Raw genomic sequence first — 114,417 nt, forward strand, 5'->3', positions numbered from 1 at the left:
AAATGCCGACAACGCTTGAAAGGACGCGATAACCATCTTGTCAGCTTTGTCACGCTGTCGGGATCAACGCCACGCCTGCTTGCCGACCTGTTAACCCTTTCAGGTCAAGGGTCTTCCCGCCACGAAATCCAGGGCAAGAATGCGTCGACCGGAGGGGTCACCGAATTATGTCGCAGCAGCCAGTGCAGAGCGTTTCGCGCAAGCTGATTCTGCTCATCAAGACCGGCTACTGGCTGGCGCTCACGATCATTGCCGCCATGGTGATGGCCTCCTTCATTCTTTTGCAGCAGTTGATCGCGCAGCAACAGCACAATGATGCGTTGCTCGATATCGTTTCCATGCAGAAGGCACTGTCGCAGCGCATTGTCTTCCTGGCCAGCGCCACCGGTGCTGCCACGCGCGACAAGCAGCCGGCGCTCGTCACCGCGCTCAAGCAGGCGACGGGCGAGTTCGAGACCAATTACGACCGGCTGCTCAAGGAGACCGGCGCCGATCCGCTGTCGCCTGCCCGCAACGATCCGAAATCGATTGAATATGTGCTGTTCGGCAAGCCGTTCCATCTCGACTATTTCTCGGTCGGCCTGATCGCCAATGGCGGCAGGCTGGTGTCGTCCTTCCAGTCGCAGCTCGGCATGCAAAGCGACGGCTACAAGGGCGGCGGCGAACGCGCCGGGCTCGACGCTTCCGTCGCCAATGCGACTTTGTCGGGCTATGCCGCGCTCGGCCAGCGCATCAGCGCCTTTGCCAACGAGCGATCGGACGAGATGCTCGACCTGCACCGCACGCTGTTCTTCGCCACCATCGGCGTCATCGTGCTGGTGGCGCTGTTCATCTTCCGGCCGATGTCGAAGGCGATCCTGCGCAAGACACACGAGCTGGTAGATGCCCGCAATTCGATGGCGTTCATCGCGGTGCATGACGGCTTGACCGGCCTCCACAACCGCACCTTCCTCACCGAACATTTCGACACGCTGATCAAGGGCGCGCATCGCCGCCGCGAACGGCTGGCGGTGATCCAGTTCGACCTCGACCGTTTCAAGCAGATCAACGACACGCTCGGCCACCCCGCCGGCGACTATGTGCTGGTGGTGACAGCGCAGCGCATGCGCGATTCCTGCCGCGCGTCGGATTTTTGCGCCCGTCTCGGCGGCGACGAATTCGTGATGATCCTGAACGGCGCCGGCTCCACCGAGGACATCCATGCGCTGGCCAAGCGCATCCTGGGCGAGATCAACGAGCCGATCACCTTCCAGGGCGCGACGATCCTGCCCGGCGCCAGCGCCGGCATCGCCGTCTACCCTGTAGACGCCGACAATGCGCAGGACCTGCTCGTCCATGCCGATCTCGCGCTCTATTCTGCCAAGAAGTTGGGCGGCGGCAGCTTCTCCTTCTTCTCCGAGGAGCTTCGGCGCGAACTCGACTACCGCAAGCAGCTCGAGCAGGACATCCGTGCCGCAATCGCGGAAAAGGCCTTCGAGGTCTATTTCCAGCCGCAGGTCTCGCTCACCAGCGGCAAGATCAGCGGCATCGAAGCTCTGGTGCGCTGGAAGCATGCCGTGCGCGGCATGATCTCGCCCGGCGAGTTCATCCCGGTGGCGGAGAAATGCGGCTTCATGCCGGACATCGGCCGCATCGTCATCACCAAGGCGATCAACGAAGCCGCCGAATGGGACCGCGCCGGCATCGATTTCGGGCGCATCGCGGTCAACGTCTCGGGCACCGAGCTGCGCGAGCCTGACTTCGACAAGTTCCTGTTCGGGACGCTGGAGCGGGCCGGGCTTGCGCCGCAGAAGCTGTCGCTGGAAATCGTCGAATCCGTCATCCTCGACGACGAGAAGACCGGCATCGCCGCCAAGCTCAGACACATCCGCGCTGCCGGCGTCCATCTCGAACTTGACGATTTCGGCACCGGCTATGCCTCGCTCAGCCACGTCAACCCGAACGAGATCGACCGGCTGAAGATCGACCGCCGCTTCGTCCAGAATATCAACGAGAACGGCGACAACACCAAGATCGTGCGCGCCATCACCGAGCTTGCCCGCGGGCTCGGCATCTCGATCGTCGCCGAGGGCGCCGAGACCGAGGCCGAACTCGACTCGCTGATGGCGATCGGCTGCGATCAGGTGCAAGGCTATTCGATCGCCTTCCCGATGCCGCAGGACAAGGCGCGCGAATGGCTCATGGCGCGCAGCCCGAAGAAGGCGAAGCTGAAAGTGCTTCAAGGCAGCCTGGCTTGAGGGCAAGCTCCCGGCAAACTTGACAAGGCAGAACGGGCATGGCGGCCTGCCGTGGTCGCAACCGGGAGCCGCGGATGCCGCTTCGTCTCGTTTTGTCGTTCCTGCTGCTCATCGCATCTCCTGCGCTTGCCGCCGACCGCACCGTCTATCTCACTTTCGACGACGGTCCGCTGAACGGCACCGCCAACATCCTCGACGTGCTGCAGGCAGAGCAGGTGCCGGCGACATTGTTCATGGTCGGCATGCATGCCGAGGCCAACGCGACCAACCGGGCGCTGGTGCAGCGGGCGAAGTCGATCGCCTTCGACGGCAAGGCCAAGCTTACCGCGCCTTATCGCTGCGCTCAAGCTGCGCCACTACGCCTTCGGCGCCATCACGACCTATGACTCTTAAGGCGGACTAGTCCCCGACATTGCCGCGAAGTGCTGCAAGCACTTCCGCAAATTCGGCCAGCTTCTCGTCGGGAATTCCGGTCCGCAGCCGCTTGTCGAAGGCGATCGCGGCCAGCCGCAGCTTCTCGAACATCGCCTCGCCGGCCTCCGTCAGCTCGACCTGATGCACGCGGCGGTTTTGCGGATCACGGCGGCGCATCAGCAACCCATGCGCTTCCATGGCGTTGAGGTGATGAGTCAGCGTCGCGCCCTGGATGCCGATCATGCCGGCAAGCTCGCGCTGGTTGGCCAGCTCCTTCGACTTGACGGAGAGCAATGTCACCCAGACTGGCAGCGTTCCGCCGGCCTCGACCATAGCGGCGTCGAAGGCCTGCGCCACGATCTTGGCGGTACGGGCGAGATTCATGCCGACTGGCGGGCGATCAAACAGCGTCATGGCCGGACCGTAGAGCAAGCGATGAGATAGTGAAACTCGGGTTCATGCATTGACATCTAATCGTTAGATATCTAACTTTGTCCTATTGATGGCGCCGTCTGACGGCTGCGACGCACGGCGGGCGGCAGAGAGGAATGCGGTTATGCAATATGTTTATATCGTCGTCATCGGCCTGCATGTGATGGCCGGCGTCTTCTGGGCCGGCACGACCATCGCGGTTGCCCGCGATCCGGAGATCAAGGCGGAGCACTTCATCCGGCCGCAACTCGGCGCCTCCGGCCTGGTCTTTCTGACCGGTCTGCTTCTTTGGTACTTCTTCCATCAGGGTGCTTTCGGCTCAATGGAGATGGTGCTCGCGCTGGGCATTGCGACGGCGTTGATCGCCGCCGGCGTGCAGGGCGCGCTTGTAGCCTCTGCCAGCAGGCAGTTGGCAGGCGCCGATGCGGCGATGCAAACCCAGCTGCGAGCGAAAATGACCAGGGGCGAACGGATCGCCGGCGGGCTGCTGGTTCTCACCGTGCTTTGCATGGCGACCGCCAGAATGTTTTGAATCGCACGGCCGGCGAAACCGACCGGGCGCGGCGCGCAACGGACCAAAGCGGCAGGTGGCTCTCCTTGCAAAGGTCCGTTGCGCGCCACCGCAACCAATCCCCACGCTATAATAGCCCGAATCTGTGATCCAGTGCTAAACCTCTGATATAAAATATGAATTCCAGTTCCGACAGATGCAAGCCAGACTCCTATGGAGAATTTCCAGCAGGTACTCGAAGCGCTTCTATCGGTTGTCTTATGACGCACCCATATCCCCGAAGAATGGCCGCGAGATCGAATTGCGAAATCCCTCGCCTTTGTTTAGCCGATTGACTGGGAGCTGATCGAACGCGCCTCACTCCGTGCGTTGATCCGTCGCCAGTGCCCCGGCGTCATATCTTCCCACTCCCGGAACGCCCTATAGAATGAGTTGGTGTCCTGGTATCCGAGCAGGTAGGCTACCTCTTCCACTTCGATTGATGGATCGGCCAGGAGTTCTCGGCCAAGGTCCTGCCGTGCTTCGGCGAGGAGGTCACGGAATGTCCTGCCCTGCGCGGTTATCCGCCGTTGCAGGGTGCGTTCGCTCAGGCCCATATCGTGGGCGACGCTCGCGACATCGGGGCGGCCGCCGGGCATCGCCCGCTTCAAAGTGGCCTTGACCTGTTCGCCAAGGCTGGCGTGTGCCTCGATCTCGCGCATTGCGGCGGCCAGCGCAGGCGCCAGCATTTCCAGCAATTCGGGATTGTGCCCGGGAAATGGCAGCTCGAGGTCCGCCGCCTCCATGACCATCTGATCACGCTCTGCGCCGAAGTGGATCGGGCAACCGAAGAAGGCGGCATGACAGTCCGCTCCCGGATCCGGTCGCCGCAGTTCCACTGCGATCGGGAGAAGATGTTTGCCGGTGCCGCGGCGGCCGAGTTCCAGCAAAAGGGCGAAACTCGCGTCAACCGACAAATACGGTTGCGGCTCGGTGCCTGCCGGCCATTCGATTGTCACAGATACCGCTCCGTCGCGTTCCGTGAAACACAGCCGGTCGGGGCTGCACAGCCGGTTGAAGCGAGCGATCCTCTCCAGCCCGCCACGAAAGTCGGCCGCATAGGAAGCCGCCAGAAATGCGAGCTTGTGGTTTGCAGTGCTGGTCTCGCGAACCATCCTGATGCTGAAAGCGGGATCGCCCGACAGTATCTCAATGGCGTTCCAGATCGCGAAGAGTTGCGGCGTGCTGATGACGGCAGTCTGGTCGAGATGCAGAGTTGCGGGAAGTCTCGCCTGCCGCAGCACGGCCGCGGGGCGCAGTCCGAGTTGCTCAAGCGACTGCCAAAACGGTCGGGGAAGCCTGCACCGGTCGGAGATCACGTTAGTCCTTGTCATGTCCCCACCTCCATTTGCAAAGCCGGTCGAGATGGGGCTGCCGGCGCGTCTTGGCTTGTCGAAGAATGCACCTAGCCATGGGCCTCCGCCAGACCGCCACAGCATCGCACCCTTGGCGCGCTTTGCAAGTTCTTTGGCGCGGACTGCGAATGCGTACGTGATGCGCTGCCGCTATAACCGCTTCCGACAGTGCCGCTTCCGGCGTGCACCACTCGAAACCGACCGCTAGAGGATACGAACCATGTCGCTCACATTTTACACCAATCCCAATTCCCGCGGCCGCATTGTGCGCTGGATGCTGGAGGAAATCGGCCAGCCCTACGAAACAGTGGTCATCGACTATCAAAAGACCAGTGCATTTGACGCGTGGGGCGGCGCAACTCTTGAACGCCCGGAGTCGAACGATCCCAATGACGAGCGGGTCCGCTTCTTCACGCAAGTCAATCCCATAGGCAAGGTGCCTGCGATCGTGCACGACGGCCGCGCAGTGGCCGAAAGCGGCGCGATCATCGCCTACCTTGCGGAAACCTTCCCGGAAGCCGGCTTGGCGCCCACCCCGGAAGAGCGTGCCGACTATTATCGCTGGATGTTCTTCGCCGCCGGTCCGATCGAACAGGCCGTCACCAATCACCGCGCTCAATTCGTACCGGCGCCGGAGCAGGAGTTCTTCTTCGGCTACGGCAGCTATCAGCGAACGTTGGATGAACTGGAGCGTGCGGTCCAGGTATATCCCTTCATTGCGGGAGACAGGTTCACCGCCGCAGATATCTATGTCGGATCCCATATTGGTTGGGGTCTTGGTCTTCAGACGCTGGAACCGCGTCAGGCGTTTCTCGACTATGTTGGAAAACTGGTGAACAGGGAGGCTTTCAAGCGGGGTGTGGCCAAGGATGAGGCGCTGCTGCCGCGGGCTGACGCCAACAATTGGACTTCATGAATTCCCCAAACAAAGCCCCAAGTTAAGAGCGCATTCTGCCACCGATAGAATTCTGAACCGGTCGTTCGGATCATGCTCCACGCCTCAGATTCTGATCCCAAACCGAATACCATCATAGATGGCGGCGTGGATGTTGCGCGAGGCGACCGCGTCGCCGATGCGGAACACGACGAAGCCGCCCTCCGGATTGCGCAGTGGAAAAATGTCGCCGCCGCTGACCAGCCGCTCATAGTCGACCGCGCCGCCATTCTTCGACAGCGGCTTCAGCGACAGGTAGAGGTCGTCGAGCGGCGCCGTGCCATGCTCGACCACAACCTGGTCGACCCGCCGCTCGCCGCGCCAGCCGTCGGCGAAATCCGAAGCCAGCTCGGCGATGAGTTGGTTGCCCTCGCGCCGCACCGAGCGCAGGCGGGTGTTGATGGTGACGGTGACGCCCTTCTCGTGGAAGGCGCGCATATAGGGCACGTGGTTCAGACCGCCCATTTCCGGCGCGAAGAAGCGCTCCGGCGAGACCAGCTCCAGCTTCGCGCCGCTGTTGGCGATCAATTCCGCAGCACCCATGCCCTGATGACCGCCATTGTCGTCATAGAGGAGCACATTCTCGGCCGGCTTGACGCTGCCCGCCATGATGTCCCAGCTCGAGGTGACGAGATTATCGCCGGCCGCCAGCGGCGGGTTCTGCGGCAGGCCGCCTGTCGCGACGATCACCACATCCGGCGACAGCGAAAGCACATCGTCCTTCTCGGCCCATGTGTCGTAGCGCAGCTCGACGCCGAGGCGATCGAGCTCGGCGAGCCGCCAGTCGATGATGCCGATCAGTTCCTTGCGGCGCGGGTTCTGCGTCGCCAGCCGCACCTGGCCGCCGGCCTGGCTGGAGGCTTCGAGAACCGTCACCTGGTGGCCGCGCTCGGCGGCGACGCGCGCGGCCTCGAGCCCGCCGGCGCCGGCCCCGACGACCACGACCCGCTTCTTCGGCCCTTCGCTTTTCGCGATGACGTGCGGGATAGTCGCCTCTCGCCCGGTCGCTGCATTGTGAATGCAGAGCGCCTCGCCGCCCTCGTAGATGCGGTCGAGGCAATAGGTTGCGCCGACGCACGGCCTTATCTCGTGCTCGCGCCCTTCCATCACCTTCCGGATGATATGCGGATCGGCAATATGGGCGCGCGTCATGCCGACCATGTCGAGCTTGCCGGTGGCGATCGCATGCCGCGCGGTGGCGACATCGGAAATGCGCGCCGCGTGGAAGGTCGGGAACTTCGTCGCGGCCCTGATCTCGCCGGCGAAGTCGAGATGCGGCGACGAGCGCATGCCGGTCACCGGGATGACCTTGGTCAGCGCCGCGTCGGTCTCGATCGAGCCGCGGATGATGTTGAGGAAATCGACCTTGCCGGATGAGGCCAGCCGCCGGGCGATCTCGACGCCCTCCTCCTTCGACAGGCCTTTTTCGAAATCCTCGTCGGCGACCATGCGGATACCGACGACGAATGTCTCCCCGACCGCCGCGCGAACCGCATCCAGCACCATGTTGGTGAAGCGCAGCCTGTTGTCGAGCGAGCCACCGAATTCGTCGTCGCGCTGGTTGGTGGCCGGCGACCAGAAGCCGTCCATCAGGTGGCCATAGGATTCGAACTCGATGCCGTCGAGGCCGGCCGCCTGGCAGCGCTGGGCGGCGGAAGCATAGTCGGCGACGATGCGCTCGATGTCCCAGTCCTCGATGGTCTTCGGGAAGGCGCGATGCGCCGGCTCGCGCACCGGCGAGGCCGAAAGCACGGGCAGCCAGTCAGCCTTGTTCCAGCCGGTGCGGCGGCCGAGATGGGTGATCTGGATCATGACCTTGCAGTCATGCTCGTGGCAGCCGTCGGCGAGTTCCTGGAGCCACGGCACGATGCGGTCGTCATAGACGTGCAGGTTGCCGAAGGCGGCCGGGCTGTCGCGCGACACGATCGCCGAGCCCGCCGTCATGGTCAGCGCCATACCGCCCTTGGCCTTCTCGACATGGTAGAGCCGGTAGCGCTCCTTCGGCATGCCATCCTCGGAATAGGCCGGCTCGTGACTGGTCGACATCACCCGGTTCTTCAGCGTCAGGTGCTTGAGCTGATAGGGTTGGAGAAGCGGGTCGTTGCTGGTCATCGTCTTCCTGCCGTTTCAAATTGTGCGGGAGCAACGTGGTGCTGCCCCGCTTCCATTTCACGCATCGGATTCACGCGAAAACGGCTGCGCGCTTTTCGCTCCGGTGCTAATGAGCGGCAAAAACCAAGAAGGCTCCGCCCATGACTGACGCAAAGAACCTCACCCAGCTCGGCAAGCACGTCGAGACGCCGCAAAGCCCCGAACAGGCGGTCCTGGAGACCGTGCCGTTCACTCGCGGCGACGGCCCGCCGGCGATCGTGCGCTTCACCTGCCCGGAATTCACGTCGCTCTGCCCGGTGACCGGCCAGCCGGACTTCGCCCACATCGTCATCGACTACGCGCCCGACAAGACGCTGGTGGAATCGAAATCGCTGAAGCTGTTCATGACCTCGTTCCGCAACCACGGCGCCTTCCATGAGGAATGCACCGTCATGATCGGCCGTCGCATCGTGGAGGCGACCAAGCCGCTTTGGCTGCGCGTCGGCGGCTACTGGTTCCCGCGCGGCGGCATCCCGATCGACGTCTTCTGGCAAACCGGCGCGCCGCCCAAGGATGCCTGGCTGCCCGACACCGGAGTGGCGCCCTATCGCGGACGCGGTTGAAATTTGTTGCGAAAGGCTGGCGGGACAGCGCCCCCCTCTGTCCTGCCGGACATCTCCCTCCCAAGGGGGGAGATTGGCAGCTTCGGCGCCCCGCTTATCCTGCAACCTCGGAGATTGGCGAAAGCCGGCGTGACATCTGATCTCCCCCCAAGTGGGCGAGATGGCCGGCCGGCCAGAGGGGGGCGCGGAGGATCGCCGGCTCCGATCTTCAATCACCATCATCATTCGCACTGGTACTGGCTGAGCGCCCATTCGCCGGTGACCGACAGAAGGTCGGATATCTTCCAGTCGCCGCCGACCTTCTTCAGCTTCCATTCGAGCCGATGCGCATTGCTGGCGACGACAAAGGCGACCACCACCTTTGCCTCGTCGCCCTTGACCGCCTCGATGGTCTTCAGGCTGCCGTCGATCGCCGCCTTGTCGTAGTCGGCATTGTCGAACGCCATGTTGGGGTCGAGGCACTCGCCTTGCCCCGAGGCGCGCAGCGCATCGCTCTTGTCGAGCACGGTCTTGGCCGGATCGATGAAGTTCTTGCGCTGGGTCGGGTCCAATTCGAGCCCCGGATGCTCGTAAAAGGGTTTCACCACGGCCGTCGGCGAACCCGGCAGCACGGGCGCGGCAGGCGCCGGTTCAGCCGGCGCTGTTTCGGGCGCAGGCGCATTGTCGCCTGAGGACGCGTTCGGCGGCGGCGAACCGAACAGCCCCTGCGCCGAGGCGCCGTTCAGCCCCGCGGCCAGCATCGACAGGCTCGACAGCACGAGGACAAAACGGCAAAGCACGGCCTCACTCCGTCGAAGAACCGCATCCCAGCGCGCTGAGCGTCCAGTCGCTGGTCTTGGAGGCGATGTCGGCGATCTTCCACTTGCCGTCCACTTTCTTCAGCGACCACACCATTTCGCGTTTGGAGTCATCGCCTTCCGGGAAGAGATTGAAGCTCGCCGTCACCTCGGCGGTATCGCCATTGACGGTCTCGGCAAGCTTCAGCGTCTTCGACACGGTCTTCTGGTCGAAATCCTGGGCGTCGAGCCCAGGGTCGAAATCGATGCAGGATACCTCGTCTGGCTTCTCCTTCTGCGCCTTGTCGTTGAGCTCGAAGAGTTTTGTCACCGGTTCGGTGAAGCGGTCGCGGTATTTCGCGTCCGCCTCGAATTTCACCTCAGGCACATAGAAGAACTTCACGGCCTTGGAAGCCGGCCCGGCCAGCGCTGCGGCGGGCAAGGCAATCGACATGGCGGCGGCCAGCACTATCGGTCTCATGCAGGATCTCCGGATGGTCGGCGGCATGGTGGCAGGATCGCCACCACGCATCCTGCATATCGGCTTTTGCGCGACGCATGAAGTCCTTGCGCTGCCCGTCTCAGGCTTCCAGCCAGACGTTCTGGAAGTCCATTTCGTAGGTCTGGTGCATTGTGTAGTTCTTCACCTTCTTGTTCATGTGACAGTAGAGCTTCTGCCAGAACGGCTGGATGATGACGCCGGAGTCCTGCAGGATCTGCTCGACGTCCTTCATCACCTCCTTGCGCTTGGCCGCATCGGCCAGCGAAAGCGCCTCCTTGAGCTTGGCGTCGAAATCCGGGTTGGAAAAAGCCGTTTCATTCCAGGCCTCGCCACTGCGGTAGCCCAGCGCCAGCACCTGGACGCCGAGCGGGCGCATGTACCAGATGGTCAAGGAATAGGGGTATTTCGTCCAATCGTTCCAGAAGGTCGAGCCGGGCAGGACCGTGCGCTTGACCTTGATGCCGGCGTCGCGCAACTGGCCGGCAATGGCGTCGCCGGTGTTCTTCTGCCACTCATCCTCGACGGTGATCAGCTCGTGCTCGAAGTCGGCCTGCCCGGCATCCGCCATCAGCTTCTTGGCGCCGGCCGCGTCCCGCGTCTTCTTGGGCAGCGGATAATATTCCGGGTGGATCGGGCTGACGTGGTGGTTCTCGCCGACCGTGCCGCGGCCGGCGTAGCCGAGCTGCATGACGGCATCGTTGTCGACGGCCATCTGCAGCGCGTTGCGCACCCGTTTGTCATCGTAGGGCTTGTGCGTGATGTTGGTGCGGGCAACCAGTGTGGTCGCCGTCGCGACCTCCGATTTCACCAGATCCATCTTGTCGAGGGCGTCGATGAAGTCGGCCGGCGTTTCGAAATCGAGGTCGACCTCGCCGGAATCGAAGGCATTCAGCGTCGCGTTGAAGTCGGTGCCATAGTCGATGAACTCGACGCTGTCGAGCAGCGCTTCGCCACCCCACCACTTGCCGTTCTCGCGGCGCTTGACGACCGCCTTCTGGCCGACGTCATAGGAGACCAGCTCGAACGGTCCGGTACCGACCGGCTTCTTGATCGGGTCGGCGCCATCCTTGTCGAAGTCGCGATGCACGACCAGCGCCGGGTAGTCGGTGAAGCCCGGTATGATCGCGATATCAGGTTCGTTGAGCTTCAGCTTGACCGTGAGGTCATCGACCTTGGTGATGGCGCCGTCCTTCGCCTTGCCGGTCTTTGGGTCGACCAGCGCGGCGACGCGTGCCGCCATGGAATTGCCGGACGCACCCTTCTCGCACCAGCGGTTCAGATTGGCGACCACGTCGTCGGCGTTGAAGGCATCGCCATTGTTCCAGGTGACGCCCTTGCGCAGATGCAGCGTGTATTCGGTGGCGTCGTCATTGACGTCCCAGCTCTCCAGCAGGACCGGCTCGAACGTGAACTGGTGCGTGTAGCGCACGAGCGGCTCCAGCCAGGTGCGGGTGACGTTCGCCATCTCTGTCCAGTCATAGGTGCGCGGATCCTTCTGCGCCTTGACCGACATCGAGACATGAAGCGTTCCGCCTTTCTTCGGCTCCTCGGCCAGGGCTTTCGTCGGCGCGGCAAGGCCGATCAGGCCGTAAGCGAAAGCCGTCGAGGCGCCGAAGGCGCTTGCCAGCGCCAGGAATTCGCGCCGGTCCATGCGGCCCGCACGCGTCTCTTGCGCCATCGCCTCGATGGCGGCGGGAACACGATCACCGTTGCTTCTGAAAAGTGTCATTTTCCTTCTCCCATTGGTTTCAGCGGGTCTTCGCCCGTTCTCTATCAGCTAACGCTATCAGGCAGCTTTTCCTCGCGCCGCGCGATCAAATCCCTGAGACCTTCGGCGACGCTCTCCTCGAGCTTCGGCTCCTGATAGTCGGCGAGCATGTTGCGCGCCTTTTCCAGGCCGCGCGTATTATGATCCTTCGCCCCCTCGGCTGTCCATTGTTCGAAGGAGTTGAAATCCATGATGCTCGGCATGAAGAAGGCGCGTTCGAAATGCTCGAGCGTGTGCTGCGTGCCGAGGAAATGCCCTTGCGGACCAACCTCGCGGATCGCCGCCATGGCCTCCTTGAAATCGTCGAAGGGGACCCCGCCGGCATATTTGTACCAGCCGACGAGCTGTTCGCAGTCGGTGGCGAATTTCGAGTAGCCGCAGGTGAGGCCTGCCTCGAGCCAGCCGGCCGAGTGCCAGATGTAGTTGGCGCCGGCGAGGATCGCGGCATGCATCAGCATGTTCGCCTCGTAGCCGGCCTGGGCATCGTTGAGCTTGGAGCCGACATGGAAGCCGGAGGTGCGCCACGGCAGTTTGTATTTCCGCGCCAGCGCGCCCATCAGATACATCATCTGGGCGGCTTCCGGCGTGCCGCCCATCGGGGCGCCGGTCTTCATGTCGACGGTGACCATGAACTGGCCGTAGATCTGGGGCGAGCCGGGACGGATGAGTTGGGTGAAGGCGACGCCGGCAAGCGCCTCGGCATTGACCTGCGCGACCGCGCCGACAGCGGAGGCCGAGGTCGAAGCGCCGCAGAGCGCGAAAGGCGCCAGGATCAGCGGCTGGTTGTGGCGGGCATAGACCCGCATGGCGTCGAGCATGGTTGCGTCCCATACCAGCGGCGAGTTGCAGTTGGTGATCGCCACCAGCACCGGATTGTCGCGCACGAACTCTTCGCCAAACACGATGCCGGCCATCGCCATCGTGTCCTCGGCCCGCTCCTTCGACGTCACGATGCCCATGAACGGCTTGTCGGAGTGCTTGAGTGCCGAATGGATGATGTGGAGGTGCCGCTTCGGCACCGGGATCTCCATCGGCTCGCAGATGATCGAGCTCGACGAATGCAGCGCCGGCGCCATGTAGGCGAGCTTGTGGAAATTGTTCAGGTCGTTGAGCGTGCCGTAGCGCCGCTTGTTGTCGAGGTCGCGCACATAGGGCGCGCCATACATCGGCACGAAGATCGAGTTCTTGCCGCCGACGCGGACCGTGCGCTCTGGGTTGCGCGCATGAAGCGTGAATTCCGGCGGGACCTTCGAGACCAGCTCCATCAGGAGCGCGCGATCGATACGGACACGCGTTTCCCTGACATCGGCGCCCGCCGCCTTCCAGAGTGTGATCGCCTCGTCGTCACGGAATTCGCAACCCACCTCCTCGAGGATCTTGAGCGATTCCTCGTGGATCAGTTCCACCGCCTCGTCGGGAACGATCTCATAGGCGGGAATCTGCCGGACAAGGGTCGGAAACGACGCGACCGGCGCGCTTCTCAGCGCCTTGCGCCCAAGGCGGCCGCCGCCGCGACGGTGGGTCGGTTCAGTCAATTCAGCGGCCGGTGCGTTCATGGAGCCTCCTTCTTCCCGCCCAGGCAAGTTAGCGAGACAAAATATGGCTGTGACGCTGGAAAATCCTGATCTCTTGTATAAGCTCTCCTTATGCGAAGCCTGCGCCACCTCCTGCCCTCGGCCGGCAGCCTGATCGTCTTCGAGGCGGCGGGCCGGTTGTCGAGCTTCACCGCCGCCGGACGCGAGCTCGGCATGACGCAGGCGGCCGTCTCGTATGCGGTGCGGGGGCTCGAGGAACAGCTCGGCGCCAAGCTCTTCCTGCGCCGCCACCGCCAGGTGCTGCTGACGGAGGCCGGCGAGCGTTTCCATGCCGATGTCTCGCTGGGCTTGTCGCATATCCGCAAGTCGGCCGAGGACCTGCGGCTGCAGGCGACGGGCGGCCATGTGACTTTAGCCGCCTCGACCGCCTTCGGCTCGTTCTGGATGATGCCGCGCCTGCAGCAGTTCCGCGACGAGCTACCGGGCGTCGACCTGCGCATCCAGACCGCCGACCGCGACCTCGACATCATCGCCGAGGGCATCCCGCTCGGCGTGCGCGGAGGGATGCCGCGCGACTGGCCCGACTATCACTCGCTGTCGCTGTCCGACGAGGAGATCTTTCCGGTCGCAGGGCCCAGCTACCTCGCCAAATTCGGCTTGCCGGAGACCGTCGGGGAACTGGCAGCGCACAGGCTCATCCATCTCGAGGAGCCCTATCGCGAGGCTCCGAACTGGGACGAATGGTTTTCGTCCGCCGGAACCAGCCTGCGCAACGCCGAGCGCGGGCTGCGCATCAACGACTATGCCCTGGTTATCCAGGCGGTCATGGAGGGACAAGGCATCGCGCTTGGCTGGCGGCATCTGGTCGAGCGTCTCGTGGCATCGGGCCTGCTGGTCCCGGTGACCGACCACGTGATGAGGACCGGCATCGGCTTCTATGTCATCTGGCCGAAAAACCGCGAGCTCAGCGACAACGCGCGCAAGGTCAGGGACTGGCTGGTGGCGCAAGCGTGAAGTGGCCCCTCCCCCGCTGCACTCGAATCCGCCTATAATCGCCGCATGCCCATCCGCCAGCTTTCCGAAACGATGATCAACCAGATCGCCGCCGGCGAGGTGATCGAGCGTCCGGCGAGCGTGGTGAAGGAGCTGGTGGAGAACGCTCTCGATGCCGGCGCATCCCGCGTCGAGGTCGTCACCTCCGGCGGCGGGCTTTCGCTTGTCCGCGTCACCGACGACGGCTCGGGCATCCCTGAACGAGAATTGGCGCTGGCGGTCGCCCGGCACTGCACCTCGAAGCTCTCCGACGACATCCACGACATCCGCTCTCTCGGATTCCGCGGCGAGGCGCTGCCCTCTATCGGCTCGGTGGCGCGTTTGTCGATCCGCTCGCGCACCGCAACCGCCGACAGCGCGGCCGAGATCGGCATCGAGGGCGGGCGCGTTTCAGCGGTCAAGCCGGCGGCGGCCAACCGCGGCACGACCGTCGAGGTGCGCGACCTGTTCTTTGCGACGCCCGCCCGGCTCAAATTCATGAAGGGCGAACGCGCCGAGAGCTCGGCCACCAGCGACGTGGTGAAGCGCATCGCCATCGCCTTTCCCGGCGTGCGCTTCACGCTTGCCGGCTCCGACCGCTCCACGTTGGAGTTGCCGGCGACCGGCGACACGCCGAAAGGACGGCTCGCCCGCGTCGCGCAGGTGATGGGCAAGGATTTTCCCGACAACGCGATTGCCATCGATGCCATGCGCGACGGCGTGCATCTTGCCGGGCACGTCTCGATCCCCTCCTACACGCGCGCCAATGCCTTGCAGCAATATGCCTATGTCAACGGCCGGCCGGTGCGCGACAAGCTGATCGCCGGGGCGATCCGCGGCGCCTTCGCCGACGTCTTGCCGCGCGACCGGCATGCGGTGACGGTGCTTTTCCTTTCGCTCGATCCGGTGACTGTCGACGTCAATGTCCATCCGGCCAAGGCCGATGTGCGGTTCCGCGATCCGGGCCTGGTGCGCGGGCTGATCGTCGGCGCCATCCGCGAGGCGCTGGCCGGCGCCGGCATCCGCGCCGCGACCTCAGGCGCGGCGGGCATGATGGCGGCGTTCCGGCCGGGCGCGGCGGCCTACCCGCATCCCGGTCCTGTCGGCGGACACCGAGGCTACGAGGCAGCCCATCGTGCCTCCGGCCCCAGCGGCTTCGATCTGTCGCATTCGCCGCAGCGGCCGCTGGATATGGGTTACGGCGAGGCGAGGCATCAGCGCAACGGCTTCGCCGAAAACGAGCAGGCGGCCTTCGACACCGGACCGCTTGCCAGCGCCGATGCCCGCGCCGGCATGGCCGAGCCGACTGAGGCGCTGCTCGGCATGGTGCTGGGCGCAGCGCGCGCGCAGGTGCATGAGAACTACATCGTCGCGCAGACCAGGGATTCGCTCGTCATCGTCGACCAGCACGCCGCGCATGAGCGGCTGGTCTACGAGGCGCTGAAGAACGCGCTGCATTCGCGCGCCGTCCCCTCACAGATGCTGCTCTTGCCCGAGATCGTCGACTTGCCGGAAGAGGACGCGGAGCGGCTGGCGATGCATTCTGAGACGCTGGCCAAATTCGGTCTCAGCCTCGAACGCTTCGGCCCGGGCGCGGTGGCGGTGCGCGAGACGCCGGCGATGCTCGGCGAGACCAATGTGCAGCAACTGGTGCGCGACCTCGCCGACGAGATCGCCGACAACGACACGGTCGAGACACTGAAGGAGCGGCTGGACAAGATCGCCGCCACCATGGCCTGCCACGGCTCGGTGCGCTCAGGCCGCCTGCTCAAGGCCGAGGAGATGAACGCGCTGCTGCGCCAGATGGAGGCGACGCCCGGATCCGGCACCTGCAACCACGGCCGCCCGACCTATATCGAATTGAAGCTCGCCGATATCGAAAGGCTGTTCGGGCGGCGGTGAGCGCCCCTGGCTCGCAGCGCAACAGCAGCGGCGGCATACCTGAATATCATTTCTTTAGATGGTATTTTTTTGTCTTCGGGTTGAGGACATAGTCGTCCGCGCTTGCGAATTTGCCACCGCCAAAGTCTACTGAAATGATGTCCTTGCCTCCCTCCACCCATTTTTGCACGTTCATATAAATGGGCGTCGTCGCCATACCGGCATTGCAGTCCTCATCGTCGAACCCGATCTCCTGAACGACTTTCTTTTTCTTCCTGTTGATGATTTGCAGTTTGGTCATGCAGATGCCGGCGTCGGATTTCGTGTAGATGCCGGCAAACCTATTGGTGGCCGTCTCAGCCCAGAACGGAATCTCAACGGCGCCCTCGATCTTCCCCTCGCCGGTGTCGTCGAGGCTCGCGACCTTCTTGAGGCTGACCGGAAATTTTTCAGCGCCCTTGCTCCAACTTCCGGTCGCGCCGCTGTCATTGACCTCGAGCGAGAACGGGCATCCGGTGGTGTCGACGGGTGTCTTCGACCCCATCACCAGAACGCGTTGAAATTCCTTGTCGTCCGCAATTTCACAGAGCGTGACGGTCGAGCCGTCGGCCTTGCCGTAGATGGCGATGGGACTTTGCTTGGCGTCGTAGAAGTAGCTTCCCTCGACAGTGATGCCGCTGCCGAAGTGAGCATACCGCTGCAGCGAGAAATGGACCGGGTTTCCCCCGATGGCCCCCTCATAGTTCTCCACCTGATACAAGCCCGCGAAGGCTTTCCCGCTCAACAGCAGCAAGCAGAAAACCGCGGCTATCAACCCTCTCGCCATCCGATCCCCTCCATCCAAGGCAGGGCAAGGATAGCTTGCCTCAAGCCCGCATCACAGGGGCTGTCGGAAATGGAACGCTACTTATCATTTCGAGTCCGGAAACGATCTCAACTCTTTGTTTTACCGCTTCAAATTCACCACGATGACGCCGCCCAGCGCCAGCGCGCCGCCGAGGATGCCGAGCAGCGTCGGCACTTCGCCGAGCCAGAAGAAGCCGATCAGGGCCGACGTCGGCGAGACGAGGTAGAGGAAGTTCGAGGCGCGCGCGGCCGGCAGACGCGACAGCGCGGTCGCCCAGGCGGCGTAGGCGATCAGCGAGGGCACGACGCCGAGATAGATGACGGCGCCGAGGCCGGCGGTGTCGGCGACCGCTGCCTGGGAGAACGCTTCCGGCAGGAAGGGCGACAGGCAGAGCGCGCCGAGCACCATGTTGGAAGCCGCGATCGTCAGCGGATGGTGGCGGGCAAAGAGCGGCTTCTGGACGATGGTGTTGACGGCCGAGCAGAGCGCAGAGCCCAGCACCAGCAGCGCGCCGGCGTTGAAATGCAGGCCATGCCCGTCGGCGACAGCGATGATGCCGATGCCGGTAAACGAGATCACCGTGCCGATCCAGGCCATGCCGGAAAAGCGCTCGCCGAGCAGCGCCATGGCCATGATCGCCGTGAAGATCGGGCTGACATTGATGATGAAGCCGGCGGCGCCCGCAGAGACGGTCAGCTCGCCGAAATTGAGCATGGCGGTATAGAGCGCGACGAAGATCGCGCCGCCGAAGCCGAAGCGCCACAGCTCGTCGACCCTGGGCAGCGCCGGGCGCTTGACGGCGAGGAAGATCGCCGCCGGGACCGCCGCTATGGCAAAGCGCAGCGCGCCGAGCTCCAACGGCTGGAAGGCGGCAAGGCCGGCGCGTATGGCCGGAAAGGCCGAGGCCCAGCCGACCACCGTGAGGGCCACCGCGATCGCCGCCGTGGTGTCCATGCGCTGTGTCTCATTCAACGTGCCGGTGTAAGCGCTCATTGCCGAATCCTCGTCTTTCAATGCCATGGGACAAGAAAACGCCATTGCCGGCCGATTGACAAACGAGCAATTCGAGGGTCAGCTGTGAGCATGGATCACAGCTCAAACCAGATGCTGCCGCTGGAAACCTTGCGCGCCTTCGACGCGGCGGCGCGCACCGGGAGCTTTTCCGCGGCGGCCGAAAAGCTCAACCTCACCCATGGCGCGGTCAGCCGCCAGATTGCCAAGCTGGAGGACTGGCTGGGGCTGAAAGTGTTCGAGCGCAACGCGCGCGGCGTGACGCTGACCAACGAAGGCAACCGGCTGCATTTGAGGACCACAGAGGCTTTCGCGCTGATTTCGGTCAACTCCGACCGCTGGGTCGAGCCGCGCGGCACCGCCGTGGTGCGACTGGCCTCGATCCCCTCGGTGAGCGGGCTGTGGCTGATGCCGCGCATGGCGGCGCTGGAGAACAGCCCGACCAGGCTGCGCATCGTGCTCGATGTCGACAACCGCCAGGCCGATCTTGCCGACGAAGGCATCGACCTTTCGGTGCGCTGCGGGCGCGGACGTATTCCTGGCCGCGTCTCTGTGCAGCTTTTCGAAGAACAGATCTTCCCGATCGCGTCGCCGGAACTGGCTAAGGAGATCGGGCAAGGCGACCCTGCCCGGCTGCTCAAATTCCCGCTGATCAACGATTCCGACGCCTCCGCCTGGCGCGCCTGGTTCGCGGCGCAGGACATCGACTACCGCCCGCGCCCGCAGGACCGGCGTTTCGAGGACTACAACCTGGTGCTCGACGCGGCGGCGCACGGCCTGGGCGTCGCGCTGGCGCGGCCGCCGCTGGTCAAAGACCAGCTCCAATCGGGCCGCATCGTTCCTGTCGACGAGCGTGTCGCGCTCAATCCGGTGTCCTACTGGCTCGACCGTCCGGTCGGGCGCCCCCGCGCGGCCGCCGCCGATCTCGCGCGGCGGATCGCCGAACAGGCGGGGCTGGCGTCGGAAAAGCTGGAAGCGTTCCTGCAGGACGATATCTAGGCCGACCAGCTTCCGTCAGCGAAGCAGCATCAGCACGACCGTGGTGGTCGCGGCCGAGACGATGGCCGTCACGATGGATATCGTCCACAGCGACACCTGGCCGGGTTCGGATCGCGGGGCATGACCCGCCGGACCAGCCGCCCTACCCCGCGGTTGCGGTGCGTTTGCGTTGGCCGCAACCAGCACCGCCGAAGCAAGGGCCGGCGAGAACGAAGGGGGCGGCGGAGTTGGCGCAACCCTCGCCGTGTTGTCGGCGGCCGGCGACTGTGCCCGGGTCGCCGAAGGCTGATCGGCATCGCCTGCCGGCATACGAGCCTGGGCCCTTGCCGATGCGTCATCCGTGCCGGCATCCGACTCCATGACGGCTCTATAGGCGTTCTCGATTTCCGCTGACGACAGGCGCTGCGACGATTGAGCCGGCGGCCTCGCCAGGGAGCTGTTCAGCGCCTGCGCGGCGAACTGCGCCGATTGCGCCATCGCGGGCGCCGGCGGCTGGACGAGCGCCTTGACCAGCGCGGGGGTCGCCGGATCAGGCCGGGGCGACGGCACCGGCTGCGGGGTGAGCGCCTCTTTCAGCAGTGACGCCTTGCTGGCATTGGTGATGTCCATGGCGCTTCCTGACTACCATTGTGCCATGCAGCAATATTACATGAGCATTGCGCCAAGCTTGACCTTGTCCGCGATTTGTGGCGATTGAACCGCGATGAACCCAAGCGTCATTTCATGATGAACCGTTTTGAAGGCCCCGGCGGCAAGGAAGCGCGCATCCGCTATCTCGACGGCGACTTCCAGGTGACCAGCCCCGGCGCGTTCGTGCGCTGCGCGGTGACCGGCGAGAGCATCCCGCTGGACGAGCTCAAATACTGGAGCGTCGCCAGGCAGGAGCCTTATGTGAACGCAACGGCATCATTGCGCCGTGAGATCGAGATCCATCCGGAACTGCGCAGCCGGCGGTAGTCGCAGGCTAGCCCCGGATCTTGCGCTGCCGCCATGCGTCCAGCGTCTCATTGATGATGCGTTCAGGCACGTGGTCGAGCTCGAAGGCCGCGTCGATCTCAAGCACGTCGAGCTGTTCGAGGAAGCCGCCCGGCGCATCGCCATGGCGCAGCCGCGCGGCGTCCTTGGCGGTGGTGACGAGACGCAGCCCCTCGCGCCTGGCAAGCGCGGCAAGGTCGGCGAGCTCGTCCGCGGCATAGAAATGGTGGTCCGGGAAGGCGCGCGACAGCGCGACCTCGCCGCCGGCGCCGCGCACGGTGTCGAAGAATTTTTCCGGATGGCCGATGCCGGCAAAGGCAAGGAAGCGGCCGCCGGCAAAGCGCGCCGGGTTCGCCGGCTCGACATGCGCCAGGAAGATCGGCCGGCCGGCCCGCGCCGCCTGGCGCACCACCCTATCGGCAGCGCTCCCCTCGCCCATCTTCAGCAAGGCGCTGGTGAAGACCAGCTGGTCGACGACCTTGGCCCTGAGCGGCCCGCCGGGAATGACGCGGCCGTTGCCGATGCCGTAGCGCGCGTCGACCACGATCAGGGCGTAGTCGATATGGATGCGCGCCGACTGGAAGCCGTCATCCATGATCAGGAAGTCGCAGCCGTGCTCTTCCATCAGCAACCTGGCGCCGGCGGCCCGTTTGGCCGTCACCGCCACCGGCGCGTGCTCGGCAAGCAGCAGCGGCTCGTCGCCGACATGCTTGGCGGCGTCGTGATGCGCATCGACGACATGCGGCTTGGCGAAGGAGCCGCCATGGCCGCGCGACAGGAAGCCGGGCGTGAGCTGCATGCGCCTAGCCTGTTTCGCCAGTGCGATAGCGACCGGCGTCTTGCCGCTGCCGCCGACGGTGAAATTGCCGACGCAAAGCACGGGCGCCGCGACCTTCTCGCGCGGCGCGCGGCGCATGCGGCGGCCCGCCACCATCCCGTAGGCCGCCGATGCCGGCGACAGCGCCAGCACCCGCCAGTCCGGCTTTTCCCACCAGAAGGGCGGCGCTTCGCTGGTCATGGCGCCGGTTCCGCGCAATTCGATCTTGCGCATGATCCTGTCCAAAAACCGGTTCCGATTTTTGGGCTCATGCGCTAGCGCCCGTTGGCGCCTTTCAGGCGCGCCTTGACGACCAGCGGCTGGATGTAGGGCTCGAGCGATTTCAGCGTGCGCTGAAGCGCGCCGCGCATCTCGTCGACGGTCGCGGCCCCCGCCGCCATCATCTCGTGGCGCGCCGCCTCGTTGGTCAAAAGGAAATTGACGGCGCCGGCCAGCATGTCGCGGTCGCGCACCAGCTTGGCGCCGCCGCGGTCGAGCAGGCGCTGATAGGCTTCGCGGAAATTCTGCACGTTGCGGCCGGCGAGCACCGCCGTGTCGAGCATCGCCGGCTCCAGCGGGTTCTGGCCGCCCTCGGAGGTCAGCGAGCGACCGACGAAGGCGATCTCGGTCAGCCGCAGATAAAGGCCCATCTCGCCGATCGTGTCGCCGAGCAGGATATCGGTGTCGGGCGTGATGCGATCGCCCTTGCTGCGGCGCGCGACCGTCAGCCCCATCCCGGAGATCTGCGCGGCAAGCGCGTCGGCGCGGTCGGGATGGCGCGGCACGACGATGGTCAGCAGGCCTTGGTGACGCCTGTGCAAGGTCGCATGAACTTCCGCGGCGACCACTTCCTCGCCGTCATGGGTTGAGATCGCCGCCCAGGTCGGGCGCTCGCCGATCTGGCGCTGCAAGGTCGCCAGCGCCCGCTCGTCGACCGGCGGCGGGTTGGTGTCCACCTTGAGGTTGCCGGAAACGGTGACCGGCCGGGCGCCGAGGGCGCGGAAACGCTCGCCGTCGACATCAGACTGGGCAACGACATGGGCAAGGTTCTCGAACAGCGCCTCGGCGACGCTGGCGCGCTTCTTCCACGAGCGGAAGGAACGGTCCGACAGCCGCCCGTTGACCAGGACCTGCGGCACGTTGCGGGCGCCGAGCTCCAAAATGGTCATCGGCCAGATCTCCGACTCGGCGATGATGGCCAGTTCCGGCCGCCAGTGGTCGAGGAAGCGGCTGACCGCGGGCTTGAGGTCGAGCGGCACATATTGGTGGATGATGCGGCTGCCAAGCCGCTCGTCGGCAACCTTCGCCGAGGTCACAGTGCCGGTCGTCAGCACGACATTGACGCCGTAGTCGAGGATGCATTCGACCAGCGGCACGACGGCGATCGTCTCGCCGACGCTCGCGGCGTGGATCCAGATCACCGGCCCTTCCGGGCGCGGCCGGCCGGCGACGCCGTAACGCTCGCGGCGGCGAACGCGGTCTTCCTTGCCGCGCGAGGCGCGCCACGCGACATAGGGTCCGATCAGCGGATAGGCGGCGGCCCCCGCATAGCGGTAGGCCCTAAGGGCCGCGCGCGCCCAGCGCTCGCTCATTTGGCGCCGTCCACAAGGCGATAGGCCTCGGCCGTCGCGGCGTTGAGCGAGGCGGTGACCTCCTGGCGCTTGCGCTCCATCTCGGCGTCGTCGGCGTCGGCGGGCACGAAGACGGGTGTGCCAACGATGACCGCGGAGCGGCCGAAGGGCAGGTTGATGGTGGTCTTGTCCCAGCTCCTTTCCAGCACCTTGCGGCGGCTGGTGGCTATCGCGGAGGGCAGGATCGGCCTGCCCGAAAGCCTGGCCAGGAGCACGATTCCCAGCCCGGCGTCGCGCGGCGTGCCATGCGGGATGTCGGCGATCATCGCGACATTCTTGCCGGCGACCAGCGCTTTCTTGAGCGCGATCAAGGCTTTGGCGCCGCCTTTGTCGAGATGCCTCGAACTGTCGCGGCCACCCGAGCCGCGCACCGCCTCGATGCCGAACTTCTCGATCATCAGCGCGTTGAGCTCGGCATCGGCGCTGCGCGAGACCATAGCGACCAGCGGACGGCCCTTGGGATAGTAGGCAGGCGTGAGCAGATGCTGGCCATGCCAGAGCGCGATGATGCCGGGCTCGAGATGCGCGTGGGCGCCGCCGGCGACCTGGGTCGAGCCTTTGACCAGCGGGCTGGTGATGCGAATCAGCCGCACGAACCAGGCGAACAGACCGGCGATGAAATTCTTGACGAATCGCGACTGGGCGAGCGGCTCGCGGATGCGGCGCCACAGCGTGCGCGTCCCGCCCCGCCCGGCGGCGCGCCCCGTCGCCCCTTTCACCGCTTCATGCTCCATCGATGTCAACCGGCTGCCTTTGTTTCCGGGTCGAGCAACCGGTGCAGGTGAACGACAAAATAGCGCATATGCGCATTATCGACGCTGGCCTGCGCCTTTGCCTTCCAGGCGGCGTGCGCCGACTGATAGTCGGGGTAGATGCCGACGATGTCGAGCGCGTCCAGGTCACGGAACTCGGTTCCACCCAGCTTTTTCAGCTCGCCGCCGAACACCAGGTGCAAAAGCTGTTTCTTTCCGTCTTCCACGGCCATGCCGATCCTTCGCAGATTCATGAGTTTTGTGACAGGTCTAGACCAAAGCGGCCGTTTTTGGAACTGCGGACAGCCTCACGCTTCGTCAGCTCCGGCGATAACGCCGGCAAGGACGTCCAGCAGTTCGCCGCTGCCGGCCGCGAGCGCGCCGTGGTTGATCACCTCGCCTGCGTAGCGTGGCCGCTCGCCGCCGCAGTCGAGCAGAGCGCCGCCGGCTTCGCTGAGGATCAGGTCGGCGGCGGCGATGTCCCAATCATGCGCATTGGGCTTGACGAAGGTCGCATCGATCTTGCCGTTGGCGATCATCGCCAGCCGGTAAGCGAGAGAAGGGATATAGGCTATGCGTCGCATCCGATCCTGCCAGGTCCCGGGCATGCGGTCTACCAGCGGCTTCGGCCCGCCGATATCGACGGTCTCGCCCGGTGCGCGTACATGGATCCGCTTGCCGTTGAGGAAGGCGCCCTCGCCAGGCAGCGCCCAGTAGGTCTCCTGCTTTGCCGGGCATTCGAGCACGCCGGCCCGCGAGCGGCCGTCCTCGACCACGGCGACGCTGACGCACCAGGAATGCAGTCCGTCGAGAAAGCCCCTCGTGCCGTCGATCGGATCGACGACGAAGGTGCGGCGGGCCGAAAGCCTGGCATGATCGTCGGCGGTCTCTTCCGACAGCCAGCCGTAATCCGGGCGCGCCTTGAGCAGGGTCTCGCGCAGGTAGGCGTCGGCGGCATGGTCGGCCTCGCTGACCGGCGAGGTGCCGCCCTTCATCCACACCTGCGGGTTGTTGCCGAAATAGCGCATGGCAATGGCGCCGGCCTCGCGGGCGGCGTCACGAAGCAGGGCGAGGTCCTCGCGCGCCCCGGCTGAGATGACCATGTCAGGCACCGGCAAGGGTCATCCCCTCGATCAGCAGCGTGGGCGCGGCTGTGCCGAAATTGCGGTCGAGGTCGCTTGCCGGGACCATGTTGAGGAACATTGTCTTCAGGTTGGAGGCGATCGTCACCTCGGCCACCGGATAGGCAAGCGCGCCGTTCTCGATCCAGAAGCCGGAAGCGCCGCGGCTGTATTCGCCGGTCACCATGTCGACGCCCTGGCCGAACACTTCGGTGACGTAGAAGCCACGCTTCAACGAGGCGATGAGCTCCTCCGGCGCGCGCTCGCCGGGCTCGATGGCGAGATTTGTCGAGGACGGCGAAACCGAAGAACCGCTGCGCGAGCCGCGGCCGTTGGTGACGAGACCGAGCTCGCGCGCCGCCGAGGTCGACAGGAACCAGTGGTTGAGCACACCCTTGTCGAGCATCAAAAGCTTCTCGCCCTCGACGCCTTCGCCGTCGAAGGGACGCGAAGCCTGGCCGCGACGCCGCAACGGCTCGTCGGTGACGGTGATTGCGCTTGAAGCCACCTCTCTGCCCATCATGTCGCGCAGGAAGCTCGTCTTGCGCGCCACGGCGGCGCCGTTGATGGCGCCGGCGAGATGGCCGGCGATGCCGCGCGCCACGCGCGGATCGAACACGACATCGACCGGGCCGGTCGCGGCCTTGCGGGCGCCGAGGCGGCGCACGGCGCGCTCGCCGGCCTTGCGGCCGATATCTTCCGGCGCGTCGAGATCGGCGAAATGCTGCCGCGAGGAGAATTCATAGTCGCGCTCCATCGCCGTGCCCTCGCCGGCAATGACGCTGGTCGAGCGCGAGAAGCGCGAGGCGACATACTGGCCGAGGAAGCCGTGCGAGGTGGCGAGCACAAGGCCGCCAAGCCCGGCGCTGGCGCCGCTGCCGGCCGAATTGGTGACGCCCTTGACGGCAAGAGCCGCGGCTTCCGCCGCTAGCGCTGCCTCCTTCAACTGGTCGGCCGCCACCTCGGTCGGATCGAAGAGATCGAGGTCGCGCAAATTGCGGGCGAGCAGTGCCGGATCGGCGAGCCCCTGAAAAGGATCCTCGGGCGACACCTTCGCCATGGCGACGGCGCGCTCCGCGAGCGCCTTCGGGTCGGAGGCGGCGGTGGCCGAAACGCTTGCCACCCGCTGGCCGACGAAGACGCGCAGCGAGACATCCTCGCTCTCGGACGATTCGGTGCCCTCGACCTTGCCCAGCCGCACCGACACGCCGGCCGAACGGCCACGCACCGCGACCGCGTCGGCGGCGTCCGCTCCGGCGCGCCTGGCCGCCTCGACGAGTGCAGCGACGCGGTCGGTCAGTTTCGCTGCGTCGAGCGTATCGGTCATGCGGTTAGTCCTGTTTGTTCAAGCTGTCCGGGAAGGCAGACGCTGCCGCACCCCTCGCTCGATGCTTACGCACCATCATGGATGCTTACGCACCATCTATTGTTCCACCGCGGCTTGTGCAATGGGCGAAGGGCAATCAGGATGTCGCGACCAAATCGCCCAAGAGCGGTCGAAACGGCCGCCTGCGGCACCTTGCCTTGTTCGGAGCTTGCGCATGACGCCCTTCCACCTCGCTTTCCCCGTCCGTGATCTCGACGAAACCCGCACTTTCTATGGCGAGGTGCTAGGCTGCACGATCGGTCGCTCATCGACCACCTGGGTCGATTTCGACCTCTTTGGCCACCAGATGTCGGCGCATTTACGGCCGCAGGCGTCGGAAGCGGCACGCGACGGCAAGGTCGACGGGGTCGCCGTGCCGATCCCGCATTTCGGCGCGGTGCTGCTGATGGACGAGTGGGAGCGGCTTGCCGCGCGGCTGGAAGCACGCGCCGACATAGACTGGCTGGAACGGCCGATGGTGCGCTTCAAGGGCGAGCCCGGCGAACAGGCGACGCTGTTCATCCGCGACCCGTCAGGCAATGCTCTTGAGTTCAAGGGTTTCCGCTCACTGGAGCAGGTGTTCGCGCATTGAGCGGAGAAGGCCCGAGCCTTCGGTACGGCAGGATACGAGCCGCGAAGCCCGCGAACCATCGGCCGGATGCCCTCTTAGCGCCCATGCGGTCGTCGAGACGATCAACTCCGCAGGCGCCTCTTCACCGATCAAAGGGCAGCGAATTGCAAATCAGCACGAGCTTGCCCTTGACGCCTCCCTGACCGAGCAGCTCCTGGGCGCGACGAGCCTCGGTCAGTGGCATCCGCATGGCCACCATAGGCTTGATTTTCCCGTCGCGCAGCAGCGCGAGCAAAGCACCGAGATCTTCGCGGAACCAAGCCGGCTTCCAGCGTTTCAAATATTGTATGCTGTAGGGGATTATGCGTCGTCGGCCTGGTGAGACGAAAGCGCGGACCGCATACCATGCGGGCCGCAATATCCCGCGAAGACGATAACGCAAGCCCCCTGCCAGTTGGCCCTTCTGCAGAAATGAAGTGAAGCCGTAGACTACGACGCGGCCACCAGGCCTCAGAGCCCGAAATGAACGCCAGACATTGGCTTCGCCGACCCCGTCGAAGACGACATCCACACCGTCGTTCGTCAGTCGGTGGATTTCTTTGACGAAGTCGGCCCGCTCGTAGTCGATGGGCGTGGCCCCGAGATCGGAAACGATCTGGTGCGCCGCAAGAGATGCAGTCCCGTACATCTCTAGACCTGTCAGGCGGCCAAGTTGCAGCAGGGCCGTGCCGACCCCGCCCGCCGCGCCATGAATGAGCACCCGTTGACCGGGTGAAGCATGCCCAAGGCGATGCATCATCTGATAGGCCGTAATGTAGTTGAGCACGAGGCTCACTGCCTCGGCGGGATCAACACCGGTCGGAACCGGAGTGAGTTCATCTTCCGGCAGGCAGATGAACTGGGCGTAGCCGCCATGAATGGGGAGCGCCGCAACCATTTTGCCAACCATCGCATCGGGCGCTCTCTCTCCAGCCTCGTCCACGACGCCTACAATGTCCCATCCCGGCGTGAACGGCAGGGTCGTCTTTTCCGGATGAATCCCCTCCCGCATCAATAGTTCTGCGAAGGAGACGCCGGCGGCGATTGTTCGCACCCGCAGCTCACCCGATGCCGGATGGGGCGCATCTTCTTCCACGATCTCAAGAACCTCAGGTCCGCCATGGTGGCGAACAACGACGCGCAGAGACTTCATGGCAGGCTCGGTCCAGATCGGACTCCCCCGCTGAGACAAACTCAGACGACAAGGTAGCGCAGACTGGTGGGAAGCGACTTGCTCCAGATCAATCCGCCAGAAATCGGTCTCGGCCCAAATAGCTGCTTGTTTGTGCAGAATGACATTGGAACGCGAACGTCAGGCCGATGGCCCGATCAACCCGGTCTGCGATCCGTCATGGCGTTGCCACCGGCGTCCAGATCACGTCCTCGATCTTCTGGGCTCCCGTCGCCAGCATCACCAGCCGGTCGAAGCCGAGCGCCGAGCCGCTGGCCTGCGGCATCACGGCAAGAGCGGCGAGGAAATCCTCGTCGAGCGGATAGCGCTCGCCATAGACGCGCTCCTTCTCGTCCATTTCGGCGATGAAACGGCGGCGTTGCTCGGTCGGATCGGTCAGCTCGCCGAAAGCGTTGGCGAGCTCGACACCGCAGCAATAGAGTTCGAACCGTTCGGCGACGCGCGGATCCTCGGCGCTCGGCCGGGCGAGGGCTGCCTCCGACACCGGATAGCCGTAGAGGATGATAGCGCGGCCCTGCCCCAGCGCCGGCTCAACCTTTTCCACCATCGCCCGGCTGAACAGGTCGGCCCAGTTGTCGTCGGGCGCGGTGCGCAAGCCGGCACGGACCAGCGCCGCATGAAGGGCATCACGATCGGTGCTGCCGTCGGCGGCGACGGTCGCCAGGAGGTCGATGTCGGCATACGCCAGAAAGGCTTCGGCGACGCTCAGCCGCTCCGGCTCGGCGAACGGGTCGGCCTCGCGGCCGCGGAAGCGGAAGCGCTTTGTGCCGGCCTTTTCCGCGGCGAGCGCCAGGAATTCGGCGCAGTCGGCCATCAGACTCCGGTAAGTCTCGCCGACCCGGTACCATTCGAGCATGGTGAATTCGGGATGGTGCAGCGGCCCGCGCTCGCGGTTGCGCCAGACGGCGCCCAAGCTGAAGATGCGCTTCTCGCCGGCGGCGAGCAGCTTCTTGCAGGCGAATTCCGGCGAGGTGTGAAGGTAGAGCGGCTGGCGCGAGGCGTCGGGTCCGATCGCTTCGGTGGCGAAGGCCGCCAGATGCGCCTCGTTGCCAGGCGAGACCTGCAGCGCCGAGGTCGTCACCTCGACGAAATCGCGCTCGGCGAACCAGCCGCGAAGTGCCGCGGCGATGGCATTGCGCGCCATCAGCCTCGGCCGGCGATCGGCATGAATATGCGGCGTCCACCAGGGCGAAGCGCTGGTCATGGGCAGGAAAATCGCGCCGAAGGCTGGCGGTTCGGCGCAAGATGCGCTAGGGCGCACGCGATGGCCGCCGTCGCCGCTTCGCGAAAATCGACGCTTGCAGGCCGAAAAACTCGAACGGGATCGAATATCGTGGTCAAGGTCATCGCCAGCTCCTTACGCAAAGGCAACGTCGTCGATAAGGACGGCAAGCTCTATGTCATCCTCTTTGCCGAAAACATCCACCCTGGCAAGGGCACGCCGGTGACCCAGCTCGACATGCGCCGCATCGGCGACGGAGTGAAGGTCTCGGAGCGCTACCGCACCACCGAGATGGTCGAGCGCGCCTATGTCGAGGAGCGCGAGCACACCTTCCTCTATTCGGACGGCGAAGGCTTCCATTTCATGAACCCGGAAAGCTACGACCAGGTCGTGGCCTCGGAAGGCGTGGTTGGCGACTTCGCGCCCTATCTGCAGGAAGGCATGGCCGTGCAGCTGGCGCAGTTCAACGGCGTGCCGATCTCACTGGTGCTGCCGCAGCGCGCCACCTTCGAGGTTATCGAGACCGAGCCGGTCACCAAGGGCCAGACGGCGTCTTCCTCCTATAAGCCGGCCGTGCTCTCCAACGGCGTGCGCACCGCCGTGCCGCCGCACATCTCCGCCGGCACGCGCATCGTGGTGATGACCGCCGACGGTTCTTACGTCGAGCGGGCCAAGGACTGAGAACCCGTTCCGAGGTTCGCAGCAACTCTGCCAGGCGGGTCCACTGACAGCGCGTTTTATCCGCTGACCCGACTGTCAGGTCCGATCCGATCGGGTCTTGCATGCGCCAGACGGAGGCCGATTCCGGCCTCCGCGTTGCGCAAGCGGTGATCTGAATCCGCCCTTATCTCATCGACATCAAGTCTGTGATCAGGCCGACCCTGACAAAGAATGTGGGTCTAGAGGACTCCGGGCAGCCGATGTCCTTCAACTGGTCGGGTGTCAGTTCTGCTAACGCCCTGCGCCCTGCAATGCTCCGCCGCCAGGCCGTGAAGGCGGCGACTGCTGTCGCCGCGCTTTTCGACGCCGCCCCAAGCAGCCGGTGTTTTGATGCGCGGGTCTCCGCGTGGGTTTCCGTATGAGCCATTTTGCTCTCCCGTTCCAGATTACGGTCGAAGCTTGTCACACACGCGATTTGCGGCTGTTCAGCCGGGCGTGAACCATTGCGGCAAGTCCGCAGAGCCGCCGTTAAATCCGTGTTAAATCGACTGGCGAAGATGCTATTCTGCCGGCGCGTTCGAACTTCGGAGGGCATCGTGCGCATCCGGTTGCTTGGCGGCCTCGAAGTGACTTCCGCAGACGGCCAGCCCGTCCGCTTCGCCACGCGCAAATCCGCGCTTCTCTTTGCTGCCCTGGTTCTGGCAGGCCGCCGGGGCCACCATCGCGAACGGCTTGCCGAAGGGTTTTGGCCGGGACGCGGCGATGCGCAGTCACGCAACAGCCTCCGCCAGGCGCTTGCCGACATCAGGCGCTGGTTTCCCGCCGACGGCAATGCGACCATTTCCATCGAGGGGGATCAGGAAACGGTCGCGCTGACGGCCGGCCCGGACGAAGCGGATATCTGGCTCTTCGAGCGCAAGCTCGCCGAAAGCGGAACGGCGGACCTCGCCCTCGCCGCCGAACTCTACCGTGGCGACGTGTTTGCAGGCGAGGTCATTCCCGACGGCCTGGATGAATGGTTCAGTCCGCATCAGGTCAGATACCGGCAGAAGGCGCTGCAACTGGTGGAACGCCTTAGCCTCGCGCTAGCCGATGCCGGAACAACGGATGAAGCGTCCTGCGAACGGCTCTCGGAAAGGCTGCTCGCCTCGGACCCGACCGCGGAGCCGGCGCATCGGGCGTTGATGCGCATCTACGCCGCCCGGGGACACGAAAATGCGGCCCTGCGTCAATTCGAATCCTGCCGCGCGCTGCTGAAGAAGCATCTGGGCGTGGAACCCGAAGCGCAGACGCAGTCACTGGCGGCGTCGCTGCAAACGCGAAGCGGAAATCGGCCGATCGCGTCGACGCACGACACCGCCCGGCCGGCCCAGCCTGTCGCCACGCCGGCGAGGCCGCATGACCAGCCGTCGGTGGCAGTGATGCCTTTCGACAATCTTGGCGGAGCGGATGACGAGTATTTTGCCGACGGCGTCGTCGAGGAGATCACCGCCGCGCTTTCACGCGTCCGCAACTTCTTCGTCATCGCGCGCCAGTCCGCCTTCACCTACAAGGGGCGCTTCGCCGACGTGCGCGAAGTCGGGCGGGAGCTCGGCGTCAACTACGTCGTCGAAGGCACTGTGCGGCGGGGCGGGGACCGTCTGCGCATTTCCGTGCAGCTGGTCGATGCCGACACGCGGACACAATTGTGGTCCGAGCGCTACGAGGGCGCGACCGAGGACGTTTTCGAGTTCCAGGACAGGATCGCAGCGCAGGTGGCCGGCGCCATCCATCCAGCCATCCGCGGTGCCGAGATCGAGCTGGCCAGACGCAAGCCGCCGGCCAGCCTCAGGGCCTATGACCTCGTCATGCGCGCCTACCCGAACATTTGGGGGCGCCGCAAGGACGCCAACGACCTGGCAATAGAGCTACTGCGGAAAGCGATCGCCATCGATCCTGCCTATGGCCGCGCCCATGCGCTTCTGGCGTGGTGCCACGCCTCGAACGCCGTGTTTCTGTGGGCCGAGCATCCTGAAAGCGAGCTGGAAAAGGCGCTCGCCGCAGTTGAGGCTGCCGGCTCGATCGGCGACGATCCTACCGCATTGGCCGCCGCCGGTTGGGCATTGAGCATGTGCGGCGAGCAGGAGCGCGCAGCGACCTTCATCGAAAGGGCACTCGCGCTCGATCCGAACAATGCGTGGGCATGGGCGCGCCGTGGCTGGATCGCGATCTACAAGAACGAAGCCGCCTTGGCCCTGGACCGGTTCCATCAGGCGATGACGCTGAGCCCGATGGATCCGTTCGCATTCGCCGTGAGATTGGGAACGGGCTACGCCTTGGCCAAGACCGGCTCTCTTTCCCAGGCTGTTACGATCGCCCGCGAGATCATCGCGGCCCATCCTGACATCGTCATTCCCTATCGATACCTCGCCGCCTGGTCGGCGATGGACGGCGATCTGGAGACTGCCCGCTGGGCCGCGCAAAAGCTGCTCACCGTTCAGCCGGACTTCACGATAGAGCGATTCCGGTTGCTGCCTATCTTTCGGAACACGCCGGAATGGGCAGACCAGATGGTCGAAGCCTTGAAGCTGGCGGGATTGCCCGAGCGCTGATCATCCGATCGGCCACACGATCAGGCGGCCATTTCCACCGGCAGGCCGGCGGCCTTCCATTCCGGCATTCCGTCCTCGAGACGACGCGCGGAATGGCCGTGCGAGCGCAACGCGGCCACCGCCTCGAAGGACATCACGCACCAGGGACCGCGGCAGTAGGCGACAATCTCCCTGCTCGTATCGGCGCTTTGGGACCAGGTCTTGATTTCACCGAGCGGGACATTGATCGCGCCCGGCACGTGGCCAAGCGCGAACTCGTCGGGCGGGCGGACATCGATCAGCGTCACCAGTCCATCGCGCATCAGGGCCAAGAGTTCATCCCGCCCGACGGGCCGCATGCCGTCTCGCGCGTCGAAATAGCCGCGCACGATGCGGTCGACCTCGGCGAGATGCCGCTCGGCAACACTGCGCACCGACGCGAAGGCGGAAAGCACGCTCTCATCCGCGAGCGCGTAGCGGACGAACTTGCCGTCCCGTTCGGCCGACACGATGCCGGCGCGGCGTAGCGCCTGGAGATGCTGGGAGATGTTGGCGATCGGTTGGCCGAGCTTCGCGGCAAGAGCTTCGACGCTGCGCTCGCCTTGCGCCAGGTGCTCGATCATTTCCAGGCGCAGCGGGTGGCCGAGCGCCTTGGCGACAATCGCGAACTGCTCGTACAGCGCCTGTTTCGGATTGCGGATTGACATCGGCCTTTCCATGTCGCAGCGTCATTCAACAGAATAATTGAATGACGGTTTCGGCCGTTGCTGTCAAGCTGGGCGGGTCGTCCGGCGCAACTGGCCGTTCGGAGGAAAACAGATGATTCTCAGGCAGTTCCTGCATAGCGACCCGGTCGCCGCCTCCTATCTGTTCGGCTGCGGCGGCAAGGCTTCCGCGGCGGTCGTCGATCCGGTCGGCGACATCGCGCCCTATATCGAGGCGGCGAATGCCACGGGCATGCGCATCCTCTTCGTCGTCGACACGCATATCCATGCCGACCACATATCGGCCGGACGAGCACTCGCCGAGGCAACCGGCGCCGAATATGTGCTGTTCGAAGGCGCCGAGGCAGGCTTCCCGTTCCGGCGCGTGAAGGACGGGGAGGTGCTGGAGCTCGGCAATGTGAGTGCGACCGTCATGCATACGCCGGGCCACACGCCGGAGCATCTGAGCCTTCTGGTCACCGACCGGACGCGGTCCGCCGAGCCCTGGTTCGTGCTCACCGGACACACGCTGATGGTCGGCGATCTCGGCCGCACGGAGCTTGCTTCGAGCGCCGAGGACGGCGCGCGTGCGCTCTATGCCAGCGTGCGGCGTCTGAAGGAATTGCCCGATCATATCGAGGTGCTGCCGGGCGCCTATTCCGGCTCGGTCTGCGGCCGTTCGCTGAGCGGCAAGCCGACATCGACGATCGGCTTCGAGCGGCGCTTCAACAAGGCCTTCCGCATCGAGGACGAGAACCAGTTCGTTGCCGCCATGACCGCCGACATCCCTCCCCCGCCGCCGGACGCCGCCCGGACCCGGGCCGCGAATGCCGGGGCGAAGTCTTGAGCGCAGCGGCGCCTGGCGTCGCGCTCGGCCTCAAGGCCAACTGGAAGCAGTTCGCGCTCTTGGTGCTGATCAACGCCTTCGTCGGCGGCATGGTCGGCATCGAGCGGACCGTGGTCCCGTTGATCGGCGCCGAGGAATTCGGCGTTGCTTCGACCACGCTCGTCACCTCCTTCATCGTCAGCTTCGGCGTGGTCAAGGCCTGCGCCAACCTTGTCTCCGGCCAACTCGCAGATATTTGGGGCCGCAAGCGCGTGCTCATCCTCGGCTGGCTGTTCGGCCTGCCGGTGCCCTTCATCATCATCTCAGCACCGAGCTGGGGCTGGATTGTCGCGGCCAATGCGCTGCTCGGCATCAATCAGGGGCTTGCCTGGTCGATGACGGTCATCATGAAGGTCGATCTAGTCGGGCCGAAATCGCGCGGCCTCGCGGTCGGCCTCAACGAGTTCGCCGGCTACCTCGCGGTCGGCATTACCGCCTTCCTCACCGGCTATCTGGCGAGCCGCTACGGATTGCGCCCGGTGCCGATCTATCTGGGCGTCGGCTACGCAGTCCTGGGTGCCGCCCTTTCGATCCTTTTGGTACGTGACACGCGCGAGCATGTGCGGCTGGAACTGGCGGACCATGCCAAGCAGACCTCGCCCCTCAGCTTCCGCGAGATCTTCCTGCTCACCTCGCTCAGTGACCGCAACCTGTTCGCCGCCTCGCAGGCCGGCCTGGTGAACAACCTGAACGACGGCATGAGCTGGGGGCTCTTCCCGCTCTTCTTCGCCGCCAACGGGCTCGGCGTCGAGCGGATCGGCATCCTCAAGGCAGTCTATCCCGCGGTCTGGGGCGTCTTCCAGGTCGCGACCGGACCATTGAGCGACCGGTGGGGCCGCAAGGGCCTGATCGTCGCCGGCATGTGGGTGCAGGCGGCGGGGCTTCTCACGACCGCCATGACACGCGATTTCGGCTGGTGGCTGCTGGCGAGCCTGCTGCTCGGCCTCGGCACGGCGATGGTCTATCCGAGCCTGATCGCGGCGGTGTCGGACGCATCGCATCCGTCCTGGCGGGCGCGCTCGCTCAGCGTCTACCGCTTCTGGCGCGATCTCGGCTACGCGATCGGCGCGCTGTCGGCTGGCCTCATCGCCGACTTCTTCGGCTTCGTCACGGCGATCGCATCAATCGCGGCGCTGACCTTCCTGTCGGGCGCGATCGTGGCGGTGGCGATGCGGGAAACAACCGCTTCAACGCCGGCACGAAGCGACGGCTAGCGGTGAAAGCCTGACGCATGGTGCCCGCGTAGAAAGTTCCACCTTTGCTCGCGCAACGGCACGAATTGACCCGGATGGGAATCTCGCAGCCCACCGACAGACGGCCAGCAAGACCCTGCCCAGTCTTCCTGAAATCTCTCGTTCTCGCGGGGCATTTGAGGTATCCTTAGCCACTTAAAAGCATGCTGCGTCCTGCGGTTTGCCTTGGGGAGGTGCCAAATGCGCAGGCTCCTGCTTTTCATTGCGCTGCTGCTTGTACATTTCCCGGTAGAATTGCGCGCCGCCGCCATTCACGACGCTGCGAAGAAGGGCGATGTCGCGGCGATCACGGCAGCGCTCGACGCAGGTGCCGGCGTCGATGAGAGCGATGGGAGCGCGACACCGCTTTATCTTGCGGTCAGAGCCGGGCACTTCGCGGCAGCAAAACTGCTCATAGAACGCGGCGCCGACGTCAACGCCGCCCCGACCCCTGGCTTGGGCCCCGCCCTCATGCCGGCTTTAGCAAAACGCAGGGTCGATTTGATCAATCTGTTGCTGGACGGGGGCGCTAATCCGAATTCCGACCGTGGCGGCCAAGCCGCCCTTCATGTCGCCGTCACTCTCGGTTGCCTCGACTGCGTGAAGGCACTGGTCGAAGCGGGCGCGGACGTGAATGCGAAGACAAAGGACGGCAAGACAGCGCTCCATCTGGCAAAGCGCAAAGGCCAACGCGACGTTGCCGACTATCTCTTGTCGCACGGCGTCGTCTTGCCAACACCAGCCCCGATCTCGACGAAGTTGGCCCCTGCCGATGTCGAAAAAGGCAGAATCACCTTCACCCACGTGTGTGGCGGCTGTCACAGTGCCGAGCCAAAGGGCGGGACCAAAACGGGACCGAACTTGTGGGGCGTCGTCGGCCGCGACAAGGCATCTGTGGCAAATGTGGATTATTCGGACGCCTTGCTGAGCTGGGAAGGCGTGTGGACGTACGAGGATCTGAACAGATATCTCTTCGGACCCATGCTCACCACGCCGGGCGTTAAGATGGAGATGCCTGGTGTTCCGGACGAGACCGAACGGGTCGACCTGATCGCGTATTTGCGCACACTCAGTGACAAGCCGATCCCGCTGCCTTGAATCGACAACCTCTTGCGCTACTGCTGCTACGGGCTGCGCTGCACGCGACGGCAGTTCGCCGCCTATTGCCGGGATTCGCCTTGGATACCAAGCGTCAGATTTTCACCACCAGCAGCGTCGCGTTTACGATATCCGAAGCTTCGTGCTGCTAGAGATCCGCCTGTCCGATACTATGGCGCCGGGTGCCGATCTCGGGGGCGTTCATGAACAATTCGACACGCATGCCGTGGGTGGACACGGCAAAAGGTCTTTCGATCATCCTGGTGGTGATGATGTACTCGGCCTACAACACCGGTGAATACACCGGCGGCGTCGGCTTCCTGCATTATGCTATCGGCTTTGCGACGCCGTTCCGCATGCCGGAATTCTTCCTGATCTCGGGCCTGTTCCTGTCGCAGGTGATCGACCGGCCGTGGCGGCGCTATATCGACCGGCGCGTCATCCACTATCTCTATTTCTACGTCCTGTGGGCGGTCATCTCGATCGGGCTCAAGATCGGCATCTTCAGCCGCGATCCCGCCGGAATGCTACACGACCTCGCCTTGGCCGTCGTCCAGCCTTACGGCGTGCTGTGGTTCATCTACATGCTGGCGGTGTTCGGCCTCGTCGCACGCATCCTGCGCGAGCTTGGCGTGGCGCACTGGATCGTGATTGCGGTTGCCGCCGCGCTGCAGATGTGGGCGCCGCATTTGGAGAGCTATGCGCTCACGCAGTTCACCGCCTATTTCGTGTTCTTCTATCTCGGCTTCGTCATGGCGCCGCTGGTGTTCCGGCTTGTCGCTTGGACGCAAGACCGTCCGGCGATCGTGGTCGCGGGCCTGTTCGCCTGGGCGATCGTCAATGGCCTGCTCGTCTATTCGCCGGGTTATGCCGTTCAGCCGGTCGGGATGCAGATGGGCCTGGCGGCCTGGCCGCCGCTGCATCTTACGCTGGCTGTCGCGGGCGCGGTGGCGCTCTGCGTGGCCGGCGGCTTCCTGTCGAAATTCGCCTCGATGGAATGGCTGCGCTGGCTCGGCGAGCATTCGCTGGTCGTCTATGTCGCCTTCACGATCCCGATGTCGATCTTCCGCGGTCTTGCGCTGGCCAGCGGCCTTCTGACCGACACCGGCATGCTCAGCCTCGCGGTGCTGCTTGTCTCGGTGATCAGCCCGGTCATTCTCTATTTCATCGTCAAGCGCACCGGCTTCGGCAACTTCCTGTTCGAGCGGCCGGCCTGGGCGCATATCGATGAGCCGAATACCGGCCAGATCTCAAACAAGGGCGTTGCTCGACCGGCGCGCGAGGCGGCCTAATCCAGAAGCGCGCCTAGCTCGGGATCATCATCGCCTGTAGCTGCTTCCGGTCCTCCTGGGACCATTGGCTAGGGTCTTCACCATGCGCGGACCTGGCGTGAAGCTCAACGTGCTTCATCACCTCTTCCGCGTTTTCTGCCGTGAAGCTCCCGGGACAAGCTTCCATTCCCGGATGGTCCTTGCACCGATACGTGTAGGCCATCGCTGCCTCCTTTTTAGGAAGACCTAATGGAGCGACGGGGCCCGATCTTTGTCAATGGAGAGGTCTAAACTGAGGCGCCACCGCCGAACAAAGGCTCGCCAGAGCCGGCTATTTGCCGATGGTCGTGTGCTTGTGCCGATTGTACCCGGGACGGCGCACGGCCTTGATCTTGCCGCTGCTGCCGCCGCCGCAGAAGAAGCAGCCGCCACCATCGGATTCCAATCCCGACACGCCGGAGGGCATCGCCACCTCCTGCAGCACGTTGCCTGTCTCGGGATCGATGCGCAGCAGATCGCCCTCCTCGCCTTCCCAGGTGGCATGCCAGAGCTCGCCATCGACCCAGGTGACACCGGTGACGACGCGCTTCGATTCGATGGTGCGGATCACCTTGCCGGTTTCAGGATCGATCTGATGGATCTTGTGCGCCCTGTATTCGCCGACCCAAAGCGAACCTTCGGCCCAGGCCATGCCTGAATCGCCGCCATTGCCGGGGGCCGGAATGGTTGCGACGACCTTGCCGGTCTTCGGGTCGACCTTGTGGATGCGGTCCTCGGCGATCTGGTAGAGGTGCTCGCCGTCGAAGGCGGTCCCGGCATGGGAAGCGACGTCGATCGACTGCACGATCGCGCCGCTCTCCGGATCAAGTGCCTTCAGCTTGTCACCGGTGGCGAACCAGACATTCTTGCCGTCATAGGTGACGCCGTTGACGCGCTCGGCGTCGGGAAAGGGGCCGTATTCGCGCAGGATCTCGGCAGCGGCTCGTTTCATTTTCGATCTCCATTCTGAACATTGGCCGCAGACTAGTCGCTCGGCAGCGGACCCGGGAGTAACAAGACGGTCGGGAATCCGGTCACCGGCGGCGTCATCCAGCGGCGCGCGCGGCCGCGCCCCACCGCCTGCACCTTATTGTCGGCCGAAAGCGCTTCCAGCGCCCGCTGCACGGTGCGCGCGCTGGCGCCGAGCGCGATCGCCAGCGCCGAGCTCGACCACGACTCGCCGTCGGCCAGGAAGGCGAGCACCGCGCCATGCTCCTCCTCGACAGGCGGCGCCAGCACGACCACCTCGGCGGCATTCAGCGGCAAAAGCTCGAAGCCCTGGGCGGTCGCGTTGATTTCAGCGAGTGCGCTCAGTTCGGCGCGCAGCCGCCCCATCTCGACCCGCAGTCGCGCGCGATGCGATTCATCGGCGTGCCTGGCCCGGAAGGCGCGCCGCAACAGCATCTCCCGCGACGCATCGGCCGGCCAGGCTTCGGCCAGCGCGCGCGCCAGCGCGAACAGCACCGGCCGCGTCGCCAGCGAGACGACCGTGTCGGCTTTGCGCACGACATTGCGGCAGGCGTCGATGACGAGCGCGCCGGATGCGAGCAGTGCCTCAACCTCGTCGAGCTGGAGCGGCGTCTCCAAACCCTTCGCCACGAGCCGAGCGACGGGCGTGTTCAGCACCAGCGACGCGCTTTCGACCTCGGCTCTCAGCGCCGGAATGTTGGCCTGGTAGGCCGCGAGCGCCGCCCGACCGAGCGCCTCGCGCGCCACCTTCGTCCGCAGGCGCCTGACCGCGATGCCCGCAGCCGCCAGCTCATGCGCGACGCGCGCGACCGGCGGCAGCGGCGCCGGATCGAAGCCGGCAAGCAGGCGCTCGGCCTCGTCGAGACGGCCGATGAGGATCAGGCGGCGCGCCTCGAGGCTGCCGGCATAGGCGGCATTGACCCGGTCGCCATGCGCCTGAAGCGTCGCTCGGGCGGCTCGCAATGCCTTCTCCGGCCAGCCGAGATCGCGCGAGACGAGGGCGATCTCGGCCTCGGCGACAACACAGCGCGCGCGGGCGACAGTCTCCCTCGAGCTGAAGGCGCGGGCAGCACTTTTCAACAGTGCCTTGGCCTTGGCGAAGTCGCCGAGCTGGGCCATCGCGATGCCGCGCAGCGCCAACGCCGGCGCGTCGTCGCGCAGCGCGACGCGTTTCAGTGCGCCGAGCGGGTCGCCCGACGCCAACGCGCGGCCGGCGGCATTGATCAGCGAGTCCATGAAATGCCTGCCTCGGCGCCCGCCGGATCAAATCGCGTCACACTTGTAACTCTCACCATCGCGCCAACCGGCCCTATGTCTGTTCGCGTCACCCTCAACCAACCGAAAGAATGGGACAAGAGCAATGACCCAGCAAATGCAGACACCGCCGGTCGTTTCACCAGAAGCCTGGGAAGGCGCGTACGAAGAGATGCTCGTGAAGGAAAAGGCTCTCACCCGCGCCCGCGACGCGCTCGCGGCGGAACGTCGCCGCATGCCATGGATGCTCGTCGAGAAGGACTACGTGTTCGAAGGCCCGGACGGCAAGGCAAGCCTGCTCGACCTCTTCGAAGGCCGCCGCCAGCTCGTCGTGTACCGCGCTTTCTTCGAGCCGGGCGTCTATGGCTGGCCGGAGCACGCCTGCCGCGGCTGCTCGCTCGGCGCCGACCAGGTCGGCAACCTCGCCCATCTCAACGCCCGCGACACCACGCTTGTCTATGCCTCGCGCGCGCCACAGGCCGACATTCAACGGCTGAAGGAGCGGATGGAGTGGAAGATGCCCTGGTACACCATCACCGACAGCTGGGATAAGGATTTCGGCGTCGACCAATGGCACGGCCACAACGTCTTCATCCACGACGGCGACCGCATCTTCCGCACCTATTTCATCAATAACCGCGGCGACGAGGCGTTTGGCACCGTGTGGAGTTATCTCGACGTCACCCCGCTCGGCCGCCAGGAGGTGTGGGAGGATTCGCCCAAGGGCTATCCGCAGACCCAGACCTACAAGTGGTGGAACTGGCACGACAACTACGAGGAAGGCGCCGCCCCCGACCAGAGATGGGTCGAGGTGTCGGATGTCGGCGAGGCGGCGTTCCGCAACAAGAACGCCTGAGCGCGAAGCGACTCTGGCGGCGTCGCCCGCGCCGCCAGAGCCGATCTTTCCCGAGAGCCAGACCAGTTTGGAAGGTGGAGATCATGAGCATCGACCATCCCGCCCCTCGCCCGACCGGCCTGCGCGGCTTTGGCCTCGCCGACTGGCTCTGCCTGGCGGCGGCCCCCACCTTCGCGATGATGGCCCTGCTGACGGCTGCCTATGGCGGCCAGGACATGATGTGCATGTCCGGCCCCGGAGCCCCGATGCTCAGCGGCATGGTGCCGATGTATCTTTTGATGGCGGCGTTTCATCTGGCGCCGTGGCTAAGATTGGTGTCGAGGCGGGCTTGAGATGTGACGCTGCGGCTAACGACCGCCGTACCGCCCACGTGCCCGCTCAGCGCCAGAAGCGACCAGTTGCTCTGATGAGCGGCGTGGCGCCCGACAGCGGACTGGCAGCTTCAGGCTGCGCATCTTCAAGAGCGGGCCCGGCGTTAGCATCATCATGACCTGACCCAATCGCGATGCTCACTCCGGCCAGTGGGTGTTCGGCTTTGGTGCGCGATTCCGACCTCGGCAAACCAAGTTATGACACCCCGTTCAAGTGAACGATCACTTCGCCAACTGCACTGAAACCCTCGCGCTTGCCGAAGGGGCTGTCGGCTCCGGCAGGATTAGCGTAAGCTAATGTCTACAAGAGGGTGCAGACATGCACCGTATTATAGCCATAGCGATCGTGGTTCTCGCGGCCGTGTTCAGTTCCGCGAGGGCCGAGGTGCTGATCGGGGTCTCGTCTGCCATGACAGGACGGCTTGCCTGGATCGGCGAGCAGGGACAGCGCGGCGCGGAGATGGCGGTGGCCGACGTCAACGCTGCGGGCGGCGTGCTCGGCCAAAAGGTGAGGCTCATCTCGGTCGACGATTTCTGTGATCCCGAGCAAGCGGTCGCGGCCGCCCAGAAGCTGGTGGCTGACGGGGTGGTGTTCGTTGTCGGGCATTATTGCTCCGGAGCCTCGATCCCCGCATCAAAAGTCTACGAGGAGGCGGGCGTCGTCGAAATATCCCCAGGCTCGACCAATCCGCAGTTGACCGAACAGGGCCGTGCCAATGTCTTCCGCACCATTGGCCGCGACGACGCGCAAGGGTTCATCGCCGGCAACTACCTTGCCGATCGCTGGGGCGACAAGAAGATTGCAATCCTTCACGACAATTCGACCTATGGGAAGGGTCTCGCCGACGAGACCAGGAAGCAGTTGCACAAACGGGGCGTGACTGAAGCTGTCTACGACGCATACGCGCCCGGGAAGGACGACTATTCGACCGAGGTCGCTGCGTTGCAGACCGCCGGCGTCTCAGCCTTGTATGTGGGTGGGTATCATGCCGACGTAGCGCTGATTGCTCGCGCCGCACACGACCGTGGCTATACGGTTCAACTCATATCCGGAGATGCCTTGGCTACCGAGGAATTCGCCCTGATCGCAGGCTCAGCGGCCGAGGGAACCCTGTTCACCTTCCCGGCGGACCCGCGGCGAAATGCCGGCGCGGCCGCGATCGTGGAGCGGTTCCGTGCGGAGAACTTCGAGCCCGCGGGCTACACGCTGTTGAGCTACTGCGCGGTCCAGGTCTGGGCCCAGGCGGTCGCGAAGGCAGGTTCGCTGGAGCCGAAGGCGGTCATCGCGACACTGCACGAACAGGAATTCGACACCGTCATTGGCCGGGTCGATTTCGACGACAAGGGCGACCTCACGAGGCAGAGCTGGGTTTGGTACGTCTGGCGGGGCGGCGAGTACGTGCCGGTTGAATAAGGTTCGCCGAACGCCGGCGTGCCACCTGAGACGTCTAGTCTGATGCAGACCAGTGTGGCTGGATTGTTCCGACTCACCGCGATGCTTGAGCGCCTCGGCATACGCGGACGGCTGTTGCTCGCCTTTTTCGGGATCAGCGCCCTTGCGGTGCTGGCAACCGCTGCGGCGCTTTATGCCTTCCTCCAAGTCGGCGACGTCGTCGACCGAATTACCACGGATCGGGTGCCGTCGGCGCTGGCCTCCCTCCAGCTGTCGCGCCAGGCCGAACGGGTCGCTGCCGCCGCGCCATCGGTGCTGGCGGCGACAAGCAGGGCGCAGCACAGCGAGGTCTCGGCTGCCGTCGCGCTCGAGATGTCCCGCCTCGAGGCCCTGCGCACGGACCTCAGGGGTGCCACGCTCGGCACAGTGCCTTTGGCCGAGATCGAGGAAGCCGCGGTTGTTCTGCGGCGCAACCTGAAGGAGCTCAACTCTCTGGTAGTCGCCCGGCTCGATGTGGTCGCCCGCAAGGAGGAGCTCCTGAACCGCCTCGCCGCGACGACGACCGGAAGCCAGCGCCTTCTGGCCACCGGCGTCCTGGTGATGGATTCCAGGCTCCCGCAATGGCGGGCGGTCGCGGCCGATACGTCGCTGTCGCCCGCTCGACGCGCAGCGGCAATGGCCGACATGGTCCAGGCGATTGCGGCTTACATCCCCCAGCAGAAGGCGCTGCTGGATATTTCGGCGGTCAACGACGCGCTGGTGAAGGCCGCGGCCGCGCCGACGCGGGGCGACCTCGCGTTGATCCTGTTTCCGCTGCGCCGCTCGCTTGCCGCTCTGGAAACGGCTTCCTCGGAGATCGACGAAAAGCTGCAGACCCGTTTCCGGCAGCGGGTGGACGAGTTCAAGGAACTAACCGATGGTGAGAACAGCATCCCGAAGGCCCGGGAGGAGGAGCTTGCGGTCCTCGCGCAGGGCGAAAAGCTTCTGGCCGAAAACAATCGGCTGTCGCGCAGTCTCACAGCTGCCGTCGACCGTCTTGTCGCAGCAGCGGACCGTGAGATCGCTGCCTCCGGTCGCGAAGCTGCGCTCGTTCAGCGCTACGGCACCGGCGTTGTCCTCGGCTCCGCCTTTCTCAGCCTGTTGAGCTCGGTTCTGGTCGTCTGGCTCTATGTCGACCGCAGCCTTCTCGCCCGTCTGGGAGCGGTGAGCCAGGGCATGCTCGCGATCGCAGGCGGCGATCTTCGTGCGCCGCTGCCGGCCGCGGGCAGCGACGAAATCGGGCGGATGGCCGAGGCGCTGAGCCTCTTCCGGGATACCGCCGTCGAGGTCGAGGAAAAGAACCTGCGCGACGTTGCAGAAGCGCGCCAGCGGCTAGTCGATGCCATCGAGAGCATTTCCGAAGGTTTCGCTCTCTATGACAGAGAGGACAGGCTTGTCCTTAGCAACAGCCGCTACCGCGAACTTCTATACGCCGGCCTGGAGGCCGAGCTTAGCCCTGGCACGGCGTTCGAGGAGATCATTCGCCGATCCGCCGAGCGCGGCTACATCAGGGATGCCGAGGGGCGGGTCGATGAGTGGGTTGCCGAGCGCCTGTGGCGGCACCGCAACCCTGGCGAACCATGGGTGCAGCGGCGGGGCGACGGACGATGGATCATGATAAGCGAGCGGCGGATCAGCGCCGGCGGCACGGTCGCCGTCTATTCGGACATCACCGAGCTGAAGCAAAGGGAGGAGAACCTCGCCGAGAAGTCCACGGCGCTGGAGGCGCTTTCCAGCAAGCTGGCCAAATATCTGGCGCCGCAAGTGTACAGCTCGATATTCACCGGTCGCCAAGACGTTAGAATCGCCAGTCAGCGCAAGAAGCTGACCATATGCTTTTCCGACATTGCCGGCTTTACCGAGACCACCGACAAGATGGAGTCCGAGGATCTCACCCAGCTCCTCAATCACTACCTGACGGAAATGTCGAAAATCGCGTCGGATCATGGCGCCACGATCGACAAGTACGTCGGCGACGCGATCCTGATGTTTTTCGGCGACCCTGAGACGCGAGGCGTCAAGCAAGACGCGCTGGCTTGCGTGCAAATGGCGCTTGCCATGCAAAAGCGGATCAGCGAGCTTACCCAAGTCTGGCGGGATATGGGGATCGAAACACCGCTGCGCTGCCGAATCGGCATCCATACCGACTACTGCACCGTCGGTAACTTCGGCAGCGAGGACCGGATGGACTACACGATAATCGGCGGCGCCGTGAATCTCGCCTCGCGCCTGGAACAGGAGGCGGCACCGGGCGCCATCCTCATTTCCTACGAGACCTTTGCGCAAGTGAAGGACACGATCGATTGCGAGGAGATGGGGCACGTACAGGTCAAGGGGATCGCCTATCCCGTCGCCACCTACCGCGTCATCGATCTGAAGGCCAATCGAGCGGGCGCTTGTCGCGCCGTTCGAACCGAGCTGCCGCACTTCAGGCTGGAACTTGAACCGGAGCTGATGTCTGCCGACGAGCGTGGCGGTGCCGCCACTGCGCTTCGAGATGCGCTGGATCGGCTTTCGCACAAGCCCGGGCAGTAGGGCTTGGTTCGACCCCTCCCCTTAGGCACCCCAGCGATGGCACCGCGCAGCGCCATAATCGAGTATAATTCCTGGCCGACCGCAGACGCAGGAGGAAAAGAGCAGATGTCCGTGGACGCGGGACCGAGAAAAGTGGACGCCGAATATGCGATTGAGTACCTCCAGGAGCATCCGGAAGCCGGGCTTTGCTGCGAGGATCGGCGCTGCTGGATTACGCCGAACGCAAACGAGACCGATCAGCGGATCCTGCTTCTTGACGTGTTTGAGGCTGACAGGCTCAAAGATGATCCTCGCCTTCGACTCGTTTCCGGAATCGCTCATGCGGGCCGGTCGCTCTGGGTCGTCCGGAGAATGACATAATTCCGCGCAGCCTTGCCCTGGAACCTCGATGCTCCGCGGCATGGTGCCGATGTATCTTTTGACGGCCGCCTTCCATCTGGCGCCGTGGCTAAGGCTGGTGGCGAGGCGGGGGTGAGGTCCGGCTCCCCAAGGTTTTGCACGACAGCGACTGACCCCAGCTTCGCATCCATTCCCGAACCGTGCTGACCCGGCGCATTGCCTTCCGCGGCGGCTCGCACAATAGTCGGGCCGATGTTGCAGGCAATTGCGAGTCACTGGTCTACGCTTATCCTTCTCCTGTCGTTGGCGATGGCGGCCGCCGGCATCGTCCACGCCATCATGACGAAGGAGGACGTGCGCGCCGCTACCGGCTGGGTCGGCGTTATGCTCTTGTCGCCCTTCCTCGGCGCGATCATCTACGCCATCGCCGGCATCAACCGTATCCGGCGCGCCACCATCAGCGCCCTGCGGCCGGTCACCGGCGAGGCCGCCGAGGCTAGACATGACCGCGACGTCGCCATGGAGGCGTTGATCAACGCTCGATATGGCCAGCGCTTCATCGGGCTGAAGACGCTCGGCGACAGGGTAGCGCGGCGGCCGCTGACTTCCGGAAACACGATCGGCGTTCTCAAGACCGGTGACGAGGCCTATGCGGCGATGTGCCGGGCGATCGACGGCGCGCAAAAAAGCGTGCTGCTCGAAACCTATATTTTCGACAATGACGCGGTCGGGGCGCTTTTCGTCCAGTCGCTCGGCAATGCCGTCAAGCGCGGTGTCACCGTGCGGGTGCTGATCGACGCCGTCGGCGTGCGTTATTCCGTGCCCAGCATTCTCAATCAACTGAGGGAAGCCCACGTCGCCGTCGACCTCTTCAACGGCAAGATCGTCGTGGGATTGAGACTTCCCTATGCGAACCTTAGAACCCACAGGAAGATCCTGGTCGTCGACGGCATGGTGGCGTTCACGGGAGGCATGAACATCCGCAAGGGTTTCTCCGCCGAATTCGCCGGCTCCGACAGCTCCAGGGACACGCATTTCGAGGTCACCGGGCCGGTGGTGGCCGACCTGTTCTCGGTCGCCGCCGAGGACTGGCGCTTCGCCGGCAACGAGGCACTGAAGGACGACATCTGGCAAGTCGAGCGAACCTTGCCGCCGCCCGGACAGCCGATGCTGGTCAGAGCCGTCGCGACGGGACCGGATGCCTCGAACGAAACCAACCACAAGCTCTTGATGGGTGCCTTTTCGGTCGCCCGCAAGTCGATCCGCATCATGTCGCCCTACTTCCTGCCGGACCGTGAGCTGATCAGCGCGCTGACAACCGCCGGCCGGCGCGGCGTCGAGATCGATATCGTCGTGCCGGCGGTGAACAACCTTTTCCTTGTCGACCATGCGATGACGGCGCAGCTCGACCAGGTGCTGAAGCACTATTGCCGCGTCTGGCGCCACGAAGGCCCGTTCGACCACTCCAAGCTGATGGCGATCGACGGCGTATGGGCCTATATCGGCTCGTCAAATCTCGATGCCCGCTCGCTGCGGCTGAATTTCGAGATCGACATGGAGATTCTGGATGCCGACTTCGCCGCCGAGATCGATGCCCGTATCGGCGCCGCGATCGCTTCCGCCCAGCCGGTGACGCTGCAGACGCTGAAGGCCAGGCCTTTCGTCATTCGCGTTTTCGACCGATTGCTGTGGCTGGGATCGCCCTATCTATAGACGAGGAAGACGAGCAGCAGGCATATGGACAGAAACGGACGCAGCCTTCCGGAGACCGTGCTCCTGTCGATCCGCGGCAGAAAAGCGCGCAAGGCTAAGTCCACGCCGCGCAAGCGGATTGAAGGCGCCGAGATGGTGGTCGCCTCTTACAATGTCCACAAATGCATAGGCGTCGACAGGAAGTTCGATCCCGAACGGACCGCCCGCGTCATTCGTGAAATCAGTCCCGACGTGATCGCGCTGCAGGAAGCAGACAACCGCTTCGGCGATCGCGCCGGGCTGCTCGACCTCAACCGTCTCGAAATCGAAACCGGTCTGGTGCCGGTGCCGATCACCGGAAACGGCAAGGCGCATGGCTGGCGCGGCAACGTGCTCCTGTTCAAGCGCGGCACCGTGCGCGACGTCCACCAGATCAAGCTGCCGGGCCTGGAGCCGCGCGGGGCGCTGGTCGCCGAAATCGATCTCGACGAGAGCCGGACGCTGCGCGTGATAGCGGCCCATCTCGGCCTGTTGCGCCGCTCGCGCTCGGAACAGGCTCGCGTCGTGCTCGATATCATGAGCAGCGCCGACGAACGGCCGACGCTTTTGCTCGGCGACCTCAACGAATGGCGGCTGGGCAACCGCTCGGCGCTCAACACGCTGCACTCGATCTTCGGACCTTCGCCGCCGGCGGTGCCGACCTTCCCGTCTGGCCTGCCGGTGCTGGCGCTCGACCGCATCATGGGCAACCGGCACGGCATGGTCTCGGCCGTGGAAGCGCACGACACACCGCTGTCGCGGGTTGCGTCCGATCATTTGCCGCTCACGGCATACGTGCATCTTTAGCGCCAGCGCCGCTCTACCCTTCCCGCAGCCACACCAGCATCTCGCCGGGATCGCGGTTGTCCCAGGCGAAATAGGGAACGGCCTTGAGTGTCGTCTCCTCGGTAGCCGGCGGCTTGGAGCGGTAGAGATCGCTGCCCCAGTTTTTCGTTTCGGCCCTGGTGCCGATGGCCGAAAGCGTGACGATGCCGCCGAGCAGGTTCGGCTCTGGATGCGCCTCGAGCCTGGCCTCGCGCGGCAGAGCGATGCGATGCAGCCCAGCGCCGTTATCGGTTTCTTCGACGCAGTAGATCAGCGGGCCGCGTGCCAGCGCCACGCGGCCGATATCCTGGCGCACCAGCGGGTTGGCAAAGAGCCTGGACATCGACATTTCGAGGTCGAGCTCGACCCGGTCGCCTGGGCGCCATTCGCGGCGGATCGCGACGTAGCCGTCGCTGGTGGCCGCATCGAGATCGACCATCTTGCCGTTCACCCGGAGCGCCGCGTTGCGGCACCAGGCCGGCACGCGCAGGTGAAGCGTGAACTCGACCGGCGCTTGCGGTCCGATCTCGATCGCGACGGCGCCGTCCCAGGGATAGTTGCTGGTCTGGACGAGGCTGACCGCCCGGCCGGCGATCTCGAAGCGGGCGGTCGAGTCGCCATAGAGATGCACGGCCAGCGCATCGTCAGCGAGGCCGTAGAAATAGCTGCCGATGGACGCCACCATGCGGCCGATATTGGGAGGGCAGCACGGGCAGCGGTGCCATTTCCAGCGATGGTGGCCGCCCCGGCTCTCCAGTGGATTCTCGTAGAAGAACAGCGAGCCGTCGAGCGACAGGCCCGAGATCGAGCCGTTGTAAAGCGCGCGCTCCATCATGTCGGCGTAGCGGGCGTTCGGGCCCATGCCGAGCATGCGGCTCGCCCAGAACACGAGGCCGACCGAGGCGCAGGTTTCGGCATAGGCGGTGTCGTTGGGCAGGTCGTAGTCGCTGGTGAAGCCTTCGTTATGCGCCGAAGGGCCGATGCCGCCGGTGACGTAGAGGCTTTTGGTCGTGAGATCGTCCCACAGCCGGTCGAGCGCCGCGCGCAGGCTGTCATCGCCAAATTCGGTGGCGATGTCGGCCATGCCGGAGAAGAGATACATCGCCCTGACCGCGTGGCCGACGACCTTGTGTTGCTCGCGCACCGGCTTGTGCGACTGGTTATATTCGTAGGTCTTGAAGTGATAGGCCTTCGGGTCGGCGCCGCGGGCGCGCGCCTCCTCGTCGAAATAATGCGGCTGCTGGCCGCGCTGGTCGATGAAATATTTCGCCAGCTCCATGTACTTGTTCTCGCCCGTCGCCCGCGCGAGCTTGACCAGCGCAAGCTCGATCTCCTCGTGGCCGCAGTAGCCCTTCCTTTTGCCGGGCTCGGGACCGAACATCGAGGCGATGTGGTCGGCGTAGCGGCACATGATGTCGAGCAGCTTGCGTTTTCCGGTTGCCTGAAAGTAAGCAACCGCGCCCTCGATCAGGTGGCCGGCGCAATAGAGCTCGTGGCAGTCGCGCAGACTGGTCCAGCGCAGGCCGGGCTGGATGCGCTGGTACCAGCTCGAAAGGTAGCCGTCCGGCTGCTGCAGCTTGCCGTACATGTCGATGACGGCATCGATCTTCCGTTCCAGCTCCGGATTGCGGCGCCGGTAGAGCGAATAGGCCGCGGTCTCGATGGTCTTGCCCCAGTCGGAGTCCCAGAACATCTGGGTCGTCACCGTCGAGCCGGTGAACTCGGCGCCCTGCGTGTCCGCCTCGTCCGGCGACGGCGAATGGAACGGGATGACGACGCCCGGTGACGGCCGGTCCGGATCGATCTGCTCCAACATGCGCGCCTCGACGCAGCGGTCGTAGAGGATGCCGGCGGTCTTCGCGGCAACCGCATCGACCCGGTCGCCCCAGAAGCCGCGGACATCGACCTGCGGCACGGGCAACGGCCGGAAGGCGAGCTTCGGCCTGGCAGTGTCGGTTGCGGCGGCGGGCTGCGATGCGGTCATGACGTCACTCCATTCGAATGCGGGAAATCATTTGACGGCCCCGGCCATGAGGCCGCGGATGTAGAAGCGCTGCAGCGCCAGGAACAGGATCAGGCACGGCACCATCATCACGGTGACGCCGGCCTGCACGGCGCCCCAGTCGATGGCGCCGAAGCGGCCGGATTGCAGCGCCGTCATCATCACCGGCAGGGTGAATTTGGACTGGTCGGTCATCAGCACAAGTGCTGCCAGGAACTCGTTCCAGGCGCCGAGGAAGGCGAACAGCGCGATGGTGACGACGCCCGGCCAGACCAGCGGCAGCATCACCTTCACCAGCATGGTGACGTTGTTGGCGCCGTCCATGCGCGCCGCCTCCTCGATCTCGCGCGGCACGGCGTCGAAGGCGTTGCGCATCATGAAGATCGAGAACGGCAGCTGCAGCGTGACGTAGACGCAGACCAGGCCCGTCAGCGTGTTGTGCAGGCCGAGCCTCGTCAGCACCAGGAAGATCGGCGTCAGGATCGACTGGAACGGGATCATGATCGTCGACAGGATGAGGACGAAGAAGAAGTCCCGGAACGGGAAGCGGAAGCGCGAGAAGCCGTAGCCGGCAAGCACGCTGACCAGCACGGAGAGCAAAACCGTCATCGCCGAGACGTAAATGCTGTTCTGCGCCGAGGCCCAGAGCCCGTCGCCGAAAGTGTTCAGCGTCTGATAGTTCTCGACCGAGAAGCCTGTCGTCGGCCAGGGCGGCAGCGGCGGCTGTCGCGCCTCCTGCGCCGGCTTGAAGGTCGACAGCACCGTCCAGACGATCGGTGCCAGGAACAGCACCGAGGCGACCACGCCGGTGGAATGCCTGGCCAGATTGAAGGCGGCTTTCCGGTTCTGCGACATCGCCTCGGCCATCAGTCGAGCCCCTCGGGCTTGCGCAGCAGCCAGAGCTGGATGAGGCTGAGCGCCACGAGGATGACCAGGAGTACCATCGAGAGTGCGGCGCCGTAGCCGAGCTTGAAGGAGACGAAGGACTGGTTGAAGATCCAGTAGACGGCCGTCAGCGTCTGGTTGCGCGGGCCGCCGCGCAGGATGATGTAGAACTGGTCGAAGGCGAGGATCGAGCCCGACACCGACAGGATCAGCGCCAGCGCAAGCGTGCGGCGCATCAGCGGCAAGGTAATCGCCCGGAAGCGGGCAAACGGGCCGGCGCCGTCGATGACGGCGGCCTCCTGCAGGTCCTGCGGGATCGACTGCAGGCCGGTCATCAGGATGATCATGGTGAAGCCGGCGACCTTCCAGACCACCATGGCGATGATCGACCAGAAGGCCGGCTGGAAGGTGGCGAGAAGATTGACCTTCTTCTCGGTCAGGCCGAGGTCGAAGGCAGCCGGGCTGAACAGGCCGGAATCGACGTTCAAGAGCCATGACCACAGAAGGCTTGCCGAGGCAAAGCCAACCACCGCCGGCATGAAGAAGGCGGTGCGGTAGAGGTTGGTGAGCGGCCGCGGCCGCTCGATGAAGATCGCCAGCGGAAAGGCGACGGCGAAGATCGCGATGGTGACGATGACCGTGTAGTAGAAGGTGAATTTGAGCGCGTTCCAGAAACGCGTATCGCGCAGGATCGCAACGTAATTGTCGAGGCCGATGAAGGTGTGCTCGCCCATCAGCGGCCAGTTGTTGAGTGACATCCACGCCGTCATGCCGAGCGGGATGACGAAGAAGACGGTGACGAAGGCGACGGCCGGCAGGACATAGAGCAGGCCCACCCATTGCCGGCGGCCGACGCCGGCCCGCGTCCGGGTGGGAACGGAGGTTGCGGTGATGGCGGTCATGGCTTCGCTCCCCCTTCTCCCCTTGTGGGAGAAGGTGTCGCCGAAGGCGACGGATGAGGGGTGTTCCAGCGGAGTGAGACGCTGGCTTTCCCTGGAACACCCCTCATCCGTCTCGGCGCTACGCGCCGATCCACCTTCTCCCACAAGGGGAGAAGGGGGGCGCGAACCTTGCGACGCCCGGAACCGACAATGCAAGTGAGCTGTATCAAACGCCTAGCCCTATCCTCAGCGATGCAACATCCGGCCGCCCGGCCAGGGAGACGGGGCGGGCGGCCGGTCAGAGCCTTGGCGGCGAGGCGTTGCGCGATCCCCGCAGCCGGCCGGCCCTGGTGTTACTTGTTCGGCGCCTGGTCGATGATCGACTGCATGGTCTCCTGGGCGTTCGAAATCGCGCCGTCGACATCGTCGCCGAAGAACACCTCGTTGACCATCTGCGTCCACGGGCCGTTGGCGGAGTTGATCAGGTCGTTGAACACCACCGTATAGGGCGTGCGGCCCTTGGCCATCGCCTCGGCCGCCACCTGGTAGCGCGGATCGAGATCCTTCAACGCGTCCTTGGCGATGTCGCCGCGCACCGGCAGGCTGCCGTACTTGGCGAGGATGGTCTGGCCTTCGAGCGAGTAGGCGAAGTCCAAAAACTCCTTCACCACGGCGATCTTCTTGGTGCCCTTGGTGACGACGAAATTGTCGCCGCCGGCGAAGGACGACCAGCCGCCGTCCTTGCCCGGCAGGAAGGTGATGCCGTAGTCGATGTCGGGATATTGCGTGTTGAGCGCGCCGATGGCGAAGGCGCCGGACGGCGAGATGCCGATCTTGCCGCCGGCAAAGGCGGCGAAGAAGTTGGCGCCGGTGTCGGTCTGCGCGCCCTCAGGCACCAGGCCCTTCTTCACCATCGAGCGGTAGAGGTCGATTGCGCCGCGCAGCTGCGGGCTGTCCAGCGTCGCCTTCGAGCCGTCCTCGGCGAGGATGTCGCCGCCCGAGGCCCAGATCAGCGGCGTGAAGGTGAAGATGTTGCAGCCGCCGCAATTGCCGGAGAAGTAGAAGCCCTTGATGTCGCCGCCGAGCGCATTGACCTTCTCGGCATCGGCCTCGATCTCGGCCCAGTTCTTCGGCCCTTTTTCCGGATCGAGCCCGGCCTGCTTGAACAGCTTCTTGTTCCAGATCAGCACCGAAGAGTCGGCCGAGAACGGCAGGCCGTAGATGTGGCCCTTATAGGTGCCGGTCTTCACATGCGCCGGCGACAGGCTGGAAAAATAGGGCAAGGATTTCGCCCAGTCGGTGATGTCCTCGAGCTGGCCGGCGGCGGCGAAGGACGGCGTGTAGATCAGGTCGAGCGAGAGCGCGTCGGGCGCGGTGCCGCCGGCGGCGGCCGCGCCATATTTCGGGATGATCTCGGCATTGGGGATGATGTCGAGCTTGATCTGGTCCTTATGCGCCTTGTTGAAGGCGTCGACGATGCGCGGCATGAAGTTCGAGCCGTCGGCGCGCACCCAGATGTTGGCGGTCTCGGCGGACGCCGCCTGCAGGCCGCCGCCGATTACGGCCGCGGCCAAGGCCAGCTTGGCAAACATGGTTTTCACGCTATTCCTCCTCATGGTTCTCCTCCCGGTTTGGCCGCGCGTCCCAATTCGTTGGGTTCACGGCGGCCCGTCTCAGCCGCCCGGCGGACGGCCGCATGACTGACGCACCACCAGCCGGCACGGCAGTTTCCTGATGCCCGGCGCGGCCGGCTGGCCGCCAACGAGCGAAAGCAAAGCGAGCCCGGCCTCGCGGCCGAGCGTCGAAAGATTCATGTCGACCGAGGTGAGCGGCGGGCGCGTCGCCTCGGCCACGATCTCCCAATTGTCGAAGCCGATGACGCCGACATCCTCGGGCACGCCGATGCCGCGCTCGCGCAGCGCATCGATGACGCCGCGCGCGATCTGGTCGTTGCCGCAGAAGACCGCGTCCGGCCACCCTTCCCTGCCCGCCTTGGCGAACAGCTTTGCCACCGCCTCATGGCCCCAGGCTTCCGACCAGGCCCCGAGCAACGGCTCGCCGACCGGTAGGCCGTTCTCCGCAAGAACATCGCGGTAGGCCTCAGCCCGCGCATGCACCACCGCGAAGCTCGCCGGGCCGCTGACATGGGCGATGCGGCGGCGCCCGAGCCGCAAAAAGTGCTCGACCGCCAGCCGCGCGCCGCCGGCATCGTCGGAGACGAGGCCGACCGCGCCGGGATCGGGCTGGGTGAAGGCATAGACGACGGGCACGCGCAGGTTGGAGAGGTCGATCGGCAGATGGCGGTCGATGCGTTTTCCGGTGGCGATGATGCCGTCGACGCGCTTGTCGAGCATCGCATCGACATGCAGCTGGCCGAGCCGCGTGTCGTCCTCGACATTGCACAGGAACACCGACACGCCATTGTCGACCAGCGCATCCGAAACGCCCGCCATCAGCGGCAGCGAGAAGCGGCCATAGGTATCGTTGGTGAGCAGGCCGACGGAGAAGCTGCGTTTGCGCAGCAGGCTCTGCGCCAGGCTGTTCGGCCGGAAGCCGAGCAGCCGCGCCGTCTCGCGAATGCGCTCGCGCGTCTCGGCCGTCATCCGCCCCTGCCCGTTCAGCGCCTTGGACGCCGTCGCCACGCTGACGCCGGCCGCAGCCGCCACCTCGCGCAGCGTGACCGGCGGCTTGGCGGAAACTGGCGCTGGCTCGGCGTCGGCGGACATATTTCGAGGCGCATCCCTGAGTTGGGAAAAGGTTTTCTCTTACCGCCCTGCGCGAAGATGACGGGTGAGGTCAGCGAGTGCCAGGGCGATTTGGGAAAAGGTTTTCTCAGGGGGAGATTAGGGGAAGGTGGCGGGGTTGGCAAGGGGCGATTTCGCCAAAGGTAAATGTTCCCGTTAGGCTGACACAGGGGCGGGTCGACCATCGGTTGTTCGATTTGGTTGACATAGGCCGGGTATGACAGCGACTTTGCGATCCCCAAGCCGCCATTGATTGAGATGACCCGAACTGTACGCAGGATAAACGTCGCGCCAGACAAGCCTGAAGATGCGAGTCCGCGACCATTTTCAGATTTTGCGGGGCAAGCAAATGTTGTGCTGCTTGGCGATCCTGGCGCAGGCAAAACGCACCTCTTCAGAGAATCAGCGACGGAGGAGTCTGGGCGGTTTATTAAGGCGCGCGATTTTCTCAACACGCCGGTGTCCTTGCTGCAAGGCCAGCGGCTGTTTATCGACGGACTCGACGAGAAACGCGCTGGTCGAGGCGACCGAGATATCGTCGATGCTCTCGTGACAAAGCTTTTTGCCGTTAATCCGCAAAAGGTAAGAATTTCGTGTCGGGCTGCTGACTGGCTCGGCGAAAGTGATCTAACTGCGCTTCGTCCTTTCTTTGAACAGCAAGGGGAAGTATTCGTTCTTCACCTCGAGAGCTTGTCACGACCCGAGCAGATAGCGGTGCTGGCCGGGCAGCACGCGAGCGCCGATGCTGCGGCAATATTCCTCAATGAAGCTGAGGATCGCGGCCTTGGAGACTTCCTCGAAAACCCTCAGAATCTCACCATGCTATGGCGGGCCGTGCAGGCGGGCTCTTGGCCTACTGCCCGCAATGAATTGTTCGAGGTATCAACGCAATTGATGCTTCAAGAATTCGACCAGGAGCGAGCGCGTTCAGGAAGTGGCACGTATTCGGCCAGTGAATTGCGATCGGTAGCTGGAGCAATCTGCGCAGCACGCCTAATCGCCGATGTCGAGGCTATTAGCCTGACTGACCAGGAGGGAACTGCCGACATACCAAGCTATCGCTCGCTCCGCTTCTTCCCGCCCGAGAAAGTTTTGGCGGCTCTAGGCCGGCGGGTTTTTGACTCAGCGTCTGCACCGGAAACCGTCGACTACACGCATCGCACGACTGCGGAATTCCTTGCGGCGGAATTCTTGGCGGAGCGAGTGCGGAGCGGCTTGCCGGTCGGTAGAGTCGCAGCTTTGATCGGTGTCGATGGCCATCCTGCAGCAGAGTTGAGAGGCCTGCACGCCTGGCTAGCCGTCCATCTGCCGGAGTATGCTGACCAACTCATTGAGGCCGATCCCTACGGCGTGCTTACTTACGGCGACGCAGGTGCATTGTCCCCATCATCCTGCTCGCGTCTCGTTCGCGCGCTCGACAAACTGTCGCGTTCCAACCCTTGGTTCCGTTCCGGAAATTGGCAATCCCGACCAATTGGCGCGCTGGCACGGCCGGACATGGTCGATGAATTCCGCAGAATTCTTAACAGCCCGGATGCCGGTTTCGGCGTCCGCTCAGTGGTCATAGATGCGCTGTCGCTGGGAACGCCGATCCCTGCAATGCTTCCAGATCTTGCTGCGGTGCTCGCGCGCCAAGCTTTGCCCTATCAAGAGCGGGTTCATGCATTTGAGGCACTGGTGCGCCTTGGCGATTCTGGCAAACTAGCCATTCACAACGCGATGCAGACGCAGCTAGGCAAGACTCTCGACGACCTCCGTCTTCGCGCCGAAGTCATACGAACTTTTTATGGCGATCCGTACGGCCCATCTGAAGTGATCGCGCTCGTCAACAATTCGGCGGATGTGGAGCGAACCGTCGGTTCAGGGATGCTATGGCGGCTCGCAGACAGTGTCTCAGCCGCGGACCTTCCCGAAGTGTTGGACGGCGTAGACTCACCGCAATCGCCCGAAGGTGGTTTCGGCCCGGAAAATTGGGAAGTGGGTTCGTTCTATGGTCGCGCTCTGGTGCGCGTTTGGCGCGGGTCTGGCGAGTTCGATCCAGCCCGCGTAATGGGCTGGCTTCGCAAGCGCATGGCCTTCCGGGGTGGCCAACCCAGTCGCGCAAGAGATTTACGCGCCGCGATGCGCGACAAGCCAGACCGTCTTCGCGCGCTTGCCACTTATTTCTTCAGAAGCACGCCGATCGACAAGGATCGCTGGCTTGCCTTGAACCGCTTCCGCGAAGCGACATTATTCGAATTGGACGCTAGCACGCTTGCAGACATCGTCGTTGGGGAGATGGAGGCTTCTAGAGACGATGACCGCCGCATCTTCCTCTACGAGGTCGGCCTTGCACTCGCTTTCCAGACCGATTTGACCAGCGGTGTGACACTCTTCAATGACCTTTACGCGCGTGGCGACCACGATCCAACCTTGAAGGCAACGCGTGACGCAGCCGTAGTGTCTAACCTGCCACAGGGATACTTCGAGGGGCGCTTCAGTCGTGGTGTGAGAGCTGAAGACAGCCGCGAACGGCAAGCGCAAGACTTCGATAGAGACATTCAGCAAATTCGGAGTGGCAAGCATCTCGGCTGGCTCGCGCATATCGCACGCGTTTATTTTGGGCTCTATCGCGATGTAGAACGTACTCTTTCGCCCCGAGCGAGAATCTCTGCCCAGTTCGGCGAAGAGCGCGCAGCTGCCGCGCTAGAGGCACTGGTCGCAGCGCCTTCGCGAAGCGATGTGCCAAGCTTTGCCGAGGTAATGGCACTGTACGGCAACCGGCAGCGTTACGATTGGTGGTTCGCAATCACAGCTGGGCTCAACGAACGGTGCTTGGCTGGCCAAGGGCTCGCCGGGCTTTCCGACGATTTTCTAAAGGGGATGCTGGTCTTCTCTGTGGCTAACCCTGTTCCCTCTATACAGGATGATGAGGAACCGTGGACAGTCCATCCTTGGCGCAATGTGCTCGCAGAGCAGCGGCGTGAAGTATTGCGAGATGCGTATCTGGCGATGGCACAACTTCGCTTGTCGCAAGGTGAACAGAGTGCCGACGGCCTCACCGAGCTTTTAACCGATTCTACTTTCGAGGCTCACCGCGGAGAGATTGCGCTTGGTTTCTTGCGCCAGTTTCCGAACGCGCATCCATTTCGACTGACGGACCTTCTTGACGCCGTGGCGAAAATACCTGCCACGCATGAACGTTTCCTTGGACTTGCCAATCCAGTTGTTTCCGGCGCGGTTAAGGTCGATGAAGACCAACGTGATCTTTGGCTAGTCACTGCCTCTCTGGTCGCCCCAAGGGGCTTTGAGTCCGAAGTGAGGCAACGAGCCTCTGCTCATCCAGGACTCATATTCGACTTCCGCGACCGTGACTGGTTCCTGCGAGATGGCAGCCCAGGAGAAAGCACGTCCCTGCTGCCTAAGCTTGAGTTCATAGCCCAGCTCACGGGACGCCTTTTTTCGAATACCCCGCATCCGCCCGGCGGCTGGTCGGGCGATACAAATGACTGGGACGCATCCGAATATTTCCGCATCCTGACAAACATTGTTTCAACATCGCCTAGCTCTGCCGCAACGGACGTACTGGTCAGGTTAGAGGCCGATCCTTACCTGGAATCGTACAGGTCACACATCCTCTTCGCGCTTGCCAATCAACGGCAGCGACGCAGAGATGCAGAATACGAGCGGCCTACCTGGCCCAAAACCGTGGTCGCCCTAGGTAATGGTGCGCCCGCGACCGTGGCGGACCTTCATGCGCTGGTTGTAGCGCAGATGCGAGATCTTGCGCACCACATTGCGCGGGCGAACACCGACATCTACAAGCAATTCTGGAATGTCGACTCGTTCTCGAAGCCAACGGCACCGCGCCCCGAGGAAGCCTGTCGGGACGATCTCATAACGCTATTGAGGCCTCGGCTTCTGCCGGTTGGCGTCATGGTTGAACCCGAAGGACATATGGTAGCCGATAAGCGTGCGGATATTTCTGTTGCCATGCCTCGCAGGAAAGTCCTCTGCGAACTAAAACGGGATTACCATGCCGATGTTTGGACTGCTCTGCTGGGTCAGCTTGAACGCTTTTATGCACACGATCCAGAAGCAAAAGGCTTTGGTGTTTATTGCGTCTTCTGGTTCGGGGACAAAAGACCTAAAAAGATCCCCACTCCGCTTAACCAAATGAACCCGCCGCAATCTGCAGCAGAGATGGAGACGATGCTTAGAGGCCTCGTGCCAGAAGCAATGAGAGACCGTCTGAACGTTATTGTCATCGATGTGTCGGGCAAGGTTTGAAGTTTTGGCGCCGTTGCGTCCTTTGTCGACCGGAACTGGCAGACTCTCGATTTTGTCCGCTCCACCTCACTGCTTAAAACTATGCTCGCGGTGCCACTGCAGAAATCTCGGATGCGGCCGTTCAGACAGTCGCCCCGGGGAGAGCGCACGGCGCGTTTTGTTGATGAAACCGTGCACGCTGTCGAGGTCGTTGACCTGCCGCGAGATCAGGATTTCCAGATCATCGGAGAGGCTGATTAACCCACGGTCGAACATCCAGTGCGCTGTACCTGATAGCGCGATCCCATTGTTGATGACATCCGGGCCGTTAGCTTCGACAGGTCGAATATGGGCGGCGGAAACCTCGGCTCGACCGCCGCCATTGATCAACTTCAGCCCCGTGATCGCGCAGCGCTCGTCATAGGCGCGCAGGACGATGCGGCGAAAGATGCGGTCCCGCACAATTCGCGATGCGATGTAGCTCACGCGGTCGCGGCTCTGCTCGAACTGAAATGGCGCCTGCTCTTCCTGAAAGCCGCCGCCGATTTCATCGACGCGAGGCAGCACCACCTCGTTCGCGTCGAAGGCTAGATCGATGATGCGGTTGAAGTCGGCAGGACTAAGCGGGCGGACGGCGGATTGGGCGCGGCCGGAAATTCTACCTTCTTCATTGAGTAGACCTCGTTCGACCAGACCGTCGACCCCGTTAAACGGAACAGGGTTGACGAAATCGAGGTAGGTGCCGGGCTCAATCAGAGCGAGGTACATGTCGGGCGCTGCAGGGTCGGGAATGACCTGCTGGACCTTGGCCATGGCGAAATAGCCGCGCGTCTCGGTCACTTTGCTGGGCTCGTAATAGATGATCCAGTCGCCGACACAGGATTCGACACGGCGCAGATACTGGCGCGGGAATTGGTACTGCTCAGCGGGGCTGTCATCGTAGATTGAATCTGTACGGTGAATGAAAACCCCAAATGCCATGATCTTCTGCAATGCGTGCTTGGAAATACGTCCGAGCGAATACAGCCCGATATTCGGAGCTTAGTCTAGCTACGAGAAGCTTTTCTCCCGCCAATCAGCTCGCGGAGTCGAAAGCCATCGCGCATGAGGAGCCCCTGCCCGGCTCTTCCCTCGGAGGCGCGGACCGAAACTGCCCTACCGCTTCCTAAAAAACCCAGACAAAATATTCGGCCCCACCTCCCCGGGCGCAGCCTGATGCCGTCCTCGAATCCGTTCAGCGTCACGCAGTCGAAGCCGCTGTGCGCCAGCAGCGCCACCAGCGAGTCGCGGTCGAAGTGGTGCAGGTGCTCGTTGGCGAGGCGCATGCGCCAGGTTCGGAACCAGGCGTCTGCGCCGAGCTCACGCCAGCGGCAATAGGGGACGGCGACGGCCCGGTGCCGGGCCTGAAGGCGGCCGAGGAAACCCGGATCCGGGATGTGCTCGAGCACGTCGAACATGGCGACGAGATCCCACGAGCCGGCGAGCGCCTCATGCCGCCGTCGCGGAACGATAAGGCGCTGCTGGATGTTGATGCTACATCGGATGGCGAACTCATGGAACCGCGCGACAAAGAACAGGAGAACCTTTCCCGACTCGAACGGGCCGCACAGCAGACTGCCGATCCGAAAACGATCCAGCAGCAGGCGAAAAAGCCCGAGGAATTCCGCTTCAGCTTTCGCAAGGAAGACCTCCGGTGGACGGCTGGTTTCGCGGCCGCCGCCTTGCTGCTCTTTGCCGTCCAACTTCTCATCAATTGGCGCCTGGAATGGCTCGACGCGCCTTTGCGCGTTCGCGTGCTGAACTATGTCTGGGGCGGCGTTCTCATTTTCGTCATGCTGACGGTGGCGAATATCATCGAAGTCTTTCTCATCGGCCGAATTCCCAATCGTGTTTCGCGTTTCAACCTGAAACGAATTTTTCGATTGATCGTCGTGGTCGCCGTCGTCTTCGTGGCCATCTCGGTTCTATTCGTGAACTGGTACGCCGCCGTCGTTTCGCTCGGCCTGATTTCACTGACACTCGGCTTCGCGCTGCAGATGCCGATCTCCAGTTTCATCGCCTGGATCTATATTCTGGCCAGGGCGCCCTATCGCGTTGGCGACCGGATTCGCATCGGCGATGCCCATGGCGACGTCATCGATGTCAGCTATCTCGACACGACGTTATGGGAATTCGGCGGGGAACATCTTTGGACCGACCATCCGAGCGGGCGCGTCATCAAGTTCCCGAACTCCACCGTGTTCGACACGCCGGTCTTCAACTATTCCTGGCCGCTGTTTCCCTATGTCTGGAACGAAATCAAGTTCCAGCTTGCCTACGAGAGCGATCTGGAATTCGTGGCGAAAACCATGAGAGAGGTCGTGGACGAGCAGATCGGCGACATCATGAGCCAGAAGGTGAAGGTCTATAAGGACATCCTGTCGAAGACGCCGGTGGACGAACTCCAGGTGAGGGAGCATCCGGTGGTGCATTTCCGCGTGAGTGAAAATACCTGGCTCGAAGCCATCGTGCGTTACCTCGTGCCGCCGAAGGAAGCGGGGCGCACCAAAACACGCTTGATCAAGGAAATGCTGGCGCGAATGAATGCAAAACCCGATCGCGTGCTGTTTCCAAAGAGCAATCTGAGGTGAACTTCCCGTGAGGCAGCTTCTTCGCCACTTCATGTCCCATTGGTTCCACGTTCCCCATTTTCTCTCGTCGGCAAAGGAATTCAGAAGATGACGACCTACCTCGCACAGGCAGACGGACAATGAAGGCAATCGTTGTGACGGACCAGGCCGCAGGAACGGCCGGAATGAAGCTGGTGGAGCGGCCCGAGCCGCAGGCAGCGATAAACGACGTCGTCGTAAGGGTTCATGCGTCGGGATTCGTCCCGACGGAGCTGGCGTGGCCCTCGACCTGGACCGATCGTCTCGAACGTGACCGAACGCCCTCGATCCCCGGACACGAACTGGCCGGAGTGGTCACCGCCCTCGGCTACGGCACAGCGGGACTGTCGCTGGGACAACGGGTGTTCGGCATCGCCGACTGGTATCGGAACGGCACCCTGGCGGAGTATATCGCTATCGAGGCACGCAGCCTCGCCCCGCTGCCGGGCGACGTCGACGTCACGGTGGGCGCGAGTCTGCCGATCTCGGGACTGACCGCATGGCAAGGGCTGTTCCAGCATGGCCGTCTTCAGGCGGGGCAAAGCATCCTCGTGCACGGCGCGGCCGGCGCAGTCGGGTCAATGGTGACGCAGCTTGCACGACAGGCAGGCGCCTACGTCATCGGCACCGGCCGCACCGCCGACCGTCAGACGGCGCTCGATTTTGGCGCGCAGGAGTTCGTCGACCTCGAGAACGACGCTCTGGAAGACATCGGCGAAGTCGATCTGGTGTTCGATGTCATCGGCGGTGACATCGGGAAGCGGTCCGCGGGCCTGATTCGAGCCGGAGGAACACTGGTGTCCGTCGTCGGCCCGCCGGAGGCGCGGCCCGCCGACGGGCTGGCGGTCGACTTCGTTGTCGAGTCCGACCGCGCCCAACTGTGGGAGATCGTCCAGCGGGTACGCGACGGACGACTGCGGACGAATATCGGCAACATCGCGACCCTCGACGATGCCGTCGCCGCCTTCAACTCGACCGAGCGGCGCAAGGGGAAGACGGTCATCCGCGTTCGTTCCTGAGGGGGTCCCCTTCCCGGCTCTTCCTGCGGGCGCGGATGGAAACTGGCCTATCGCTTCCTAAAGAACCCCGACAAAATATTCGGCCCCGCCTCACCTGGCCGCAGCCTGATGCCGTCCTCGAATGAGTTCAGCGTCACGCATTCGAAGCCGTTATGCGCGAGCAGCGCCACCAGCGAGTCGCGGTCGAAGTGGTGCAGGTGCTCGTTGGGGAGGCGCATGCGCCAGCTTCGGAACCAGGCGTCGCCGTCGGCGCCGAGCTCACGCCAGCGGCAATAGGGGACGGCGACGGCAAGGTGCCGGGTCTTAAGGCGGGCGAGGAAACCCAGATCCGGGATGTGCTCGAGCACGTCGAATATGGCGACGAGATCCCACGAACTGGCCAGCGCCTCATCCCAATCGACGAAGCGGACACCCTTGGGCAGCGGAAACTCGGCGATGTCATAGCCGGCGCAATCGGCGACCCCGGTTATCTTCGCGGCTTCGATGAATGTGCCGGTGCCGTATCCGATTTCCAGCACCGAGCGTGGAATCTCGCCGGTCATTCCCAGCACCCAGCCAAGCCGCTGATAGCCGAGCTTGATGGTCCGGTCGCTCAGGTCCTCGTAGTAGGAGATGTATTGCTTGTCGTACGTGATCGGCGTGAAGTCGATCTGGTGGATTACGCCAAACCGGTCCACCTCGTAATTGTCCAACATCGCCCTGCCGCCCTCCGGAGCCCGGATTCTTATACGGCGGAGCTGAACGCGGCGTAACCGGCGGGGCCAGCCCGCCGATGGCACCGTGTAAGTCGCGACATACGAGCAACGAGCGCCCCGCCATTCCACCCCGCCCCGCTTTCTGCTTGAATACTCCACCACCCAGCCAGGAGCATCCCATCCCAAACGATCCCTTCGCCCCGTTGCGCCAACGTTTCCTCGCCCGCTGCGCCGATCAGCTTGGCGAACTGAAGGCCGTGCGTGAGGCCCTGCCCGGGTCCGACGACACTCTGGTCCGCCTCGCCCATTCGCTCGCCGGCGCGGCGGGGACGTTCGGCTTTGCGGAGATCAGCGTTCGGGCGTCCGAACTGGAGACGCTGCTCATCGAGCAGGCGGATGGCGGGAGCGTTCGCGCGGCGCTCGATGCGCTCATTGCGGAGATCGAGCGGACGCTCGCGTGAGCGGGCCCTGGCGTGAAGTAGGGCAATCGCATATGGCGGCGCCAGCCCCCGGCCGCTCCGCGGCCACCTCTCCCCCATTTCATGGGGGCGAGGAAACGCCAATCGCCAAGGTCGCGACCCTGGAAAGCTTTGGGTTCCGGCCGGACCTACTTCTTGGCGGCGCCGAGGCCGGTCCTGGGCATCTCGCCCCAGCCCTGATTGCCGCGCAGGAATTGCCACCAGCCCTTTACGCGCCAGAAATTGTTGAGCTGGCGGTAGCCGAAATTCTCGAGCACGGCGACCGCCGTCAGCACGGCAAGGTCCCTGGCGCGGGGAAAACGCTGCAGCTCGGCCTCTTCGAGGATGAGCGAGCAGACGCTGACGCAGACGCCGTAGGTGAAGATGAGCGAGGTGAAGGCCAGAAGATATTCGGCCGAAAGGATGCCGAGCAGCCAGAAGAGCGGGATCAGGATGTAGCCCAGCACCTCCGCCACCGGCCCCAGCACGTCGACGATGAAGATGTGGCCGAAGCCGAGAAAGCCGATGCGGCCGTAGCGCGGGTTGAAGAGCATGGCGCGGTAGCGGAAGAAGCATTCGAGCGCGCCGCGCTGCCAGCGCGAGCGCTGCCTTGCCAGCACGCTCAGCGTTTCCGGCGCCTCGGTCCAGCACACCGGCTCGGGGATGAACTGGATGCTGTATTTGCGCTTCCTGTCGCGCATGTGCCGGTGCAGCTTGATGACGAGGTCGAGGTCCTCGCCCATCGAACCCTTGGTGAAGCCGCCCGCCGCCACCACTTCGGCGCGGCGGAACATGCCGAAGGCGCCGGAGACCAGCATCAGCGTGTTGATGCGGCTCCAGGCGAGCCTGGCCATCAGGAAGGCGCGCAGATATTCGACCACCTGCAGCAGCGGCAGCAGGCGGCGCGGCAGACGGACCTCGCGCACCCTGCCCGCCTCGATCTTGGAGCCGTTGGCGATGCGGATCGTGCCGCCGACGGCGATGGTGCGCTCGGGGTCGTCGATGAAGGGCTGGGCGGCGCGCATCAGCGCGTCGGGCTCGAGGATGGAGTCGCCGTCGATGACGCAGAACAGCGGCGCGCGGCAGACATTGATGCCGGCGTTCTGGGCGTCGGCCTTGCCGCCATTCTCCTTGTCGACGACGAACAGCCGCTCGGTCATCGGCGAGGAATAGAGGCCGCGGATCGGCATGTGCGCGAGCGCCTCCTCATAGGGTCGATGGAACTTCACCAGCCTGAAGGCATCGATCAGGCGCTGAAGCGTGTCGTCCTTCGAGCCGTCATTGATGACGACAACCTCGAAATTCGGGTATTCGAGCGCCAGCATCGAATGGACGCTCTCGACCACGTTCAAGGCCTCGTTGTAGGCGGGCACCAGCAGCGCGATCGGCGGCGCCACCTCGCCGTAGCGGTGCCACAGCAGCGCCGAGCGCGCGACGGGCGGGCGCCTGGAAAGCGCGTAGCCGGCGACGACGAGCTGCAGCAGGTAGATCGTCGTCTGCGCCAACCCCGCCCCGATGATGAACCAGGACAGGATGGTGGCGGCAAGAACGATCTCGTGGCTCCAGTCGACGATCATGCGGCCGGCCCCTCGGCAAGAATGAGCGATGCGGTGCGCTGGCTGCGCGAGACCTCACTGTCGGCGATCTGGCGCAGCAGCCGCTCGCCCGGCTGGCCGAAGGAGCGCAGCGCGTTGGCGGCTGCATAGCGCACGGTCCACACTTCGTCGTCCATCAGCCCGGACAGCGGCGCGGCAAGCTCGGCGAGACCGAGGCGCCCCGCGGCATCGGCAGCGGCTGCGCGCACGTCCCAGTCGCTGTTCGCCATTGCGCTCGCCAGGATCGCCGTCGCCCCGGCATGTCCGGTCAGGCCGAGCGCGCGCAGCGCCGCGGCGGCGACCTCGGGCGAGGCATCGCCGGCCAGGCGGGCGAAAAGATCGGCGAAGCGGAAGCTGCCGGCGCGGGCGAGCGCGTCGATCGCGGCCGCGCGGATGAAGGGCACGGCGTCGGTGCGGGCGGCGTGGTCGGCGAGCTCGTCGAGGCGCGCCGCCGGAAAGCGCCTGAACAGCTCGATGAGGCGCCGCGAGCGCTGCCCCTCGTCGCCGATCTTGCGCAGCGCGATGCCGAGCGGCGGCAGGCTGCCCAGATCGCAAAGCGCGATTGCCGCGGCGATCCTGACCTCGCGCGAACGGTCGCGTTCGAGCGCCGAGAGCAGGCCGGCCACAGCCCCTTCCGAACGCAGCGCCGCAAGCATTTCGGCCGCATGGATGCGCTCGGCGCCGTTGCCTTTTTCCAGCTGCCTGCCGACGAGCGCCGGCAGGCCGCATTCGTTGAAGGCGGCAAGGACGTCGTCATATTCCTCGCCGCGCAACAGCGAAATGAATTCGAAGCCGGCATTGATCGCGACGCCCGCCGGCACCGCAAGGATCGCCGCCTTCAGGGCCTCGCGGTCGCGATTTTCGGTGAAGGCGATCAGCGCCGTCAGAAGCTGGCGCCGCTGGTCGGCCGCCACCCTGGCGCGGCGCTCCTGCAGCACTCGGCGCGCCGTCAGGAACAGCATGATCGCCAGGGAAAGGGCGCTGAGCAGTATGGAGAGATCCCAGATCAGCCACATGGTCAGAACCGCGCGGTCAGCCCGAACCCGAATATGCTTCGGTCGAATGTCGGGCGTTGTTCATGCGCGACGCTGGCGCGCAGCGTCAGCGGATCGCTGACGTCGAAGGAAATGCCGCCGAAGACGGTGCGGGTCGGCACCAGCGTGCCGTCGGAGATTTCGGGGGCGTCGGCATAACCGCCGAACAGGTTGACGCGCTGTGTCACCGCAAGGTCGGCGCGCAGCACATAGCCGTCGGCGCGCGTGCCGATATCGTCCTCGGCATGCACCCAGCGGGCGGCAAGCCCCAGGCGGCCGTCCAGCACATAGGCCTGCAGCCAAGGCTGGATACTGGTGACGTTGGTGTCGGCGAAATTGTCGTAGCGGGCGTCGATGTTGAGCGACAGCGGGCCGAACACCTTTGCCGGCGCCACGACCTGCCACGAGGCGCCGGCGCCGATCGAATAGCGCGCCAGGAAATCGGCGTCCGGCGTCGCCGCGCCCAGCGCATAGGCCGAGAACGCCGGCGAGAAGGCCTGGTCGATGCGGCCCTCGATCTGGACGTCTGTGTGGCCGAAGCGGGTGGCCACGCGGGTGCGGCCGGAAATCGTCGTGCGCGGAGTGAGCCGATAGGCAAGGCCGGCCGAACTGTCGGTCCAGTCGCCGAGACCGTTGGTGAGATCGCTCACCTCGCTGCCGAGGTCGAGCCGCCATTTATGCGGCGGCGGCACGGCCAGCCTTTGCTCGATATCGGCGGAGCCGGGCTCGATGGCGAGCGCCCGACGATAGGCCTGCCGCGCGGCCTCGTCGTCGCCCTCGGCGCGGCGCACATCGCCGAGCCCGACCAGCGCCTCGGCATTGCGCGGATCGAGCGCAAGCGCGCGCTGGAACGACTGCCCGGCCCGCGCGTAGTCGGCCTCGAGCAGGGCTATCCTGCCGTCGAGGACGAGCGCCTCGACATTGTCCGGCGCCGTCGCCAGCACGCCGTCGACAGCCGCGCGGGCGCGCGGCGCGTCGCCCTGCCAGATCGCCAGGCGGACCTTGCCCAGCCGGGCATCGAGAAGGCCGGGCCTGATGGCCAGCGCCCGGTCGAAGAATTGCCCCGCCTCGTCGAAGCGCTGGCTGGAGCCGGCGACAAGGCCAAGCGCGACCAGGATGTCGGTGTTCCTCGGCGCCAGCTTCAGCGCCCGGCGATAGGCCTGCTCCGCCTCCGGCAGGTTCCCAGCCGCCCGCAGGCGCCTGCCCTCCTCCAACTGCATGGCGACGGGATCGGGTCGCCGGCGGAGCGACTGCTTCGCCGGCGCCGCGGCAGCCGGAACCGGCTTCGCTTGGCCGGCCTGCCTGGCCTTGCGGATGTTTTCGACAAGTGCCGCGGCATCGGCGTTGCCGGGATCGGCCTGCGCAACCTTCTCGGCGAGCGGCAGCGCGGCGTCCAGATTGCCGGAGCGGAACTCGACCTCGGCCATGCCGAAGCTGGCGTCGCGATAGGCCGGCGCAAGGGAAAGCGCCCTGGAAAAAGCGTCGTGCGCGGCCGTCAGATCGCTGCGTCCGAGCTCCGCGAAGCCGAGCTGCACCAGGGCGTCGGCATTGTCGGGCTTGAGCGCCAGCGCGCGCCGGAAAAGATCGGCGGCCTCGTCGAAATGCTGCGCCTGCCTGGCCTTGACGCCGGACGCGTAGAGCTCGTCGACGGTCTGCGCCATCGCCGCGGCCGGAGCAGCGGCGATCGCCAGGATCAGACTCGCGGCAAGGGCTGCGCGCCGGCCGCGCCGCATCAGCGCTTCCCGCTCCTGCTGCGCGCGATCAGGCGCGCAAGCCGGGCCAGAAGCTCCTCGGGGATGAACGGCTTCACCAGATAGTCGTCGGCCCCCTTCTCGAGGGCCGAGACGATATCCTTCTCGGCCTTGCGGGCGGTCAGCATGACCACCGGCGTCTCGGACAGGGCCGGGTCGCCCTTGATGCGCGCCAGCACCTCGACACCGTCGGCCTTAGGCATCATCGCGTCGAGCACGATGATATCGGGGCCATCCTGCTCCGCCTTCGCCAGCGCCTCGGCGCCGTCCACCGCCTTGATGACCTCGTAGCCCTTCGCCCTCAGCCTGAATTCCATCAGCTCGAGCAACAAGGGGTCGTCATCGCAGATCAGAACTCTTGCCTTCGCTCCAATCACCAGTCCTACTCCGGTTCCATCGCCCCCCGGAGTGATCAACCCATGAACCGACATCCGCCAATGCGGTCCATGCAAACAAAGCCCGCGCGAACCACCCCGCGCCGGCCGATGCCGCGCAATCATAGACAAAGCCGATTCGCGACAGCCGCATTTCGATGCAATCAGTAGATGAATATTGGGGCCTGGTACAGGAGGCTTAAACACCAGGCGGAGTTGCCGACAACCTCCTAGAGCGGTTCACCGTTTCGTGGAAACGGCGAACCGCCCTATCTCTCTGTTTTACGCAATTCCGGACGGAAAACCGGTGTGCACTTTTCCTGGAATTGCTTTAGACGGCACCTCCCCGAGGCCGTCAGGGCCGGCCGTCGCGCGGCCGGAGCAGTTTCCTGACCTCGCCGGCGAGCGCCATCGGATCGAAAGGTTTGGCGATCACGCCCACCGCTCCCATGGCGAGATAGCGCTCCACCTCATGCGTCTGGGTCCGCGCCGTGATGAACACCACGGGAATCGAGGCCGTCAGCGGCGATTCGCCCAGGCGCCTCAGTGTTTCCGGCCCGTCCATGTCCGGCATCATCACATCGAGCAGGATAAGGTCCGGCCGCCAATCGGCGGCATCGGTCAGCGCCTCGATGCCCGAGGCGCTGGACCGCACCTCGAATTGCGGATCGAGCTCCAGCGACATCTGGGCGATCTCGCGGATGTCGTCCTCGTCATCCACATAGAGGATCCGTGCCGGCATCGACGTCACACCCCTGCTCGCTCGGTGGATCCCGCGGCGTCGCGGGACGCAATCAACATGCTTCTGACCAGCCTGGCGACATCGATCTCCGACGCCCTGGTCTTGGTCATGATCGCCTGTACCCGATCGCCCAGCCTCTCGTCCAATTCCGCAGCCGAGAACACGATCACCCGGGTCTCCGGCGGCAGGTCGATGAGCAGGTCCAGGCCCGATCCGTCGGGAAGCGCGATGTCCAGGATGACCAGGTCGAAGCGATGTTTCGCGACCGCCCGCCGGGCGTCCTGCAGGGTTTTCGCCGAGGTGATCGAGACACCCGGACCGAGCCCCGCCGACATCACGGCAAGCACGCCCTCATCGTCCTCGACATGCAGGATCCGCGGCTTCGGCTCGACCCTGCGGCCGACGATCTTGGCGAGAGCGGCGTGAAGCCGCGCCGAATCCACCGGCTTTTCCAGCCAGTCGACGATGCCGACCGCGGTACCGTTCAGCGAGCGCCTGGCCTCGTCGGCGACGGCGGAGATGACGATGACCGAAATGTCGGAATTGACCTGCGATGCCCTTATGTCGTGGAAGAGCTTGATGCCGGATTCCCCCGCCAGCCTGATGTCGAGCGTCAACGCCACATAGTCGCGGGAGCGCAGGAGCGCCTTGGCGGTGTCGATGTCGGGGGCGACGTCGCTGGAAAAGCCTTCCGCGTCGAGAAGCGCCGCGATCACCGCCGCGACGTCTGGCTCGTCCTCGCAGATCAGGACACGCAGGCGGCCATCGCGCTTGCGCGACCGGCGCTCGACAAAAACCGGCTTCGCGTCCTGCCTTTGCGCTTCAGCGAGGTCGATGTGGAACGAAGTCCCCTTGCCTTCCACCGTTTCGAAGGAAACGGCGCCGCCGAGCTTTTCGACGATGGTCTTGACGATGCTCAAGCCCAGGCCGGTGCCGCCCTTCTTGCGGGTGCTGGACGCATCGGCCTGCTCGAACTTGCCGAAGATGCGGCTGCGGAACGCTTCCGGGATGCCTGAGCCCTGATCGATCACGGAGATGCGCAGCATGTCGCGGTCGCGACGCTGGAGCGTCACCGTCACGGTGCCGCCGGGATCGGAGAACTTGATCGCATTCGACAAGAGGTTCGCCATCACCTGATGCATGCGGTCGGGGTCGATATTGGCCTCGGCGCGCGGGGCATCGTCGACCAGGACGATGCGGATCCTGTTCTCGGCCATGTAGTTGGAGCTTGCGGCAATGGCCTGCTCCAGCACCGGGCGGATAGCCATCTGTTTGATCTTGAAGGTGATCACGCCCGATTCGATCTTCTCCATGTCGAGGATGTCGTTGATGAGAAGAACCAGCCTCTCGCTGTTGTTGTGGGCGATGTTGACGAGATTGGCAGCCTTGGGCGGCAACTCGCCCGCCACGCCGGCCGCGATCAGGCCGAGCGAGCCGCGGATGGATGTCAGTGGCGTGCGCAATTCGTGGCTGACCGTGGAGATGAAATCGTTCTTGAGCTGCGCGTTTCGCTTCTGCTCGCTGATGTCGCGATTGTAGGTGATGACGCCGGTGATCCTGCCGGCCTCGTCGCGGAAGGGCGCCTTCAGCGTATAGAGCCAGCCCTGCCTGCCGTCCGGGAAAAGCGCGGGCTGATCGATGCGCAACGTTTGGCCGGCCTCGAGCGCGCCCGTCTCATCCTGCCTGAAGCGTTCTGCCACGTCCTTGGGATAGAAATCGAAATCCGTCTTGCCGATCAGATCCTCGACCGAGGCGGCACGCATCATTTCGGCGGTGGCTGGATTTGCGACGACGAAGCGGCCGTCGACATCCTTCACGTTGAGGCAATCCGGCAGCTCGCGAACCATGGCGCGGTAGATCATGTTGGACATGTCAAGCTCGCGCCGCCGCTGCTGCCGATCGAGCAGCACGCCGATGACGAAGGTGCCGAGGAAGCGGAACACGAGGGACGGGAGCGTGCTCTGCTGAACGAAGCCGGCCACGACCTGCGGCGGCATGACGACAAGCGTGATCAGCCCGGCTAGCGCGACCGAAACGCTGAGGCCGACAATGTCGAACATGGTGCGCGACCGGGCCGCGACGATGTGGTGCCACGCGATGCCAACAACAGCGGTGATGAGGATGCCCATGATCCCGACGCTCAACTGCCCGCCGAGATGGATGCGATAGGCAATCGATCCGGCGACGGCGACGACCATTGCCGGCCATCCGCCGAAGAACGCGGCGGCGGCGATGAAGGCGGCGCGCAGGTCGACGAAGAAGCCGGAGATGGGCAAGGCCGTCGCAATGGAGATGATCGCGCCCGCGCACATGACCGCGCCCAAAAGCAGCGACTGGATCAACCGCGGAAGACGCCCGGTGAAATCCGCCACAAGGTCCCAGGCGACGACCAGGATCGAGACCAGCGCAAGATTGGCGAGGAGTGAGTGCCATATCTCGGACATGACTTCGGGCTCCTTTTTTTCCGGTAGATATCGGCAAAACCTATCCGATGTCTAAAGAGCCTGCGCGCCTGGCTGAACGGCGGGCCGGATGGCGGCCCACGGAGAGCAGATCGCCGAGCCATGTCGCCCAGCACGAAAGGACTGTGGTAGCCGTGGCACGGATCTCCGCCGACCGGCGTGGTCGACGATCCGAGAGAATGACCTGGCCTCCCGCCGACCGGGTTCAGGGGCGCATAACCTATTCCAGCCTGCGGTAGCTGGATGGCGGCCGCGCCACCCAGGCCTCGATCTCGCGGTTCACGACAGCCGCGGCATGATGATGGATGAAATGACCTGCGCCTGGCAGCGCCACCAGAGACGTGACGTTGTCGACCTCGCGGAACGTGCCATCGAAAGCGGCCGAGGGGACATATGGATCATCGTTGCCGAACAGGACCAGCGTGGGCGCCTTGACCAGCGGCAATTGACCAATATCTGGCACCCTGCCGAGCGGAATATTGGCCCTGTAGTAGCCCAGTATTGCCTCCGGATCGGAGCGCTCGAGCGAAACCATGAGCGAGTGCCTGTCGTCCGCGTCCGCAACCCAGGCGGCAAGCTCCTCCCGCCCCGGCATGGCAGCCATGCCGGCTTCCTGGAAACGGCGCATGTAGCCGAAGTATCCAGCATTGGCAGGATCGGCGATGGCGCGGAGGTAGTTGCGCGGATGCGGCGCAGACAGAACGACAAGATGGCGCACCGCTTGCGGCACACGCATTGCCAGCCACCAGGCTATGGTTCCACCCCAGTCGTGGCCGACGATAGAGGCCTGCGAAAGTTGCTCCGCCACGAGCACGGACAGGACGTCCCCCACAAGACTGGGCAGCAAGGCGTAGTTGGCATGTCCCCGTGGCGCGTCGCTCCGCCCAAAGCCGCGCAAGTCCGGCGCCAACACCCTGAAGTTGCCGCTCAAAGCGTCCAGCTGCCGGCGCCAACCGAGACCATGGTCTGGAAACCCGTGCAGAAAGACGATCGGCGGGCCGGAGCCCGCCGCAATGTAATGTAGCTTTATATTGCCGTTGGACGCGAACTTTGACTCGAAATCTGTCTTCGAAGTCACCTTAGTCAATTGCTGCGATCACATCTTCACTTCGAGGCGCAGGAACGGCCCCTGGAATACCTGATTGTCGTGGTCTGCGTTTACCAGCAGTTTGTGCCACGCTTCGATCTTGTAGCCTGCGGTGAACGTGGTGTTCACCATCGGCGTCCAGCTCACACCGAGCGATGCATCGACGTTGGACACCGTCTCGCCCGAGCCTTCGTTGAACAGCGTCTCGGAAGCGTGCTCATTGGGATTTGTCTGCGTGACATTGACACCAACTCGGTCGATACGCCGGCCCCACATGACCGCGCCTGAGACGGCGCCCGTGAGGCCCCAGTTCTCGCCGACCGGATAGTAGCCGTCAGCACCGACCCGGGGGCCGATGCCCCAGTATTCCGCCGTACCGATCTTGTCCGCAGAGATGCCTTTATCGGCAGGATTGGTCGGCGTGAACTTCTCGTACAAATTGAATACCGTTTCGTCGGAATGCACGAGCCGCAGGCCGCCGAAGAAGCGGATATCGGCCTGCTGAACCTTGACATGCTTGCCGATGTCAAAATCGAACGTCTGGAAGTTGTAGTCGTCGTTGAAACCAATAGTCCCCGTGCCCTCTGAAGGACTCGTCACGGGAAACTCGTCCAAGACGATTGACCGCTTCTTGCCGATATGAAAAGTGCCGGCAAGACGCCAATCCAAGTCCGGAGAAATCTGCTTGGTTAGCGCGACCGAGCCAGAGTAGTCGCCATTGCTATTACCCAGCTTGTCGCTACTCAGCTTGTCGTCTTTATGGACATTGTTCCAGAAGTACGAGCCCTCGAACGACATCTTGATGCGCGAATCGATGACGCTCTGGTCCGATGGCTGCGCCTCTGTTGCGTGAGCCGTGGCCATACCCATCGTTGTCACCGAGGCGGCCGATGCCGCCATCGTCGCCAAAAGTTTACCCTTGCCTTGCGTATGCATTTCAGCCCCCACCCAGAACCCAGCCCCGTGTGTTATTGCAGACAAGTTTATAAAGGCATATTGCCGCTACGGCGCGCCAACAACTTTACAGCGTCACTGTCACGTCTTTGCAACAATAGCGCACATTGTCGGTTGAGAGGGACGCCGCCGGGGGCGTTCCGACATGGAGGTAGGGTGAGCGATCCCACGCAAATCGAAGGCATGCTCAACAATCTCGTCTACAACCTGTTCGCGCAAAGCGGGCAGGATGACCGGCGGGGTGCCGGTCCCAAGGAGATCGGCAACCTCGTCGTGTTCGACCACCCGGAGAGTGTCGACAAGATCGCCAAGGCCCCCGCCTTGTTCCGCAAGAACTTCTCACTGATTTCGGCGCTCGGCTTCAGCCGCTTCAACACCAATGACGATGAGTGGGCCACGCGGCGAGCGATCACGCAGGACCGTTACCTCGCGGCGGCGAAGCCCGCCCACAATCAAAGCGTGCACGACATCTTCGCCGCATGCCTCGCCGGCTGCGAGACATCGCTCGCCGGCATCCAGCAGGGGCTGTTCGCCGGGGCCATGACCATCTTCTACCGGGCATTCGGACTTGCGGCGGAGGTTCGGCCCACGGCCGCGCTGCTCGACCGGGTGCGCGTCGTGCTGCGGCGGCTGCAATACTATTCCTGGGTGACTCCCACCAATGCAGAGCGCAACAGCGCCATCGGCGACGCCCGAGCGGTCGTAGCCGATTTCGGCGCGCAGATCATGGCGGACCGGCAGGCGGCGGCGGAAATGGATCGCTTCTCGGAGCAGGCCAGTGAAATCGAAGGCTTTTCTCCGATCGAGGAGTTCGTGATGAATCTCTTCGCCGGAATCGAGACCACCGTGACGACGGTGCTTTGGGTGCTGGACAGGCTCGGCGCCAACCAGAAGGTGCAGGAGCGCATCCATGATGAAATCTCCGGCGACAGGCCGCAGACGCCATTCACCGACTGCTTCATCAACGAGACGATGCGATATTTTCCGCCGATCCCATTCCTGACCCGCGAAGTGAGCACGAGCACGGATCTGGACGGCACGGCGTTGCGCGCCGGGCAGCTTGTCATGCTTTCTGTCGTCGGCGTGCACCAGCATCCCGAGTTCTGGGAAAATCCGAGGACCTTCGATGCCAGCCGCAAGGAGTTCATCGACAACAGTTTTGACCGTCGCGCCTTCATCCCCTTCCTAACCGGACCGCGTATGTGCGGCGGCGCACGCCTCGGCCGGCTCGAGGTCGAGCAAGCGGTTCGCGCGGTGGTGCGGCAATTCGCATTCGCCCGTGCCGACGATATTATCCGCTTCGATTATGCGCTGGCGCTGCGCCCGGCGAGCGGTATGTCGGTAACGGTGTCAAGGCGCTGACGGGCTCCGATCCGCCGCGACGGGCATGTCGCGCCAAAGGTCCCGGATCAAAGCTCCGAATTGCCTTGCAACAAGCGTCTTTACGGCCGTATCGTTGCCATAGCGCCTGCTTTCGGCTGCGGCCGCCCTGTCCAGGTCGTGGGCCGGAAACCAGTTTCGCATCGTCGCGCGCACATTTTCATAGGGGTCAGTGACAAAGTCCTCATAAGCGACATGGACTACCCTCGCCGCATCGATGGTCGAGAGGTAGCTCCGCCACCTTGCCTCGCAGTCCGCAATGTGTCGCACCGTGTCGATGACGGCCTTCTGGCTTATTGTCTGCAATTTCGGGATTCCTGGCAGCATTTCCGCACCATCGAAGGGCTGGCCGGTATAGAGCATCGAAAGCAGGCTGACCGTCTGATCAACCTTGTTGCGCCTGGACAGAAAAACGTAGAACGAATTGGCGCTGTCCCTACCGATCGAGCGATGGGCAAAATCCAGATTGCCGAGGAACAGCTTTGCGGCGAACACGCCGTTCACCGAGCGCTTTTCCAGGAGGTGCCTTCCGTATGAGGCGGCCAGGCGGTCGAGCGCCAAGTGGTCAATCGTATCTTCCCCGGTCCAGCGCCGCAGGAGCGGTACGGCAAATTGCCACTGGAAGTATTCGGTCGGCTGGCCGAGCCCGAAATGCCGCATCACCATACAGTAGGTATGGCCGGCAGTTCGCGGCGTCGTGCAGATCAAGACCCTGGCCGGATCGCGTGACGAACCAGGCCCGTCGAAAGCGGCCGAAAGCAGCCTGCTATACGCCGCCTCGAAGTGCATTTCCGGTTTCGCCAAGCCGACCTCGCTCAAACCGCCGAGAGAAAGCCGAGGATCAAGAAAAGCTGATCAGGCGTCATCAACGGCAGCGGGTTGCCCGCATGCATATTGTCGACGACGCAGAAATCAGGCCGGGCGCGACGCGTTCGTTGCAAGGCCTCCCTGTCGACTAACTCGCTATCGCTTCCGTACGTGAGCATGATCCGTGCGTCGAGCTTGGCCACCATGGGAAACAAGTCGTACTCGCGCCCGGCCATCGCTTCGAAATTTCCGGTGGTGGCGGGATCGAACGCCAGTCGAAAACCGCTCGGACCTGCGGCAATCCTACTATCGATGAAGCGGTCCAAAACCGGCTGTTCGATCTGCCCCACGCCTGGATTTGCAGCGCGAAGATATTCCCTCGCTGCCGCGCGCGTTTCGAAAGTGAGCCTGCTTTGCTGGATCGCATCTCGCCGCAACGCGTCGGTTCTTGGCCCGCCAATCATTGGAACGTCATTGAGGACAATCTTATCGACGCGGCCACGATTCGCGTACAGAAACAGGATCAGGATCAGCCCGCCCCATGATGTGCCGATGAAATGGTTCTCCTTGCCGGCAAACTGACCGAGAGCACGCAAGCACCTGGAATAGAGATCGATGTCGTAACCCGCGCCAAGATACGCGCTGCGCCCGCGTCCGAGCAGATCAGGGCAGATCACCAGATAGCTGTTGCGGCAAAGGAAGGCCGCAAGATAGTCGAAATCGGCGCCGTTTCCGGTAAAACCGTGGAGGCAATAGACGGTCCCACGAGCCTGGCCGGCCGGCTGCCATATACGCACGAACATCGAAGCATAACGGTCGCCGAGGCGGATCAGAATCTCCTGGGTGAGCCCCTCGCCGAATGCAGCCTGGTCCATCACGCGCCACGCTTGCGCACGGCGCGCTTCATGGCGCCGCGCGCATCGATGAAGTCGCGCTTCCAGTAGACGGATTTGTCGAGATTGAGCAGCTTCGCCTCCTTGATCAGCGGCAGGATGTGCGAGGACGAGCGCGTAGCCATAACGGTCGCGGCAATTGCGCTGCCGCCAGGATCGGGATTGAGCGGGCCATTGTTCGCGACCCATGTTTCGGCGATCTCGCGGCTGGTCACGACCCAGCCGACGTAAGCGACGATCGCGTCGTCAATGGCACCGATAAGGTGCGATTGCTGCTCGATCTGGTAGCGCAACGACTTCACCATCTGGCCGAATTCGTAGCCGTCGAAGGGCGGATGGTGCGCAATGAAGTTGCAGACCAGACCAAGCGAGAACGGATTGAAAGGAACGCGGGTGAAAAGAAGCTTGCTCATACGGACAACATGGCGTTTCAAACGGGCGCGAGAATATGATGAGGAACCAAGGCGGGGCTAGAGGGAAAAGAGCGACGCGAATACGCTAGTCGTCGCGATCTTGACTGCAGTAGCAGCCTGCTTCTGGTAGGAGAACATCATGCGCAAGCTTATCGTCACCGAATTCATCAGCGTCGACGGCATCGCCGAGGTCGAGAAGCTGCCGAGCGTGACCTGGAACGACGAGATGAACGCGTTCAAGGAGGACGAGCTTGCCGACAGCGGCGCAATGCTTCTCGGGCGCACGACCTACGAGATCTTCGCCGGCTCATGGCCAAAGGAAACGGGAGACTTCGCCGAGCGCTTCAACGCGCTGCCTAAATATGTCGCCTCGACGAGGCTGACGGCGCTCGACTGGCAGCCGGCCGAGCTGCTCGAAGGTCACCTGCCCGAAGCGGTCGCCAGGCTGAAGCAAGAAAGCGGCGGCAACATCTATGTGCACGGCAGCTTGAGCATCGCCCGGCAGTTGCTCGGCCACGGCCTTGTCGACCGCCTGAGGCTGCTTGCCTATCCCGGCGCTGTCGGCCAGGGCAAGCCGCTGTTCCCGTCCGACAAGCCGCTTGCGCTGGAGCTGGTCTCGGCCGTGCCGTTCAGCAACGGCGTGGTGGCGCTGGAGTATGCAACAGTGGCGAAACCGTGAGGACGCCACCGTCCAGGCAACGACGATGCTGACGGACGTGTCACGTCTGCATTCGGCTCAGTCTCACTCCTCCCTGAAGGCGTGAGCAAAGCTGTCGGCAAAAGGCTGGAAGAGATATTCGAGCATGGTGCGTCGCCCCGTCACGATGGACACATCGACGGGCATCCCCGGATACAGCTTCACGCGCGGAAGCTTCTTGACCTCATCGGCGTCCACTTCGACGGTGGCTCTGAAAAACGTCGCTCCGCTGCGCTCGTCGACCTCCGCGTCGGCCGAGACACGGGTAAGGGCGCCTTCCAGCGTGGGCGTGATCCTCTGCTTGTAGGCAACGAGACGCACCGTCGCTGGCAGACCGGGGCGAACGACATCGATATCCAACGGCTGAATCTTGACGTCCAGCACCATCTTGTCCTGATCGGGAACGAGATCAAGAATGATGCCGCCGGGAGGCACGACCCCGCCCTGTGTGAAGTACCGAAGGTTCATCACCACCCCGTCTTCCGGCGCGACGACATCCCGGCGCGCTGCGCGCGCATCAGTCTTCAGAAGGACCTTTTCGAGCTCAGAGCGTTTGGTCTGAACATCACGAAGGTCCTCGGCGGCCTTCTTGATATACGAGAGTCGGCCATTATCGATCTGTGCGTCTGCCTCGGCGACCTGCTGTCGCAGGCTTCCTATACTCGCCCGGTTCGCGTCAGCCTCGCCCTGGGCAACGATGATCTGCCGCTCGAGCTGGAGCACGCGAGACTTCACCCCGTAGCCTTTCTTGAGAAGCGTACGGGCGTCCGCCAGCTCTTCCCGCAGAGACGGCAACTGGATCTCGAAGGCCCCAACTCTCGCGGCGAGCGCCGACATTTGCGCCTGGTACTGGGCGATCCGCTGCTGCCAGACCTCGACCTCCGACGCCTGCACCTTGGCCTGATCCTGGAAGATGCGCTCCTGTCCGGCCATGGCCTCGGCGACAGCCTGCTCGCTTCGCCTGGACGACAAGTCCGCCGGGAAGGGAATTGTGCTCAGGCCGTCGCGCTGCGCCGTCAGGCGGGCTTCGCTGGCGAGCGCGGAGTCGAGCTCGCCGCGCACGGCATCGCGATCGGACGCCGCGTCGAGCCCGTCAAGGCGCACCAATGTCTGGCCCTGTTTGACCGCATCACCCTCGCGGACCAGGATTTCCCGGATGATGCCGCCTTCCAGGTGCTGTACGGTCTTGCGGTTGCTGTCGACCTTCACCACACCCGGCGCGACCGCCGCGCTGGTCAGCGGCGCTGTCGCCGCCCAGAGGCCGAAGCAGCCGAACAATAAGCCGATGACGGTCAGACCGCCGAACACATGGGCGCTAATCGCTGGCCAGGCGTGCGGCGGAGGCGGCATTTCCAATGGCAGGGCAGCTTCCGTCACGATCCGGTCCTTTCGGAGCTCACGACCCGCACCTGCGGCGCGGCGGACTGCTGCTCGGGACGGCGCAGTTGCGCGAGCACGCCGTCGCGCGGACCGAACATCTGCGGCTGGCCTTCGTTGAGCACCAGCACGCAGTCCACATGTGCCATCAGCGTCGGCCGGTGGGCGACGATGACCACGGTCGAGCCTGCCTCCTTCATCGAGGCGATCGCCTGGTTCAGCGCTTCCTCCCCGATCGCGTCAAGATTGGAGTTCGGCTCGTCCAGCACCACCAATGGCGGACGTCCGTAGAGCGCGCGGGCAAGCCCTATGCGCTGGCGCTGCCCGCCGGAGAGCACCGAGCCCTGCTCGGCGATCTCGGTATCGTATCCTTTAGCGAGCCTGAGGATCATCTCGTGCACGCCAGCCATCTTTGCCGCGGCGACGACCATCGTCGGGTCGCCTGCTTCCATCCGGGCGATGTTCTCGCGGACGGTACCCGGAAAGAGCTCAACATCCTGCGGCAGGTAGCCCACATGGCGGCCGAAATCGGCCCGGTTCCAGGCAAAAACGTCGGCGCCGTCGAGCCGCACCTGGCCATGCTGTGGCGAAGCCATCCCGACGATCAGCCGAGCGAGCGTCGACTTACCCGCCGCCGATGGGCCGATAATGGCCAGCACCTGGCCAGACGAGAGCGAAAAGGTGACGTTCTTCAAAACCGGCGCCCTGGCTCCGGCCGGCGCAAAGGTCACGGCTTCGACCGAAAGCTGTCCCCGGGGCCTCGGCAGTTCCATCCCGGCCGGGCGGAGCGGCGGAGCCTCGAACAGTCGGTCGAGCCGGCCCCACGCCTCGCGCGCGCCGGCCGTCTGCTTCCAGGTGGCGATGGCCTGCTCGACCGGGGCGAGCGCGCGCGACATGATGATCGAGGACGCGATCATGGCGCCGGGCGAGACCTCGTGGCGGAGCGACAGCCAGGCGCCGAGCCCCAGCACGGCGACCTGCAGGAACATCCGGAACGGCTTGGTGAAGGCGTTGATCAGCCCCGCGCGGTCGCTGGCGATCGTCTGCAGCGCCAGCACGGAGGCATTGGCGGCGTCCCAGCGCCTGGCGAGCACGCCGCCCATGCCCATGCCGTCGATCACCTCGGCATTGCGGAAGCCGGCATCCGCCGCCTGGTAGGCGCGCGCCGAAACCGCATTGGCCTGCTTAAGCATGCCGGCGGTCAGCGCGTTGTTGGCGAGCGCGAGACCAAAGAGGATGACCGCGCCGCCTAGCGCCAGAAGCCCGAGCAGCGGATGCAGCAGGAAGATGAAAGCGAGGTAGAGCGGCATCCACGGCGCGTCGAAAAGCGCCATGATGCCGCCGCCGCCGAGATAGCCGCGCAGCGTGGCGAGGTCGCGCAGCGCGTCGGTGCGGTAGGGCGAGCCGCGCAACGCGTTCTCGAGCCCACGGCCCAGCACCTGCGGCGACAGCACGCGGTCGATCCAGGTACCGAGTTGCACCAAGAGTCGCGAGCGGAAGAATTCGAGCGCGCCCATCGCAGCGAGCGCCGCCGCCGCGATAAGCGTCAAGTAGACGAGCGTCTCGACGCTGCGGCCGGGCAGCACGCGATCATAGACCTGCAGCATGTAGACCGAGGTCGACAATACCAGCAGGTTGATGACGAAGCTGAACCCCGCCACCGCGGCGAAACCGCCGCGGCAGCGAGAGAGGGCGATATGCAGCGGGTTGGTCATCGCAAGCACCGGCGCGATTGCATAGAGGGTTCCGTTCAGGTCCACTCGACGAACTTGGTGTTGTCGAGCCCAAGCAACTGCGTCAGCGTCGTCACGTCATCCAGCGTGGCCACGTGGACGCGGCCTCCCGTATCGCTCCAATTTGCGTCGAACCAAATTTCGCCCTTGCCAGTGTCGCTGTTGAAAACGGCGACGTAGGCATTGGCGGCGCCGCCTGTGCCGTTGATGATCTGCGAACTGGTCTGGGCCGTCTGGATTTCCACCACCTTGTTGGTGTCGCCGGCCGCGATGTTGGCGATGGCGGTCTTGTTCAGATAATCGGAGGCACTGAGCGCGATGCCTGCGGCGGTCGCACTGGTGGTGGCCGCGTTCCAGCCATCGGCCCCCTGCTGGAGGCCAATCGTGTGGCCTCCAACAAGGAAGTCCAGAATGGTGTCGGTGCCGTTCTGGCTCGGAGCAATCATCCGGAATTGGTCATTTCCGCTGCCGCCCAGCAGCACATCATCGCCGCCGCCGCCGCTCATGATGTCGTTTTGCTGGCCCCCGAGCAGATAGTCGCGTCCGGCGCCGCCGGTCAGCGTATCGCCACCGTTGTAGCCAGCAACGATGTCGCTGCCGCTTCCGCCCGAGAGAGTATCGCTGGTATTTCCGTTGATCCCGACAAGCACATGAAAATCCGCGCTGGTCTGGTTGTTAGCCTGATCCGTGACAGTCACGTGGACAGTATAGTCGCCGATGCCTGCGCTCGATTGAGACGCCGTCAGATTGCCGGCCGAGTCGACAGAGACGTTCGTCGCCGGAAGAGCGTTGTTGGAGGTCGCAGAGTAGCTGAACGTGAACTGGTCCGTGGCATCCGGATCGCCCAGCTCGATGAAATGACCCAACAGGGCAGCGTTTCCGCTCTGCGTCGGCACGAAATCGATGCCGGTCGGCCCGCCAAGGTCGCTGAGGTCGTTGTCGGTGATCGTGCCCACCCCTTGCGTGTCGGAAATCGTCGCGTTGGTCGGGTTGCTGAGGTTGACGTAAAACTGCTCCGTCTGTTCGAACACCGCGTTGTCGACGATCGTCAGGGTGATGGTCTTGCTCGTTTCGCCAACCGCGAAGCTGAGCGTGGCGCTCAGCGCGTCGGGTCCGGCAGCGTAGTCGCCGCCGGCCAGGGCGGTGCCAGGCGCCACCTGGTAATCCACCGTAGCCGGAAGCGCCGTCGCGCCCGTCTTGGTGACCGTGAAGGTGATCGTTCCGTCCGCCTCGCTGACCGTAACGTCGTTGATGGAGAAGCTCGGCGGGGAATCGTTGTCGGTGATGGTCACCGTCGCGGTGTCGCTGGTGTCGAGGTTCTCGTAGTTGCCGCCGCTCGTGCCGCTGATGCCGACCTGATAGCTGGTGCCGTCGCCATAGACATTGTTGTCGGCGACCGCAAAGGCCGTCGAGACGCCGCTGGTCTGGCCGACCGCGATGGTGACGCTGGCGCCGTTGTAGAGGTTGATCACCAGAGGCGTGTCGGTGACGGCACTGGCGACATGCGCGGTGATCGTCGCCGTGCCCGCGCCTTCGTCGACGCTGACGTCGTCCAGCGTGACGGCGGTGGTGTCGACGGTGTCGGTGACGTGGGCCGTCGCCGTGCCGGTGCCGACCACCAGGTGCTCGAAGTTGCCGCCCGCGGTGCCGGTGATGGTGGCCGTCAGGCTGGAGCCGTCGTTGTAGACGTCCTCGCCGTTGCCCGACGCGATCGTCAGCGTGCCGGTGGTCTGGCCGTCGGCAATGGTGATGTCGCCGTGGTCGGTGTGGACCGTGGTGACGCCCTGCGAGGCATTGCTCAGCGTCGCCGTGAACACGTAGTCGGCGACCGCGCCCTCGGCGACCGTCGAGGCGCTGAGGTCGACCGTCGCGTCGGTCGTGGTGTCGGTGACGTGGGCCGTCGCCGTGCCGGTGCCGACCACCAGGTGCTCGAAGTTGCCGCCCGCGGTGCCGGTGATGGTGGCCGTCAGGCTGGAGCCGTCGTTGTAGACGTCCTCGCCGTTGCCCGACGCGATCGTCAGCGTGCCGGTGGTCTGGCCGTCGGCAATGGTGATGTCGCCGTGGTCGGTGTGGACCGTGGTGACGCCCTGCGAGGCATTGCTCAGCGTCGCCGTGAACACGTAGTCGGCGACCGCGCCCTCGGCGACCGTCGAGGCGCTGAGGTCGACCGTCGCGTCGGTCGTGGTGTCGGTGACGTGGGCCGTCGCCGTGCCGGTGCCGACCACCAGGTGCTCGAAGTTGCCGCCCGCGGTGCCGGTGATGGTGGCCGTCAGGCTGGAGCCGTCGTTGTAGACGTCCTCGCCGTTGCCCGACGCGATCGTCAGCGTGCCGGTGGTCTGGCCGTCGGCAATGGTGATGTCGCCGTGGTCGGTGTGGACCGTGGTGACGCCCTGCGAGGCATTGCTCAGCGTCGCCGTGAACACGTAGTCGGCGACCGCGCCCTCGGCGACCGTCGAGGCGCTGAGGTCGACCGTCGCGTCGGTCGTGGTGTCGGTGACGTGGGCCGTCGCCGTGCCGGTGCCGACCACCAGGTGCTCGAAGTTGCCGCCCGCGGTGCCGGTGATGGTGGCCGTCAGGCTGGAGCCGTCGTTGTAGACGTCCTCGCCGTTGCCCGACGCGATCGTCAGCGTGCCGGTGGTCTGGCCGTCGGCAATGGTGATGTCGCCGTGGTCGGTGTGGACCGTGGTGACGCCCTGCGAGGCATTGCTCAGCGTCGCCGTGAACACGTAGTCGGCGACCGCGCCCTCGGCGACCGTCGAGGCGCTGAGGTCGACCGTCGCGTCGGTCGTGGTGTCGGTGACGTGGGCCGTCGCCGTGCCGGTGCCGACCACCAGGTGCTCGAAGTTGCCGCCCGCGGTGCCGGTGATGGTGGCCGTCAGGCTGGAGCCGTCGTTGTAGACGTCCTCGCCGTTGCCCGACGCGATCGTCAGCGTGCCGGTGGTCTGGCCGTCGGCAATGGTGATGTCGCCGTGGTCGGTGTGGACCGTGGTGACGCCCTGCGAGGCATTGCTCAGCGTCGCCGTGAACACGTAGTCGGCGACCGCGCCCTCGGCGACCGTCGAGGCGCTGAGGTCGACCGTCGCGTCGGTCGTGGTGTCGGTGACGTGGGCCGTCGCCGTGCCGGTGCCGACCACCAGGTGCTCGAAGTTGCCGCCCGCGGTGCCGGTGATGGTGGCCGTCAGGCTGGAGCCGTCGTTGTAGACGTCCTCGCCGTTGCCCGACGCGATCGTCAGCGTGCCGGTGGTCTGGCCGTCGGCAATGGTGATGTCGCCGTGGTCGGTGTGGACCGTGGTGACGCCCTGCGAGGCATTGCTCAGCGTCGCCGTGAACACGTAGTCGGCGACCGCGCCCTCGGCGACCGTCGAGGCGCTGAGGTCGACCGTCGCGTCGGTCGTGGTGTCGGTGACGTGGGCCGTCGCCGTGCCGGTGCCGACCACCAGGTGCTCGAAGTTGCCGCCCGCGGTGCCGGTGATGGTGGCCGTCAGGCTGGAGCCGTCGTTGTAGACGTCCTCGCCGTTGCCCGACGCGATCGTCAGCGTGCCGGTGGTCTGGCCGTCGGCAATGGTGATGTCGCCGTGGTCGGTGTGGACCGTGGTGACGCCCTGCGAGGCATTGCTCAGCGTCGCCGTGAACACGTAGTCGGCGACCGCGCCCTCGGCGACCGTCGAGGCGCTGAGATCGACCGTCGCGTCGGTCGTGGTGTCGGTGACGTGGGCCGTCGCCGTGCCGGTGCCGACCACCAGGTGCTCGAAGTTGCCGCCCGCGGTGCCGGTGATGGTGGCCGTCAGGCTGGAGCCGTCGTTGTAGACGTCCTCGCCGTTGCCCGACGCGATCGTCAGCGTGCCGGTGGTCTGGCCGTCGGCAATGGTGATGTCGCCGTGGTCGGTGTGGACCGTGGTGACGCCCTGCGAGGCATTGCTCAGCGTCGCCGTGAACACGTAGTCGGCGACCGCGCCCTCGGCGACCGTCGAGGCGCTGAGGTCGACCGTCGCGTCGGTCGTGGTGTCGTGGACCGCCACTGTCGCGGTGTCGCTGGTGTCGAGCTGCTCGTAGTTGCCGCCGCTCGTGTTGCTGATGCCGAGGTTCAGCGTGCTGGCGTCATTGTAGGGGTCATCACCCGGCGCGGCGAACGTCACCTGGCCCTGGGTCTGGCCGTCGAGGATGGTGATGGTGGCACCGTTCGACAGCGTGATGGTGAGGTCGCCGTGCGGCGCGTGGTCGACGCTGGCCATGACCGTGATCGACCCGCCCTCGTCCACGGCCGCCGGAGCGCTGAGCGTGACGGTGGTGGTGTCCTTGTCGTCGACGATTGTGCCGACACCGTTACCGTCGGCGATGCCTACGTTGATGTTGGACCCGAGAACATTTGTCGTCGCTCCGCTGAGCGTGACGTTGAAAGTCTCGTTTGCCTCCTTGTAGTAGTCATCGATCGTCTGCACGGTCACCGTGGCCGTGGTCTGGCCGGCCGGAATGATCACATAGCCGCTGGTCGCGGTGTAGTCGGAACCGCTCGTCGCCGTGCCGTTGCCGGTGCCATAGTAGACCTTGATGTCATAAGCATAGGTATTGCTCAGGCTGACGGTGAACTGGGCATTGCCGCCTTCCGTGACGGAAGTGTCGCCGATCGCGACGGTGGGCAGCGTGTAGGCGTGGTCCGCGCTGGTGTCGACGCCCTTGATGCTGTCGCCGCCGTTCACGCTCGTCGCGCGGATGCCAAGGGTGCTGATGTCGGTCAAATTCACGCTGGCCGTATAGGTCAGCGTCTCGCCTTGGCTGATGAAAGTGGACTTGCCCTCCCCGAGCTTTCCGAGGCCCGCGCTGGAAAGGTAGTCATAGCCATCCCACACGATTCCGGTGCCGTTCATGTTGAGCGAACTGTCCGACTTCGTAAGGGTGATATTGCCATCGACGGTGGAATCGCCATCGGACCACCAAATCGCGTTCAGGTCTCCCGTGCCCTGAACCGAAGTAATGATGAACTCCGTCTGACCACCGCCCAGATCGACGGCCTGGACCGACAGCACGAAGCCGTTCTGGCTGATGGTGAACACTTTGATATCGCCGATAGACATGAACAATCTCCGTCCGTTGGCCGTGCGAGACGGCTAACTACCCATGCCGAAAGAATCGGCGCCCAGTCTTCGGGGAGAAGAAATGATCAGAATGCCATGCAACCAGGCGCAACCCGACGGCCCGGCAGTGAACGACCTGCCCATCATGGCGGTTCACAGACCAGCGGCTGCTCAATGGTGATGGCTGCGACGGCGATTGATGCCGCGCTGCGTTTCCCCTACCCCAGTAGCGCCTGACTCGTTGTTGCCGGTCGGGAGATGTTCACGCTACCCCTTTATATTAGGATATTATTAACTCTACCCCCGAAGCGTCAACAGCCAATTCGGAGAAGAGTTAATGACAAAGCGCGTACTTGTACGCTTTTGTGGATAAACTTCGCTGATTGGAATGCAACCGCGAATCAGGGGCGCCCGCGCTGGGTGGCGAATCGACCCGACCTAACCCCTCACACCGCCTTCTTGCCGCGCTTGCCGCCATGCTCCGCGACCGCCTTCTCAACGGCGCGCTTCAGCTCGTTCTTGATCTCGACGGTGTCGGCCAGCAGCGTCTCGATCCGCAAGAAATCGAGCACGCGGTATTTCGAGACGGCAGGGCGGATGAGGATGTCAGGCGGGTGCTGCCTCAACTTGTTGGCGATGATCGACTGCATCATCAGCTGCGTGGCGCCATACATCAGGTCGACCGTGGTCGGATGCTTGCGCTCGACATCGCTCGGCGCGCCGACCACGTCGATGGCGATGATGATGTCGGCATCCTTCTCGACGAGATCGAAGGGCACCGGGTTGTAGATGCCGCCGTCGATCAGCACCCGGCCGTCTCGCGTCACCGGGCGGAACACTGCCGGAATGGCGGCCGAGGCCGCCAGCGCCGATTGCAGATCGCCTTCGGCGAAGACCGCGAGCTTGTGGCCAAAATAGTCGGTCGCGGTGACTTTCAGCGGGATCTTCAGCTCTTCGAAGGTGGCGGGAATGGCGTCGGGCAGGAAGGCCTTCAGGATGCGCTCGACATTGAACTGGCCGACGCGGATGCCGCCCTGCATGGCCTCGGCGATCGTGCCCGGCCGCGAGCGCCACATGCGCGCGGCCACCTCGGCGCGGCTGCCGAGGATCGAGCGGCTGTAGGCGTGGATTTCGGCGCCCGTCATGCCGGCGGCCATACCGGCGCCCATGATGGCGCCGATCGAAGAGCCGGCGATCGCCACCGGCCTGATGCCGAGTTCGTCCAGCGCCTCGATGGCATGGATATGCGCCAGCCCCCGCGCGCCGCCGCCGCCGAAGGCTACCGCGAAGGTCGGGCTCATCCCTTGCCGCTCCCCGCCACCTGCACCAACGGCGGTCCGATCACCATCACCGCGGGCTCGGCCGACAGCAACCTCTTCGCCGCAGCCTTGACGTCTGCAAGCGTCACCGCGTCGATCAGCGCGGCGCGGCGCTTGATATAGTCGATGCCGAGATGGTCGAGCTGCAGCTCGACCAGCGTCGCGGCAATGGAGCCGGAGGAGTCCAGGTTGTTGATCGCGTAGGCGCCGATCATGTATTTCTTGGTTGCGGCAAGCTCCTCCTCGGTCGGCCCCTTCTCAGCCATCTCCTTCACCACCTGGCGCACGATCGAGAGCGTCTCGGCGGCGCGGTCGGAGCGCGTCGCTGTGGTCACCAGCAGCGCGTTGGAATGCTCGTGGTCGACGAGGTCGGAGCTGACGCCATAAGCCAGGCCGCGCTTCTCGCGCACCTCCTCGTAAAGCCGCGACGTAAATGTCGAGCCGCCAAGGATCTCGTTCGTCAGCACCGCCGCGTAGAAATCGGGATCGCTCCGTTTCACGCCTGGCCAGGCAAGCTGCAGCGAGGTCTGCGGCAGGTCGTAGTTCACTTCCAGCTGCTGGCCAAGCTTGGGCGCGACGTCGGCGACCGGGGCCAGCGTCTGCTTGTCCGGCAGGTCGCCGAACACCTCGTCCAGCCTGCCGCCCAGCGTGGCGGCGTCGATATCGCCCACCACCGCCACATGCAGGCCGTCGCGGGCGAAATTCGCTTTGTGGAAAGCCCTGAGGTCATCGGCGGTGATGGTGGCGAGGCTCTGCTTGGTGCCCTGGTCCGGCCGCGCATAGGGATGCTCGCCATAGATCGCGCGCAGCCAGCGCTGCTGGGCGATCGTGTCGGGATCGCGCTCATTGGCGAGGATGCCGGAGAGTATCTGGGCGCGGACGCGGTCGACCGGCGCCTTATCGAAGCGCGGGCTGTTCACCGCCAGCTTCAGCAGGCCAAAAGCCTCATCCTTCTCTTCGGACAGCATGCGCATCGAGCCATAGGTGCCGTCGCGCCCCGCCTGAAAACTCATCTCCGCGCCAGCATCGTCGAGCTTCAGCTGGAAGGCCTCGCTGTCGAGGTCGCCGGCGCCTTCGTCGAACAGGCCGGTCATCAAATTGTCGAGGCCTTCCTTGCCGGCGGGGTCCTGCGCGGTGCCGCCATCGAAGACGAAACGGATGGCAACCAGCGGGATCGAATGGTCTTCCACCAGCCAGGCGGTGATGCCCTTCTTCGACTTCACCTCCTGGATATTCATCTCCGCGTGGGCGGCCAGCGCCGGCAAGAGCAGGAAGAAGAGGGCAAAGCAGAAGGTGGCGAAGATGCGGTAGACCGTGCCTTCTCCGCTTGTGGGAGAAGGTGGATCGGCGCGCAGCGCCGAGACGGTTGAGGGGTGTTGGACGGATCGCCGTTCTTGCCAAGCTGGAGCACCCCTCATCCGACCTCGCTTTGCGAAGTCACCTTCTCCCACAAGGGGAGAAGGGAAGAACGTGCGGCTCATCCGGTCAAAAACCACGCTCATCATCAGTTCCCCGCCTGTTGCTGCGGCAGGAGGTAGCCGGTCGTCGAACGGTCTAGCATCAGGTAGCGGGCGGCCGCCGCCTTGATCTCTGCGGCTGTCACCTTGCGGATGCGGTCCGGCCATTCCTCAACATCCTTCACATTGCCGCCGGTGGCGAGCGTCGAGCCGTACATATTGGCCATGTCGTCCTGCTTGTCGCGGGCAAAGATCATCGAGCGGACGTAGCGCGCCTTGGCCCGCTCCAGTTCGTCATCGGTCACCCCGTCCTTGACGATGCGCGCGATCTCGGCGTCGACGGCAGCTTCGACGTCGGCAAGCTTGGCGTCGCCGCGCGGAGAGCCGTAGACGCTGAAGTTGGTGGCGTCGAGCATGGTGCCCTGGAAGAACGCGCCGGCCTCGGAGGCGATGCCCTGCTTGACCACCAGCTGCTGATATAGCCGGCTGCGATTGTCGCCGCCCAGGATCGCGGCCAGAAGATCGAGCGCCTCGGCCTCGCCGGGCTTGGCGGTATGATAGGACGGCACCACCCATTGCTTGGAAAAGCTCGGCACCGAGACGCGCGCGTCGGTGAGCGTCACCGTGCGCCGCGTGTTCTGCTCCGGCTCGACCGGGCGGATACGCGGCCGCAGATCCGGCCCGCGCGCGACCTTTCCGTAAGTCCTTTCGGCCATCGCCTTCACCGCGTCCGGATCGACATCGCCGGCGACGATCACCACGGCGTTGTTCGGCCGGTAGAAGGTGTCGTAAAAAACCTTGGCGTCCTCGCGGTTCAGCTGCTCCATCTCCTGCATCCAGCCGATCACCGGAATGCGGTAGGGCTGGTTCTGCCAGAGCGTCGCGTCCACCTCCTCGTCGAGCACCGCCTGCGGATTGCTGTCGATGCGTGAGCGGCGCTCCTCCAGGATCACGTCGCGCTCGGTCTTGATGACGTCGTCGGTGAGGACGAGGTTGCGCATACGGTCGGCCTCGAACCCCATCATCTGCTCGAGTGCCGAAGGAGGCACCGTTTCATGGAAGGCGGTGTAATCGTAGGATGTGAAGGCGTTGTTCGAGCCGCCGATGTCGGCCACGGCGCGGTCGAACTCGCCGGCGGCGTGGTTGGCGGTCGCCTTGAACATCAGATGCTCGAAGAAATGCGCGATGCCGGATTTGCCGGGCGGCTCGTCGGCGCTGCCGATCTTGTACCAGACCATATGCGTGACGATCGGGGCGCGATGGTCCGGAATGACGACCACCTCCATGCCGTTGTCGAGGAGGAAGTCCTTGACCTCGGCTTCGTCGGTGGCTCGCGCCGGCGCTGCGAGCGCCAGCGTGCCGGCAAGGAATGCTGCGCGCAGCCCTCTGGTTCCCAATGTCATCGAATGCTCCGGTCTCGGTCGCGCGACGATAAAAAAGCTTCACTGGCAAGGCAAAGTGAATTGTTCGTCATTTTCGAGGCGTTGCACCATCTTCTCCTCTTGCGGGAGAAGGGGCAGCCTGCCCTCACCCCACCTCGATGAACCGAATGACCGTCTCGCCGTAGTTGCGCTCATCCACTACATCGAATCCCAAGCCCGGGTCGAACGACGCCGAGGCTGCCTCCTCGACCACGCAGAGCGCGCCGGGCGAAAGCCAGCCGCCGGCCTTTGCCGAGCGCAGCGCGCGCTCGCCGAGGCCCTTGCCATAGGGCGGGTCGGCGAAGATCAGGCCGAAGGGCGAAAGCGTACCGGCTTCGCCCAAATGGGTCGCGTCGCGGCGGAAGATTTTTGTCCGGCCGGTAAGCCCGAAGGCCTCGACATTGTCGCGGATCAGGCCGCGGCCTTCCGCCGATTCCTCGATGAAGACACAGTAACAAGCGCCGCGCGACAGCGCTTCCAGCCCGAGCGCGCCGGTGCCGGCGAAGAGATCAAGCACGCGGCCGCCCTCGAGCTTTTCGGCGTAGCGATGCGCCAGCACGTTGAACACCGCCTCGCGGGTGCGATCGGTGGTCGGCCGGATGGCGTTCGAACGGGGCGTCGTCAGCGGACGCCCGCGAAGCTCACCGCCGACGATCCGCATTGCCACCCCTCGGACCCTTCGGACCGCGCGGCTTGTCGCCGCCGCCTGCCTCGGGTCGATCGCCTCCTGGTTTGCCGAACGGCTTGCCCTTGCCGCCGGGCTTGAACGATGCCTTGCGCGCCTTCGCCTCCGCGGCCTTGGCGGCATCGGCTTCCGCCCTGCCCTTGCCGATGGGGCGCGCGCCCGGCGCCATCCAGACGTTGGCCTTGCGCTGGCCCGGCGGCTCGATCGGCCGAGGCTCGCGCTTGCTGCCGCCCGGCTTGCCGCCGAAACCTCCGCGTTCGGGTTTGCCGAAGCCGGACTTGGGGCCGCGCTCGCCGAAGGCTCTTTCCGGCTTCGTTGAAAGCTTGCCCAGCGCCTCGTCGCGGCTGCCTTCGCGGCGCTTGCGGGCCTTGATCAGTCCGCCTTCGCCGATCGGCCGGCGATCGCCCTCGCGCGTGAATTTCGGCCGCTCAGCCTCGTCACGGCTCGGCTCGCTGCGCCGCACAGGCTTGTTGGAGAAGGGTTTCGTGATCTCGGCGTCGAAATTGGCGCCGGCTTCCTCGATCAGCCGCTCGCCGAGCTGCTCGCGCAGCATGCGGCCCTTGATCTCCAGCACATGGCCTTCCGGCAGATCGTTGAGCTGGAACGGCCCGTAAGAGATGCGGATCAGCCGCGTCACGTCGAGCCCAAGCGCGCCAAGAATGTTCTTCACTTCGCGGTTCTTGCCTTCGCGCAGGCCGATCGTCAGCCAGGCATTGGTGCCCTGCTCGCGGTCGAGCGAGGCCTCGATCGAACCATAGAAGACGCCGTCGACGGCGATGCCTTCACGCAGGCCGGCAAGGGCGCTCTCCTCGACCTTGCCGTGGACGCGGACGCGGTAGCGCCGCAGCCAGCCGGTGGCGGGCAGTTCGAGCACGCGCGACAGCCCGCCGTCATTGGTGAGAAGCAGCAACCCTTCGGTGTTGATGTCGAGGCGGCCGATAGTCATCAGCCGCGGCAGATCGGCAGGCAGCACGTCGAACACGGTCTTGCGGCCTTCGGGGTCGCGGTTGGTGGTAACCACGCCCGCCGGCTTGTGGAAGAGGAACAGCCGCGTGCGCTCGATCGGCGGGATCTCCGTGCCGTCGAGATGGATGACATCGTCCGGCATGACGTTGAAGGCCGGCGACGACAGCACCTTGCCGTTGACCTTGACGCGGCCGGCAGCGATCAGTTCCTCGGCGTCGCGGCGCGAGGCAATGCCGGCGCGCGCCAGCCGCTTGGCGATGCGCTCGCCAGCCTCCGGGGCTGCTTCCGACGGCCGCGGGCGCGGCTTGAAGCCGCCCTGCCCGGGCGCGGCCTCGCGCTGCGGACGATCGCTGAAATCGCGCTTTGGCCGCTCCGCGAAGTCGCGTTTGGGGCGGTCGGCGACGTCGCGCTTGGGACGGTCGAAGCGCCGTTCGGCGCGCTCGCCCTCAGCGGTCATCGGCCGGTCGCCACGCGGCGCATAAGGTTTGCGCGCGCCGTCGCGCTTCTCGAAGGGCTTGCCTTCGGGGCGCGGTCCCTTGCGGAACGGCCTTTCGCCGCGCTCGGCGCCCTCGCCCGCCTCGCGCGGCTTGTAGCTGCGCTTGAAATCCCGACGCTCGCCCTCAGCGGCCATCGGCCGGTCGCCACGCGGCGTATAAGGTTTGCGCGCGCCGTCGCGCTTCTCGAAGGGCTTGCCCTCGGGGCGCGGTCCTTTGCGGAACGGCCTTTCGCCGCGCTCGGCGCCCTCGCCCGCCTCGCGCGGCTTGTAGGTCCGCTTGAACTGCGGCTTGTCGGCTTCGGCGGCCATCGGCCTGTCGCTGCGCTGCGCGTAGGGCTTGCGCGCGCCGTCGCGTTTCTCGAAGGGCTTGCCTTCGGAGCGCGGCCCCTTGCGGAGCGGCTTGTCGCCGCGCGGCGCCGGCCCGCCTTTGCGCGGTCCCTTTTGTCGTGGTGGCTTCTTGTCGTCGTCCATATGGATCTTGCTCGTCTTGGGCTGCTACAGCGCACGCGCCCGTCGGGACGCGCAACGCAGGCAGTGTCATCTTGATTTTGCGCATGCAGCAGCGCGGCAAAAACCGATTCCGGTTTTCAGGGTCACGCGCTAGATAACAGGATCACCGTCGGGTGGCGAGGAGTAATCGGAATGGAAAGCGCGTGAAGCGGCCGGATTTCATGGCTTTGGCGCTCAAGGAGGCCGAGGCGGCCGCAAGCCGCGGCGAAGTGCCGGTCGGCGCGGTGATCGCCAACGGCAACGTTGTGGTGGCGAAGGCCGGCAACCGCACGCGCGAACTCGCCGACCCGACCGCCCATGCCGAGATGCTGGCGATCCGAGAGGCCTGCCAGAAACTCGCCAGCGAGCGGCTTACCGGTCACGACCTCTATGTGACGTTGGAGCCCTGCGCCATGTGCGCCGGCGCCATCTCCTTTGCGAGGCTGCGGCGGCTTTATTTCGGCGCCGCCGACGAGAAGGGCGGCGCGGTGGTCAACGGCGCGCGCTTCTTCGCCTTGCCTACCTGCCACCACGCGCCGGACGTCTATTCGGGGTTGGGCGAAAGCGAAGCCGCTCTCATCCTCAAGGATTTTTTCCGCGAGAGACGGAATGGCGGTGAATGGTGAATGGTTGAAGCAGGTAGTGAGTAGCAGTGAAGCAGATTGTGAGTAGTGAGTAACAGAGATCTATTCACTACTCACCATTCACTATTTAACCACTCACAGCCCCAGCCAGTCGAACCAGCCGCCGCCCTTCTTGCCTTCCGCCTGCGCCTTGAGCCGGCGCTCCTTCTTGTACTCGTCCTCGCCGAGCTCGTTCTGCGGCGCGGTGCCGGCGGCCTGACGATAGGCAAGCGGCGGCTCGCTCAGATATTTGCGGACATTGGGATCGCCCTGCTTCTGCTCGGCGAGGCGGCGCTGGATTTCGGCGGTACGGGTAGCGCTGGAATCGTCCGGCGACCAGCGCGGCGGGTGGCTCGAGGCCGAATCGGCCATCGCCTTCTTCACCGCCACAGGATCGGTCTGCACGTCCTCGACGGCTTCCGGCTGGTAGTTCGGATCGTTCTGGTGCGCGGTCGCGTCGGCGCGGATGCGGGCGCGGCGCGCTTCCGGCGATTCGGGCCAGTCGGCGCTCGCCGTCTGGATGCTTTCCTGCGGCGGCGGCAGGTTTTCCTTCTGGCCGGCAGCCGGCTTCACCAGATCTGGACGCGGCTTGTAGTCGATCGGGTCGCGATGCTTCGGCGTGATGGCGATTGCGCCGGAAACGTCATCGGCGAGCTGTTCGGCGGCGGTCTTGTCCGTTCCATAGGTCGGAGAGCCGACGCAGCCCGCCATGGCAAAGGCCGATGCCACAAGCGACGCCAGCAGCGCGGCGCGCGCGAACATTCTTCCGGTCATGCCAAAACGTCCCACTCTAACAGCCTTTCGGTCGCCACCGGCCACAGGGGCGCGGTCCCCTTCTTCCCCGCACTTGCGATGGAAATCCGGCGACATTTTGTCTGCCGGAGTGTCGCGTGTTTACCTCAACCACTTATTAAGGGCAACGCACGGCCGGATTTGCACCGCCCGGCGTGGCATTTCTGCACCGGCTTATAAACAGGTGCCTACAAACGCCCGAGCGCCTTCAGCTCATGCAGCACGGCCGCGTCGCGGGCCGAGACATCCGGGAATTTCGGGTCCTGCCCGACATCGGCGGTGTAGCGCCAGGAGCGCGCGCATTTGACCAGACCGCGATCCTCGGCCTTCTCGACCACGACCGCCACGCCCTTGACGTCGTCGAGGGTGAAAGCGCCCTGCGGCGCCTTGCCGTGGCTGATGGCCAGGTCGCTGGTGATCGCCATCTCGGCCATGTCGACATCGGCGATCGCCGCTTCGAGCGCTGCATCGTCGATGGTGACGACCGGCACGGCTTCCAGCGAGGAGCCGATCAGCTTCTCGGCACGCGCGATCTCGAGCGCGCCGGTGACGACGCGGCGCACCTGGCGGACCTTGCGCCATTTCTCGGCCAGCGCCTCGTTCCGCCAGTTGTCGGGGATCGCCGGGAACTGATCGAGATGCACCGAGACAGCCTCCGGGTGACGGTCGAGCCAGGCCTCCTCCATGGTGAAGGGCAGCATCGGCGACAGCCACTTCACCAGGCATTCGAAGAGGTGGCGCACGACCTTGACCGCCGCCTTGCGGCGCAGGCTGGAAGGCCCATCGCAATAGAGCGCGTCCTTGCGGATGTCGAAGTAGAAGGCCGAGAGCTCGACCACCATGAAGTCGAGCAGCGCGCGGGTGATGCGCTTGAACTCGAAGGCGTCGTAGCCCTGGCGCACCACTTCGTCGAGCTCGGACAGCCGGTGCAGCATCAGCCGCTCCAGTTCCGGCATCGTCTCCAGCGGAACATCCTCGCCGTCGTCGTGGGCAAGCGTGCCCAGCATCCAGCGGATGGTGTTCCTGAGCTTGCGGTAGGCGTCGATATTGGTCTGCAGCACGTTCTTGCCGAGCCGCTGGTCTTCCCAATAGTCGGTGGTCACCACCCAGAGCCTCAGGATATCGGCGCCGGACTGCTTGATGACGTCCTGCGGCACCACGGTGTTGCCGAGCGACTTCGACATCTTGCGGCCTTCCTCATCCATGGTGAAGCCATGGGTGATGACCGTGTCATAGGGTGCCCTGTCCCTGGTGCCGCAGCTTTCGAGCAGCGAGGAATGGAACCAGCCGCGATGCTGGTCCGAGCCTTCAAGATAGACGTCGGCCGGCCATTTGAGATCGGGACGATCTTCAAGCGTGAAGACATGCGTCGAGCCGGAATCGAACCAGACGTCGAGGATGTCCATCACCTGGTGCCATTTGGCCGCATCGTGGTTGCCGAGGAAGCGCTCCTTGGCGCCCTCGGCGAACCAGGCGTCGGCGCCTTCCTTCTTGAAGGCGTCCATGATGCGCTGGTTGACCGCCTCGTCCTTCAGCACGTTGCCGTCGACGTCGGCGAAGACGGCGATCGGCACGCCCCAGGCGCGCTGGCGCGACAGCACCCAGTCGGGGCGCTCCTCGATCATGGCGCGGATGCGGTTCTGGCCAGCCGCCGGCACGAAGCGGGTGTCGTCGATCGCCTTCAGCGCGCGGCTGCGCAGCGTCGTGCCGTCGCTGAGGTCCTTGTCCATGTAGACGAACCATTGCGGCGTGTTGCGGAAAATGATCGGCTTCTTCGAGCGCCACGAATGCGGATAGCTGTGCTTCAGCCGGCCGCGCGCGAAAAGCGCGTTGCGCTTGATGAGTTCCTCGATGACCGCCTGGTTGGCGTTGCCCTTCTTGCCGTTGTCGTCGATGACGCGCGCGGCCCCGTCCTCGCGGTCCGGCCCGAAGCCCGGCGCGTCCTTGGTGAAGAAGCCGGCGTCGTCGACCGGGAACGGGATCGCGGTGTCGACGCCGCGCTTGAGCAATTCGGCGACCGCGTCCGTCCAGGCGTCGAAGTCCTCGCGGCCGTGGCTCGGCGCGGTATGCACGAAGCCGGTGCCGGCATCGTCGGTGACATGCTCGCCGGCGATCATCGGCACGGGGAACTGATAGCCGCCGGCAAGCCCCCTGAACGGATGCGAAAGTGTCAGGCTTGCAAGCTGTTCGGCCGAAACGTCGTGAAGGCGGTTCAAGGTGACCTTGGCCTTGGCCGCGGCGTCCTCGGCCAGCGCGTCGGCGAAGATCAGCTTCTCGCCGGACTGCGGGCCGAATGCATTCTCGGCCGCCGTCACCTCATAGAGGCCATAGGCGACGCGCGGCGAATAGCTGACGGCGCGGTTGCCGGGCAGCGTCCAGGGCGTCGTCGTCCAGATGACGACATGGGCTTCGAGCAGGTCCAGCGAGGCCTCGGACAACGCCGCCGGCTGCCCGCCATCGCCGCCGTCCACCGGACGCGCAAGGCTCGCGACCGGGAATTTCACCCAGATCGTGTCGCTCTCATAGTCCTGGTATTCGACCTCGGCCTCGGCAAGCGCTGTGCGCTCGACCACGCTCCACATGACCGGCTTGGAACCGCGATAAAGCTGGCCCGACATGGCGAATTTCAACAGCTCGCCGGCGATGCGCGCCTCGGCGTGGTAGGCCATGGTCGTGTAGGGATTGTGGAAGTCGCCGATGACGCCGAGGCGCTGGAATTCGTCGCCCTGCACCTTGATCCAGTGCGTGGCAAAGTCGCGGCATTCCTTGCGGAATTCGTTGACCGGCACCTCGTCCTTGTTCTTGCCCTTGGCGCGATACTGCTCCTCGATCTTCCATTCGATCGGCAGGCCGTGGCAATCCCAGCCCGGCACGTAGTTGGCGTCGTAGCCGCGCATCTGGAAGGAGCGGTTGATGACGTCCTTGAGGATCTTGTTCAGCGCATGGCCGATATGGATGTTGCCGTTGGCGTAGGGCGGGCCGTCATGCAGCACGAATTTCTCGCGGCCGGCGGATGTCTCACGCAGCTTGCTGTAAAGGTCCATGTCCTGCCAGCGCTTGACCATGCCGGGCTCCTTCTCGGGGAGACCGGCACGCATCGGGAAATCCGTCTGCGGCAGATAAAGCGTGCGGGAATAGTCGATCGTCTCGGACGCATCGGTCGTAGGGGTATCGGTCATCGATCTATCATCTCAATTGCCCGGCGGCGGAACAGCCCGGCGTTGAAGTCTTTGTCTTGACGCATATCGTTTTCCCAAAACCGGAACCCACTTTTGGGCGATGTGCGTTGATGTTCTGAAAAAGCGCGAGGGGCCGCGCGCAAAAGTCCCGGCGGCTCCGGCGGCGCTCAGGCCACCCGGAACACCGGGCCCGTAATTCGTATCGCGATCGAAAAAAGGCGCGAAAAGCTCGTCATGGCGTGGCTTTTAGCGGATGGCGCGGCAGGAATAAAGCCCGGATTTCAAGGCAAAGCGTTGGTTTGCTGGCCTACATCGAGAAATTGAAGCGATAGGTGGTCGATACGCCGACGGTCCACTGGTTGCGGTCGCCGCGCTCCTTGACCAGGCTGGAATCGGCCGCCGGCCCCATCAGGCGCGAATATTCGGTGAAGACGCTCGCCGTCATCGGCTCGGTCACTTTCCACGTGATCGCGCCGCCGAGGCCGGTCGACTTCAGCCCGCCGCCCGGATGGTATTCGCTCAAGCCCGAAGCCGCCGCTTCCGTGGCGTTGACACCGTAATAGGCGTCGAAATAGTCCGACGAAGCGAAGGAGACGCGCGGACCGCCGGAGATGCGGACCGTGGGGGTGACGTCGTAGAAGGCATCCGCCGCGATGTCGGCGACGAAGCCGTTATGGGAGCGGATGCCATGCCGTAACTCGGCACGGGCGCGCAGCCAGTCCAGGGGATAGAACTCGAAGAAGCCGCCCACCTCACCGCCGAAGCGCACCGGGTCGAGGCCCTCGAGCTCGTCCTTGCTGGTGCGATGGAACAGGAACTTGCCGGTGAGGCCGGCGCGCACGCTGCCGTCGTCGATCAGCGCCAGCGAGATGTTGTCGTTGCGCGAGGTGAAGCGCGCCTCGGGACCGGCCTTGCCGAGCGAGATGATCGGCTGGGCGCTCAGCATATATTTCTTGCCGCCCTCGAAATTCGGCGCGACCAGGCCGGTGGCGCCGAGCGTCAGGTACCAGTCGCCCGAAATCCAGCTCCCCTCGCCCGCCCGGACGGCGGACACGGCCATCAGGCCAGAGGCGAGAACCAGCGGAATCGTCCCGACAATACGCATCGTCACCCCTTACGCGAAACTCTCCGGAAGGAACACCCGGCAGCGCGGAAGGCATGGCGCCAGTGCGGTAAATTTTGACTTAAGATTCGTAACATCGGTGACGGCGGTTGGACAGTTTGAGTCCCACCTAATTCAATCTCTCGCCATCATCGCAAAACTCGAGACATTGGGAATGCACCACCAGCGGACGGACGTTCGGCTCCGCCTGGGACTTCGACGTCGCGCGCAAATTCATGTCGGTTACATAAATCCGTTGCGACGATTTCGTACATTAAGGTGGCGGCTTTGTTTTGTGACCGCCCCTGCAAAAAAGGATGGAAGAATGGCCAAGATCCCGGACAAGACCGAAACGATTGAAACCGTCGAATCCCCTATCTTCGACCCGTCCAAGGCTACCGAGCAAGTTCGCGCTGTTGTCGACCAGGGCGTTGAGCAGTCGAAGCAGGCGTTTTCCAAATTGAGTTCGGACGCCGAAACGACACAAAAGGCTCTTGAGTCGACCTTTGAAATGGCCAAGACCACCGGCAACGAGGTGTCCCTGAAGATGATTGCGGCTCTGAGAGACAATGCCGAAGCCGGCTTCACGCACCTTGAGGCACTGGTTGCCGCGAAGTCGCTGTCCGAGTGCATCGAACTTCAGGCCGCTTTCCTTCGCAAGCAGATCGAAAAATCCGCCGAGCAGGCCAGAAGCCTCCAGGCTGCGATGATGAGAGCTGGCGAGGACATGTCCAAGCCGATCAAGGATGTCTTTGAGAAGGCTTTGAAGGACCGCAAGGCTGCCTGATTGCCTAAGGCATCCCAGACCGAAGGGTCGTGCCTGGTCCCTGGGCGCGTTGCCCCGGTTTCCTTGCATTTGGTCGGGCGGCTTTTGTCCGCCCGACCGCATCGGAGCGATATCGGTGGTTTCGAGGTTTTTCAGCCCGTGCGCAATAGGTTGCAGAGTGCTCGGCAATCCCTGGGCGCAAGGCTCATCTCACTAAGCGTCACCGCTCACTCGGCCTGCGATGGCGAATGCCTGTAGGTTTTTGACCTTTCCGTGGTCCTGGTCGGCATTGGCGATAATCGAAAAGAACGCCGCACGGGCGATGTCTTTCTTTGACGCGTCCGGGTGCTCCTTCCTTGCCGCCTTCAGTAGTTTTTTCGGCGTCATATCTGGCGTCACAATCCGCATCAGAGTGTCGCTGATCGCCTGCAATTCGGTTGCATCCATTGGGGAACTCCGTCCCTGGCCCCGCTGGCAAGTTTAGCAGAGCGCCTCTGTGAAACTGAATTCACGTTACAATCGGAAACCAGCCGGCGCGTTCCGAGGCTGGGTCAGCTGTCTCACAAGGGCGAAAGCGCTTTGCCGCCATAGCGTCAGCCAGCTCGCCGGCCGGTGCCGCTCGGAAGATGGCGAAGCCGTGCCGAGAGTTCACTCCTTCTTCAAATCTTCGGCTTCGTCTTTGAGCTTGGTCCAGTCGGCACCATGCTTCCGTAACAAGGCGCGCGCCTGTTTCGGCGTGACGTCGGCAATTTCCGTCAGGTGCTCTACCTCCAGCTCTTGCCCCGTCACAACGCGGCTCGCCTTCTTCTTTTTTTCTTTGATAGCCATTATGGGTCCTTCTCTTGCATCATCGGATGAACGAGAACCGAGAAGTGTGGTTCCGCTCGCGCATTGTCGTGTGCGGGCTTGAGGTCCGGGCACAGCTGGTCGACGCGGGCGGTTGTTTGTGACAGCTTTATGACGCACCATGCGGGTGGGGTCCCTCCGTGGAGCGAGGCGGCGCCGAGGACATCATGCAGGAAACGGAACTGAAGCTCGAGCTTTCGCAATCGGGTGCGCGGTCGCTCCTAAAGAAAAATCCGTTCGGATCCCCGCCCACCATTCTTCCGCAGAGATCCGTCTATTTCGATACTACCGGATGGGATCTGTCCAAAGCGCGGCCTATCGCTTCGCATTCGGCAATCGGGAAATGAAAGGGTGCAAACCCTCAAGGCGGGCGATGGCGCCGCGGCCGGATCCTTCACCCGCGAGGAATGGGAGCGACCGGTCGCCGGCGATGCACCGATCCTTGATGACCCGCAGATTCGTGACGTGCTCGCAGGAGAGGCCCCCAAGCTCGCGCCCTTATTTGAAGTTCATGTCAAACGGCATCGTTGGAATGTGTCGGATGACGACGCCACGATCGAGGTCGCTTTGGATCTTGGCAAGGTCGTTGCCGCTGATCGCGAAGCTCCGCTCTGCGAGATCGAGTTGGAAAAGAAGGCGGGTTCACCGAGAGCGCTGTTTGCGCTCGCCCGCAAAGTCGACCTGATCACGCCGGCGCATCTCGGCGTGCTGAGCAAAGCGGAACGGGGCTATCGTCTGCTTGGTTCGGCGCCCGGTGCTGTGAAATCCGCCGCGACCCCGCTCACTTCCGAGATGAGCGCGGCAACAGCTTTCGCGCGCATCGCGGCGGCCTGTCTCAAACAGTTTCGGCTCAATGAAACGGCGCTCGGCTGGTCTCGCGATGCCGACGCCCTGCACCAGGCTCGCGTGTCGCTGCGACGACTGCGCTCGCTATGCTCGATCTGCAAGTCGCTATTCGACGACAGCCGTTTCGACCACTTGCGAGAAGAATTGAAATGGCTCGCCTCGGAGCTTGGCGAGGCACGCAATATCGACGTGATGATCGGTCGCGCTTCGAGCGAGGCTCTTTCGAGCCGTTTTCAAGACGCGCGCGACGACGCCTACGCGGCGGTCGAAGCATCGCTCTCCTCGGTGCGCGCTCGCTCCTTGATGATCGATGCCACCGAGTGGATTTCCATCGGGGACTGGCGAACCCAATCGGACGAAAAGTTGCACGAGCAGTCGTCGAGGAATTTGGCCTCGGGTGTATTTGACAAATTCTGGAAAAAGGTGGCGAAGGGCGGCAACGATCTCATCGATGCCGATGACGAGACCCGACATAAAGTGCGCATCGCCGCAAAGAAACTGCGCTACGCGGCGGAGTTCTTCGAGCCGCTTTATGAGGGCAAGGCGGAAGCCAAACGGCACCGACGGTTCATCAAGGCGATGAAGGACCTGCAGGATCATCTGGGCAACCTCAACGATATCGCCACCGCGCCCGATATGTTGGCAGCGCTGGAGCTTTCGGACGTGGCGGGTGCGAAGGATCTTTTCAGCGCCGAGGACAAGTCCCAGCTTCTCAAGGACGCCGCCGAAGCACACGACGCCTTTGTCAATACCAGGCGCTTCTGGCGTTAAGCGGCATGCTGAGGGGCGACGAAGGCCCGGCATCGGAAGACAGACGTCCCTCCGGGTCAAGAGCTCGCGCGGATCAGCTGCCGCGCGGCGTCGGCGGGGCCAGAAGCTTCGCCACAGCCTTGGCGCCCTTGCCCGTAACACGGACCGATCCGTCGTCACCCACCTCCATCATGGCACCATTGGAGAAGCTGAGGGACCAGCCGTCGCCCTTGGCGCTGCGGCGGCGGTCGGTGAGCTCGATGCCGGCAGCGGTGACCAGGGCGACGATCCCGTCGACGTCCATCTTCGTCTTCCGCATACGCGCCCTCAATTCAGGTCGAGCCCGCCGGTAAGATCGCCGAGCGGCGGCTCGCCATGCGCGGCGACTGCCTTGTCACGCACCACGATGCCACGCAGGACCGGCAGCTCGAAGCGCTCGGTGATGAAGCGCAGGATCGACGTCGTGTCATAGGGCGTGTGATCGACATAGCCGTGCTTGGCGAAAGGCGAAACGATGATCGCAGGGATGCGCGTGCCGGGCCCCCAGCGGTCGCCCTTGGGCGGAGCGACATGATCCCAGATGCCGCCGTTCTCGTCATAGGTGACGACCACCAGCATATGCGGCCATTGCGGGCTTTTCTCCAGATGGGCGACGACATCGGCTATATGGCGGTCGCCGGCCTGGATGTCGGCATAGCCGGAATGCTCGTTGAGATTGCCCTGCGGCTTGTAGAAGGAGACCTGCGGCAGGGCGCCATCGTCGATTGCCTGGATGAAGCTCACGCCGCTCAAGCCGGCGTCGCGCAGATGCTCGCGCCTGGCCTCGCTGCCCGGAGCATAGTTGGCGTAGTAGTTGAACGGCTGGTGGTGATACTGGAAATTCGGGGTCGGCGTGTGATTGCCGTGGTCGAGCGTGTATTGCCAGGCGCCCGAATACCACGCCCAGGTGACATGCTTGAGACTGAGCATGTCGCCGATGGTCGGCTCCGTCTGCGGCGGCAATGTCGTCGGCTTGGCCGGATCCGCCAGGCGCGGATCGCCGCCGGGCGCCGGATCGTTGCCGCTCGGCTGGTAAGGCGGCTGCATCGTGTTCACGGCGTAGAAATCCGGCGTCAGATTGCCGTCGGAGACGAATTTCGGGATGCCGTCGCGCACCGATTTCGGTGAATTGTCCGCTATCTTCAGCGCCCTGCCACTGTCGTCCGTCACCGAAATCGACGGTTTGGCCGGATTCTTGTCGGCCTCCGCGTAGTAAGGCGCGCAGGCGCAGACCAGCCATTGGTGGTTGAAAAACGAGCCGCCGAAGCCGCCCATGAAGAAATGGTCGGCCAGCACGTATTTCTGCGCCACCGCCCACATGTCGGTCTTGGATGCGTCCCAGTTGCTCATCGGCATGGCGCCTGAATCGGCCCAGGCTACGAACATGTCGTTCTTGCCGCCGTTGATCTGCATCTGGTTCTGGTAGTAGCGGTGCCAGAGATCGTGGGTGACGACGCTCAACGGAACGTTGAAACCTTTCTCGTCATTGACGGTGAACGGCTCGTTCGGAAGGTGCTCGGTCATCGCCTGCGTCACCGGCGGCGTGACGCCCTTGGCGGTCAGCCCATCCCAGACCGGCGGCAGCTCGGACAGCACCGATCCGTCACGGTCACGCTGCTCAAGGCTTTCCTTGCTCGCCTTGTCGATGCCCTCGGCACCGGGAAAATGACCATAGAGATTATCGAAGGCGCGGTTCTCCGCGAAGATAACGACCACCGTTTCGATCTTGGCGATGCCGTCCGGCGGATCGCCGGGCTGAGCCGCGAAAGCGCAAGCCGAGGCGGCGCACAGAGCGAGAGTCGAGGAAAACAGGGCGAGCCCACAGGATCGCTTCATCGCCATACCTCCCTGGTGCAAATGGGATGACACCAGCTTCGCGGCATATTGGCAATAGCTGCCGCGTTGGACGGGCAACGCCATCGGCGGTGGCTTTCGCCAATCAGGGACGCCACGATCGCGGGAGCTGGCACGCAATCGTGTCTATCCCCGCATAAAGTGATAGACGGTTGCATCACTTGCCGAGCCGGCTTCCACGGCGGCCCGCCAATTGTGGGCTGTTCTATGGCTGCCCGAGAGGCTGCGCCTCGCCCGCCTCGCATTCCGGCAGTCGCACAGGTTTGGCGAATTTCGCCAGCGCCTCGGGCTTGGCGCAAGCCGGAAAGCCGGCGAGCGGCATCGTTTCAATAAACCGGCTGCGCTCACGAGTGCTCAAGCCGACTTCATTGATCATGCTCTCGACGGTCAGGTCGGGGTACTGCTTGAGAGTTTCCCTAACCGCGGCATTCGCCTCATCCATGCGACCCAGAGCCGCAAGGGAGCCGCTAAACACCACCCACCTCCAATGGTCGTAGTTGTCAGGTGTCATGCGCTCCAGCATCTTCAACGCGTCCTCATACCGGCCGGCCATAAAATAGGCAGGGCCGAAGAAGTTGGACGTCCACATCGGATAGTTCGGGTCGAGCCGCATTACCTGGTCGACCATCTGAGCGCCGCGTTCGGGTTCACCGAAGCGTGCCGCATAGCCGGTATAGAATGTCAGGATCTCGGACGAACCGGGAGCAAGACGAAGGGCCGTATCCAGTTCGGCCTTGGCGCGGGCGTTGTCGCCCTTGTGGCTGAGACTCATCCCAAACACGGCGTGTGCCTCAGCGTCGCCTGGATCGAGCCGCACCGCGTGTTCGGCCACATCGGCAGCCGCCTTGATCTCGCTCTCGGGATTGATACCGAAGCCAGCCAATATGCCATGAGCATGGTAGAGTTCTACCCAGGCGCGGGCCAGCCCAGGGTCCAGCTCAATGGCGCGGTTGAGAAGCGCGATTGCCTCCTGCTCATCGGCTACGGTGATCTTTTCAATCTTCTCGGTCCCGAGCAGATAGTAGTCATAAGCATTCAGGTTTTCAGGTCGTTTGCGTTTGGCCGCGGCCCGCCCGGCCGTCTGAATCAACCCTACGCCGCCGCCCAGACGGTTGGAGACTTGCTCTGCGATCTCGGTCTGGACGGCGAACACGTCCTCAGCGGGCCGGTCCCAACGATCCGACCAAAGATGGTTGCCGGTTTGTGCATCGATCAACTGCGCGGTGACCCGCACCCGCTCATCTTGCCGCTGGATGGAGCCTTCCAGTACGAAACCGACATGGAGCGCATGTGCGACCTGGCGGGCGTCCACCGGCTTGCCCTTGTAAACTTCCGTCGAATTCCGGGCCACGACGTCAAGTTCGGGAAACCGCGCAAGGTCGGTGATGATATCCTCCGTCAAGCCATCGGCCAAACGCCCGCTGGCCTCGTCGCCATAATTATTGAAAGGCAGCACCGCGACCGACGGCTTGGCCCCCAGTGACGTGGGCTGAAAGAACCACCACGTCCCCCCAGCCACCAAAGCCAGCATCAGGATCGCCGCCGCAGCTGTCCTGGTCCAGTGCGGCATCGCCTGGCGTAAGGTCCGGCGCAGGCGCTTGCCATCGAGCCTCACCCGGTACATCCGCACGGGGCGGTTGATATTCTTGACGTGCTGCTCGCCGACGAAATCGAGTGGCCAATCAAGCTTGCCCTGCAAATGGTCGTAGGCCGTACCTGACACCATCACCCCGCCCGGATCGGCCAGTTGTTCTATGCGAGCGGCCACATTGACGCCGTCGCCATACACATCGCCATCCACCAGCGCCACATCGCCAAGATTGATCCCGATGCGGAACACAATCCGCTCATGCTCCGGCAATTCACCATTGCGAACGGCCACAGCTTTCTGAATTTCGGCTGCGCAGATCACCGCATCGACCACGCTGTCGAAGACGACAAGCGCGCCATCTCCCAACAGCTTGACAATTCGACCCTGATGCAGAGCGATCGCTGTATCGGTTACGTCGGCCCGGATAGCTCTCAGGCGCCCGATGGTGCCAGCTTCGTCAATCTCGGTCGCCTTTGAATAGCCGACCATATCCAACGCAAGGATCGCCAGCAGTTTCCGGTTCAATGGAGGGACGATCATCATCCTGCCCCGGACCCAAACTGGCCAAAATGGTACACCTAACCCAGCACGCTGACGAGAGGCCCGCCCCGCCAGGCCAGGATGTCGTCCATTGGCCCGGAGGAAAGGTCACTTCCACACTGCGCTGGACAGCCTGCGGCTGCCAAGCGTGCTTTGTCCTGCTCGCTGGACGCGCAATGCCATCGGGATTACCCTCATTGCGGCATGACGCGCGGCGAATTCTGGAGGAGATGCAGCCATGACCCTGCAAGGCGATGCCCTGAAAGACGCAATCGGCCGGACACGGGACAAATGGGGATGGTTCGTGGCGCTTGGCGTGCTGCTGCTGATCTTCGGCGGCATCGCCTTCGGCAACCTGTTCATCGCCACGGTCGCCTCGGTCTATGTCGTCGGCTGGCTGATGCTGATGGCCGGCGCCATCGAGATCATCCACGCCTTCGGCGTCAAAACCTGGGGGCGCTTCTTCTACTGGTTGCTTAGCGGCCTGCTCTATGCCGTCGCCGGCTTCTTCGCCTTCGACAACCCGCTGCTTGCCTCAGCGGTGCTGACGTTGCTGCTTGCAATAGCCCTCATCGCCTCCGGGCTGCTGAGGGCGTGGGTCGCCTTCAATCACCGGCCGGAGCAAGGCTGGGGATGGCTGCTCACGGCCGCCATCATCACAGTCCTGCTTGGCCTGATCATCGCCATGGGCTGGCCGGTCAACAGCCTGTGGGTGCTCGGCATGTTCCTGGCCATCGACCTGATCTTTCAGGGCTGGAGCTTCATTGCCATCGGGCTGGCGTTGAAGCGCTAGCTTCCCGTCAGAAACAGATCGCGGCATCCAGATCCGACAGCGGGCGCACACCTGCTAGCAGCGCCCTCGCCTCGGCCTCGTCGCGTTTCATCTGCACCACCAGCGCTTCGAGCCCGTCGAACTTCACTTCGGGGCGTAGATAGCCGAAGAACGATACTTCGCAGGTCTCGCCGTAGAGATCGCCGGAGAAGTCGAAGACATAGGTTTCGAGCAGCGGCGCGCCATTGTCGTCGACGGTCGGGCGGCGGCCGAAACTGGCGACGCCATCGTGAAGCGTGCCGTCGGCGCGCCGGAAGCGGACGGCGTAAATGCCTTCCTTCAGAGTGGCTTCCGGCGAAAGCCTCATGTTGGCAGTCGGGAAGCCAAGCGTGCGGCCGAGCTGCTGGCCGCCGATCACCTCGCTCTCGACCGTGAAGCGGTAGCCGAGCAGGCCGGCGGCCTCCGCTACCTCGCCTGAGGAAAGCAGAGCGCGGATGCGGCTCGACGAGACCACCTCGGCGCCCTCGTCGCGGAAGGCATCGACCAGCGTGACGCCGAAGCCGTGGCGTTCGCCGGCCGCCATCAGGAAGGCCGGACCGCCCTGGCGGTCCTTGCCGAAGTGGAAGTCGAAGCCGGTGACGGCATGGCTGATGCCGAGCCTGTTTTCCAGCACGTCGGTGACGAAAGACTCGGCCGAGAGCGCGGCGAAGTCGCGCGTGAACGGCTGCTCGACCAGGGCGGCAAAGCCGAGCTTGGCCAGGAGCCGCGCCTTCATCGGCGGCGGCGTGAGCACGAAGAGCGGCACCTGGGGCCTGAACACTTTGCGCGGATGCGGCTCGAAGGTGAGCACCAGGGCCGGCACGCCGCGCCGGCCGGCCTCGGCCAGCGCGCACTCCAGCACCGAAAGATGGCCGCGGTGGACGCCGTCGAAATTGCCGATCGCCACGACGCCGCCGCGCAGATGCGTGGGCAGCGGCGCTACCGCCGAAATGCGTTCGAGAGCTTGCGTCATGTCAGAGGCGCTCGTCATGGCCACGCTTACCGGCCTATTGCAGCCGCGGGATGACGGCGACCGGCCGATAGCCGTGCTTTGCGAGGAATCCCGCCAGCCTTTCGGGATCGGGCCGCAGCGGGTCGCCATAGTCGCGCGCATGAATGCCGCCCGAGACATAGAGCACGTCGAAGCCGTTGTCGGCGGCGCCCTTGACGTCGGTCATCATGCCGTCGCCGATGGCCAGAACCTCGCTGCGCTCGACCGTGTGGCCGAGCAGGCCGGCGACTTCCTTCATGGCGACATTGTAGATCGGCGCGAAAGGCTTGCCGGCGATCAGCGTGCGGCCGCCGAGCTGCGCGTAGTCGCGGGCAAGCGCGCCGGCGCACCAGATGGTGCGTTCGCCGCGCTCCACCAGGATATCGGGATTGGCGCAGATGAAAGGCAGGTTGCGGGCACGCAGGCGCTGCAGCAGATCAGCGTAGTCGGCCGGCTGCTCCACCTCGTCGTCATAGAGCCCGGTGCAGACGATGCCGGAGGCTTCGAACTCCTCCACCAGCTCGACGTCCAGACCGTCATAGAGGGTGAAGTCCCGCTCGGGTCCGATGTGGAAGATCTTCCTCGGACCCTCGGCGATGAGGTCCCGCGTGACATCCCCCGAGGTGACGACACGGTCATAGGCATCAGCCGGAACGCCGATCGCATTCATCTGCGCAACGACGTCGGCGCTCCGGCGCGGCGAATTGGTGATCAGCACCACCGGCACTTTTGCCGCGCGCGCTTGGGCGAGCGCCGTCGCGGCGACGGGAAAGTGCCATTCGCCATTGTGCACCACGCCCCACACGTCGCACAGAATGGCCGCGTAGTTTTCTGCCAGATCGGCGAGCGAAGCGATGATGTCCGGCGAATCCGCCATGCCGTTTCCCTGAAGCTGATCTTTGGTAAGCCGCGACAGCCATCCTTTGGTTCGGAGGCCGCCGCGGCCGGTCCCGCATAACCGAAGCGCACCATCCTGTCACCAGCTTTCGCCACTGCCAGCGGGCCTCCGCCCGCAACCGGAAGGTTAATGCGCCGTCAAAATGGCGCTGCGTTCTTGATTGTTTCGCGCAAGCTGAAATTTATCGATTTATGACCATGGTAGCAGATCAACTACGACCTTGGTCGTATATCAATAGGGATCCTTGGCGGGGGCTAGTCGCAATGATCCGCGAATTTTTCGGCGACAGGCGGGGCGATCGCGCCCCGGCGGCCGCCACTGCCGCGATGGGCGGAACGATCAGGCAATTCCTTTGCTCCGGCGACGGCTCGCTTATGCCTATCGTCGTCATGATGATGATGTCGCTGCTGCTCGCGGTCGGCTTTTCGGTCGACTACACCTCGGCGGTGACCACCAGGAGCAACATGCAGAGCGCGCTGGACGCCGCGATCCTGTCGATCACCACGATGCCGATCACCACGACGAAGGCCGATCGGCAGATCGCGCTGCAGCAGTCCTATGCGGCCAACAGCGGGCTGGGCACCGTGGCGCTCAACACTGTCGACGTCGCCGCCGACGGCTCCGCCAGCTTTGCCGCAACGGCAAGCTATCCGATGCCGACCACTTTCATGGGAATCGCAAAGATCAACTCCGTGCCGATCGGCGTCGGCTCCTCGGTGCGCAAGACGCCGGCGCTGACGCAGACGACGTTCAAGGTGTCGAAGGTGTCGGGCTACTGGAGCAAGACCATGTATCTCTACGGCACCCAGTTCGCCCAGGCGAACGCGCAGAGCCTGATGAAGATCGACTACAGCTACAGCAACTACAAATACACCTACAAAGTGGGCAAGACGAACTACAGCGTGGGCGAACCGAAGGGCTATGGAACGACCACGGTCTACACGGTGAACGGAAGCACGGAGACGAAGGTCCAGCAGCAGGTCTGCACGACGACGGGCTCGACCAGCGCCTTCAGCAATCCGCCGTCAGGGTCGATCCCCGGCAGCACCTACGACAGCAGAACCGGCAAGACAATCTACTTCAACACCACCTGCGCCAATGCGTTCTATCCCGCCAACGGCGCCGGCGCGGTGATCGACGTCAGCCAGATGAACCAGCTCTACCTGCAGATGAAGGTGCCCTCGGGCAACCCGCAGACGCTGCAGTCGAACGATGCCACAACCTCGAACCGGCTCTATATCGGCACCAGCGACACCGACATGCCGGAGATCGCAACCGGACAGCAGGTCGACATCTTCAGCGCCGTGCCCTGCGGCCAGACCAGCTACCAGGCCTGGGAAGACGGCGGCAACGCCGTGCCGGCGCCGGTTTCGAATGCAGATTTCTTCTACACCGTGCAGGGCAAGTGCGCCTTCAACCAGCGGCCATCCGAAACGGTGATGACACAGTAACAGCATGCAGGGCCGCTTACCAAAGATGCGCGAATTCTGGCTTCGATTTGGTCGCGACCGGCGCGGCAACTATGCGCTTGTGACGGCGATCGCCATGGTGCCGCTGATGGGCGCCCTGGCAATCGCCGTCGATTTCACCGAGCTCAACCGCCAGCGGCAGATGGTGCTGAACGCGCTCGACGCGGCGAACTTCGCTGGCGCGCGGCGGCTCTCGGAAGGCGCTACGGACGACCAGATCAAGGCCTACGCAACCGGCTTCTTCAACGCCAATCTGAACAACATCGACCCGGCCAATGTGACGCTCGATATCACGCTGCCCGGCAACCAGGCGGGCGGGGGTCTGATGACCATGAACGCCACGCTCAGCTATCGCCCCTATTTCTATCCGGCCGCGGCGCTGCTCGTCGGTGTGTCCGAAGGCGACGCGAACAAGCCCATCGAGCTTGGCATGACTTCCCAGGTGCGGCTGAAGAACACGCTGGAAGTGGCGATGGTGCTCGACAATTCGGGCTCGATGTCGACGAAGGGATCCGGCACGGGCCAGAAGCGCATCGACCTGCTCAAACAGGCCGCCAAGCAGCTCGTCGATACGCTGGCGCAGCAGGCGGCACAGATCAAGCAGATCGACAGGCCGGTGCAGTTCAGCCTCGTGCCCTTCGCCGCCTCGGTCAATGTCGGGGCGCAGAACGACAACGCGTCGTGGATGGACACTTATGGCCTGTCGCCGATCGCCAACGAGAATTTCGACTGGTCGACGCTCAACGCGCCCAACAAATACGCCCAGAAGATCAACGGCATCTGGTACAAGAAGGGGATCGGCTGGAGCACGGAGGAAGGTCAGATCCTGACCCGCTTCGAGCTCTATCGCGACATGAAGGTGGTGACCAGCCACGAGCGCATCGTCGGCAGCAAGCGGGTCGTCTGTGACCAATACCGCGAGAACCATACCTGCGAACGCAGCCACAACGAATACGACTACAACGACACCTACGGCCCGTTCGCCAGTTGGCAAGGTTGCGTCGAGGTGCGGCCTTATCCCTACAATGTCGACGACACGCCGGCATCCGGTGGACCGAACAATACCGGTGTCGGCGTCGGCGACCCCGCAACCATGTTCGTGCCGATGTTCGCGCCGGACGAGCCCGGCAATCATTGGTACGTCACGCAGGACCCCGACGAACTGCCGCCGAAAACATACGGCGCCGCCAACAGCTGGTGGAACGACGATCCGTCGAGCAGCACCGGCAAGACCAGGCAGTCGAACATGGCCAAGTACTTCATGCCGCGGCCTATGAATGCGCCGGTTCTGGGCGCCGGCGCCGGCCCGAACTACAGCTGCACCACGACGCCGATCACGCCGCTCACCGACGTCACCAATGCCGACGGGCTCGCTGCCGTCAAAGCCGCGATCGACCTGATGCAGCCCAACGGCAACACCAACGTGCCAGAAGGCATGGCCTGGGGCTGGCGTACTGTGTCGAGCGCCCCGCCCTTCACCGAGGGGCGGCCGGAGACCGAACGCGGCAACGACAAGGTCGTCATCGTGCTCACCGACGGCGAGAACACCTATTCGACGGTGAGCTCCGATCCGGTCGGCAACAAGTCGACCTATGCCGCCTACGGCTATACCGGCGTCGGCTATAACGGCACCTGGGTCACCCGCCTGTTCGGCGGCACGTCAAGCGATATCGGCCAGTTCAACTATTCCTCGAGCAACTACACCAATGCGCTCAACGAGCAGATGGCCAAGCTCTGCGACAACGCCAAGGCGGCCAACATCATGGTGATGACGGTTGCGCTCGACATGTCCTCGAGCGACGCCGACGACAAGAAGGCGATGGACGCGCTGAAGACCTGCTCGTCCGACTCCCGCTTCCGCAAGGATCCGACCGACCCGAGCAAGCCCGCCAAGCTGTTCTGGAACGCGACCGGCGCGACGCTGTCCGACAATTTCAAGGAAATCGCCAACGAGCTGTCGAACCTGCGGGTGGTGGGGTAAGGCACATAAACGGATGCCGACGCGCCAAGAAGCGAAAAGGCAGGATTAGGGTCTGGTTTTCAGATAGTATCCTCTTTTCCCTTCATCTGAGGATTGCTGAGATGCCGGCCGACCTCGCGAAAGTCATCCAGCAAGATCATTTAGCCGTGGATGCCTTCGTCAAAGGCGATCCCGAGCCTTTGAAGAGACTCTACTCACAACGGGATGACGTCGTCATCGCCAATCCGTTCGGCCTGCCTGCCAAAGGATGGAAGAATGCTGCCGAAACGATGGACCGTGCCGCCGCCAACTACCGGGACGGAGAGGCCATCGGCTTTGAGCGCATTTCGGAATACTCAACGACGGATTTGGGTTACATCATTGAGATCGAGCGGGTCCGATCCAAGGTCGGCGGCAGCGACGAGCTGGTGCCGATTGCACTTCGAACGACCACTATATTTCGGCGGGAGGAAGGCGCCTGGAAGATCGTCCTTCGTCATGCCGATCCGATAACCTCGCCTCGACCGGCGGCTTCGGTCGTCGGTGAGTGAAAGCTGCCAACGCCTGGAGATGAGTGCCTTCGTTTGAGGCCACCATCTGCTGCATCTGCCGCCCTAGCGCAATCCAGGAAAAGTGTGCGCGGTTTTCCGTCCGGAATTGCGTAAAAACAAGGAGATAGGGCGTTTCGCCGTTTCCGTGAAACGGTGAAACGCACAAGCGCAACGACGAGCGCTGGCAAGCCCATGTGCGCGTTCGCGGCACAAGGCACATGTTGGTGCTTGCCGGCACTGAAAGCCTGCTTCACGATGCAGGCAACGTCGCTGAAGGGCCCGTCCTTGAGGCCAGCAATTGACCGCCGTCGACCACGATCGTTTGCCCCGTCACCCAACTTCCCATTTCGCTCGCCAGGAACAGAGCAACTTTTGCGATCTCCTCCGGCGTGCCAAACCGCCCCCAGGGTATGCCGTCGAGCGTGCGCTGATACAGCTGCGGGTCGGACCCCTTGCGGTTATCCCACACGCCGCCTGGAAACTCGATTGAACCGGGCGCGATGGCGTTTACCCGGATGCGTTTTGGCGCAAGCGCCAGTCCCTGGCCCATCGTGTAGTTGATGAGCGCCGCCTTGACCGCGGCGTAAGGCAAAGTACGCGGCACCGCTCTGAAACCGGAAATCGACGAGATGTTGATGATGACGCCACCCCCCGCTTTTTCCATGAACGGGATGGCTGTCTGGGTGGCGCGCACCGTCGCCATCAGGTCGACATCAATGCCGGCTCGCCAGCCGCCCTCGTCATCCCTCATGCCGATGCCCGACGCGTTGTTGACCAGGATGTCGATACCGTCGAGAGCCTTAACGGCTCCTGCCACAAAGCTCGCGGGCGCTGACGCCTCTGCAAGATCGCATGACATGGCGAAAACAGCCCCTCCATGCCGCCTCAGCTCGACCTCAGCGGCCTCGAGGCCCTGCGCGCCGCGGGCGCAGATGGCGACATCGGCGCCTTCCGTCGCAAATGCCAGAGCGATTGACCAGCCGATGCCGCGACTTGCACCTGTTACGACAACCTTCTTGCCCCTGAAGGAGATTTGCATTGCGCAGACCCATGCAAAGCTGACACTCGAATTTCCAGGTGAATGGAAGTGTATTGGATTGTCGGCTCCCGGTCGAGAATGGCCGGATTTGGCGGCATCGACGCTGGCGCAACGGCCGGCGCCTTGAAGCACTTGTGGCTTTCCGCGAAGCAGTGCACATCTCAGGCGCGCTTTCCAGGAGACACCTGTGCCCGACGCCGCCAACCACCTGACCTTCGCGCTGATCTGCCTCGGCATGGTGCTCACTCCAGGGCCGAACATGATCTACCTGATCTCGCGCTCGCTGTCGCAAGGGCCGAGGGCCGGGCTGATCTCGCTCGGCGGCGTGGCGCTGGGCTTCCTGTTCTATGTGCTGTCGGCGGCACTCGGCATCACGGCGCTGCTGTTTGCCGTGCCGTATGCCTATGACGTGTTGCGCTTTGCCGGCGCGCTCTACCTGCTGTGGCTCGCCTGGCAGGCGCTGAGGCCCGGTGGACGCTCACCGTTCCAGGTCCGCGAGCTGCCGAGGGACAGGCCGCGCAAGCTGTTCGTCATGGGACTGATGACCAACCTGCTCAATCCGAAGGTGGCGGTGCTCTACCTGTCGCTGCTGCCGCAGTTCATCAACCCGGCCAAGGGCCATGTGCTGTCGCAGCTTCTGGTGCTGGGCGTGACGCAGATCTCGATCAGCCTCACCGTCAACGCCATCATCGCGGTGACGGCGGGCTCGATCGCCACCTTCCTTGCCGGACGGCCGTTCTGGCTGGTCGTCCAGCGCTGGATGATGGGCACCGTGCTGACCGCGCTCGCCTTGAAAATGGCGACCGAAGCGCAGCGCTGAGGAGTTAGCCTCCCAAAGCTTGTTTCAGAAAGGCTCGGACGTCGCTTTCCGATCTTTCGGCCGCGGCCGCATTGTACTCAACCCGGTGGCCGTAAGCCTCGATGCCGACCTTGAATTCCAGGGCGTCAAACGCATGACGAGCTCCCTGATAGACGTCCAACTGCACGGAGCTCCCCTTGCCGCTGCGCAGCGCCATCATCTTTCGGCATTTTTTGACGGGGCTGAAATCGTCCAGTTCGCCGGCCAAGATCAAGGTCGGTACCGCCATGTCGCCATTCGCCACCGAACAATTCGGATAATAGGCAATCGCTGCCTTGAACTTGCGCTTCATGAGCCGCTCGGCGCCGCCGAGTTGCACCGCCTCAAGCGCTGCGATCCCACCAGCAGAGAATCCATCAAGGCGATGCGCGAAGAGTCGACGAAGCCGTACTTCGACAGGAACTCGAGAGCACCATACGCGTCATAGACGCGATCAACGAGGAGGCCGTTACAGGTATCGTGAATGCCGCGCGTGCTGAAGCTGTCGACGACGAGTACGACGTAGCCCCAAGAGGACAGTCGCTCGGGCCAAGCCTGCCTGTCATTCGAGAGCACACCTGCACAGCCGTGGAGAAGCACTATGGCAGGGAAAGGCCCCCTACCCTGAGGTTGCGTTAAATATCCCTGCAGTGGAGCGCCATGAACAGTGTTTAAGGTCCCGCCTTTTGCCTGCGCGTTGCGC

100 protein-coding genes and 1 pseudogene (1 of these 101 cut by a window edge) are annotated in these 114,417 nt (G+C 64.1%); 38 read left to right on the plus strand and 63 right to left on the minus strand.

What is annotated here, in order from left to right; translation table 11 throughout:
* The first annotated feature begins 167 nt into the window (after positions 1 to 167).
* Together EJ067_RS01735 and EJ067_RS01740 are read left to right on the plus strand one after the other, a co-directional pair.
* Positions 168 to 2,237 (plus strand): EAL domain-containing protein, encoded by a 2,070-nt coding sequence (locus EJ067_RS01735; protein WP_126084388.1) that lies wholly within the window; start codon positions 168 to 170, stop codon positions 2,235 to 2,237.
* A 74-nt stretch (positions 2,238 to 2,311) separates the two neighbouring features.
* Positions 2,312 to 2,623, plus strand: a complete 312-nt coding sequence (locus EJ067_RS01740) for a polysaccharide deacetylase family protein (RefSeq protein ID WP_245468131.1) — start codon at positions 2,312 to 2,314, stop codon at positions 2,621 to 2,623.
* A gap of 13 nt (positions 2,624 to 2,636) precedes the next feature.
* On the opposite strand, the gene EJ067_RS01745 is transcribed toward EJ067_RS01740, so the two are convergent.
* Complete coding sequence (locus tag EJ067_RS01745; protein WP_126084389.1) at positions 2,637 to 3,065, minus strand: MarR family winged helix-turn-helix transcriptional regulator; 429 nt, start codon at positions 3,063 to 3,065, stop codon at positions 2,637 to 2,639.
* Positions 3,066 to 3,207: 142 nt separating this feature from the next.
* Between EJ067_RS01745 and EJ067_RS01750 the strand changes: the two genes are divergently transcribed.
* Complete coding sequence (locus EJ067_RS01750) at positions 3,208 to 3,615, plus strand: hypothetical protein (protein ID WP_126084390.1); 408 nt, start codon at positions 3,208 to 3,210, stop codon at positions 3,613 to 3,615.
* Between the two features lie 302 nt (positions 3,616 to 3,917).
* On the opposite strand, the gene EJ067_RS01755 is transcribed toward EJ067_RS01750, so the two are convergent.
* Positions 3,918 to 4,967, minus strand: coding sequence for an AraC family transcriptional regulator (locus EJ067_RS01755; RefSeq protein ID WP_126084391.1), 1,050 nt, complete (start codon positions 4,965 to 4,967; stop codon positions 3,918 to 3,920).
* 241 nt (positions 4,968 to 5,208) lie between these two features.
* Between EJ067_RS01755 and EJ067_RS01760 the strand changes: the two genes are divergently transcribed.
* Positions 5,209 to 5,904, plus strand: coding sequence for a glutathione S-transferase family protein (locus EJ067_RS01760; RefSeq protein WP_126084392.1), 696 nt, complete (start codon positions 5,209 to 5,211; stop codon positions 5,902 to 5,904).
* A gap of 84 nt (positions 5,905 to 5,988) precedes the next feature.
* On the opposite strand, the gene EJ067_RS01765 is transcribed toward EJ067_RS01760, so the two are convergent.
* Positions 5,989 to 8,034: an NADH:flavin oxidoreductase gene (locus EJ067_RS01765; RefSeq protein WP_126084393.1), complete on the minus strand. Its 2,046-nt coding sequence runs from the start codon at positions 8,032 to 8,034 to the stop codon at positions 5,989 to 5,991.
* Between EJ067_RS01765 and EJ067_RS34350 the strand changes: the two genes are divergently transcribed.
* Both EJ067_RS34350 and queF read left to right on the plus strand, forming a co-directional pair.
* A complete protein-coding gene (locus tag EJ067_RS34350) occupies positions 8,024 to 8,182 on the plus strand; it encodes a hypothetical protein (RefSeq protein ID WP_189510306.1) in 159 nt (52 codons plus the stop codon). The two genes, EJ067_RS01765 and EJ067_RS34350, sit on opposite strands and share 11 nt — an antisense overlap.
* Complete coding sequence (queF, locus tag EJ067_RS01770; RefSeq protein WP_126084394.1) at positions 8,175 to 8,636, plus strand: preQ(1) synthase; 462 nt, start codon at positions 8,175 to 8,177, stop codon at positions 8,634 to 8,636. The genes EJ067_RS34350 and queF overlap by 8 nt, the downstream gene beginning before the upstream one ends.
* A 221-nt stretch (positions 8,637 to 8,857) precedes the next feature.
* On the opposite strand, the gene EJ067_RS01780 is transcribed toward queF, so the two are convergent.
* From EJ067_RS01780 to EJ067_RS01795, 4 genes are all read right to left on the minus strand, one after another.
* Positions 8,858 to 9,415, minus strand: a complete 558-nt coding sequence (locus EJ067_RS01780; protein ID WP_189510308.1) for a hypothetical protein — start codon at positions 9,413 to 9,415, stop codon at positions 8,858 to 8,860.
* A gap of 4 nt (positions 9,416 to 9,419) precedes the next feature.
* Complete coding sequence (locus EJ067_RS01785) at positions 9,420 to 9,893, minus strand: DUF3828 domain-containing protein (RefSeq protein ID WP_126084396.1); 474 nt, start codon at positions 9,891 to 9,893, stop codon at positions 9,420 to 9,422.
* Positions 9,894 to 9,993: 100 nt separating this feature from the next.
* The gene (locus EJ067_RS01790; protein WP_126084397.1) at positions 9,994 to 11,643 is read right to left on the minus strand and encodes an ABC transporter substrate-binding protein; all 1,650 of its coding nucleotides are present in this window, start codon (positions 11,641 to 11,643) and stop codon (positions 9,994 to 9,996) included.
* Positions 11,644 to 11,687: 44 nt separating this feature from the next.
* Positions 11,688 to 13,238 (minus strand): trimethylamine methyltransferase family protein, encoded by a 1,551-nt coding sequence (locus tag EJ067_RS01795; protein WP_126084398.1) that lies wholly within the window; start codon positions 13,236 to 13,238, stop codon positions 11,688 to 11,690.
* A 90-nt stretch (positions 13,239 to 13,328) separates the two neighbouring features.
* On the opposite strand from EJ067_RS01795, the gene EJ067_RS01800 reads away from it, so the two are divergent.
* Together EJ067_RS01800 and mutL are read left to right on the plus strand one after the other, a co-directional pair.
* Complete coding sequence (locus EJ067_RS01800; protein ID WP_126084399.1) at positions 13,329 to 14,231, plus strand: LysR substrate-binding domain-containing protein; 903 nt, start codon at positions 13,329 to 13,331, stop codon at positions 14,229 to 14,231.
* Between the two features lie 45 nt (positions 14,232 to 14,276).
* Positions 14,277 to 16,151 (plus strand): DNA mismatch repair endonuclease MutL, encoded by a 1,875-nt coding sequence (gene mutL, locus EJ067_RS01805; protein WP_126084400.1) that lies wholly within the window; start codon positions 14,277 to 14,279, stop codon positions 16,149 to 16,151.
* Between the two features lie 46 nt (positions 16,152 to 16,197).
* Here mutL and EJ067_RS01810 read toward each other — a convergent pair whose 3' ends face one another.
* The gene (locus EJ067_RS01810) at positions 16,198 to 16,956 is read right to left on the minus strand and encodes a hypothetical protein (RefSeq protein WP_126084401.1); all 759 of its coding nucleotides are present in this window, start codon (positions 16,954 to 16,956) and stop codon (positions 16,198 to 16,200) included.
* Between the two features lie 120 nt (positions 16,957 to 17,076).
* Positions 17,077 to 17,970 (minus strand): DMT family transporter, encoded by an 894-nt coding sequence (locus EJ067_RS01815; protein WP_126084402.1) that lies wholly within the window; start codon positions 17,968 to 17,970, stop codon positions 17,077 to 17,079.
* 90 nt (positions 17,971 to 18,060) lie between these two features.
* Here EJ067_RS01815 and EJ067_RS01820 point away from each other — a divergent pair, with 90 nt between their 5' ends.
* Entirely contained in the window at positions 18,061 to 18,987 is a 927-nt protein-coding gene (locus EJ067_RS01820; RefSeq protein WP_126084403.1) for a LysR substrate-binding domain-containing protein, read from the plus strand.
* A gap of 15 nt (positions 18,988 to 19,002) precedes the next feature.
* Here the strand turns inward: EJ067_RS01820 and EJ067_RS01825 are convergent, their stop codons facing one another.
* Complete coding sequence (locus EJ067_RS01825; RefSeq protein WP_126084404.1) at positions 19,003 to 19,596, minus strand: hypothetical protein; 594 nt, start codon at positions 19,594 to 19,596, stop codon at positions 19,003 to 19,005.
* A 114-nt stretch (positions 19,597 to 19,710) separates the two neighbouring features.
* On the opposite strand from EJ067_RS01825, the gene EJ067_RS01830 reads away from it, so the two are divergent.
* Positions 19,711 to 19,944 (plus strand): DUF2093 domain-containing protein, encoded by a 234-nt coding sequence (locus tag EJ067_RS01830; protein ID WP_126084405.1) that lies wholly within the window; start codon positions 19,711 to 19,713, stop codon positions 19,942 to 19,944.
* A 7-nt stretch (positions 19,945 to 19,951) separates the two neighbouring features.
* On the opposite strand, the gene lpxK is transcribed toward EJ067_RS01830, so the two are convergent.
* From lpxK to EJ067_RS01860, 6 genes are all read right to left on the minus strand, one after another.
* Positions 19,952 to 20,980: a tetraacyldisaccharide 4'-kinase gene (gene lpxK, locus EJ067_RS01835; protein ID WP_126089456.1), complete on the minus strand. Its 1,029-nt coding sequence runs from the start codon at positions 20,978 to 20,980 to the stop codon at positions 19,952 to 19,954.
* A 74-nt stretch (positions 20,981 to 21,054) separates the two neighbouring features.
* Positions 21,055 to 22,371, minus strand: a complete 1,317-nt coding sequence (waaA, locus tag EJ067_RS01840; protein ID WP_126084406.1) for a lipid IV(A) 3-deoxy-D-manno-octulosonic acid transferase — start codon at positions 22,369 to 22,371, stop codon at positions 21,055 to 21,057.
* Positions 22,368 to 23,144, minus strand: coding sequence for a lysophospholipid acyltransferase family protein (locus tag EJ067_RS01845; protein WP_126084407.1), 777 nt, complete (start codon positions 23,142 to 23,144; stop codon positions 22,368 to 22,370). The genes waaA and EJ067_RS01845 overlap by 4 nt, the downstream gene beginning before the upstream one ends.
* 5 nt (positions 23,145 to 23,149) lie before the next feature.
* Entirely contained in the window at positions 23,150 to 23,395 is a 246-nt protein-coding gene (locus EJ067_RS01850; protein ID WP_040973997.1) for a DUF4170 domain-containing protein, read from the minus strand.
* Between the two features lie 75 nt (positions 23,396 to 23,470).
* The gene (locus EJ067_RS01855) at positions 23,471 to 24,280 is read right to left on the minus strand and encodes a 3'(2'),5'-bisphosphate nucleotidase CysQ (protein WP_126084408.1); all 810 of its coding nucleotides are present in this window, start codon (positions 24,278 to 24,280) and stop codon (positions 23,471 to 23,473) included.
* Positions 24,267 to 25,610, minus strand: coding sequence for a TldD/PmbA family protein (locus EJ067_RS01860; protein ID WP_126084409.1), 1,344 nt, complete (start codon positions 25,608 to 25,610; stop codon positions 24,267 to 24,269). Before EJ067_RS01860 ends, EJ067_RS01855 begins: the two co-directional genes overlap by 14 nt.
* Before the next feature lie 214 nt (positions 25,611 to 25,824).
* Here EJ067_RS01860 and EJ067_RS01865 point away from each other — a divergent pair, with 214 nt between their 5' ends.
* Positions 25,825 to 26,241: a VOC family protein gene (locus EJ067_RS01865; protein WP_126084410.1), complete on the plus strand. Its 417-nt coding sequence runs from the start codon at positions 25,825 to 25,827 to the stop codon at positions 26,239 to 26,241.
* Between the two features lie 121 nt (positions 26,242 to 26,362).
* Here EJ067_RS01865 and EJ067_RS01870 read toward each other — a convergent pair whose 3' ends face one another.
* Positions 26,363 to 27,412, minus strand: a complete 1,050-nt coding sequence (locus EJ067_RS01870; RefSeq protein WP_126084411.1) for a medium chain dehydrogenase/reductase family protein — start codon at positions 27,410 to 27,412, stop codon at positions 26,363 to 26,365.
* Positions 27,413 to 27,608: 196 nt separating this feature from the next.
* On the minus strand, positions 27,609 to 28,655 hold the full coding sequence (gene epmA / locus EJ067_RS01875) for an EF-P lysine aminoacylase EpmA (protein ID WP_126084412.1): 1,047 nt from the start codon (positions 28,653 to 28,655) through the stop codon (positions 27,609 to 27,611).
* Positions 28,656 to 28,784: 129 nt separating this feature from the next.
* Between epmA and efp the strand changes: the two genes are divergently transcribed.
* A complete protein-coding gene (gene efp / locus EJ067_RS01880) occupies positions 28,785 to 29,354 on the plus strand; it encodes an elongation factor P (protein WP_126084413.1) in 570 nt (189 codons plus the stop codon).
* Between the two features lie 163 nt (positions 29,355 to 29,517).
* Here efp and EJ067_RS01885 read toward each other — a convergent pair whose 3' ends face one another.
* Entirely contained in the window at positions 29,518 to 29,760 is a 243-nt protein-coding gene (locus EJ067_RS01885; protein WP_126084414.1) for a DUF1127 domain-containing protein, read from the minus strand.
* Between the two features lie 169 nt (positions 29,761 to 29,929).
* On the opposite strand from EJ067_RS01885, the gene EJ067_RS01890 reads away from it, so the two are divergent.
* Positions 29,930 to 31,924: a BTAD domain-containing putative transcriptional regulator gene (locus EJ067_RS01890; protein WP_245468132.1), complete on the plus strand. Its 1,995-nt coding sequence runs from the start codon at positions 29,930 to 29,932 to the stop codon at positions 31,922 to 31,924.
* A 20-nt stretch (positions 31,925 to 31,944) separates the two neighbouring features.
* Here EJ067_RS01890 and EJ067_RS01895 read toward each other — a convergent pair whose 3' ends face one another.
* Positions 31,945 to 32,610 (minus strand): metalloregulator ArsR/SmtB family transcription factor, encoded by a 666-nt coding sequence (locus EJ067_RS01895; RefSeq protein WP_126084415.1) that lies wholly within the window; start codon positions 32,608 to 32,610, stop codon positions 31,945 to 31,947.
* A gap of 112 nt (positions 32,611 to 32,722) precedes the next feature.
* On the opposite strand from EJ067_RS01895, the gene EJ067_RS01900 reads away from it, so the two are divergent.
* The 4 genes from EJ067_RS01900 (at position 32,723) to EJ067_RS01915 (ending at position 37,115) form a co-directional block, all read left to right on the plus strand.
* A complete protein-coding gene (locus EJ067_RS01900) occupies positions 32,723 to 33,454 on the plus strand; it encodes an MBL fold metallo-hydrolase (protein ID WP_126084416.1) in 732 nt (243 codons plus the stop codon).
* Positions 33,451 to 34,707 carry an MFS transporter gene (locus EJ067_RS01905; protein WP_126084417.1) on the plus strand — a complete coding sequence of 419 codons (1,257 nt, stop codon included), beginning with the start codon at positions 33,451 to 33,453 and terminating at the stop codon, positions 34,705 to 34,707. Before EJ067_RS01900 ends, EJ067_RS01905 begins: the two co-directional genes overlap by 4 nt.
* A gap of 219 nt (positions 34,708 to 34,926) precedes the next feature.
* Positions 34,927 to 35,823, plus strand: coding sequence for an ankyrin repeat domain-containing protein (locus EJ067_RS01910; RefSeq protein WP_126084418.1), 897 nt, complete (start codon positions 34,927 to 34,929; stop codon positions 35,821 to 35,823).
* 203 nt (positions 35,824 to 36,026) lie between these two features.
* Complete coding sequence (locus tag EJ067_RS01915; RefSeq protein ID WP_126084419.1) at positions 36,027 to 37,115, plus strand: acyltransferase family protein; 1,089 nt, start codon at positions 36,027 to 36,029, stop codon at positions 37,113 to 37,115.
* 13 nt (positions 37,116 to 37,128) lie between these two features.
* On the opposite strand, the gene EJ067_RS01920 is transcribed toward EJ067_RS01915, so the two are convergent.
* The 3 genes from EJ067_RS01920 to EJ067_RS01930 all read right to left on the minus strand — a co-directional run bounded on the left by EJ067_RS01920 (position 37,129) and on the right by EJ067_RS01930 (position 39,338).
* Positions 37,129 to 37,317, minus strand: a complete 189-nt coding sequence (locus tag EJ067_RS01920; RefSeq protein ID WP_126084420.1) for a DUF1059 domain-containing protein — start codon at positions 37,315 to 37,317, stop codon at positions 37,129 to 37,131.
* A gap of 108 nt (positions 37,318 to 37,425) precedes the next feature.
* Positions 37,426 to 38,085 (minus strand): DUF5074 domain-containing protein, encoded by a 660-nt coding sequence (locus EJ067_RS01925; RefSeq protein WP_126084421.1) that lies wholly within the window; start codon positions 38,083 to 38,085, stop codon positions 37,426 to 37,428.
* Between the two features lie 32 nt (positions 38,086 to 38,117).
* Positions 38,118 to 39,338, minus strand: a complete 1,221-nt coding sequence (locus EJ067_RS01930; protein ID WP_126084422.1) for a helix-turn-helix domain-containing protein — start codon at positions 39,336 to 39,338, stop codon at positions 38,118 to 38,120.
* A 124-nt stretch (positions 39,339 to 39,462) separates the two neighbouring features.
* Here EJ067_RS01930 and EJ067_RS01935 point away from each other — a divergent pair, with 124 nt between their 5' ends.
* The 6 genes and pseudogenes from EJ067_RS01935 to EJ067_RS01965 all read left to right on the plus strand — a co-directional run bounded on the left by EJ067_RS01935 (position 39,463) and on the right by EJ067_RS01965 (position 47,427).
* Entirely contained in the window at positions 39,463 to 40,212 is a 750-nt protein-coding gene (locus tag EJ067_RS01935) for a DUF899 family protein (RefSeq protein ID WP_126084423.1), read from the plus strand.
* 137 nt (positions 40,213 to 40,349) lie between these two features.
* Positions 40,350 to 40,544: pseudogene (locus EJ067_RS01940) on the plus strand (hypothetical protein); the annotation flags it as partial.
* A gap of 358 nt (positions 40,545 to 40,902) precedes the next feature.
* Complete coding sequence (locus EJ067_RS01945) at positions 40,903 to 41,997, plus strand: branched-chain amino acid ABC transporter substrate-binding protein (RefSeq protein WP_126084424.1); 1,095 nt, start codon at positions 40,903 to 40,905, stop codon at positions 41,995 to 41,997.
* An 81-nt stretch (positions 41,998 to 42,078) separates the two neighbouring features.
* Entirely contained in the window at positions 42,079 to 44,550 is a 2,472-nt protein-coding gene (locus EJ067_RS01950; RefSeq protein ID WP_126084425.1) for an adenylate/guanylate cyclase domain-containing protein, read from the plus strand.
* A 591-nt stretch (positions 44,551 to 45,141) separates the two neighbouring features.
* Positions 45,142 to 46,602, plus strand: a complete 1,461-nt coding sequence (locus EJ067_RS01960; RefSeq protein ID WP_126084427.1) for a phospholipase D-like domain-containing protein — start codon at positions 45,142 to 45,144, stop codon at positions 46,600 to 46,602.
* A gap of 24 nt (positions 46,603 to 46,626) precedes the next feature.
* Entirely contained in the window at positions 46,627 to 47,427 is an 801-nt protein-coding gene (locus EJ067_RS01965; protein ID WP_126084428.1) for an endonuclease/exonuclease/phosphatase family protein, read from the plus strand.
* A gap of 13 nt (positions 47,428 to 47,440) precedes the next feature.
* On the opposite strand, the gene EJ067_RS01970 is transcribed toward EJ067_RS01965, so the two are convergent.
* From EJ067_RS01970 to EJ067_RS01995, 5 genes are all read right to left on the minus strand, one after another.
* Positions 47,441 to 49,429 carry a glycoside hydrolase family 127 protein gene (locus EJ067_RS01970; RefSeq protein ID WP_126084429.1) on the minus strand — a complete coding sequence of 663 codons (1,989 nt, stop codon included), beginning with the start codon at positions 49,427 to 49,429 and terminating at the stop codon, positions 47,441 to 47,443.
* A gap of 27 nt (positions 49,430 to 49,456) precedes the next feature.
* Complete coding sequence (locus tag EJ067_RS01975; RefSeq protein WP_126084430.1) at positions 49,457 to 50,314, minus strand: carbohydrate ABC transporter permease; 858 nt, start codon at positions 50,312 to 50,314, stop codon at positions 49,457 to 49,459.
* Positions 50,314 to 51,234, minus strand: coding sequence for a sugar ABC transporter permease (locus EJ067_RS01980; protein WP_126084431.1), 921 nt, complete (start codon positions 51,232 to 51,234; stop codon positions 50,314 to 50,316). The genes EJ067_RS01975 and EJ067_RS01980 overlap by 1 nt, the downstream gene beginning before the upstream one ends.
* Before the next feature lie 332 nt (positions 51,235 to 51,566).
* Positions 51,567 to 52,814 (minus strand): sugar ABC transporter substrate-binding protein, encoded by a 1,248-nt coding sequence (locus EJ067_RS01990; protein ID WP_126084433.1) that lies wholly within the window; start codon positions 52,812 to 52,814, stop codon positions 51,567 to 51,569.
* Positions 52,815 to 52,886: 72 nt separating this feature from the next.
* On the minus strand, positions 52,887 to 53,939 hold the full coding sequence (locus EJ067_RS01995; RefSeq protein ID WP_126084434.1) for a LacI family DNA-binding transcriptional regulator: 1,053 nt from the start codon (positions 53,937 to 53,939) through the stop codon (positions 52,887 to 52,889).
* Between the two features lie 276 nt (positions 53,940 to 54,215).
* Between EJ067_RS01995 and EJ067_RS02000 the strand changes: the two genes are divergently transcribed.
* Positions 54,216 to 58,226, plus strand: coding sequence for a hypothetical protein (locus EJ067_RS02000; RefSeq protein WP_126089458.1), 4,011 nt, complete (start codon positions 54,216 to 54,218; stop codon positions 58,224 to 58,226).
* A gap of 66 nt (positions 58,227 to 58,292) precedes the next feature.
* Here EJ067_RS02000 and EJ067_RS02005 read toward each other — a convergent pair whose 3' ends face one another.
* Together EJ067_RS02005 and EJ067_RS02010 are read right to left on the minus strand one after the other, a co-directional pair.
* Entirely contained in the window at positions 58,293 to 59,186 is an 894-nt protein-coding gene (locus tag EJ067_RS02005) for an HNH endonuclease (protein ID WP_126089459.1), read from the minus strand.
* A 65-nt stretch (positions 59,187 to 59,251) separates the two neighbouring features.
* A complete protein-coding gene (locus tag EJ067_RS02010) occupies positions 59,252 to 59,662 on the minus strand; it encodes a class I SAM-dependent methyltransferase (protein ID WP_245468133.1) in 411 nt (136 codons plus the stop codon).
* A gap of 96 nt (positions 59,663 to 59,758) precedes the next feature.
* Here EJ067_RS02010 and EJ067_RS02015 point away from each other — a divergent pair, with 96 nt between their 5' ends.
* Both EJ067_RS02015 and EJ067_RS02020 read left to right on the plus strand, forming a co-directional pair.
* On the plus strand, positions 59,759 to 60,835 hold the full coding sequence (locus EJ067_RS02015; protein ID WP_126084435.1) for a mechanosensitive ion channel family protein: 1,077 nt from the start codon (positions 59,759 to 59,761) through the stop codon (positions 60,833 to 60,835).
* Between the two features lie 119 nt (positions 60,836 to 60,954).
* Positions 60,955 to 61,872 (plus strand): NADP-dependent oxidoreductase, encoded by a 918-nt coding sequence (locus tag EJ067_RS02020; protein ID WP_126084436.1) that lies wholly within the window; start codon positions 60,955 to 60,957, stop codon positions 61,870 to 61,872.
* Between the two features lie 47 nt (positions 61,873 to 61,919).
* Here the strand turns inward: EJ067_RS02020 and EJ067_RS02025 are convergent, their stop codons facing one another.
* On the minus strand, positions 61,920 to 62,567 hold the full coding sequence (locus EJ067_RS02025) for a class I SAM-dependent methyltransferase (RefSeq protein ID WP_126084437.1): 648 nt from the start codon (positions 62,565 to 62,567) through the stop codon (positions 61,920 to 61,922).
* 203 nt (positions 62,568 to 62,770) lie between these two features.
* Here EJ067_RS02025 and EJ067_RS02030 point away from each other — a divergent pair, with 203 nt between their 5' ends.
* Positions 62,771 to 63,028, plus strand: coding sequence for an Hpt domain-containing protein (locus EJ067_RS02030; protein ID WP_245468134.1), 258 nt, complete (start codon positions 62,771 to 62,773; stop codon positions 63,026 to 63,028).
* A 146-nt stretch (positions 63,029 to 63,174) separates the two neighbouring features.
* On the opposite strand, the gene EJ067_RS02035 is transcribed toward EJ067_RS02030, so the two are convergent.
* From EJ067_RS02035 to EJ067_RS02070, 8 genes are all read right to left on the minus strand, one after another.
* Positions 63,175 to 64,602 carry a glycosyltransferase gene (locus EJ067_RS02035; protein WP_189510310.1) on the minus strand — a complete coding sequence of 476 codons (1,428 nt, stop codon included), beginning with the start codon at positions 64,600 to 64,602 and terminating at the stop codon, positions 63,175 to 63,177.
* Complete coding sequence (locus EJ067_RS02040) at positions 64,599 to 65,636, minus strand: HEAT repeat domain-containing protein (protein WP_126084439.1); 1,038 nt, start codon at positions 65,634 to 65,636, stop codon at positions 64,599 to 64,601. Before EJ067_RS02040 ends, EJ067_RS02035 begins: the two co-directional genes overlap by 4 nt.
* 2 nt (positions 65,637 to 65,638) lie before the next feature.
* A complete protein-coding gene (locus tag EJ067_RS02045) occupies positions 65,639 to 67,387 on the minus strand; it encodes a YaiO family outer membrane beta-barrel protein (RefSeq protein WP_126084440.1) in 1,749 nt (582 codons plus the stop codon).
* Complete coding sequence (locus EJ067_RS02050) at positions 67,387 to 67,782, minus strand: response regulator (RefSeq protein ID WP_126084441.1); 396 nt, start codon at positions 67,780 to 67,782, stop codon at positions 67,387 to 67,389. The genes EJ067_RS02045 and EJ067_RS02050 overlap by 1 nt, the downstream gene beginning before the upstream one ends.
* Before the next feature lie 352 nt (positions 67,783 to 68,134).
* Positions 68,135 to 68,521 carry a response regulator gene (locus EJ067_RS02055; RefSeq protein ID WP_126084442.1) on the minus strand — a complete coding sequence of 129 codons (387 nt, stop codon included), beginning with the start codon at positions 68,519 to 68,521 and terminating at the stop codon, positions 68,135 to 68,137.
* Between the two features lie 5 nt (positions 68,522 to 68,526).
* A complete protein-coding gene (locus EJ067_RS02060) occupies positions 68,527 to 70,965 on the minus strand; it encodes an ATP-binding protein (protein ID WP_126084443.1) in 2,439 nt (812 codons plus the stop codon).
* A 238-nt stretch (positions 70,966 to 71,203) separates the two neighbouring features.
* The gene (locus EJ067_RS02065) at positions 71,204 to 72,061 is read right to left on the minus strand and encodes an alpha/beta hydrolase (protein WP_189510312.1); all 858 of its coding nucleotides are present in this window, start codon (positions 72,059 to 72,061) and stop codon (positions 71,204 to 71,206) included.
* 18 nt (positions 72,062 to 72,079) lie between these two features.
* On the minus strand, positions 72,080 to 73,006 hold the full coding sequence (locus tag EJ067_RS02070) for an Lpg1974 family pore-forming outer membrane protein (RefSeq protein WP_189510315.1): 927 nt from the start codon (positions 73,004 to 73,006) through the stop codon (positions 72,080 to 72,082).
* Here EJ067_RS02070 and EJ067_RS02075 point away from each other — a divergent pair.
* On the plus strand, positions 73,001 to 74,386 hold the full coding sequence (locus tag EJ067_RS02075; protein WP_189510317.1) for a cytochrome P450: 1,386 nt from the start codon (positions 73,001 to 73,003) through the stop codon (positions 74,384 to 74,386). The two genes, EJ067_RS02070 and EJ067_RS02075, sit on opposite strands and share 6 nt — an antisense overlap.
* Here EJ067_RS02075 and EJ067_RS02080 read toward each other — a convergent pair.
* Genes EJ067_RS02080 through EJ067_RS34355 form a run of 3 tightly spaced genes read right to left on the minus strand, consistent with a single transcriptional unit; the run spans position 74,375 to position 76,517 of the window.
* Positions 74,375 to 75,193 (minus strand): Stf0 family sulfotransferase, encoded by an 819-nt coding sequence (locus EJ067_RS02080; protein WP_348639552.1) that lies wholly within the window; start codon positions 75,191 to 75,193, stop codon positions 74,375 to 74,377. The genes EJ067_RS02075 and EJ067_RS02080 overlap by 12 nt on opposite strands.
* A gap of 26 nt (positions 75,194 to 75,219) precedes the next feature.
* Positions 75,220 to 76,086, minus strand: a complete 867-nt coding sequence (locus tag EJ067_RS02085) for an alpha/beta hydrolase (RefSeq protein ID WP_189510320.1) — start codon at positions 76,084 to 76,086, stop codon at positions 75,220 to 75,222.
* Positions 76,086 to 76,517: a hypothetical protein gene (locus EJ067_RS34355; RefSeq protein WP_189510322.1), complete on the minus strand. Its 432-nt coding sequence runs from the start codon at positions 76,515 to 76,517 to the stop codon at positions 76,086 to 76,088. Before EJ067_RS34355 ends, EJ067_RS02085 begins: the two co-directional genes overlap by 1 nt.
* Positions 76,518 to 76,656: 139 nt before the next feature.
* Here EJ067_RS34355 and EJ067_RS02095 point away from each other — a divergent pair, with 139 nt between their 5' ends.
* Positions 76,657 to 77,196 carry a dihydrofolate reductase family protein gene (locus EJ067_RS02095; RefSeq protein WP_126084450.1) on the plus strand — a complete coding sequence of 180 codons (540 nt, stop codon included), beginning with the start codon at positions 76,657 to 76,659 and terminating at the stop codon, positions 77,194 to 77,196.
* 63 nt (positions 77,197 to 77,259) lie between these two features.
* Here the strand turns inward: EJ067_RS02095 and EJ067_RS02100 are convergent, their stop codons facing one another.
* The 8 genes from EJ067_RS02100 to EJ067_RS02135 form a co-directional block, all read right to left on the minus strand.
* On the minus strand, positions 77,260 to 78,591 hold the full coding sequence (locus tag EJ067_RS02100) for an HlyD family type I secretion periplasmic adaptor subunit (RefSeq protein ID WP_126084451.1): 1,332 nt from the start codon (positions 78,589 to 78,591) through the stop codon (positions 77,260 to 77,262).
* Positions 78,588 to 80,351 (minus strand): type I secretion system permease/ATPase, encoded by a 1,764-nt coding sequence (locus EJ067_RS02105; RefSeq protein ID WP_245468135.1) that lies wholly within the window; start codon positions 80,349 to 80,351, stop codon positions 78,588 to 78,590. The genes EJ067_RS02100 and EJ067_RS02105 overlap by 4 nt, the downstream gene beginning before the upstream one ends.
* Complete coding sequence (locus EJ067_RS02110) at positions 80,342 to 85,396, minus strand: immunoglobulin-like domain-containing protein (RefSeq protein ID WP_126084452.1); 5,055 nt, start codon at positions 85,394 to 85,396, stop codon at positions 80,342 to 80,344. Before EJ067_RS02110 ends, EJ067_RS02105 begins: the two co-directional genes overlap by 10 nt.
* 446 nt (positions 85,397 to 85,842) lie before the next feature.
* On the minus strand, positions 85,843 to 86,697 hold the full coding sequence (locus EJ067_RS02115; RefSeq protein WP_126084453.1) for a patatin-like phospholipase family protein: 855 nt from the start codon (positions 86,695 to 86,697) through the stop codon (positions 85,843 to 85,845).
* Positions 86,694 to 88,133: a pitrilysin family protein gene (locus EJ067_RS02120; RefSeq protein ID WP_126084454.1), complete on the minus strand. Its 1,440-nt coding sequence runs from the start codon at positions 88,131 to 88,133 to the stop codon at positions 86,694 to 86,696. Before EJ067_RS02120 ends, EJ067_RS02115 begins: the two co-directional genes overlap by 4 nt.
* Before the next feature lie 86 nt (positions 88,134 to 88,219).
* The gene (locus EJ067_RS02125; RefSeq protein WP_126084455.1) at positions 88,220 to 89,575 is read right to left on the minus strand and encodes a pitrilysin family protein; all 1,356 of its coding nucleotides are present in this window, start codon (positions 89,573 to 89,575) and stop codon (positions 88,220 to 88,222) included.
* A gap of 124 nt (positions 89,576 to 89,699) precedes the next feature.
* The gene (gene rsmD, locus EJ067_RS02130; RefSeq protein WP_126084456.1) at positions 89,700 to 90,254 is read right to left on the minus strand and encodes a 16S rRNA (guanine(966)-N(2))-methyltransferase RsmD; all 555 of its coding nucleotides are present in this window, start codon (positions 90,252 to 90,254) and stop codon (positions 89,700 to 89,702) included.
* On the minus strand, positions 90,235 to 92,211 hold the full coding sequence (locus EJ067_RS02135; protein ID WP_126084457.1) for a pseudouridine synthase: 1,977 nt from the start codon (positions 92,209 to 92,211) through the stop codon (positions 90,235 to 90,237). The genes rsmD and EJ067_RS02135 overlap by 20 nt, the downstream gene beginning before the upstream one ends.
* A 182-nt stretch (positions 92,212 to 92,393) precedes the next feature.
* Here EJ067_RS02135 and EJ067_RS02140 point away from each other — a divergent pair, with 182 nt between their 5' ends.
* Positions 92,394 to 92,855 carry a nucleoside deaminase gene (locus tag EJ067_RS02140; RefSeq protein ID WP_126084458.1) on the plus strand — a complete coding sequence of 154 codons (462 nt, stop codon included), beginning with the start codon at positions 92,394 to 92,396 and terminating at the stop codon, positions 92,853 to 92,855.
* A 93-nt stretch (positions 92,856 to 92,948) separates the two neighbouring features.
* Here EJ067_RS02140 and EJ067_RS02145 read toward each other — a convergent pair whose 3' ends face one another.
* The 3 genes from EJ067_RS02145 to EJ067_RS02155 form a co-directional block, all read right to left on the minus strand.
* Complete coding sequence (locus EJ067_RS02145) at positions 92,949 to 93,626, minus strand: hypothetical protein (RefSeq protein WP_126084459.1); 678 nt, start codon at positions 93,624 to 93,626, stop codon at positions 92,949 to 92,951.
* 206 nt (positions 93,627 to 93,832) lie between these two features.
* On the minus strand, positions 93,833 to 96,823 hold the full coding sequence (ileS, locus tag EJ067_RS02150; RefSeq protein WP_126084460.1) for an isoleucine--tRNA ligase: 2,991 nt from the start codon (positions 96,821 to 96,823) through the stop codon (positions 93,833 to 93,835).
* A 307-nt stretch (positions 96,824 to 97,130) separates the two neighbouring features.
* Positions 97,131 to 97,928 (minus strand): MipA/OmpV family protein, encoded by a 798-nt coding sequence (locus EJ067_RS02155; RefSeq protein ID WP_126084461.1) that lies wholly within the window; start codon positions 97,926 to 97,928, stop codon positions 97,131 to 97,133.
* A gap of 322 nt (positions 97,929 to 98,250) precedes the next feature.
* Here EJ067_RS02155 and EJ067_RS02160 point away from each other — a divergent pair, with 322 nt between their 5' ends.
* Positions 98,251 to 98,712: a phasin gene (locus EJ067_RS02160; protein WP_126084462.1), complete on the plus strand. Its 462-nt coding sequence runs from the start codon at positions 98,251 to 98,253 to the stop codon at positions 98,710 to 98,712.
* Between the two features lie 192 nt (positions 98,713 to 98,904).
* Here the strand turns inward: EJ067_RS02160 and EJ067_RS02165 are convergent, their stop codons facing one another.
* Together EJ067_RS02165 and EJ067_RS02170 are read right to left on the minus strand one after the other, a co-directional pair.
* Positions 98,905 to 99,138 carry a hypothetical protein gene (locus EJ067_RS02165; RefSeq protein ID WP_126084463.1) on the minus strand — a complete coding sequence of 78 codons (234 nt, stop codon included), beginning with the start codon at positions 99,136 to 99,138 and terminating at the stop codon, positions 98,905 to 98,907.
* Between the two features lie 201 nt (positions 99,139 to 99,339).
* Positions 99,340 to 99,519, minus strand: coding sequence for a hypothetical protein (locus EJ067_RS02170; protein ID WP_126084464.1), 180 nt, complete (start codon positions 99,517 to 99,519; stop codon positions 99,340 to 99,342).
* Between the two features lie 185 nt (positions 99,520 to 99,704).
* Between EJ067_RS02170 and EJ067_RS35620 the strand changes: the two genes are divergently transcribed.
* On the plus strand, positions 99,705 to 99,884 hold the full coding sequence (locus tag EJ067_RS35620; protein WP_281058954.1) for a CYTH domain-containing protein: 180 nt from the start codon (positions 99,705 to 99,707) through the stop codon (positions 99,882 to 99,884).
* Between the two features lie 4 nt (positions 99,885 to 99,888).
* A complete protein-coding gene (locus EJ067_RS35030) occupies positions 99,889 to 101,154 on the plus strand; it encodes an inorganic triphosphatase (protein WP_281058955.1) in 1,266 nt (421 codons plus the stop codon).
* 73 nt (positions 101,155 to 101,227) lie between these two features.
* On the opposite strand, the gene EJ067_RS02180 is transcribed toward EJ067_RS35030, so the two are convergent.
* The 3 genes from EJ067_RS02180 to EJ067_RS02190 form a co-directional block, all read right to left on the minus strand.
* On the minus strand, positions 101,228 to 101,452 hold the full coding sequence (locus tag EJ067_RS02180; RefSeq protein ID WP_245468136.1) for a hypothetical protein: 225 nt from the start codon (positions 101,450 to 101,452) through the stop codon (positions 101,228 to 101,230).
* A gap of 8 nt (positions 101,453 to 101,460) precedes the next feature.
* Positions 101,461 to 103,008, minus strand: a complete 1,548-nt coding sequence (locus tag EJ067_RS02185) for an acid phosphatase (protein ID WP_245468137.1) — start codon at positions 103,006 to 103,008, stop codon at positions 101,461 to 101,463.
* Positions 103,009 to 103,231: 223 nt separating this feature from the next.
* Positions 103,232 to 105,157 carry an adenylate/guanylate cyclase domain-containing protein gene (locus EJ067_RS02190; protein WP_126089463.1) on the minus strand — a complete coding sequence of 642 codons (1,926 nt, stop codon included), beginning with the start codon at positions 105,155 to 105,157 and terminating at the stop codon, positions 103,232 to 103,234.
* A 238-nt stretch (positions 105,158 to 105,395) separates the two neighbouring features.
* Here EJ067_RS02190 and EJ067_RS02195 point away from each other — a divergent pair, with 238 nt between their 5' ends.
* A complete protein-coding gene (locus EJ067_RS02195) occupies positions 105,396 to 105,950 on the plus strand; it encodes an HdeD family acid-resistance protein (protein WP_126084466.1) in 555 nt (184 codons plus the stop codon).
* A gap of 7 nt (positions 105,951 to 105,957) precedes the next feature.
* On the opposite strand, the gene EJ067_RS02200 is transcribed toward EJ067_RS02195, so the two are convergent.
* The gene (locus EJ067_RS02200) at positions 105,958 to 106,941 is read right to left on the minus strand and encodes a bifunctional riboflavin kinase/FAD synthetase (protein WP_126084467.1); all 984 of its coding nucleotides are present in this window, start codon (positions 106,939 to 106,941) and stop codon (positions 105,958 to 105,960) included.
* A gap of 34 nt (positions 106,942 to 106,975) precedes the next feature.
* Positions 106,976 to 107,836: a TIGR01459 family HAD-type hydrolase gene (locus tag EJ067_RS02205; protein ID WP_126084468.1), complete on the minus strand. Its 861-nt coding sequence runs from the start codon at positions 107,834 to 107,836 to the stop codon at positions 106,976 to 106,978.
* Between the two features lie 284 nt (positions 107,837 to 108,120).
* Here EJ067_RS02205 and EJ067_RS02210 point away from each other — a divergent pair, with 284 nt between their 5' ends.
* The 3 genes from EJ067_RS02210 (at position 108,121) to EJ067_RS02220 (ending at position 111,837) form a co-directional block, all read left to right on the plus strand.
* Positions 108,121 to 109,308, plus strand: a complete 1,188-nt coding sequence (locus tag EJ067_RS02210) for a pilus assembly protein TadG-related protein (protein WP_348639510.1) — start codon at positions 108,121 to 108,123, stop codon at positions 109,306 to 109,308.
* A gap of 25 nt (positions 109,309 to 109,333) precedes the next feature.
* Positions 109,334 to 111,307, plus strand: coding sequence for a pilus assembly protein (locus tag EJ067_RS02215; RefSeq protein ID WP_189510324.1), 1,974 nt, complete (start codon positions 109,334 to 109,336; stop codon positions 111,305 to 111,307).
* 101 nt (positions 111,308 to 111,408) lie between these two features.
* A complete protein-coding gene (locus EJ067_RS02220) occupies positions 111,409 to 111,837 on the plus strand; it encodes a nuclear transport factor 2 family protein (protein ID WP_126084469.1) in 429 nt (142 codons plus the stop codon).
* A 250-nt stretch (positions 111,838 to 112,087) separates the two neighbouring features.
* On the opposite strand, the gene EJ067_RS02225 is transcribed toward EJ067_RS02220, so the two are convergent.
* A complete protein-coding gene (locus tag EJ067_RS02225) occupies positions 112,088 to 112,876 on the minus strand; it encodes an SDR family NAD(P)-dependent oxidoreductase (protein ID WP_126084470.1) in 789 nt (262 codons plus the stop codon).
* A 187-nt stretch (positions 112,877 to 113,063) separates the two neighbouring features.
* On the opposite strand from EJ067_RS02225, the gene EJ067_RS02230 reads away from it, so the two are divergent.
* Positions 113,064 to 113,696 carry a LysE family translocator gene (locus EJ067_RS02230; protein WP_126084471.1) on the plus strand — a complete coding sequence of 211 codons (633 nt, stop codon included), beginning with the start codon at positions 113,064 to 113,066 and terminating at the stop codon, positions 113,694 to 113,696.
* Positions 113,697 to 113,700: 4 nt separating this feature from the next.
* Here EJ067_RS02230 and EJ067_RS35035 read toward each other — a convergent pair whose 3' ends face one another.
* Entirely contained in the window at positions 113,701 to 114,027 is a 327-nt protein-coding gene (locus EJ067_RS35035; protein WP_245468138.1) for a dienelactone hydrolase family protein, read from the minus strand.
* A protein-coding gene (locus EJ067_RS35040; protein ID WP_245468139.1) for a hypothetical protein crosses the window boundary here: on the minus strand, positions 114,024 to 114,417 show its 3' portion. Its footprint extends 143 nt past the window's final position; 394 of the gene's 537 nt are visible here — the last part of the coding sequence; its start codon lies off the right edge, out of view; the stop codon is at positions 114,024 to 114,026. The genes EJ067_RS35035 and EJ067_RS35040 overlap by 4 nt, the downstream gene beginning before the upstream one ends.

The organism is Mesorhizobium sp. M1D.F.Ca.ET.043.01.1.1 (genome assembly GCF_003952385.1).
Lineage (GTDB): Bacteria > Pseudomonadota > Alphaproteobacteria > Rhizobiales > Rhizobiaceae > Mesorhizobium.

Coding starts and splice junctions, on each gene's coding strand:
- EJ067_RS02015 (WP_126084435.1), top strand. CDS start 59,759: ATGGAACCGCGCGACAAAGAACAGGAGAACCTTTCCCGACTCGAACGG.
- EJ067_RS01830 (WP_126084405.1), top strand. CDS start 19,711: ATGATGAACCGTTTTGAAGGCCCCGGCGGCAAGGAAGCGCGCATCCGC.
- EJ067_RS01870 (WP_126084411.1), bottom strand. CDS start 27,412: ATGAAGTCTCTGCGCGTCGTTGTTCGCCACCATGGCGGACCTGAGGTT.
- EJ067_RS01845 (WP_126084407.1), bottom strand. CDS start 23,144: ATGGAGCATGAAGCGGTGAAAGGGGCGACGGGGCGCGCCGCCGGGCGG.
- EJ067_RS01935 (WP_126084423.1), top strand. CDS start 39,463: ATGACCCAGCAAATGCAGACACCGCCGGTCGTTTCACCAGAAGCCTGG.
- EJ067_RS01975 (WP_126084430.1), bottom strand. CDS start 50,314: ATGGCCGAGGCGATGTCGCAGAACCGGAAAGCCGCCTTCAATCTGGCC.
- EJ067_RS01910 (WP_126084418.1), top strand. CDS start 34,927: ATGCGCAGGCTCCTGCTTTTCATTGCGCTGCTGCTTGTACATTTCCCG.
- rsmD (WP_126084456.1), bottom strand. CDS start 90,254: ATGCGGATCGTCGGCGGTGAGCTTCGCGGGCGTCCGCTGACGACGCCC.
- EJ067_RS02055 (WP_126084442.1), bottom strand. CDS start 68,521: ATGCCGGCACGGATCCTCTATGTGGATGACGAGGACGACATCCGCGAG.
- epmA (WP_126084412.1), bottom strand. CDS start 28,655: ATGACCAGCGCTTCGCCCTGGTGGACGCCGCATATTCATGCCGATCGC.
- EJ067_RS02205 (WP_126084468.1), bottom strand. CDS start 107,836: ATGGCGGATTCGCCGGACATCATCGCTTCGCTCGCCGATCTGGCAGAA.
- EJ067_RS01825 (WP_126084404.1), bottom strand. CDS start 19,596: ATGGACATCACCAATGCCAGCAAGGCGTCACTGCTGAAAGAGGCGCTC.
- EJ067_RS01860 (WP_126084409.1), bottom strand. CDS start 25,610: ATGACCGATACGCTCGACGCAGCGAAACTGACCGACCGCGTCGCTGCA.
- EJ067_RS01810 (WP_126084401.1), bottom strand. CDS start 16,956: ATGGCGAGAGGGTTGATAGCCGCGGTTTTCTGCTTGCTGCTGTTGAGC.
- EJ067_RS01790 (WP_126084397.1), bottom strand. CDS start 11,643: ATGACACTTTTCAGAAGCAACGGTGATCGTGTTCCCGCCGCCATCGAG.
- EJ067_RS02165 (WP_126084463.1), bottom strand. CDS start 99,138: ATGGATGCAACCGAATTGCAGGCGATCAGCGACACTCTGATGCGGATT.
- EJ067_RS02040 (WP_126084439.1), bottom strand. CDS start 65,636: ATGTGGCTGATCTGGGATCTCTCCATACTGCTCAGCGCCCTTTCCCTG.
- EJ067_RS02185 (WP_245468137.1), bottom strand. CDS start 103,008: ATGAAGCGATCCTGTGGGCTCGCCCTGTTTTCCTCGACTCTCGCTCTG.
- EJ067_RS02135 (WP_126084457.1), bottom strand. CDS start 92,211: ATGGACGACGACAAGAAGCCACCACGACAAAAGGGACCGCGCAAAGGC.
- EJ067_RS02000 (WP_126089458.1), top strand. CDS start 54,216: ATGACCCGAACTGTACGCAGGATAAACGTCGCGCCAGACAAGCCTGAA.
- EJ067_RS02220 (WP_126084469.1), top strand. CDS start 111,409: ATGCCGGCCGACCTCGCGAAAGTCATCCAGCAAGATCATTTAGCCGTG.
- EJ067_RS02170 (WP_126084464.1), bottom strand. CDS start 99,519: ATGGCTATCAAAGAAAAAAAGAAGAAGGCGAGCCGCGTTGTGACGGGG.
- EJ067_RS01895 (WP_126084415.1), bottom strand. CDS start 32,610: ATGTCAATCCGCAATCCGAAACAGGCGCTGTACGAGCAGTTCGCGATT.
- lpxK (WP_126089456.1), bottom strand. CDS start 20,980: ATGACCAGCGAAGCGCCGCCCTTCTGGTGGGAAAAGCCGGACTGGCGG.
- EJ067_RS02215 (WP_189510324.1), top strand. CDS start 109,334: ATGCGCGAATTCTGGCTTCGATTTGGTCGCGACCGGCGCGGCAACTAT.
- EJ067_RS01995 (WP_126084434.1), bottom strand. CDS start 53,939: ATGTCCGCCGACGCCGAGCCAGCGCCAGTTTCCGCCAAGCCGCCGGTC.
- EJ067_RS02110 (WP_126084452.1), bottom strand. CDS start 85,396: ATGTCTATCGGCGATATCAAAGTGTTCACCATCAGCCAGAACGGCTTC.
- EJ067_RS01820 (WP_126084403.1), top strand. CDS start 18,061: ATGGATCACAGCTCAAACCAGATGCTGCCGCTGGAAACCTTGCGCGCC.
- EJ067_RS02115 (WP_126084453.1), bottom strand. CDS start 86,697: ATGAGCCCGACCTTCGCGGTAGCCTTCGGCGGCGGCGGCGCGCGGGGG.
- EJ067_RS01915 (WP_126084419.1), top strand. CDS start 36,027: ATGAACAATTCGACACGCATGCCGTGGGTGGACACGGCAAAAGGTCTT.
- EJ067_RS01950 (WP_126084425.1), top strand. CDS start 42,079: ATGCTTGAGCGCCTCGGCATACGCGGACGGCTGTTGCTCGCCTTTTTC.
- EJ067_RS02200 (WP_126084467.1), bottom strand. CDS start 106,941: ATGACGCAAGCTCTCGAACGCATTTCGGCGGTAGCGCCGCTGCCCACG.
- waaA (WP_126084406.1), bottom strand. CDS start 22,371: ATGAGCGAGCGCTGGGCGCGCGCGGCCCTTAGGGCCTACCGCTATGCG.
- EJ067_RS02190 (WP_126089463.1), bottom strand. CDS start 105,157: ATGATCGTCCCTCCATTGAACCGGAAACTGCTGGCGATCCTTGCGTTG.
- EJ067_RS02010 (WP_245468133.1), bottom strand. CDS start 59,662: ATGTTCGACGTGCTCGAGCACATCCCGGATCCGGGTTTCCTCGGCCGC.
- EJ067_RS01745 (WP_126084389.1), bottom strand. CDS start 3,065: ATGACGCTGTTTGATCGCCCGCCAGTCGGCATGAATCTCGCCCGTACC.
- EJ067_RS01885 (WP_126084414.1), bottom strand. CDS start 29,760: ATGGCTCATACGGAAACCCACGCGGAGACCCGCGCATCAAAACACCGG.
- EJ067_RS01800 (WP_126084399.1), top strand. CDS start 13,329: ATGCGAAGCCTGCGCCACCTCCTGCCCTCGGCCGGCAGCCTGATCGTC.
- EJ067_RS01735 (WP_126084388.1), top strand. CDS start 168: ATGTCGCAGCAGCCAGTGCAGAGCGTTTCGCGCAAGCTGATTCTGCTC.
- EJ067_RS02210 (WP_348639510.1), top strand. CDS start 108,121: ATGATCCGCGAATTTTTCGGCGACAGGCGGGGCGATCGCGCCCCGGCG.
- EJ067_RS01930 (WP_126084422.1), bottom strand. CDS start 39,338: ATGGACTCGCTGATCAATGCCGCCGGCCGCGCGTTGGCGTCGGGCGAC.
- EJ067_RS01740 (WP_245468131.1), top strand. CDS start 2,312: ATGCCGCTTCGTCTCGTTTTGTCGTTCCTGCTGCTCATCGCATCTCCT.
- EJ067_RS02120 (WP_126084454.1), bottom strand. CDS start 88,133: ATGAGGGGTGCTCCAGCTTGGCAAGAACGGCGATCCGTCCAACACCCC.
- EJ067_RS01765 (WP_126084393.1), bottom strand. CDS start 8,034: ATGACCAGCAACGACCCGCTTCTCCAACCCTATCAGCTCAAGCACCTG.
- mutL (WP_126084400.1), top strand. CDS start 14,277: ATGCCCATCCGCCAGCTTTCCGAAACGATGATCAACCAGATCGCCGCC.
- EJ067_RS02145 (WP_126084459.1), bottom strand. CDS start 93,626: ATGACCGGAAGAATGTTCGCGCGCGCCGCGCTGCTGGCGTCGCTTGTG.
- EJ067_RS02025 (WP_126084437.1), bottom strand. CDS start 62,567: ATGTTGGACAATTACGAGGTGGACCGGTTTGGCGTAATCCACCAGATC.
- EJ067_RS02180 (WP_245468136.1), bottom strand. CDS start 101,452: ATGCGGAAGACGAAGATGGACGTCGACGGGATCGTCGCCCTGGTCACC.
- EJ067_RS02035 (WP_189510310.1), bottom strand. CDS start 64,602: ATGATCGTCGACTGGAGCCACGAGATCGTTCTTGCCGCCACCATCCTG.
- EJ067_RS01815 (WP_126084402.1), bottom strand. CDS start 17,970: ATGAGCGCTTACACCGGCACGTTGAATGAGACACAGCGCATGGACACC.
- EJ067_RS01960 (WP_126084427.1), top strand. CDS start 45,142: ATGTTGCAGGCAATTGCGAGTCACTGGTCTACGCTTATCCTTCTCCTG.
- EJ067_RS02075 (WP_189510317.1), top strand. CDS start 73,001: ATGCATTTCAGCCCCCACCCAGAACCCAGCCCCGTGTGTTATTGCAGA.
- EJ067_RS01945 (WP_126084424.1), top strand. CDS start 40,903: ATGCACCGTATTATAGCCATAGCGATCGTGGTTCTCGCGGCCGTGTTC.
- EJ067_RS01760 (WP_126084392.1), top strand. CDS start 5,209: ATGTCGCTCACATTTTACACCAATCCCAATTCCCGCGGCCGCATTGTG.
- EJ067_RS01980 (WP_126084431.1), bottom strand. CDS start 51,234: ATGACCGCCATCACCGCAACCTCCGTTCCCACCCGGACGCGGGCCGGC.
- EJ067_RS02070 (WP_189510315.1), bottom strand. CDS start 73,006: ATGCATACGCAAGGCAAGGGTAAACTTTTGGCGACGATGGCGGCATCG.
- EJ067_RS01965 (WP_126084428.1), top strand. CDS start 46,627: ATGGACAGAAACGGACGCAGCCTTCCGGAGACCGTGCTCCTGTCGATC.
- EJ067_RS01750 (WP_126084390.1), top strand. CDS start 3,208: ATGCAATATGTTTATATCGTCGTCATCGGCCTGCATGTGATGGCCGGC.
- EJ067_RS02020 (WP_126084436.1), top strand. CDS start 60,955: ATGAAGGCAATCGTTGTGACGGACCAGGCCGCAGGAACGGCCGGAATG.
- EJ067_RS01920 (WP_126084420.1), bottom strand. CDS start 37,317: ATGGCCTACACGTATCGGTGCAAGGACCATCCGGGAATGGAAGCTTGT.
- EJ067_RS01900 (WP_126084416.1), top strand. CDS start 32,723: ATGATTCTCAGGCAGTTCCTGCATAGCGACCCGGTCGCCGCCTCCTAT.
- EJ067_RS01755 (WP_126084391.1), bottom strand. CDS start 4,967: ATGACAAGGACTAACGTGATCTCCGACCGGTGCAGGCTTCCCCGACCG.
- EJ067_RS01795 (WP_126084398.1), bottom strand. CDS start 13,238: ATGAACGCACCGGCCGCTGAATTGACTGAACCGACCCACCGTCGCGGC.
- EJ067_RS01925 (WP_126084421.1), bottom strand. CDS start 38,085: ATGAAACGAGCCGCTGCCGAGATCCTGCGCGAATACGGCCCCTTTCCC.
- EJ067_RS02080 (WP_348639552.1), bottom strand. CDS start 75,193: ATGCACTTCGAGGCGGCGTATAGCAGGCTGCTTTCGGCCGCTTTCGAC.
- EJ067_RS02160 (WP_126084462.1), top strand. CDS start 98,251: ATGGCCAAGATCCCGGACAAGACCGAAACGATTGAAACCGTCGAATCC.
- ileS (WP_126084460.1), bottom strand. CDS start 96,823: ATGACCGATACCCCTACGACCGATGCGTCCGAGACGATCGACTATTCC.
- EJ067_RS01865 (WP_126084410.1), top strand. CDS start 25,825: ATGACGCCCTTCCACCTCGCTTTCCCCGTCCGTGATCTCGACGAAACC.
- EJ067_RS02095 (WP_126084450.1), top strand. CDS start 76,657: ATGCGCAAGCTTATCGTCACCGAATTCATCAGCGTCGACGGCATCGCC.
- EJ067_RS02060 (WP_126084443.1), bottom strand. CDS start 70,965: ATGTCCGAGATATGGCACTCACTCCTCGCCAATCTTGCGCTGGTCTCG.
- EJ067_RS02155 (WP_126084461.1), bottom strand. CDS start 97,928: ATGCGTATTGTCGGGACGATTCCGCTGGTTCTCGCCTCTGGCCTGATG.
- EJ067_RS02225 (WP_126084470.1), bottom strand. CDS start 112,876: ATGCAAATCTCCTTCAGGGGCAAGAAGGTTGTCGTAACAGGTGCAAGT.
- EJ067_RS01970 (WP_126084429.1), bottom strand. CDS start 49,429: ATGACCGCATCGCAGCCCGCCGCCGCAACCGACACTGCCAGGCCGAAG.
- EJ067_RS02195 (WP_126084466.1), top strand. CDS start 105,396: ATGACCCTGCAAGGCGATGCCCTGAAAGACGCAATCGGCCGGACACGG.
- EJ067_RS02125 (WP_126084455.1), bottom strand. CDS start 89,575: ATGACATTGGGAACCAGAGGGCTGCGCGCAGCATTCCTTGCCGGCACG.
- queF (WP_126084394.1), top strand. CDS start 8,175: ATGACTGACGCAAAGAACCTCACCCAGCTCGGCAAGCACGTCGAGACG.
- EJ067_RS02005 (WP_126089459.1), bottom strand. CDS start 59,186: ATGGCATTTGGGGTTTTCATTCACCGTACAGATTCAATCTACGATGAC.
- EJ067_RS01850 (WP_040973997.1), bottom strand. CDS start 23,395: ATGGCCGTGGAAGACGGAAAGAAACAGCTTTTGCACCTGGTGTTCGGC.
- EJ067_RS01785 (WP_126084396.1), bottom strand. CDS start 9,893: ATGAGACCGATAGTGCTGGCCGCCGCCATGTCGATTGCCTTGCCCGCC.
- EJ067_RS02085 (WP_189510320.1), bottom strand. CDS start 76,086: ATGGACCAGGCTGCATTCGGCGAGGGGCTCACCCAGGAGATTCTGATC.
- EJ067_RS34355 (WP_189510322.1), bottom strand. CDS start 76,517: ATGAGCAAGCTTCTTTTCACCCGCGTTCCTTTCAATCCGTTCTCGCTT.
- EJ067_RS02045 (WP_126084440.1), bottom strand. CDS start 67,387: ATGCGGCGCGGCCGGCGCGCAGCCCTTGCCGCGAGTCTGATCCTGGCG.
- EJ067_RS35620 (WP_281058954.1), top strand. CDS start 99,705: ATGCAGGAAACGGAACTGAAGCTCGAGCTTTCGCAATCGGGTGCGCGG.
- EJ067_RS35035 (WP_245468138.1), bottom strand. CDS start 114,027: ATGAAGCGCAAGTTCAAGGCAGCGATTGCCTATTATCCGAATTGTTCG.